This is a genomic window from Perlabentimonas gracilis, assembly GCF_011174675.1.
Classification (GTDB): domain Bacteria; phylum Bacteroidota; class Bacteroidia; order Bacteroidales; family Tenuifilaceae; genus Perlabentimonas; species Perlabentimonas gracilis.
This window is the reverse complement of record NZ_JAANIG010000005.1, coordinates 1-115,343: the sequence shown is the minus strand read 5'-3', so window position 1 is coordinate 115,343 and position 115,343 is coordinate 1. Positions and strand designations below refer to the sequence as shown.

The 115,343-nt window shown below is 43.1% G+C and carries 97 protein-coding genes (1 of these 97 running past the window's edge); 61 read left to right on the top strand and 36 right to left on the bottom strand.

The window, feature by feature from the left end; translation table 11 throughout:
• Both G8O23_RS03905 and G8O23_RS03900 read right to left on the bottom strand, forming a co-directional pair.
• Nucleotides 1–275 carry the 5' end (the start) of an MBL fold metallo-hydrolase gene (locus G8O23_RS03905; protein ID WP_166361966.1) on the bottom strand. 487 nt of this gene lie to the left of the window's left edge, so the window shows 275 of its 762 coding nt (coding positions 1–275); it begins with the start codon at nt 273–275; its stop codon lies beyond the left edge, outside the window.
• A complete protein-coding gene (locus G8O23_RS03900) occupies nt 275–1,195 on the bottom strand; it encodes a bile acid:sodium symporter family protein (RefSeq protein ID WP_166361964.1) in 921 nt (306 codons plus the stop codon). The genes G8O23_RS03905 and G8O23_RS03900 overlap by 1 nt, the downstream gene beginning before the upstream one ends.
• Before the next feature lie 193 nt (nt 1,196–1,388).
• On the opposite strand from G8O23_RS03900, the gene G8O23_RS03895 reads away from it, so the two are divergent.
• The gene (locus tag G8O23_RS03895) at nt 1,389–3,413 is read left to right on the top strand and encodes a 7TM diverse intracellular signaling domain-containing protein (protein ID WP_166361962.1); all 2,025 of its coding nucleotides are present in this window, start codon (nt 1,389–1,391) and stop codon (nt 3,411–3,413) included.
• A 53-nt stretch (nt 3,414–3,466) separates the two neighbouring features.
• Here G8O23_RS03895 and G8O23_RS03890 read toward each other — a convergent pair whose 3' ends face one another.
• Together G8O23_RS03890 and G8O23_RS03885 are read right to left on the bottom strand one after the other, a co-directional pair.
• A complete protein-coding gene (locus tag G8O23_RS03890) occupies nt 3,467–4,657 on the bottom strand; it encodes an FprA family A-type flavoprotein (RefSeq protein ID WP_166361960.1) in 1,191 nt (396 codons plus the stop codon).
• A gap of 172 nt (nt 4,658–4,829) precedes the next feature.
• Entirely contained in the window at nt 4,830–6,215 is a 1,386-nt protein-coding gene (locus G8O23_RS03885) for an alpha-amylase family glycosyl hydrolase (protein WP_166361958.1), read from the bottom strand.
• Between the two features lie 243 nt (nt 6,216–6,458).
• Between G8O23_RS03885 and G8O23_RS03880 the strand changes: the two genes are divergently transcribed.
• Nucleotides 6,459–7,553 (top strand): 6-phosphofructokinase, encoded by a 1,095-nt coding sequence (locus tag G8O23_RS03880; protein WP_166361956.1) that lies wholly within the window; start codon nt 6,459–6,461, stop codon nt 7,551–7,553.
• Between the two features lie 72 nt (nt 7,554–7,625).
• On the opposite strand, the gene G8O23_RS03875 is transcribed toward G8O23_RS03880, so the two are convergent.
• The gene (locus G8O23_RS03875) at nt 7,626–9,719 is read right to left on the bottom strand and encodes an HD family phosphohydrolase (RefSeq protein ID WP_166361954.1); all 2,094 of its coding nucleotides are present in this window, start codon (nt 9,717–9,719) and stop codon (nt 7,626–7,628) included.
• Between the two features lie 777 nt (nt 9,720–10,496).
• Between G8O23_RS03875 and G8O23_RS03870 the strand changes: the two genes are divergently transcribed.
• On the top strand, nt 10,497–12,911 hold the full coding sequence (locus G8O23_RS03870; RefSeq protein WP_166361952.1) for an ABC transporter permease: 2,415 nt from the start codon (nt 10,497–10,499) through the stop codon (nt 12,909–12,911).
• Nucleotides 12,912–12,981: 70 nt separating this feature from the next.
• On the top strand, nt 12,982–15,615 hold the full coding sequence (locus tag G8O23_RS03865) for a DUF5916 domain-containing protein (RefSeq protein WP_166361950.1): 2,634 nt from the start codon (nt 12,982–12,984) through the stop codon (nt 15,613–15,615).
• 15 nt (nt 15,616–15,630) lie between these two features.
• Here G8O23_RS03865 and tsaD read toward each other — a convergent pair whose 3' ends face one another.
• On the bottom strand, nt 15,631–16,647 hold the full coding sequence (gene tsaD, locus G8O23_RS03860; protein ID WP_166361948.1) for a tRNA (adenosine(37)-N6)-threonylcarbamoyltransferase complex transferase subunit TsaD: 1,017 nt from the start codon (nt 16,645–16,647) through the stop codon (nt 15,631–15,633).
• Between the two features lie 192 nt (nt 16,648–16,839).
• On the opposite strand from tsaD, the gene G8O23_RS17610 reads away from it, so the two are divergent.
• The 4 genes from G8O23_RS17610 (at nt 16,840) to G8O23_RS03840 (ending at nt 23,300) form a co-directional block, all read left to right on the top strand.
• Nucleotides 16,840–21,345: a translocation/assembly module TamB domain-containing protein gene (locus G8O23_RS17610; RefSeq protein WP_166361946.1), complete on the top strand. Its 4,506-nt coding sequence runs from the start codon at nt 16,840–16,842 to the stop codon at nt 21,343–21,345.
• Between the two features lie 99 nt (nt 21,346–21,444).
• On the top strand, nt 21,445–22,092 hold the full coding sequence (locus G8O23_RS03850) for a MotA/TolQ/ExbB proton channel family protein (RefSeq protein WP_166362035.1): 648 nt from the start codon (nt 21,445–21,447) through the stop codon (nt 22,090–22,092).
• Nucleotides 22,093–22,113: 21 nt separating this feature from the next.
• The gene (locus G8O23_RS03845) at nt 22,114–22,509 is read left to right on the top strand and encodes an ExbD/TolR family protein (RefSeq protein WP_166361944.1); all 396 of its coding nucleotides are present in this window, start codon (nt 22,114–22,116) and stop codon (nt 22,507–22,509) included.
• Between the two features lie 8 nt (nt 22,510–22,517).
• Nucleotides 22,518–23,300 (top strand): TonB family protein, encoded by a 783-nt coding sequence (locus tag G8O23_RS03840; RefSeq protein WP_166361942.1) that lies wholly within the window; start codon nt 22,518–22,520, stop codon nt 23,298–23,300.
• A 5-nt stretch (nt 23,301–23,305) separates the two neighbouring features.
• On the opposite strand, the gene G8O23_RS03835 is transcribed toward G8O23_RS03840, so the two are convergent.
• The 6 genes from G8O23_RS03835 to G8O23_RS03810 are packed head-to-tail and all read right to left on the bottom strand — an operon-like array spanning nt 23,306 to nt 29,092.
• A complete protein-coding gene (locus G8O23_RS03835) occupies nt 23,306–24,055 on the bottom strand; it encodes a sulfite exporter TauE/SafE family protein (RefSeq protein ID WP_166361940.1) in 750 nt (249 codons plus the stop codon).
• A 25-nt stretch (nt 24,056–24,080) separates the two neighbouring features.
• Nucleotides 24,081–25,826, bottom strand: coding sequence for a phospho-sugar mutase (locus G8O23_RS03830; RefSeq protein ID WP_166361939.1), 1,746 nt, complete (start codon nt 25,824–25,826; stop codon nt 24,081–24,083).
• A gap of 12 nt (nt 25,827–25,838) precedes the next feature.
• Complete coding sequence (gene rfbD, locus G8O23_RS03825; protein ID WP_166362034.1) at nt 25,839–26,696, bottom strand: dTDP-4-dehydrorhamnose reductase; 858 nt, start codon at nt 26,694–26,696, stop codon at nt 25,839–25,841.
• A gap of 4 nt (nt 26,697–26,700) precedes the next feature.
• Entirely contained in the window at nt 26,701–27,267 is a 567-nt protein-coding gene (gene rfbC / locus G8O23_RS03820) for a dTDP-4-dehydrorhamnose 3,5-epimerase (protein WP_166361937.1), read from the bottom strand.
• A 3-nt stretch (nt 27,268–27,270) separates the two neighbouring features.
• The gene (gene rfbA / locus G8O23_RS03815) at nt 27,271–28,146 is read right to left on the bottom strand and encodes a glucose-1-phosphate thymidylyltransferase RfbA (protein ID WP_166361935.1); all 876 of its coding nucleotides are present in this window, start codon (nt 28,144–28,146) and stop codon (nt 27,271–27,273) included.
• 1 nt (nt 28,147) lies between these two features.
• Nucleotides 28,148–29,092 carry a UDP-glucuronic acid decarboxylase family protein gene (locus G8O23_RS03810; protein WP_166361933.1) on the bottom strand — a complete coding sequence of 315 codons (945 nt, stop codon included), beginning with the start codon at nt 29,090–29,092 and terminating at the stop codon, nt 28,148–28,150.
• A 335-nt stretch (nt 29,093–29,427) separates the two neighbouring features.
• Between G8O23_RS03810 and rpsA the strand changes: the two genes are divergently transcribed.
• From rpsA to G8O23_RS03765, 9 genes are all read left to right on the top strand, one after another.
• Nucleotides 29,428–31,308: a 30S ribosomal protein S1 gene (gene rpsA, locus G8O23_RS03805; protein ID WP_166362032.1), complete on the top strand. Its 1,881-nt coding sequence runs from the start codon at nt 29,428–29,430 to the stop codon at nt 31,306–31,308.
• Nucleotides 31,309–31,339: 31 nt separating this feature from the next.
• Nucleotides 31,340–31,705 (top strand): STAS domain-containing protein, encoded by a 366-nt coding sequence (locus tag G8O23_RS03800; RefSeq protein ID WP_166361931.1) that lies wholly within the window; start codon nt 31,340–31,342, stop codon nt 31,703–31,705.
• Nucleotides 31,702–32,634: a ribonuclease Z gene (locus tag G8O23_RS03795; protein ID WP_166361929.1), complete on the top strand. Its 933-nt coding sequence runs from the start codon at nt 31,702–31,704 to the stop codon at nt 32,632–32,634. The genes G8O23_RS03800 and G8O23_RS03795 overlap by 4 nt, the downstream gene beginning before the upstream one ends.
• A gap of 47 nt (nt 32,635–32,681) precedes the next feature.
• Nucleotides 32,682–34,211 carry a glutamine-hydrolyzing GMP synthase gene (gene guaA, locus G8O23_RS03790; protein ID WP_166361927.1) on the top strand — a complete coding sequence of 510 codons (1,530 nt, stop codon included), beginning with the start codon at nt 32,682–32,684 and terminating at the stop codon, nt 34,209–34,211.
• An 85-nt stretch (nt 34,212–34,296) separates the two neighbouring features.
• Nucleotides 34,297–35,898 carry a S41 family peptidase gene (locus G8O23_RS03785; protein WP_166361925.1) on the top strand — a complete coding sequence of 534 codons (1,602 nt, stop codon included), beginning with the start codon at nt 34,297–34,299 and terminating at the stop codon, nt 35,896–35,898.
• 197 nt (nt 35,899–36,095) lie between these two features.
• Complete coding sequence (locus G8O23_RS03780) at nt 36,096–37,679, top strand: DEAD/DEAH box helicase (RefSeq protein ID WP_166361923.1); 1,584 nt, start codon at nt 36,096–36,098, stop codon at nt 37,677–37,679.
• A 14-nt stretch (nt 37,680–37,693) separates the two neighbouring features.
• A complete protein-coding gene (locus tag G8O23_RS03775; RefSeq protein WP_166361921.1) occupies nt 37,694–38,848 on the top strand; it encodes a THUMP domain-containing class I SAM-dependent RNA methyltransferase in 1,155 nt (384 codons plus the stop codon).
• Between the two features lie 332 nt (nt 38,849–39,180).
• On the top strand, nt 39,181–39,741 hold the full coding sequence (locus tag G8O23_RS03770; RefSeq protein ID WP_166361919.1) for a SiaB family protein kinase: 561 nt from the start codon (nt 39,181–39,183) through the stop codon (nt 39,739–39,741).
• A gap of 21 nt (nt 39,742–39,762) precedes the next feature.
• The gene (locus G8O23_RS03765; protein ID WP_166361917.1) at nt 39,763–40,143 is read left to right on the top strand and encodes a DUF1987 domain-containing protein; all 381 of its coding nucleotides are present in this window, start codon (nt 39,763–39,765) and stop codon (nt 40,141–40,143) included.
• A gap of 167 nt (nt 40,144–40,310) precedes the next feature.
• On the opposite strand, the gene yidC is transcribed toward G8O23_RS03765, so the two are convergent.
• From yidC to G8O23_RS03745, 4 genes are all read right to left on the bottom strand, one after another.
• Nucleotides 40,311–42,176 carry a membrane protein insertase YidC gene (yidC, locus tag G8O23_RS03760; protein ID WP_166361915.1) on the bottom strand — a complete coding sequence of 622 codons (1,866 nt, stop codon included), beginning with the start codon at nt 42,174–42,176 and terminating at the stop codon, nt 40,311–40,313.
• Nucleotides 42,177–42,311: 135 nt separating this feature from the next.
• Nucleotides 42,312–43,931: a CTP synthase gene (locus tag G8O23_RS03755; RefSeq protein ID WP_166361913.1), complete on the bottom strand. Its 1,620-nt coding sequence runs from the start codon at nt 43,929–43,931 to the stop codon at nt 42,312–42,314.
• Nucleotides 43,932–43,966: 35 nt separating this feature from the next.
• Nucleotides 43,967–46,033 (bottom strand): DUF349 domain-containing protein, encoded by a 2,067-nt coding sequence (locus tag G8O23_RS03750; RefSeq protein ID WP_166361911.1) that lies wholly within the window; start codon nt 46,031–46,033, stop codon nt 43,967–43,969.
• Nucleotides 46,034–46,249: 216 nt separating this feature from the next.
• Nucleotides 46,250–46,660 carry an Hsp20/alpha crystallin family protein gene (locus tag G8O23_RS03745; protein WP_166361909.1) on the bottom strand — a complete coding sequence of 137 codons (411 nt, stop codon included), beginning with the start codon at nt 46,658–46,660 and terminating at the stop codon, nt 46,250–46,252.
• A gap of 260 nt (nt 46,661–46,920) precedes the next feature.
• Between G8O23_RS03745 and G8O23_RS03740 the strand changes: the two genes are divergently transcribed.
• From G8O23_RS03740 to G8O23_RS03730, 3 genes are all read left to right on the top strand, one after another.
• On the top strand, nt 46,921–49,377 hold the full coding sequence (locus G8O23_RS03740) for a TonB-dependent receptor (protein WP_166361907.1): 2,457 nt from the start codon (nt 46,921–46,923) through the stop codon (nt 49,375–49,377).
• A 93-nt stretch (nt 49,378–49,470) separates the two neighbouring features.
• On the top strand, nt 49,471–49,680 hold the full coding sequence (thiS, locus tag G8O23_RS03735) for a sulfur carrier protein ThiS (protein WP_166361905.1): 210 nt from the start codon (nt 49,471–49,473) through the stop codon (nt 49,678–49,680).
• 35 nt (nt 49,681–49,715) lie between these two features.
• Nucleotides 49,716–50,024 (top strand): FtsB family cell division protein, encoded by a 309-nt coding sequence (locus tag G8O23_RS03730; protein ID WP_166361903.1) that lies wholly within the window; start codon nt 49,716–49,718, stop codon nt 50,022–50,024.
• Between the two features lie 19 nt (nt 50,025–50,043).
• Here the strand turns inward: G8O23_RS03730 and rlmD are convergent, their stop codons facing one another.
• Nucleotides 50,044–51,450 (bottom strand): 23S rRNA (uracil(1939)-C(5))-methyltransferase RlmD, encoded by a 1,407-nt coding sequence (gene rlmD, locus G8O23_RS03725; RefSeq protein WP_166361901.1) that lies wholly within the window; start codon nt 51,448–51,450, stop codon nt 50,044–50,046.
• 79 nt (nt 51,451–51,529) lie between these two features.
• On the opposite strand from rlmD, the gene G8O23_RS03720 reads away from it, so the two are divergent.
• The 4 genes from G8O23_RS03720 to G8O23_RS03705 all read left to right on the top strand — a co-directional run bounded on the left by G8O23_RS03720 (nt 51,530) and on the right by G8O23_RS03705 (nt 53,668).
• Nucleotides 51,530–52,531, top strand: a complete 1,002-nt coding sequence (locus G8O23_RS03720) for a metal-dependent hydrolase (protein ID WP_166361899.1) — start codon at nt 51,530–51,532, stop codon at nt 52,529–52,531.
• Nucleotides 52,532–52,626: 95 nt separating this feature from the next.
• Nucleotides 52,627–52,998, top strand: coding sequence for a DUF1987 domain-containing protein (locus tag G8O23_RS03715; protein WP_166361897.1), 372 nt, complete (start codon nt 52,627–52,629; stop codon nt 52,996–52,998).
• Between the two features lie 11 nt (nt 52,999–53,009).
• The gene (locus tag G8O23_RS03710) at nt 53,010–53,165 is read left to right on the top strand and encodes a rubredoxin (RefSeq protein WP_394351918.1); all 156 of its coding nucleotides are present in this window, start codon (nt 53,010–53,012) and stop codon (nt 53,163–53,165) included.
• Nucleotides 53,166–53,272: 107 nt separating this feature from the next.
• A complete protein-coding gene (locus tag G8O23_RS03705) occupies nt 53,273–53,668 on the top strand; it encodes an OsmC family protein (RefSeq protein WP_166361893.1) in 396 nt (131 codons plus the stop codon).
• Nucleotides 53,669–53,736: 68 nt separating this feature from the next.
• On the opposite strand, the gene G8O23_RS03700 is transcribed toward G8O23_RS03705, so the two are convergent.
• Together G8O23_RS03700 and speB are read right to left on the bottom strand one after the other, a co-directional pair.
• Nucleotides 53,737–54,756 carry a 1,9-bis(guanidino)-5-aza-nonane synthase gene (locus G8O23_RS03700; RefSeq protein WP_166361891.1) on the bottom strand — a complete coding sequence of 340 codons (1,020 nt, stop codon included), beginning with the start codon at nt 54,754–54,756 and terminating at the stop codon, nt 53,737–53,739.
• A gap of 133 nt (nt 54,757–54,889) precedes the next feature.
• Complete coding sequence (speB, locus tag G8O23_RS03695) at nt 54,890–55,732, bottom strand: agmatinase (RefSeq protein ID WP_166361889.1); 843 nt, start codon at nt 55,730–55,732, stop codon at nt 54,890–54,892.
• A gap of 381 nt (nt 55,733–56,113) precedes the next feature.
• On the opposite strand from speB, the gene G8O23_RS03690 reads away from it, so the two are divergent.
• The 8 genes from G8O23_RS03690 to G8O23_RS03655 all read left to right on the top strand — a co-directional run bounded on the left by G8O23_RS03690 (nt 56,114) and on the right by G8O23_RS03655 (nt 61,651).
• Nucleotides 56,114–56,722, top strand: a complete 609-nt coding sequence (locus G8O23_RS03690; RefSeq protein ID WP_166361887.1) for a TetR/AcrR family transcriptional regulator — start codon at nt 56,114–56,116, stop codon at nt 56,720–56,722.
• A gap of 23 nt (nt 56,723–56,745) precedes the next feature.
• Nucleotides 56,746–57,507 carry an SOS response-associated peptidase gene (locus tag G8O23_RS03685; RefSeq protein ID WP_166361885.1) on the top strand — a complete coding sequence of 254 codons (762 nt, stop codon included), beginning with the start codon at nt 56,746–56,748 and terminating at the stop codon, nt 57,505–57,507.
• A gap of 103 nt (nt 57,508–57,610) precedes the next feature.
• A complete protein-coding gene (trmD, locus tag G8O23_RS03680; RefSeq protein WP_166361883.1) occupies nt 57,611–58,303 on the top strand; it encodes a tRNA (guanosine(37)-N1)-methyltransferase TrmD in 693 nt (230 codons plus the stop codon).
• A gap of 227 nt (nt 58,304–58,530) precedes the next feature.
• Nucleotides 58,531–59,412, top strand: coding sequence for a YicC/YloC family endoribonuclease (locus tag G8O23_RS03675; protein ID WP_219932398.1), 882 nt, complete (start codon nt 58,531–58,533; stop codon nt 59,410–59,412).
• Between the two features lie 247 nt (nt 59,413–59,659).
• The gene (gmk, locus tag G8O23_RS03670) at nt 59,660–60,223 is read left to right on the top strand and encodes a guanylate kinase (RefSeq protein ID WP_166361881.1); all 564 of its coding nucleotides are present in this window, start codon (nt 59,660–59,662) and stop codon (nt 60,221–60,223) included.
• Between the two features lie 121 nt (nt 60,224–60,344).
• Nucleotides 60,345–60,719: a four helix bundle protein gene (locus tag G8O23_RS03665; RefSeq protein ID WP_166361879.1), complete on the top strand. Its 375-nt coding sequence runs from the start codon at nt 60,345–60,347 to the stop codon at nt 60,717–60,719.
• A 75-nt stretch (nt 60,720–60,794) separates the two neighbouring features.
• Nucleotides 60,795–61,367 carry a nicotinate (nicotinamide) nucleotide adenylyltransferase gene (nadD, locus tag G8O23_RS03660; RefSeq protein ID WP_166361877.1) on the top strand — a complete coding sequence of 191 codons (573 nt, stop codon included), beginning with the start codon at nt 60,795–60,797 and terminating at the stop codon, nt 61,365–61,367.
• Nucleotides 61,368–61,372: 5 nt separating this feature from the next.
• Nucleotides 61,373–61,651: a tetratricopeptide repeat protein gene (locus G8O23_RS03655; protein ID WP_166361875.1), complete on the top strand. Its 279-nt coding sequence runs from the start codon at nt 61,373–61,375 to the stop codon at nt 61,649–61,651.
• Between the two features lie 502 nt (nt 61,652–62,153).
• On the opposite strand, the gene pruA is transcribed toward G8O23_RS03655, so the two are convergent.
• Entirely contained in the window at nt 62,154–63,797 is a 1,644-nt protein-coding gene (gene pruA, locus G8O23_RS03650; protein ID WP_166361873.1) for an L-glutamate gamma-semialdehyde dehydrogenase, read from the bottom strand.
• Between the two features lie 253 nt (nt 63,798–64,050).
• On the opposite strand from pruA, the gene G8O23_RS03645 reads away from it, so the two are divergent.
• The gene (locus G8O23_RS03645) at nt 64,051–66,525 is read left to right on the top strand and encodes an outer membrane beta-barrel family protein (protein WP_166361871.1); all 2,475 of its coding nucleotides are present in this window, start codon (nt 64,051–64,053) and stop codon (nt 66,523–66,525) included.
• Nucleotides 66,526–66,621: 96 nt separating this feature from the next.
• Nucleotides 66,622–67,209: a DUF6992 family protein gene (locus G8O23_RS03640; protein WP_166361869.1), complete on the top strand. Its 588-nt coding sequence runs from the start codon at nt 66,622–66,624 to the stop codon at nt 67,207–67,209.
• 31 nt (nt 67,210–67,240) lie between these two features.
• On the opposite strand, the gene G8O23_RS03635 is transcribed toward G8O23_RS03640, so the two are convergent.
• From G8O23_RS03635 to tmk, 5 genes are all read right to left on the bottom strand, one after another.
• Entirely contained in the window at nt 67,241–68,167 is a 927-nt protein-coding gene (locus G8O23_RS03635) for an oxidoreductase (protein WP_166361867.1), read from the bottom strand.
• Between the two features lie 101 nt (nt 68,168–68,268).
• The gene (locus G8O23_RS03630; RefSeq protein ID WP_166361865.1) at nt 68,269–70,608 is read right to left on the bottom strand and encodes an ABC transporter permease; all 2,340 of its coding nucleotides are present in this window, start codon (nt 70,606–70,608) and stop codon (nt 68,269–68,271) included.
• Between the two features lie 62 nt (nt 70,609–70,670).
• Nucleotides 70,671–73,016, bottom strand: a complete 2,346-nt coding sequence (locus G8O23_RS03625) for an FtsX-like permease family protein (RefSeq protein ID WP_166361863.1) — start codon at nt 73,014–73,016, stop codon at nt 70,671–70,673.
• A 204-nt stretch (nt 73,017–73,220) separates the two neighbouring features.
• A complete protein-coding gene (locus G8O23_RS03620) occupies nt 73,221–74,453 on the bottom strand; it encodes a BT_3928 family protein (RefSeq protein WP_166361861.1) in 1,233 nt (410 codons plus the stop codon).
• A gap of 12 nt (nt 74,454–74,465) precedes the next feature.
• Nucleotides 74,466–75,143, bottom strand: a complete 678-nt coding sequence (tmk, locus tag G8O23_RS03615) for a dTMP kinase (protein ID WP_166361859.1) — start codon at nt 75,141–75,143, stop codon at nt 74,466–74,468.
• A 173-nt stretch (nt 75,144–75,316) separates the two neighbouring features.
• On the opposite strand from tmk, the gene folP reads away from it, so the two are divergent.
• The 11 genes from folP (at nt 75,317) to G8O23_RS03560 (ending at nt 87,389) form a co-directional block, all read left to right on the top strand.
• On the top strand, nt 75,317–76,192 hold the full coding sequence (gene folP, locus G8O23_RS03610) for a dihydropteroate synthase (RefSeq protein WP_166361857.1): 876 nt from the start codon (nt 75,317–75,319) through the stop codon (nt 76,190–76,192).
• Nucleotides 76,193–76,204: 12 nt separating this feature from the next.
• Complete coding sequence (cdaA, locus tag G8O23_RS03605; RefSeq protein WP_166361855.1) at nt 76,205–77,008, top strand: diadenylate cyclase CdaA; 804 nt, start codon at nt 76,205–76,207, stop codon at nt 77,006–77,008.
• A 266-nt stretch (nt 77,009–77,274) separates the two neighbouring features.
• Nucleotides 77,275–79,671, top strand: coding sequence for a TonB-dependent receptor (locus G8O23_RS03600; RefSeq protein ID WP_166361853.1), 2,397 nt, complete (start codon nt 77,275–77,277; stop codon nt 79,669–79,671).
• Between the two features lie 168 nt (nt 79,672–79,839).
• On the top strand, nt 79,840–80,247 hold the full coding sequence (locus G8O23_RS03595; protein ID WP_166361851.1) for a DUF2141 domain-containing protein: 408 nt from the start codon (nt 79,840–79,842) through the stop codon (nt 80,245–80,247).
• A gap of 4 nt (nt 80,248–80,251) precedes the next feature.
• Nucleotides 80,252–80,725, top strand: a complete 474-nt coding sequence (locus tag G8O23_RS03590; RefSeq protein WP_166361849.1) for a nuclear transport factor 2 family protein — start codon at nt 80,252–80,254, stop codon at nt 80,723–80,725.
• Between the two features lie 8 nt (nt 80,726–80,733).
• Entirely contained in the window at nt 80,734–81,696 is a 963-nt protein-coding gene (locus G8O23_RS03585; RefSeq protein ID WP_166361847.1) for an SDR family NAD(P)-dependent oxidoreductase, read from the top strand.
• Between the two features lie 37 nt (nt 81,697–81,733).
• A complete protein-coding gene (locus G8O23_RS03580) occupies nt 81,734–83,335 on the top strand; it encodes a phytoene desaturase family protein (RefSeq protein ID WP_166361845.1) in 1,602 nt (533 codons plus the stop codon).
• 4 nt (nt 83,336–83,339) lie between these two features.
• Nucleotides 83,340–84,956, top strand: a complete 1,617-nt coding sequence (locus tag G8O23_RS03575) for a phytoene desaturase family protein (RefSeq protein WP_166361843.1) — start codon at nt 83,340–83,342, stop codon at nt 84,954–84,956.
• On the top strand, nt 84,953–85,867 hold the full coding sequence (locus tag G8O23_RS03570; RefSeq protein ID WP_219932396.1) for an alpha/beta hydrolase fold domain-containing protein: 915 nt from the start codon (nt 84,953–84,955) through the stop codon (nt 85,865–85,867). Before G8O23_RS03575 ends, G8O23_RS03570 begins: the two co-directional genes overlap by 4 nt.
• A 177-nt stretch (nt 85,868–86,044) precedes the next feature.
• A complete protein-coding gene (locus tag G8O23_RS03565; RefSeq protein WP_235942241.1) occupies nt 86,045–86,707 on the top strand; it encodes an NAD-dependent epimerase/dehydratase family protein in 663 nt (220 codons plus the stop codon).
• Between the two features lie 127 nt (nt 86,708–86,834).
• On the top strand, nt 86,835–87,389 hold the full coding sequence (locus G8O23_RS03560) for a nitroreductase family protein (protein WP_166361839.1): 555 nt from the start codon (nt 86,835–86,837) through the stop codon (nt 87,387–87,389).
• Between the two features lie 41 nt (nt 87,390–87,430).
• On the opposite strand, the gene G8O23_RS03555 is transcribed toward G8O23_RS03560, so the two are convergent.
• Nucleotides 87,431–87,703 carry an acylphosphatase gene (locus G8O23_RS03555; RefSeq protein WP_166361837.1) on the bottom strand — a complete coding sequence of 91 codons (273 nt, stop codon included), beginning with the start codon at nt 87,701–87,703 and terminating at the stop codon, nt 87,431–87,433.
• A gap of 120 nt (nt 87,704–87,823) precedes the next feature.
• On the opposite strand from G8O23_RS03555, the gene G8O23_RS03550 reads away from it, so the two are divergent.
• The gene (locus tag G8O23_RS03550) at nt 87,824–88,306 is read left to right on the top strand and encodes a DUF456 domain-containing protein (protein WP_166361835.1); all 483 of its coding nucleotides are present in this window, start codon (nt 87,824–87,826) and stop codon (nt 88,304–88,306) included.
• 40 nt (nt 88,307–88,346) lie between these two features.
• On the opposite strand, the gene G8O23_RS03545 is transcribed toward G8O23_RS03550, so the two are convergent.
• The 4 genes from G8O23_RS03545 to G8O23_RS03530 form a co-directional block, all read right to left on the bottom strand.
• The gene (locus G8O23_RS03545; protein WP_166361833.1) at nt 88,347–88,601 is read right to left on the bottom strand and encodes an RNA recognition motif domain-containing protein; all 255 of its coding nucleotides are present in this window, start codon (nt 88,599–88,601) and stop codon (nt 88,347–88,349) included.
• A gap of 111 nt (nt 88,602–88,712) precedes the next feature.
• Nucleotides 88,713–89,714 carry an ornithine carbamoyltransferase gene (argF, locus tag G8O23_RS03540; RefSeq protein ID WP_166361831.1) on the bottom strand — a complete coding sequence of 334 codons (1,002 nt, stop codon included), beginning with the start codon at nt 89,712–89,714 and terminating at the stop codon, nt 88,713–88,715.
• A gap of 32 nt (nt 89,715–89,746) precedes the next feature.
• The gene (gene arcC / locus G8O23_RS03535; protein WP_166361829.1) at nt 89,747–90,703 is read right to left on the bottom strand and encodes a carbamate kinase; all 957 of its coding nucleotides are present in this window, start codon (nt 90,701–90,703) and stop codon (nt 89,747–89,749) included.
• Between the two features lie 200 nt (nt 90,704–90,903).
• A complete protein-coding gene (locus G8O23_RS03530) occupies nt 90,904–92,382 on the bottom strand; it encodes a lipopolysaccharide biosynthesis protein (RefSeq protein ID WP_166361827.1) in 1,479 nt (492 codons plus the stop codon).
• A 189-nt stretch (nt 92,383–92,571) separates the two neighbouring features.
• Between G8O23_RS03530 and G8O23_RS03525 the strand changes: the two genes are divergently transcribed.
• The 4 genes from G8O23_RS03525 to G8O23_RS03510 all read left to right on the top strand — a co-directional run bounded on the left by G8O23_RS03525 (nt 92,572) and on the right by G8O23_RS03510 (nt 97,902).
• Nucleotides 92,572–93,813, top strand: a complete 1,242-nt coding sequence (locus G8O23_RS03525; protein WP_166361825.1) for a glycosyltransferase family 4 protein — start codon at nt 92,572–92,574, stop codon at nt 93,811–93,813.
• 82 nt (nt 93,814–93,895) lie between these two features.
• A complete protein-coding gene (locus tag G8O23_RS03520; protein WP_166361823.1) occupies nt 93,896–95,077 on the top strand; it encodes a trans-sulfuration enzyme family protein in 1,182 nt (393 codons plus the stop codon).
• A 130-nt stretch (nt 95,078–95,207) separates the two neighbouring features.
• The gene (gene mtgA, locus G8O23_RS03515) at nt 95,208–95,927 is read left to right on the top strand and encodes a monofunctional biosynthetic peptidoglycan transglycosylase (protein WP_166361821.1); all 720 of its coding nucleotides are present in this window, start codon (nt 95,208–95,210) and stop codon (nt 95,925–95,927) included.
• A 25-nt stretch (nt 95,928–95,952) separates the two neighbouring features.
• Nucleotides 95,953–97,902 carry a tetratricopeptide repeat protein gene (locus G8O23_RS03510; RefSeq protein ID WP_166361819.1) on the top strand — a complete coding sequence of 650 codons (1,950 nt, stop codon included), beginning with the start codon at nt 95,953–95,955 and terminating at the stop codon, nt 97,900–97,902.
• Nucleotide 97,903: 1 nt separating this feature from the next.
• Here G8O23_RS03510 and G8O23_RS03505 read toward each other — a convergent pair whose 3' ends face one another.
• A complete protein-coding gene (locus G8O23_RS03505; protein ID WP_166361817.1) occupies nt 97,904–99,235 on the bottom strand; it encodes an MATE family efflux transporter in 1,332 nt (443 codons plus the stop codon).
• Between the two features lie 159 nt (nt 99,236–99,394).
• Here G8O23_RS03505 and G8O23_RS03500 point away from each other — a divergent pair, with 159 nt between their 5' ends.
• The 4 genes from G8O23_RS03500 (at nt 99,395) to G8O23_RS03485 (ending at nt 105,762) form a co-directional block, all read left to right on the top strand.
• Nucleotides 99,395–101,188, top strand: a complete 1,794-nt coding sequence (locus G8O23_RS03500; RefSeq protein ID WP_166361815.1) for a sodium:solute symporter family protein — start codon at nt 99,395–99,397, stop codon at nt 101,186–101,188.
• Nucleotides 101,189–101,274: 86 nt separating this feature from the next.
• Complete coding sequence (locus tag G8O23_RS03495) at nt 101,275–102,192, top strand: hypothetical protein (RefSeq protein ID WP_166361813.1); 918 nt, start codon at nt 101,275–101,277, stop codon at nt 102,190–102,192.
• A 25-nt stretch (nt 102,193–102,217) separates the two neighbouring features.
• Entirely contained in the window at nt 102,218–102,643 is a 426-nt protein-coding gene (locus G8O23_RS03490) for a hypothetical protein (protein WP_166361811.1), read from the top strand.
• A 29-nt stretch (nt 102,644–102,672) separates the two neighbouring features.
• Nucleotides 102,673–105,762 (top strand): ATP-binding cassette domain-containing protein, encoded by a 3,090-nt coding sequence (locus G8O23_RS03485; RefSeq protein WP_166361809.1) that lies wholly within the window; start codon nt 102,673–102,675, stop codon nt 105,760–105,762.
• Nucleotides 105,763–105,802: 40 nt separating this feature from the next.
• Here G8O23_RS03485 and ribH read toward each other — a convergent pair whose 3' ends face one another.
• Nucleotides 105,803–106,309 carry a 6,7-dimethyl-8-ribityllumazine synthase gene (gene ribH / locus G8O23_RS03480; RefSeq protein WP_166361807.1) on the bottom strand — a complete coding sequence of 169 codons (507 nt, stop codon included), beginning with the start codon at nt 106,307–106,309 and terminating at the stop codon, nt 105,803–105,805.
• Nucleotides 106,310–106,386: 77 nt separating this feature from the next.
• Nucleotides 106,387–107,076, bottom strand: a complete 690-nt coding sequence (locus tag G8O23_RS03475) for a tetratricopeptide repeat protein (protein ID WP_166361805.1) — start codon at nt 107,074–107,076, stop codon at nt 106,387–106,389.
• A gap of 192 nt (nt 107,077–107,268) precedes the next feature.
• Here G8O23_RS03475 and recF point away from each other — a divergent pair, with 192 nt between their 5' ends.
• Together recF and G8O23_RS03465 are read left to right on the top strand one after the other, a co-directional pair.
• Nucleotides 107,269–108,381: a DNA replication/repair protein RecF gene (recF, locus tag G8O23_RS03470; protein WP_166361803.1), complete on the top strand. Its 1,113-nt coding sequence runs from the start codon at nt 107,269–107,271 to the stop codon at nt 108,379–108,381.
• A 9-nt stretch (nt 108,382–108,390) separates the two neighbouring features.
• Entirely contained in the window at nt 108,391–108,675 is a 285-nt protein-coding gene (locus G8O23_RS03465; protein WP_166361801.1) for a DUF721 domain-containing protein, read from the top strand.
• A 7-nt stretch (nt 108,676–108,682) separates the two neighbouring features.
• Here the strand turns inward: G8O23_RS03465 and ndk are convergent, their stop codons facing one another.
• Nucleotides 108,683–109,105 (bottom strand): nucleoside-diphosphate kinase, encoded by a 423-nt coding sequence (gene ndk, locus G8O23_RS03460; RefSeq protein ID WP_166361799.1) that lies wholly within the window; start codon nt 109,103–109,105, stop codon nt 108,683–108,685.
• A 94-nt stretch (nt 109,106–109,199) separates the two neighbouring features.
• Between ndk and G8O23_RS03455 the strand changes: the two genes are divergently transcribed.
• Genes G8O23_RS03455 through G8O23_RS03435 form a run of 5 tightly spaced genes read left to right on the top strand, consistent with a single transcriptional unit; the run spans nt 109,200 to nt 113,626 of the window.
• Nucleotides 109,200–110,222 (top strand): DHH family phosphoesterase, encoded by a 1,023-nt coding sequence (locus tag G8O23_RS03455; RefSeq protein WP_166361797.1) that lies wholly within the window; start codon nt 109,200–109,202, stop codon nt 110,220–110,222.
• Nucleotides 110,219–110,752 carry an FKBP-type peptidyl-prolyl cis-trans isomerase gene (locus G8O23_RS03450; RefSeq protein ID WP_166361795.1) on the top strand — a complete coding sequence of 178 codons (534 nt, stop codon included), beginning with the start codon at nt 110,219–110,221 and terminating at the stop codon, nt 110,750–110,752. The genes G8O23_RS03455 and G8O23_RS03450 overlap by 4 nt, the downstream gene beginning before the upstream one ends.
• Before the next feature lie 56 nt (nt 110,753–110,808).
• Nucleotides 110,809–111,690 (top strand): FKBP-type peptidyl-prolyl cis-trans isomerase, encoded by an 882-nt coding sequence (locus G8O23_RS03445; protein WP_166361793.1) that lies wholly within the window; start codon nt 110,809–110,811, stop codon nt 111,688–111,690.
• Complete coding sequence (locus G8O23_RS03440) at nt 111,687–112,580, top strand: FKBP-type peptidyl-prolyl cis-trans isomerase (RefSeq protein WP_166361791.1); 894 nt, start codon at nt 111,687–111,689, stop codon at nt 112,578–112,580. Before G8O23_RS03445 ends, G8O23_RS03440 begins: the two co-directional genes overlap by 4 nt.
• Before the next feature lie 14 nt (nt 112,581–112,594).
• A complete protein-coding gene (locus G8O23_RS03435) occupies nt 112,595–113,626 on the top strand; it encodes an FKBP-type peptidyl-prolyl cis-trans isomerase (protein ID WP_166361789.1) in 1,032 nt (343 codons plus the stop codon).
• A 2-nt stretch (nt 113,627–113,628) separates the two neighbouring features.
• Here the strand turns inward: G8O23_RS03435 and G8O23_RS03430 are convergent, their stop codons facing one another.
• Nucleotides 113,629–114,336 carry an SAM-dependent methyltransferase gene (locus G8O23_RS03430; protein ID WP_166361787.1) on the bottom strand — a complete coding sequence of 236 codons (708 nt, stop codon included), beginning with the start codon at nt 114,334–114,336 and terminating at the stop codon, nt 113,629–113,631.
• 127 nt (nt 114,337–114,463) lie between these two features.
• Nucleotides 114,464–115,156, bottom strand: a complete 693-nt coding sequence (locus tag G8O23_RS03425) for a SagB/ThcOx family dehydrogenase (RefSeq protein ID WP_219932394.1) — start codon at nt 115,154–115,156, stop codon at nt 114,464–114,466.
• Nucleotides 115,157–115,343: the final 187 nt, after the last annotated feature.

Below are 115,343 nucleotides of genomic sequence, written 5' to 3'. Positions count from 1 at the left end.
AGAAAATTGAAAGCCCTCACATCATCCAACCCGGCTATATGGTCGCGATGCTCATGGGTTAGCAAGATGGCATCGAGCTTTTTCACATTAGCCAAAAGCATCTGCTGCCGAAAATCGGGGCCAGCATCAAGAGCTATTACAGTGCCATTACTTTCGATAAGGGCTGCGGTACGTAGGCGCTTATCACGACTATCGGACGAGGTGCAGACAGGGCAAGAGCATCCAATAATGGGCACGCCCTGCGATGTTCCAGTACCTAGAAATGAAAATTTCACTATGCTTTATTTAGAGTTTTACTCGACTTCAAAGATAGATAAATAAGGTACAACAACACCATTACAGCCAAAACTGCCGATGGTATGGCAGCCTCCTGCCCAAATAGGGTAAGTGCCGTTACAACCGAAAAACCCGAACTTTTGATGGTGGAAAGCATATTTTGAGTTACAGCTAAATCAGCCGGCAATTTCATCTTCCTTGCAACCAAGTTGTAAGCGGTACCCAAACCAAAAGTGGCAATGGTAATTGTAGCAATTACCAGTATCAGCACCTGAGGATCGGAGAAGAATACTTGGCGGTTCATACCTACGGCCACAAAAATTAGCAGGGCAAAACCCCAGTCCACAACCTTCCCTCTAACAAGCTCAACATACTTAAGCAATGGTTTAGTCCGTAACACCTGCGCAATGGCCAAGGGTATTAACACAAGTTGCACCATGGTAATAAATAGGTCGTAGGGTCTAATCCCCTCGCCACGTGCAAATGTATTAACCAGCAACGGAGCAACAAATATTGACGCGACAAAGGCACCTGTTAGCGCAATAATTGCATATTCTACCCTACCCTTTAGGAAGTAGGAAAAAGGTATGATAGCAACACCGGGAGGTGCAGCCACAATCACCACAAAACCAAAAAAAAGCTCTTTGGAGGGCATTAGTAGCCATGCCACGGGCAGAAGTACTGCACCAAAGACGAGGTAGTTAAGCACAGCGCCCATAAGGAAAGGTTTTGCAACCGTTTTAAAACTTTTTATAAGCAGTAGGTCCAGACCCGTCATGGCAAAGGTCATTGTTATGGCCAGTATGTATATGTTGTAGTCCTTAATATATATTGAGTAGTCTCCAAAGACCAAACCCATAATTACCGCAAAAACTAGTATTGAATTACGACTGAGAAGTACAGATTTTAAAAATTTCATAAATAAAAGTATTTGTACACAAATATATAAAATGGCTTTACAAAATCCGGAAGCATAACGCAAGGGTTTGTGAATTGTTTACACTATTATTTTAATAAAAATGATTTGTTCGTATCGTCAATCAATGGTTTTTTACAGAAAATGGTTTAGTTTTATAATTCTTTTTATCGTCAGAAATCTTATCAAATTTAAAATGAGACCCCAAAAATTAATCTTCATTATTGCCTTAGCCTTTGGCATAAGTAGCATTAGCGCCCAACAAACATTCGATCAGGGGGTGCTCGACCTAACAAGTCATAGTTTTAATGCAGCCACAAAAAGCATTAGGCTAAATGGTGAGGTTGAGTTTTACTGGAATAAGCTTTACACCCCAACAGATTTTAGCAAAACTGAAGATATTGACCCTCCTATACTCGTTGCCATACCCAAATCATGGACGGCCTACAAAATCGACGGTGAGAAACTTCCGAGCAACGGTTTTGCCACCTATCGTTTTTGGATAGATGTAAAAGGTGGAGACAATGAACAGATAATGGGTATAAAACTCCCCTCCATATTTACTAGTTACAAGCTATGGGTAAATGGCAACCTTGTTGCTCAAGCGGGTGTGGTTGCAACTTCGGCAGAAGAGCATTCGCCAAAATTTAATATCGACGACATACCATTTACCATACCCATAGCAAACCAAGGCTCTCAAAAATTGGAGCTTGTCTTTCAGGTCTCAAACTACTCGCACCGCAGAGCAGGATTGGTTTGGCCAACCTATTTTGGCGATTTTGAAACGTTAAAAAAAGAGAGCCGAAATTTGGATATCCTAAACCTGCTGGTTATTGGAATTATCCTAATTATTGGGCTAAACCATATAAACATGTTTCTGTATAGGCGCAAGGATATATCGAACCTGTATTTTGGTATTCTCAGCCTTGTGATGATTCTGCGAAACATATCAACAGGTGACCGGATTCTTGCCTACATCTTTCCATCCATTAATTGGGAGTTTCTACTTTCTATCGATAATTTCTCTGGCTACTGCACAATCCCATTCTTTGCCCTTTTCATATACAACCAGTATAGCGATGAGTTTCCCAAGATGATAAAGAATTTGTTGGTTGTGCTTGGGATTGCTTTTGGCGCATTCATCTTTGTAACACCTGCAGCTGTATTTGGCAAGTTCAACATGATATTTGAGCTTTACCTGCTTATAGGAGGGCTTTACCTAACCTTTGGTGTTTTGCTACGAGCCTCCATTAAGGGGCGTGAAGGTGCAATCTTCACTTTTATTGGTATGTTTTTGCTCTATGCCACAGCCATAAACGATGTGCTAAGCAGTATGGAACTAATACAAATGCCATACATTGCTCCATACGGGCTGGTAACTTTTATGCTGTTGCAATCATTTACCATCACTAGCAAATCGGCCAGAGCTATCAATCAAAACGAAGCGCTGAGTATAGAACTTGCCCTAGAAAAGGAAAGCCTAGAGCAGAAAATAGAGGAGCGAACCAGCGAGCTCCAAAGCCAGCATAAGGCAGTGCTCGATCATCAGGAGCGAGAAAAGATTCAAAATTGGATAGGCAAAGGGCTGGCCAAGGTTAACCATGTATTATCCTTACACAAGGATGACTTTAGTGTGTTGAGCCGAAAAGTACTTACCACCCTGGTAAAGTATTTGGGTGCAAAACTAGGTGCCCTATACGTAATTGATGATGAGGGAGAAAGCAATCACCTGCAGCTGGTGGCTCACTACGGGGGCAACAAGCAAATGGTTGAGCAAAACTCAACCATTGAGCCCGGAAAGGGACTGGTGGGTGCAACATTTGCCGACAATCAAATTCAGGTGATTAGTAACATCCCTGACAACTACTACGAAATTAGCTCGGGGCTAGGAAGCAGCAAACCCAAAAACATCCTACTTGTTCCCCTTAGCACCGACGAGGCAGTGCTTGGTGTGCTGGAACTCGCTCGCTTTGACGATTTTAAGCAAGAAGAGATTGATTTTATTAAGAAGATAGCCTTTAGCATTGCATCGAACCTGAATAACGTGAGAATGAATGAGCGCAATGTGAACCTTATTAAGCAGTTTCAGGATCAAGCAGCCGAACTGCAGGAGAAGGAGGAGCGTATGCGCGAGAGCCTTGAGGAGTTGGAATTCTACAGGGAGAACTATTTGCGTACAAAATCAGAGCTTGATAAGCTTAAGAGCAAGAATAGCAATTAGCAAAAAAGTGGGGACTTGAGCCCCACTTTCACTTATACAAGTATCATTACAGATTAACCTTTTAGCTTCAAGGCCATTTGCTTAGCAATCACATCGCATTGGGCATACTTATCATCCGATGGTTTACCGTAGATCTCAGCTGGGTCAGCCACCAAATCAAACCCCGATTCCTCGGCAAATTTCATCAAGTTTTTCACACCACCCCCATTCCAACTGTAGCTACCAAAGATGCCAAGGAATTTGTCCTTCATCTTCATATGTATTATTTCGCGGGTAAGGCTTTCCATTAGAGGGAACATATGGCCATTATAGGCGCATGAGCCAAGAACTAGCCCTTTGTATTTCCAAATCTCGTTAATTAGGTGGCTTATGTGCGTGCGCGACACATCATGTATTCTGATATTCTTAATACCGTTCTCGGCTAGTCTGCGGCCAATATAATCGGCCATTAGCTCGGTATTCCCGTACATCGAAGCCACAACAATAACCACTCCTTCCTCGGCCTGGTGAAGGCTCCACCTATTGTACAAATCCAATACCTTCTGTGGATTATCACGCCAAACAGGCCCGTGCACTGGGGCAACTATGCTCACGGGTACACCGCTAAGCTTAGCAAATGCTTTTTGCACCATATTGCTGTATGGCCCCACGATGTTTGAGTAGTACCTGCGCATCTCTTCTTCAAAAAAATCAAAATTTATTTCATCATCAAAAATGCCACCATCGAGCGTGCCAAAGCTTCCAAAGGCATCGCCAGAGAAAAGGATCTGCTCGGTGGTATCGTAGGTCATCATGGTTTCGGGCCAGTGCACCCAGGGGGTCATAACAAATTTGAGCTTATGATGGCCAAGGCTAAGCTCATCGCCATCATCTACCTTGAGCAACCTATCGGTAATGCCCCAGTAGGCCTCAACCATTTTAAAGGTCTTCACATTACCCACAATGGTAACGCCCTCAAAGTGGTCGAAAATTGCCTTAACCTCGCCCGAGTGGTCGGGCTCCATATGGTTAATGATAAGATAATCAAGTTTTCGGCCATCGAGTAGCTTCTCAATGCGCTCGATGTAATTGCCGGCTGCCCTATCCTCAATGGTATCAACCAGAGCAGTTTTATCATCTACTATAAGGTATGAGTTATAGGAAACACCACGTTCAAGTGTCCACATATTCTCAAAAAGCGTTTTACGTCTATCGTTCACACCAATCCAGTGAACTTTTCCTTTTACGGGGACAGTGTAATGCATATCGATTAAGTTTAAAATATTTTGCGTTCTGGAATAATTACACAAAAGTAGCAAAAGGGTTCAAACCTTTAGTGAAAATTTTGCTTAAAACACATCAAGGGCTGGCTGTGGTAAAGCAGAAGGCTCATTTTACATAAAGCAAAACGAGCCTTCCAATATTGCGAAATCAGTTCTATTTCACATAGATAACGAATTCCCAAGGTGCTAACTTAACCCTTGATTCCTCAGGGAATTCAACTATTTCATCAGTAAACAAATTGGTATACTTGCCAGCATATGCATTGCCTTCAAGCTCAACATCCTGATTGAGGTTTGATAAATTGAAAACGGCGAACACCTTATCCTGCTCATTCTCGCGGGTAACGGCAAAAACATTTATATCGTTACTAGTTTTCACCCTAAACATATCGGCTCCCTGCTCTGCTGCGTACAGTGCTGTGTTGTTGCTTCTAAGGTTGATAAGGGTTTTGTAAAACGATGTAAACTCCTCGTTGGGTGCCCAGTCAATCTCGTCCTTATCAAAGAATTCGAGCATACGGTTAAACGCAACTTCCTGTCCATTGTAGAGCAGGGGCATCCCAGGAATAACAAAGGTTAGTGCCGCCAAAGATTTGGCAGCGGCCTCACCCATTCTGTCGAACTCAGTACCAGCCCAGCTATTCTCATCGTGGTTGCTGGTAAAATGCATTTTAATGGTGGTCTTTGGGTAGCGAACCAGCTCACGCTGATAGTACTCGTCAATATCGAGCACGGTTTTCTCACCTTTGGCTATACCATTCATGATATGGTGAAACTCCCATCCATAATCAGCGTCAAATGCATACTCGAGTAGTTCTTCCTCCTCGGCTTCGGCAAGCATAAAAACTGGCTTTATCTTATCCAACTCCTTGCGGGCATTATTCCAAAAATCGGTTGGAACCATCGAGGCTACGTCGCAACGATATCCATCGATATTGGCTTCCTCAACCCAGAATTTTAGAGCGCCCAACATATAGCCTCTCATCTCCATATTATCGTAGTTCAGCTGAACCACATCGGACCAATCGAATGGGGAGATTAGGTTGTTAAGCGAATCGCGAGTGTACCAATCGCGATGTTCAAAAACCAAAGGATTATCATGAGCCGTATGGTTTGCAACCCAATCGAGAATTACCTTCATACCCAGCTCATGGGCTGTGGCCACAAGCCTCTTGAAGTCATCCATTGAACCAAACTCGGGATTAACACTTTTGTAGTCTTTAATTGAGTAGTAACTACCGAGCGTCCCTTTACGTTCAACCTCACCTATAGGATGGATAGGCATCAGCCAAAGGATTTTTACGCCCAACTCCTGCAAGCGGGGAAGGTGCTCCTCGAATGCAGCGAAAGTACCTTCGGGGGTATACTGCCTAACATTAACCTCGTAAATTGTGGCATCGAAAACCCAATCGGGATGCTCCACCTTAAATGGTTCCGATTTAACCTCAGCCTGAGGGGCACATGACGAAAAAGTAAGGATTAGAGCCAGAACACCTACTAGCAGTAGGTTCTTAAAAAAATTAATCGTTTTTTTATTCATCGTATTTGTATTTAAAAGTTAATAACAGCAACTCATTTCATTCGTTTGCACAAAATTCACATCAAAATGTTATAACATATTGAAAAACGGGCACAATTTTTTTTGTACTTTTGCTTCCGTGGAAAAATTTGGTTCAATAAAAATACGGCAATTCATATACCCTTCAAATTTTTGAACCCTTTGATATCCGAAAATCGTAGCAAACGATGGAAATTTACTTAACAAAATAATTGAGATTTATTTATGAAAAGAGTGCTAGTAGCAACCGGTGGTGGGGACTGCCCCGGGCTTAACGCAGTGATCAGAGCCATTGTAAAACGTGCAGAACAAGAAAGAGACTGGGAGGTAATAGGAAGTATAGAATCGTTTAACGGTATACTAAGAGAACCTACCGAGATAAGGGTGCTTGATGAACGCTCGGTGGCAGGAATCCACGTGCAAGGAGGAACCATAATTGGTTCTACTAACAAGGGAGGCCCCTTTGCTTGGCCCATAAAAAAAACCGATGGTACATGGGACTATGTTGACAGATCGGACGAGATGATTCGCAAACTCCAGTACCTTGGTGTTGATGCAGTAATTAGTATTGGTGGAGATGGATCGCAGAAAATATCCCAAGCCCTATACGAGAAAGGGCTAAACATTATTGGTGTACCCAAAACCATTGACAACGACCTCTCAGCCACCGACTTCACCTTCGGTTTCCAAACTGCTGTTCAAATTGCAACCGATGCGGTTGACAAGCTTGTAACTACCGCAGCAAGCCATAACCGTGTGTTGGTACTAGAAGTTATGGGGCGCTTTGCTGGTTGGATTGCCCTGCATGCAGCTATTGGAGGTGGTGCTGAGGTTTGCCTTATCCCCGAAATCCCCTACGACTTGAACGTGGTTCTTGAACGCCTCAAGTCGAGATATAGCCGCGGAAAAGGCAATGCCATTGTGGTCGTTGCCGAAGGAGCAAAATCGAAGGACGGCGATGTGGTAGCAGAAGAGAGTAGCGAGGTGGGTTACAAAAACGTTAGGCTTGGTGGAATTGCGCATAAAATATCATACGATCTTAAGAAGGCTGGTTTCGAGGCTGATATGCGCGAAACGGTACTAGGCCACTTACAAAGAGGGGGTATTCCAAGCGCATACGACCGAATTTTGGCTGCTCAATTTGGGGTTAAAGCCTTTGAGATGGTTCTTGAGGGACGCTTTGGGGAAATGGTAGCCTACCGCCACCCCGATATCATATCGGTTCCTCTTACCGATGCTATTGGCAAGCCCAACTTTGTTGACCCATCATGCGATTTGGTAAGAACCGCACGTGGCTTGGGAATTAGCTTTGGCGACTAAATTAACTTTACAATAACCTAAAATGCCCCGAGCTTATTTAGCTCGGGGCATTTTACTTGTAGGCCATACCTATTATGCCTTGGCTGTCTCCTTAGGATACTCTATCCTTGCATGGTAAATGTTCTGGAGCTTCTTTTTAAACACTTCCTTAATTTTGGATATATCTCTAAATGTTATGTTGGCATCGTTAAACTGCTCCTCAGCCTGCTGATAATTGATAATTGACTCGACTAAATCGTTAATTGTTTCTACTGTAATTTGCTTGAGAGCGCGTGAGGCAGCTTCTACAGAATCGGCCATCATGACCACAGCAGTTTCTCGAGAAAAGGGCTTAGGCCCAGGGTAGGTAAAGGTATCTACATCGGCATCGGCATCAGGAAATTTATCTTTATAAAGCCTATAGAAATACAACACCTTGGTTGTGCCATGGTGAGTGCGGATAAAATCGACTATTTGCTCGGGCAGGCGATTCTTTTTGGCAGTTTGAACGCCATCTGATATATGACGGATGATTATTTCTGCGCTCTCCTCAAAATCAAGACCTTTGTGAGGGTTAAAATCGGGCGATTGATTCTCCACAAAATAGTACGGATTACTCATCTTGCCAATGTCATGGTATAAAGCGCCAGTTCTGACCAAAAGTGGGTTCCCTCCTATTTGGTGAATGGCGCTTTCGGCCAAGTTTGCAACCTGAAGTGAATGCTGGAATGTTCCGGGGGCCACCTCGGCTAACTTCCGAAGCAAATCCTGATTTGTATCGGACAGCTCCATAAGGGTAGTATCCGAAAGAAACCCAAACACCTTTTCGAACACATAAATTAGCTGGTAAGATGCAAGTAGTAACAGCGCATTTGCCGCAAACCAGCCAATGTAAATTGCATTCATTGCGCTTGGCTTTCCCTCCTGAATTAGCACGATACCTAAATATAAAATGGCATAGGTTAAAAATATGTATCCTACAGCAAGGAATAACTTGCTACGCCTGTACACTTTGGTAAGGCTTATAATGGCAACTACACCTGCAATGAAGTGCATAAACACAAATTCAAAACTGTTGGGCACAAAAAATCCAACGATAAATACAGTTATAATGTGAATGAAAAGGGCTAAGCGAGAATCGTAAAAAGTTCGTATGAAGATGGGCACAATGGCAAACGGAATGATGTAAATACTAACCAGTTCGCGTCGCAAAAGCAAAAAAGACAATATTGACAATGCGCTTATAACAAGGAGGATAAAAATCAGTTTTGAATCGCTGTAGAGCACCTCTCTCCTAAAATTGAGAAGGAAAAGGAATAGAACAAAAAACAGCATTGTAACAATTAATGCCTGACCAAGTACGAGCAGCTTGGTGTTACCCAAAAGATTTAGCCTGCTCTCAAACTCTCTCCTAAGGGAGTACAGTATCTGGTATAGCTCCGAGTTTACCACCTCCCCCTTGGTAATTATTCTTTCTCCGGCATATATCAACCCCTTTGTTGCAGATAGACTTGCCAGCATATCGCTGGTAACCTGTTGGGTGGTTTGCGAATCGTATTGTAAGTTAGGGTTAACGTATTTTGTTAAATTTAGCTTTAGTAATATATCTATTTCAGGGCCAGAATGTGTAGCTGCAAGCTGAGAAGCGTTGGTTTTTACATTGTCAATTGCTCGATTAACTTGATAAACCTCTGAGATATCAGTCTCAAAAGCCTGATTATTCTTAACAATAGTGATTCCCCTTTGAATATCTCCTCGAAGGTCAGAGAACTCAGCAGGGAAAAAAATTCCAACCCGGTGCACTCTCTCAATGACCTGCTCCATCCTTCTTAGCAACGTATCATTCGGATTGTTATTGGCTTCAAGTTTCTCCCATTCAACTAAAAAGTCTGTTCTGAATTGCTGTTTGGCGATGGTAACAGCAGAAGTATCGTACTTAAAAAAGGGTTTGAAATTATTAAGGATAGCATTGCGTTCGGCAATAAACTCTGTATCGGTTTTGTAAATTGGAAAATCGAATGGTGCAACAAGATCGTCATGCATCCACTCCATACCACGTTGAAACTCATACTTAAACCTACGCTCCTTGGGCAAGGCAAGCAGAATTAGTACAATAGCCAGCACAAAGTAAACACCCCTTAGTATTTCGCGGTAGTAGGTTTTAACAAAACGATAAAAATTCTTCATACAAAGTAACTATTAGTTATTCAGCACTACAAAAATAACATTTTTAAAACCATATGGTTTCACATGCTCGGTTTTTACGCCTAAAGGCTAGCCTATCCACAGGGATAAATAATTTGTCTCACCTTCGATATTCGCTTAGGTTGGCAACTTCCCAAATGTAGTACTACTGTAATTTAAGTGAAAAGATTTCTGGGTTGGAAGTCCCCCACCTGAACGATGCAGTCGGGCAGGAAAATTGGAAGGTTGAAGCATATTAATTCTCTCTTTTCTTTTCTCCTCTCTCCTTTCTCGTCTCTCTTCTGTCTTTCAACTTTCAACTTTAAACTTTAAACGCAAAGACACTAAGGCGCAAATAACCTCTCTAGGCACTTAAAACTCTAGGCAATTTATGAACTTTCTCATTGGTCTTCTGTCTTTCTACTTTAAACTTTAAACTTTAAACTTTAAACTTTAAACGCAAAGACACTAAGGCGCAAATAACCTCTCTAGGCACTTAAAACTCTAAGCAATTTATGAACTTTCTCATTGGTCTTCAATTCATATGATGAATTACATTTCCTATCATCGTGTGTACGATTCCGAACAACACATATACGAATATGAACAAAATATTTAACGTCTACCACAACTATACTATTGCATATTAAACTATTATATTTTCTGGTATGCAATATGCTATTAAAAAAAATGATATTATACATTGGAATAAATCAACGGCATGAGAACATGCATCAATTAAAAAAAAACCACTACCTCTACACCTAAAAGTTTTGCACTATGATTAAGAACTACATTAAGGTATCTTTTCGGAACCTTATCGCCCAAAGAGGCTATACCCTAATTAACATCTTTGGATTAGCCGTAGGTATTGCCAGCGCACTGCTAATAATGTTATACGTTATCGACGAGATGAGCTATGATACATTTCATCCCAATGCCAAAAACATTTACAGGATATGCATTGACGCTAAGCTACAGGACACAGAAATGAAAGGCTCCATAAGCAATGCTCCCATAGGCCCAACTGCTGTGGAAACATATCCCGACATAGTAAACTTCACCAGAATTTTTTCATTTGGCGGGGATCCTGACATTCGCTACGATGATCGGGTTTTTGTTGAGAAGAATGTTATATACGCCGACTCTACATTCTTTCAGGTATTCGGCGGATTTAAGCTTATCCGCGGCGATGAAAACAAAATCCTTAATGTTCCCAATCAAGTGGTCATGACCCAATCGACTGCTCGTAAATATTTTGGCGATGATGACCCTATTGGAAAAGCGGTAAATGTATGGCAGAGCAGCCAGAGCTGGGAGGTTGTTGGAGTTGTTGAGGATGTTCCCAGCAACAGCCACTTCAGGTTCGATATGATCTGTTCAATGGTATCCCTACCATTAGCCCAATCGACAATGTGGATTGGTAACAACAACTACACCTATATAGTTTTGCAAGAGGGGCTAGATCCAAAAATTGTAGATGAACGATTGCTCGAGCTTGTGTTCACTCATGCTGGCCCTCAGTTTGAAGAGTTTATGGGCTCCTCATTTGAGGAGTTGGGTAACAGTGGAAATCGTTACGAATACTTTACGCAGCCAGTGCTTGATATCCATTTAAGATCCAACCTACCCTTCGAAATGCAAAAAGGTGGTAACATTACCATGGTGTATGTGTTTATGATTATTGCAATTTTCATCCTAATCATTGCGGCCATAAACTTTATGAATCTTTCAACCGCTCGCTCTGCAAAAAGAGCCAAAGAGGTTGGCATTCGAAAGGTTGTTGGGTCAACCAGAGGCAGCCTGATTAGCCAGTTCCTTACCGAATCGGTTATGGTGTCCACCATAGCATTAGCTATTGCTGTTGGAATTGTTGCCATTGCCACCCCTGCCTTTAACAGCGTGGCAAACAAGGAGATAATCCTTTCTTCGCTACCCATTTGGCTCACTGCTGGCATTCTGCTTACCACCATACTAGTAGTTGGTTTTGCAGCGGGTAGCTACCCCGCATTTTTTCTGGCAAGCTTTGAGCCTATTAAGGTGCTTAAGGGGAAACTCCGATCGGGGATGAAGAGTGGCCTGCTAAGAGGGGTGCTGGTTGTGATTCAATTCACCATTACCATTGGGCTTATAGTATCAACATTTGTGGTTTTCAAACAAATAACATTTATCCAGGATAAGGATTTAGGCTACAACCCCAGCCAAGTTCTGGTAATAAACCGGCCATACGTTATTCAGGCGCAGAACAGGCAAACCTTTATTGATGAGCTAAAAAAGCTGCCTAATGTAGAGGCCGTGGCAAGGGCATCATCGCTCCCCACTACAATTATTGGAAATACGGTGATGCAGAAGAGAGGGGCTGCCAATGATGATTTTCAAACCTACAACTTCTTTTTTGCCCACCACGACTTTGACAAAACGTTGCAGTTTAAAATGGTTGAGGGCAGATACTTTAGAGAGGAGTTTGCAAGCGACTCAAGCGCCATGGTAATAAACCAGGCTGCTGTAAAAGGATTTGGATTTGATGGGTCGCCTGTTGGACAAATTGTTGTTATGAATGGAAATGACGAAAGAACCGTTGTTGGGGTTATGGAGGATTTTCATTACGAATCGCTGCATCAAAAAATACATCCCTTGGTTATTGCATCGCACCCAGTATACACATACCTCACCATCCGAATTAAAGGAGGAAACACGCAGGAAAGCATCAGGAGTATTGAGGAGAAATGGAATGAGTTTGTATCCGATCAGGCTATGGACTACTTCTTCCTCGATCAGGCAGTTGAAAATCAGTACAGCGACGAGAAGCGTGCTCGAACTCTATTCTCAAGCTTTAGCCTTTTAGCCATAATTATTGGTGCACTCGGTCTGCTTGGGTTATCATCCTATACTGCCGAGCAAAGAACACGTGAAATTGGTATTCGAAAGGTTATGGGTGCTAGGATTACTACTGTTGTCTGGTTACTTCTGAAGGAAATCAACAAGCTGGTGCTAATATCAACCGTTATCGCCTGGCCCGCTGCATGGTACCTAATGAGCCAATGGCTTGAAGGCTTTGCTTTCCGTATTAGCTTAACCCCATTGATTTTCGTTACTGCATCAATTCTATCGTATGCTGTAGCAGTAATAACGGTTAGCTACCAAGCAATAAGGGCAGCCAGAACCAACCCTGCCATAACGCTTAAGTACGAATAATAATTGAGGGGGACGGCCAACACCTTGTTGGCCGTCCCTTCATTTCAATAACTCATTTCTTTGGTGCACAATGAAAACATCAAAACTCATTTTCCTGTTAGTTGGATCCATACTCTTACTGATTGTGCCCCAAAATGGGTATTCGCAGAGCAAAAAAGTTGTCCATGCCTTCCGAATAGATGTTGAAGCACCCAGGATTGATGGTAGACTTGATGATGCTGCCTGGCAAGAAGTAGAATGGCAAAACAATTTTGTTCAACGCCAACCATACGATGGAAAAGCTCCATCACAATCAACAGAATTTAAGATTCTTTACAACGACAATTCAATTTTTGTAGCCGTTAGGTCATGGGATGCATTCCCAGATAGTATAGTGAGCAGACTTTCCCGGCGCGATAGCGGCGATGGAGATGCCATTGGGGTAGAGTTCGATTCTTACAACGATCAAAAAACAGCATTTTCATTTATAGTATTTTCATCGGGCGTTAAGCACGACAAACTTATTACAGGTGATGGGGAAAATGAGGATGTAACCTGGGATGCAATATGGGATGCAAAAACAAGTATTGATGATAAAGGATGGATTGCCGAAATTGAAATACCATTTAATCAACTCCGATTTAACAACAACAAGGAGCAGGTATGGGGATTACAGGTTGGACGTTATATTCACAGAAAGGATGAGCTGTCGCTGTGGCAACCCATACCAAGAGATGCCCCGGGTTGGGTTCATCAGTTTGGGGTGCTAAAAGGCATTACAGGAATAAAGCCCACACGGCAAACAGAGGTGGCACCCTACATTGTTGCACAAACAGAACGTTTTGAGGCAGAAGAAGGAAACCCCTTTGCTACAGGTAAAAGAAATCGCTTTTCGGGGGGAGTGGATGCCAAAATTGGGCTAACCAATGATATAACACTCGACATGACTGTATTTCCTGATTTTGGTCAGGTTGAGGCCGATCCATCGGAGGTAAACTTAACGGCTTACGAATCGTACTTTCCAGAAAAGAGGCCTTTCTTTATTGAGGGCAAAAGCTTGTTCGATTTTCAGTTTACACCCGGCGATGGAGATCACTCCGCAGAGAATCTTTTCTATTCGCGCAGAATTGGACGAAGGCCAAAGGGAGAGCCAGATTTGGGGAATAATGAATTTGTAAAATCACCAGAGAACACCACAATTTTGGGCGCTGCCAAAATAACAGGTAAAAACAAGAATGGATTATCTTTTGGTATTCTTGAAGCAGTAACCGATCGAATGTTTGCAGAAATTAGCGAGAACAACAATAGAAGGCTTGAGGCAGTAGAACCACTTACGAGCTACTTTGTTGGAGGGTTAGCAAAAGATTACAATAATTCTAACACAAGGGTTGGGGGAATAGTTACCTCAACCAACCGAAGTATTCATGATTCTCAGCTAGATTTTCTGCATACAAATGCTATCAGTGGGGGTGTAAGTTTTTTACATCAATGGAAAAACAAGAGCTACCAGATAAACTTCAAATCATACTTTAGCCACGTGGTGGGTAGCGAGGAGGCTATACTTAGGACACAACAAGCTCCTTCTCGTAATTTCCAACGCCCCGATGCAACCCATTTAGAAATTGATTCGAGTAGAACCAGCTTAACCGGCCAAGGAGGTTTTGTCTCCATTGGTAAATTGGGTGATGGCCATTGGCAGTTTATGGGTTTTGTTTCATGGAAATCTCCTGAATTGGAGGTTAATGATCTTGGTTTTGTCCGCGGTGTGGATGATATATTTCAAGTTATTTGGGCACAATATAGGCATTGGGAACCTTTCTCAATATTTAGAGAAGTAAATGTTGACTTCAATCAGTGGACAGGCTATAACTTTGGAGGCGAGCTAAATTACGCTGGCGGAAACATTAACGTCAATAGCCAGCTAAAGAATTACTGGAGAGTAGGTTTTGGTGTTGGCCCCCAAGGTAGAAGCCTAAGCCCATCAGCTCTTAGGGGAGGGCCTTCACTTCGTATTCCAGGGGGCATTAACCATTGGCAATATGTAAACACTGACAGCAGAAAAAACCTCATGTTATCCATGAGCACCTCTTTCCTCAATTCTATCTCAGCAAATCAGCAAACCTATTCCGCAGGAATTACCTATAGACCAACAAATGCTATACAAATAGCTGTTAGCCCAATGTATTCTATTACCAAGCGGGAAATGCAGTACGTTTCAAATATCGATTGGGAAAATTTTACAAGCTACATTAACTCATCATTCGAGCAGCGGCTATACATCCTGCAGCTAAGAGTTAACTATAGTGTTACACCCGATATTTCAATCCAGTACTACGGAAGGCCTTTCTTTGCAAAGGGTAAGTACTTCGATTTTAAAAAGATTACAAACCCAAGAGCCTCAAATTTTGAGGATAGTTTCCACTTATTTAGCTCGAACCAATTATCCTATGATACCGAAACCGAAGTTTATTATGTAGATGAAGCCAGTAACGGGACAGCAAATTACAGCTTTGATAATCCTGACTTTAACTTCAGATCTTTTCAATCTAACCTTGTGGTTCGCTGGGAATACCGCCCTGGCTCAGCCCTGTTTTTGGTTTGGTCCCAAGGAAGAAATTCGTTCGATAGTGACTACAACTTGAATATGGGCTACAGTGCTAGTGAACTATGGACTGCACACCCCCACAACATCTTTCTAATAAAATTATCCTATAGATTTTACTAGTGTCACATAAGCACGTTAGAATGGTAATCGCGCTTTTGGCACCGAGCTGTGGTCAGCATACTCCCCCCTAAGATACTTATAATGACCAGCAATGGCTATCATTGCAGCATTGTCGGTGGTAAACTTAAACTCAGGGATGTACGTATTCCAGCCAAGCCTTTCGCCAGCTTGTAAGGTGGCCGTTCGTAAACCCGAGTTTGCAGCAACACCACCCGCCAAAGCAATTTCTTTTATTCCCAAATTTGTAGCGGCGGCAATTAGCTTATCCATTAAAATGGTAACAATGGTATGCTGCAGCGAAGCGCACAGATCGGCCTTACGATCCTCCATAAAATTTGGATTATCTTTTAGTTGATCCCTCAGGAAGTAGAGAAACGACGTTTTTAGCCCGCTGAAGCTAAAGTCGAGACCATGGGGCAATGGCTTGGCGAACTTAAATGCCTTGGGGTCACCTTGTGCCGCAAGGCGGTCAACCACAGGCCCGCCCGGATAGCCCAACCCCATAACCTTTGCGCACTTATCAAAAGCCTCTCCGGCTGCATCGTCTATGGTTTTCCCAATAATCTCCATCCTGTCAAAATCGCTCACCAGCACCAGCTGGGTATGCCCTCCAGACACCAAAAGACACAGGAACGGAAACTTAGGCAGCTTTGTCCGATCCGATGTGATAATGAAATGCGACAGGATATGACCATGTAGATGGTTTACCTCAACTAGGGGAATATTCTGGGCAAGGGCAAAACCTTTGGCAAACGAGGAGCCCACCAGCAGAGATCCAAGAAGCCCAGGCCCTTGGGTAAAGGCTACAGCGGTTATATCGCTAGGCGATAGGCCAGCCTGTTTAATCGCGGTATCAACCACCGGAATTATGTTTGCCTGATGTGCACGCGAGGCCAGCTCGGGTACAACACCGCCATACTCCTCGTGCACTTTCTGATTGCTAATCAAGTTCGACAGCAACCACCCATCCTTAATTACGGCAGCGGATGTATCGTCGCATGACGATTCTATCCCTAAAATTATTACGCTCATAGTGTAAAAATGTACGCTCAGCAAAAAACCCAAAACTTAGGTTAATATTTATTAAATAAATCGTCTGCTTTTAACTAAATTCGGGCGTTTTTAAGCTGTGGCATAGTTTGTGCTTCTGTAATATTTCTAATTCAAAGTTTGGTGGGCAAAGTTATTAAAAAATCGGTTTATTTTTTTTTGATATTAGCCATTGTGCTACTAGCTATCCCTACCTCTGTATGGCTTACCATTCAGCACAGCAAGGTACAAACTTGGATTGTGGGAAAAACTACCAAACTACTGGAGCACAAGCTGGGCACCAAGGTTTACATCGAAAAGTTCGATTTTCGCCTTTTCAACAGGGTACTTCTTCGCAACGTGTATGTAGAGGATCACAATTGTGATACCCTCCTAAGTGCACAAACCATAACCGCTAGCCTACTGGGTTACAACTCAGCCAAAAAATCGCTTATTTTCCATAGGGTTAAACTAGATAATGCCAGCATAAACTTTGAGACCGACACCCTTGGAAGCATGAACCTCACCGTGTTCATCAACAAGCTATTGCCCCCTCACGACACACTAAAAGTTAAGGATGACGATGGCTTAGGCATTCGCTTTAAGCACGTTCGAATTTCCGATTCGGAGTTTCGGATGCATAGGCAGAATGCGAATCTAGCTGATGAACAAATTAACTTTGACGATTTACATGTTAAGGCACTAAACCTTGACCTTAAAAACCTTACCATAACTGGCGACACCATCTCGTTCACAATAAATGAGCTTACGGGTATTGATAAAAGCGGATTTGCCATTGATCGATTTAGAACGGAGATGAGCCTTAGCAGCCAGCATATGGACTTCGAGAAGCTGCGGATTCGAGCTATGGAGGCAAGCATTAACCTACCATACCTCAGGTTTAGGTATGATGGGTGGAACGCTATGGGCGACTTTTTAAATGCTGTAAACCTGAATGGCCAAATTGAGGCCTCCACACTCTCAACCCGTGCCCTTTCTTTCTTTGTTCCAGGCATAACACAATTCGATGAGGTTGCTGATATTGAAGGTCAGTTTCGAGGAAGCATTAGCGATCTGCGCGTAAGAGACCTTAGCATTAAAACTGCCGATACTACATCCATTTTGGCAAATGTAAACCTAATGGGGCTTCCCGATTTTCAGTCCACATTCATCTTTGTTGACATTAAGGAGCTAACAACTACCTCTGACGATTTGCAAAGTTTCAAATTTGCCGACACCCAGAAAGAAATCATATCAATCCCCGATAATTTATACAGCCTAAACCACATTTCATTCACAGGCAACTTTACTGGTTTTATCACCGACTTTGTGGCCTTTGGCACGTTATCAACCGATATCGGAAATATTTCGATGGATCTAGCTATTAAGCCGGACCAAGTAAAAAACACCACATTTAAGGGGAGTGTATCAACCGAGCAGCTTAACCTGGGGAAGCTTGTAAACAGCGACCTGCTGGGTAGGGTAAGCTTGGCAGCTACCGTAAACGGAAACACAGATTACAAAACCAACCTGAATGCCATTACCGATGCCAACATCTTCGCATTCGAAGCGAACCAATACAGGTATACAAACATTATGCTATCGGGCAATTTAAGTAACAAAGATTTTGAGGGATCGCTATTCCTTGACGACCCAAACGCAAAGCTCAACTTCATGGGATCGCTACACTTTAGCGACTCAATCCCCGTTTACGACTTCTCAGCATTTGTACCAAAGCTCGATTTGGTTAAGCTTAACCTGAACAACGTAGATAGCATATCGCAGGCATCATTTCTACTTACCGCAAAAATATCAGGCAACTCCATCGACAACACATCGGGTGAGGTTAAGCTGGTCAATGGACTATATCGAAACCAGAATGGCGAGATTAAAACTTCTGACATCGTTATTACAGCAAACAATACAGCCGACAGTAAGCAAATAGGTCTAAAGTCGGAATTTGCCGAGGGAGAACTACGGGGGAAATACAACTACACCAATATTTTCGCCTATCTACAAAAGATGATTTACCTATACCTACCAGCCCTAAGTAGCGATAACACCAAACCCGAGATTGTGCCCACTGGGGTTGAAAACCCTGAGTATAACGACTACATCGTTAGGCTTCGCCTAAGAAACACCCGCAAGCTAACCGATGTGCTATTCCCATCGTTCCGAATTGCTGAGAACACCAACGTATTTGGTATCTACAACCCCGATTTTCAAACCCTTAACCTAAAGATAAAAATCCCAGAGATAGAGCTGGCAGGTAATATTATTAAGGATATTTCAATTGATGGAGTAACTAACGACTCAACTTTAACCGCCAGCATAACATCCCCTCAAATCAAAAGGGGTAACTCTGAGGTTAAAAATGTAGCCCTACACGCTACTGCCATAAACAACAAGCTAGAGACCAGATTTTTGTGGGATAACAAAACGGCAATTAATAACTCGGGTGAAGTTAAGGCTAACGCACTTATAACCCACAGGACCGCTAGTAATTTGATAAATATTAACTTTTTGCCATCGGACTTTACACTAAACGATACCATTTGGCATATTAGTGAGTCGGAGATTATAATTGACAGCACAAGCATTGCCATTAATAACTTCTTGCTGCACAACAACATACAAACACTTGGTATTCAGGGCGAAATTGCATCAACGCCTGACGACTACATTCAAGTAAATCTACAAAATATCGATATTTCCAATGTTAATTTATACACCAAGGATTTGGGCTACGAATTTCAAGGAGAAGTGGATGGGTACGCTCGGGTAACAAATATCACCGGAAACCCTTTATTCTATGCCGACCTAACCCTCGACGACTTGAGGGCAAACAGCTACAATGTTGGAAAAATAACCTTAAGCAGTCAATGGCATAACGAAGATAAAAAACTTTCGGTTGATCTACTAAACACCCAACCCGATAATCGAGGCTTTAGCCTAGCAGGCGATTTTTTCCCCGACAACCAAGTGCTAAGGTTCTTTGCACGCCTCAATGGGATAGAACTTGGGCTAGTAGAGCCATTTCTGGAGGGCAGTGTAGTAGATATGCAGGGCTCTGTTTCGGGAAATGTTAATATTACAGGTACAGCCTCCACACCTCTACTAAATGGAACATTGCGAATGAACGAGGCAAGTGGATTAGTTGACTTTACGCGAACACGCTACGCCATGTCCGACCCAATATATTTGGAGAATAGCAATGTGATATTCAGAAACTTTAAGATCTACGACTCAAACAGTAGGCTTGCAACCCTTAACGGGGCAATTAACACCAATTATTTTAAAAACATTGAGCTTGATCTGAACCTCACTCCCAGCAATTTCCAGTTCCTGAACACAACCGAGCGCGATAACGAGATGTTCTACGGTACGGTTTATGCCAGTGGGCAAGCAAGGGTAACAGGTAAACCAACTGACATTTTGGTTAACGCATCGGTGAAAACAGAACCTCGAACCGCGCTATTTTTACCCCTGTCAACATCTAGCGATGTGGCCGAATTCGACTTTGTGAATTTCATTAATAAAAGTGATGATATTATCATTATCGAAGATTTCTTTGGGCTAGATGAAACCCAAAAGTCAAACGTTAGGGTTACCCTCGACCTAGAGGTGACCCCTGAGGCAGATGTTCAAATCATTATCGATAAGCAGCTGGGCGATATCATCAGGGCAAACGGATCGGGTAACCTTAAGCTAGAAATTGACCTCAACGAGGATATATTTAATATGTTTGGCCAGTTTGCCATTGAAAAGGGAGACTATCTTTTTACCCTTCAGGGGGTTATAAATAAAAGGTTTCGCATTGGCGATGGCAGCACCATCACATGGAATGGCGATATGACCAACGCCCTCATGGACATAAAAGCAATTTACTCACTCCGAACAACTCTTAAACCCCTAAACCCCACAAGCGATGAGCCGGTATACAACTCACGTACTCAGGTTGATTGCATAATTAACCTTTCGGGCAAGCTTATGGAGCCCAACATTGGTTTTAACATAGAAGTTCCTATAGCCGAAAACGACCCCAGCGTAAAAGCAGTTGTTCTCGATGCCCTTAACACCGAGGAGCGAGTGAGTATGCACTTTCTGTCGCTACTTGTTGTGAACAGCTTCACCAACGACGACCCGCTTGCGCAGGGTGCAGGAGTTAGCCAGGGGCTTTACTCCACAGCAGGCGAAATGCTGTCGAACCAGCTTAGCAACTGGATCTCGCAATGGACCAGCGCCGTTGATATTGGAGTTAACTGGCGACCAGGTGACGAGTTAAGTTCCAACGAGATTGAGCTGGCGCTCTCAACCCAGCTATTTAATGATAGGGTAACCATTAACAGCAACGTGGATATGGGCAACCAGAATGTGAACAGCGGATTTGCCGGTGACGTTAGTATTGATGTAAAAATTGTACCCTCAGGCAAAATCAGGCTTAAAGCCTTTGCCCGCTCCAACGATGAAATTATTTACGGAACCAACTCGGGTGAATTTACCCGAGGTGCTGGTGTTATGTACCGAGAAGATTTTAACAATATGGAGGAACTACTAAATAAGTTTAGGAACCTGTTTACACGTCGCAAGGAATCTGAAATTGATTTTGAATACATCGAGCCTGATTTTGAGGAAAATACAAGCCAAAAACCTAATCAGCCTCCTATCAACCAACAAAATGGTTTCGTAGAGATAAAATAGAATTGCTCATTTCAACGTTTTTTTATTAATTTCGACCAAAAATAATACTATAAGAATATGCTTCATACACTACTTCTACAGGTTAACTACACAGCCGATATGGCCATGGAGCCCGCTGGCGAGCTCACTCTTAGTTTCTGGGATTTAGCCCTTAAGGGTGGTTGGATTATGCTCCCCCTTGTTCTACTTTGGTTTATAGCCGTTTACCTGTTTATTGAGCGATACTGGGCAATTAAAAAGGCTCAAAAGGAAGATATTAACTTTATGAACAGGATAAAGGAGTATATCCACGACGATAAGGTGGAATCGGCCATTAACCTGTGCCAAGAGCACAACACGCCTGTGGCTCGAATGATTGAGAAGGGAATACAACGCATTGGCAGGCCGCTATCAGATGTTACCGCAGCCATAGAGAATGTGGGCAACCTCGAGATATCGAAGCTTGAAGGAGGGCTACCCACCCTTGCCACCATAGCAGGTGGTGCACCTATGATCGGCTTCTTGGGAACCGTAATTGGAATGATTAGAGCTTTTTACGATATGTCGATGGCAGGAAATAATATCGATGTTGGATTGCTATCGAACGGGATTTATACCGCCATGGTAACCACTGTTGCTGGTCTAATTGTTGGTATTGCAGCATACTTTGGATATAATATTCTGGTGGCAAAGGTTGAGAAGGTGGTGTTCACCATGGAGGCCAACACCACCGAGTTTATGGATCTACTGAACGAACCAGTATCCTAATCATTGTAAATAGCTATAACCATGGCACTAAAACGTGGCTCAAAGGTAAATGCAACCTTCAGCATGTCGTCAATGACCGACATTGTTTTCCTATTGCTAATCTTCTTCATGGTTTCATCAACCCTTGTTGCACCCAACGCTCTAAAGCTATTGCTTCCTCAGAGCAATAGCCAAACACCTGCCAAGGCCATAACAACGGTTAGCATTACCCATGATCTGCTTTTTTACGTTGAGCAAACCCCCATATCGTTTCCCGATTTGGAGAGTTACTTGGCCCAGAAGTTGCAGGGTGAAGCAGAACCAACCATATCATTGCATGTTCACCGATCGGTACCAATGGAAGAGGTGGTAAAAGTTATGAATATTGCAAAAGATAATAGGTACAAATTAATATTAGCAACACAACCCCTAAATTAAACAATTACATGTCGGATAAAACCAAAGGAATTGTAGGATCGACGATTATTCACATCACCATTATGGTGTTGTTGATCCTTTTTGGTTTTTCCACACCTCTCCCTCTACCTGGCGAAGAGGGTATTTTAATAAACTTCGGCACTAGCGATCAAGGCTCTGGGCTTCGAGAACCAAGGCCAGCACCGCAGCAGGCGGTAACGCCTACCCAAAGGCCACAGGAGCAATCGGAGCAAACACCCCTATCGCAAGATTTTGAGGAAGCTCCATCGTTACCCGATCCGGTTAAACCCACACCAACAAAACCAGCCGAGGAGAAACCAGCTGAAAAACCCAAGGAGGAGACCAAGCCAGAGGAAGAAAAGCCTAGAGAGGTCGATAGACGAGCGCTATTCCCCGGGCAGCGAACCGATGGAGACACCTCGGGCGAAGGACAAACAGGTACCGAAGGCAATCAAGGGAGTACCGAGGGATCTGTTGACTCGCAAAGCCGTGAGGGAGGAACAGTGAGCGGTGGCGATGGCATTAGCTTTAGCCTTGGGGGACGTTCTGCTTTGCAACTCCCAACGCCCGAATACCCAAGCCAAAAAAGCGGTACAGTGGTGGTTGAGGTTACCGTAGATAGGAATGGTAATGTTACCAATGCAAGGGGTGGCGTTAGGGGTTCGACAACCAACGATACCGAGCTAATTAACGCTGCCGAAAGGGCTGCCCGTAGGGCAAAATTTGATGTGAGTCAAAATGCACCAGCATACCAAACTGGTACAATCACTTACGTATTTAAGCTCCGATAACATTTCTAAAAGAATAGCAACTTAACGGCAAACACAAAAACTGCTGCCAGCACAAACCAACGAATAAATTCCGACCCTCTTTTTATTGCCACGTGCGTTGCCACCCAAGCGCCAAGCATACTTCCTATTGCCAGAATAAGCCCCAGCTTATAATCGACCTGATTATTATATATAAAAACAACCATGGCTACTAGGGTAAAAGCAAAAACAATTAGAACTTTTAGCGCGTTGGCTTTAAGCAAATCGTAGCCCGCACCTAAAACTAGGCCAGCAAGCAGAAAGAAACCTACACCTGCCTGTATAAAGCCACCGTAAAATCCTATTCCAAAGAAAATGACAATTTGTACAATGCTGGGTTTGGCGTGCACTACCTTCTCCTGTTTCTTAATCCACCTATCGGGCTTGTATAGCATTAGGAAGAACATGAAAACCAGCAATCCTCCTATGATCTTGTTCATTAGCTGATCGTCGAGATTCACAGCAAAGGCAGCTCCAATAAACGAACCCACAACAGCTGGTATGGTAAGCCATATACCCTCCTTCCATTCAAAAACCTTTTTCTGCTTAAATCGCCCCACAGCCACAAGGCTCTGCAGTAAAACGCCAATCCTGTTAGTGCCATTAGCCACATTGGGTGGCAGACCCAGAAAAATGAGTAGCGGAAGTGTAAGTAAACTCCCGCTCCCTGCAATGGTGTTGATAAAGCCAGCAACAAAACCGACCAAAACGACCAAGACGTATAACCAAAAATCCATAGCTTAGCTAAACAAGTTCAAAGGTTTATTGTAGACCAAGGTCATTTATAATACTATCGATTTTTTGATCGAGTTTGCCGTTGGCAATTTCGTATTCGGCCGGAAACTTCATAGCAGAATTAACCCCAAAGTAGAACTTAATTTTGGGTTCGGTACCCGATGGGCGGATTGAAACTCGTGATCCATCCTCGGTTACAAACTGCAAAACATCGGACTTAGGCAGCTTTATGGGGTAAATAACACTTTCCGATAGATCGTGCGTTTGACGCTGAGCATAATCATGTACTATTACAACCTTTGAACCAGCCAGGGTTTTTGGCGGATTTGACCTAAATTGCTTCATCATCTTCTGAATCTCTTCGGCTCCCTCCTTGCCCTTTTTTGTGATTGAAACTAACCGTTCGCGGTATAGCCCATACTTGGTGTAAATATCGATCAGCAGCTGATAAATCGACTTTCCTTGCTCCTTAGCCCACGCAACAATTTCGGGGAAGAGAGCGCAGGAGAGAATGGCGTCCTTATCGCGAACAAAGGTGCCAACTAGGTATCCATAGCTCTCCTCACCACCTGCTATAAATGTTTTATTGTCCTCAAGCTCTCGAATAATCTCTGCAATGTACTTAAACCCAGTAAGCACCTCAATGCACTCCACATTAAACCCTTTGGCAATATTGGCAAGCAAATCGCTAGTTACTATAGTTTTAACGATGTACTCTTTGCCCCTAAGCCTCTTTTTCTCTTTCCACTTGGTAAGCACGTAGTAAATGAGCAGGGCTGCAGCTTGATTTCCATTAAGCAGGATAAACTTGCCCATATTATCCTTTATGCCAATGCCTACCCTATCGGCATCTGGGTCGGTAGCCATCACAATATCGGCATCAATCTCCTGAGCCTTTTCGAGCGCAAGTCTCAATGCGGCAGGTTCCTCGGGGTTTGGCGATTGAACGGTGGGGAAATTACCATCAATCACATTCTGCTCGGGGATGGTTACCACAGTGGCAAACCCAAACTTGTGCAAAACCCGCGGCACCAAATCTACCCCAGTTCCATGGATGGGAGTATAAACAATCTTTATATTCCTGTGCTTTAGGTTGATATCGGGCGAAAGAGATAGGGACGAGAGCGTGTTAAGGTATATCTCATCTATCTCGCTACCAATAACCTTTATTAAATTATGATCTCCTTTGAACTTAATCTCCTTTACAGAGTCGATACTATTCACCTCGGCAATAATGTTCTTATCATGCGGAGGAACAATTTGCGCCCCATCGTTCCAATAAACCTTGTAGCCATTGTACTCCTTGGGGTTATGCGACGCAGTAATCACAATTCCACTTTGGCATTTAAAGGTGCGAATTGCGAAGCTAAGCTGTGGCGTTGGTCGTAACGCCTCGAACAGGTATACCCAAATACCATTTGCTGTAAGTATCTCGGCAGTTGTAAGCGCAAACTGCATACTATTGTTTCTTGAGTCGCACGCTATGGCAACCCGAATCTCTGGCAAATCGTTAAACTCTTTTACTAGATAATTGGCCAATCCCTGCGTAGCTTTGCCCAGGGTGTATCGATTCATTCTATTGGTTCCAGGGCCCATAATTCCACGTAACCCGCCCGTGCCAAACTCTAAATCCTTGTAAAAAGCCTCAACAATCTCCTTGGGGTTGGTTTCAATAAGTTTTTTCACCTCCCCTCGGGTTTCCTTATCAAACTCGGGCTGTAGCCATTTCTCTGCTCGTGCTAATATTTCCTGATCAATTCTCTGCTTACTCATAGGGCAAATGTTTTAAGGTACAATGTTACTAAGGCATTTCATTAAGCTCTCTCGCCAATGTGGCACAGATACGCCATAGGCATTTTTAATTTTAGATTTATCTAAAACGCTATAGGGTGGTCGCTCTGCAGGTGTAGGATACTCCTCACTACGGATTGCCGACACCTTGCAATTAAAACCATAATATGATATAGTTTCAACAGCTAGATCGTACCAGCTACATACACCTTCGTTGGAAAAATGGAAAACTTCTGGAATAAATTGTTTTGATCCTTGGCAAACAATGGCTACAATCGCCTTGGTAAGATCATTTGCCCAGGTTGGACTTCCTACCTGATCGAATACTACCCTTAGGCTATCGGTCTCTTTCCCTTTACTTGCTATGGTTTTAACAAAATTTTTTCCGAATGATGAGTAAAGCCATGCGGTACGAATTACCATCCCAACGCCCGACTGCAAAACAAACTCTTCACCCTTCAGCTTGGTATGTCCATATACTGAATTGGGCGAGGTTAGGGAGGTCTCAGTGTAAGGTGTGTATGCTTTTCCATCAAAAACATAGTCGGTTGATATATGGATTATGCGAGAGCCCAAAGCCCTAGCTCCACTGGCCAAGTATTGCGGGGCTAAAGCATTTAACTTATACGCCTTCCCTTCATCACCTTCGGCCTTATCAACTGCAGTGTAAGCAGCGCAATTAACAATGTAATGAGGTTTATGCTTTGTTAGGTAGGCTTTAACCTCCTGCTCATTGGTGATATCAAGCTCATCAACATCAGTAAAAATAAAGTGTAGCTGGGGGTAATTATCCTCCAGAGTGCGCAACTCGGAGCCAAGCTGACCATTGGCACCTGTTACCAGAATCTTTATTCTGCTAGTAGTTTCCACCGTAAACAAAGTTTGTTTCAATCGACTTGAATAAGGGTAACACATTATCTTTGGCCGAAACAATTGCGTCTGTTTCATTAACTCTCCAATCTACACCTATATCAGGATCGTTAAACCGAATACCCCGTTCGGCTGAAGCGTTATAAAGTGCATCGCATTTGTAGTTTACAATAGCTGTTTCGCTTAGCACGGAGAATCCGTGGGCAAACCCTCGTGGAATAAAAAGTTGATGCTTGCTCGCCGCATTTAGCTCGTACGTGAAATGCTTTCCATAAGTGGGCGAGTTTTTACGAATGTCAACAACAACATCAAGAATTACCCCCTGTACTACCCTCACCAATTTAGACTGTGCATAGGGCGCCAGCTGGTAGTGCAGCCCCCGTATGACACCTCGCGACGAAAGTGACTCGTTATCCTGCACAAACTGAACATCGAAACCCAATGCGCTGAACTTATCGGTATTGAATGCCTCGAAGAAGTAGCCTCGCGAGTCCTCAAATACTGTGGGTTCTATAATGAATAAATCGGGTATGGGGGTTTCAATCTTTTTCATAAGCTACAAAAAGTCTTCGTTTACAATTCTCATAAGGTACTCGCCGTACTGATTATTCGATAGCGATTGGGCTAACACGTGCAGTTGCTCTCGATTTATGAAACCATTCTTGAATGCAATTTCTTCGAGGCAAGCAATTTTTAATCCCTGCCGCTGCTCGATGGTTTGTATAAAGACAGAAGCTTGCAGCAGGCTTTCGTGAGTGCCAGTATCGAGCCAGGCCATACCCCTGCCAAGCAGCTTAACATCAAGTCTACCCTCGTTAAGGAACAATCTGTTTAAATCTGTAATTTCCAGTTCACCCCTAGCTGATGGTTTCAAACTCTTGGCTTTAGCAACCACATCGTTGCTGTAAAAATACAAGCCAGTTACTGCAAAATTTGACCGCGGATTTCGGGGTTTTTCCTCTATGCTAATCACTTTTTTGTTCTCGTCGAACTCAACAACCCCATATCGCTGTGGGTCGTTTACATAGTATCCAAAAACGGTGGCGCCATCCTCAATCTTTGCGCACTGCTGAAGAATTCCACCCAATCCATGGCCGTAAAAAATATTATCGCCAAGCACAAGACAAACCGAATCGTTACCAATAAATTCTTCGCCAATGATAAAAGCCTGAGCTAAGCCATCGGGCGAGGGCTGTTCTGCATACTCTATGCTTAAACCTAGTTCACTGCCATTGCCAAAAAGATCTTTATACAAAGGCAAATCCTTGGGGGTTGATATAATTAAAACCTCCCTTACCCCTGCCAGCATAAGTACCGACAAAGGGTAGTATATCATGGGCTTATCGTAAATTGGAATAATCTGCTTCGAAATGCTTTTGGTGATAGGATACAAACGTGTTCCGGCGCCTCCAGCAAGTATAATACCTTTCATGCTATCTGTGTGATTTAATATTTTTAAAATAATCAATAGTAATTGCCAAACCTTTGGTTAGCGACATGGAAGGCTCCCACCCATGGAGCAATGCTTTAGCCAATGAAATATCGGGCTTTCGTTGAGTAGGATCATCAAGGGGTAACTCCCTACAGGCTATTTGTGAAGCGCTTCCTGTAAGCTGAATTATCAGCTGAGCTAACTCCAGAATGGAGTTCTCCTCTGGGTTTCCAATATTAACGGGCCCCGTGATCTCGTCTCCAGTATTCATTAACCGCACCATCGCCTCAACCAAATCATCAACATACAAAAAGCTACGGGTCTGTTGTCCATTCCCATAAATTGTCAAATCGTTACCCTGTAAGGCCTGTGTAATGAAATTGGAAACTACCCGACCATCGTTTGGGCTCATGCGTGAGCCGTAGGTATTAAAAATCCGAGCAATTTTTATCCTTACCCTATTTTGCTGGTGATAACTCATGCAAAGCGTTTCGGCGCAGCGTTTACCCTCGTCGTAACAAGCTCTGGGGCCAATTGGATTAACATTACCCCAGTAGCTCTCGGGTTGCGGATGAACCTGAGGATCGCCATACACCTCGCTGGTTGATGCCTGCAAAATCTTTGCTCCTACACGTTTTGCCAACCCTAGCATATTAATGGTGCCCATTACAGAGGTCTTTACTGTTTTAATGGCATTATGCTGATAGTGGATTGGTGATGCAGGACACGCCAAATTGTAGATCTCATCAACCTCCAAAAATATTGGGTTAATCACATCATGGCGTATAATCTCAAAGTAAGGCCTGTTCATCAAGTGAAGGACATTAGCCTTACAGCCTGTGAAAAAATTATCGAGACAGATAACGTCATTCCCGTCGTTGAGCAAGCGTTCACATAGATGCGACCCCAGGAAACCAGCACCACCTGTAACCAAAATGCGCTTCATGCTGAAAAGATGTAATTTATTACCCGTGATGTTTTCAGCCCAAAGATATCTCTAGTTGGGCAAAAATGGAAAGGAAAAGGCAAGTATTCTATATATTTCTTTAAGTGAGGAACAACCAAGCATAAAAAATCGATAAAACCATAATTAAAGACAACCCATTGATTATATTAATATTGAGAGGTGATGATAGAATTTCGGATGTTTAAAAAAAGGTAAAAAAAAATCACTTTTTTTCCTATAAATGATAAAGTTATGTATTTTTGCACTCGTTTTTATTCTATCAATATTGTCTAATCCATTAATTCTGAGAAAACTGAATGATTAATCAAGAAGAAATGGCTTCAAATGAAGCGAATGTAGAAGAGACCAAAAAGCAAGTTGAGCCTGTGAAGGACGAGAAACCTGCTGAAAAAGTGAATCCACTTGAGGATTTCGACTGGGATGCTTACGCCGAAGAGGGCGGATACTCCAGCGACCGCAAAACCGAACTTGAGGCAATGTACGACGAAACTCTTTCGTCGGTTGGTGAAGGTGAAGTGGTAGACGGCACAGTAATTTCGATGAACAAGCGCGAGGTGGTAATCAACATTGGTTACAAATCCGAGGGCGTTGTTAGCTTAAACGAATTCCGCTACAATCCTGAGCTACAAGTTGGGGATACTGTTGAGGTTTACGTTGAAATTCAGGAAGACAAGCGCGGACAGCTTGTGCTCTCGCACAAGAAAGCTCGTTCACTGCGCTCTTGGGATCGTGTTAACCAAGCCCTCGACAAGGATGAGGTTATCAAAGGTTACATCAAGTGCCGCACTAAGGGTGGTATGATTGTGGATGTTTTCGGTATCGAGGCATTCCTTCCCGGCTCGCAAATTGATGTTAAACCCATTCGCGATTACGATATTTACGTGGGTAAAACCATGGAATTCAAGGTTGTTAAAATCAACCAGGAATACAAAAACGTTGTTGTTTCGCACAAAGCCCTCATTGAAGAGGAGCTGGAGCAACAGAAGAAAGAAATTATTGCCAAGCTTGAGAAGGGTCAGGTTCTTGAAGGAACAGTTAAGAATATCACCAGCTACGGTGTATTCATCGACCTGGGCGGAGTTGACGGCCTAATCCACATCACCGACCTATCATGGGGACGCGTTACGCACCCTGAGGAGATCGTTGAACTTGATCAGAAGATCAACGTGGTTATTCTCGACTTTGATGATGCTAAAAAGCGTATCGCTCTTGGTCTTAAGCAGCTTACTCCCCACCCATGGGATTCGCTTGATGCAAACCTTAAGGTTGGCGATGTAGTTAAGGGTAAGGTTGTGGTAATGGCCGACTACGGTGCATTCGTTGAGATTGCCACCGGTGTTGAGGGTCTAATCCACGTATCGGAAATGTCATGGAGTCAGCACCTTCGTAGTGCGCAAGAGTTCCTAAAAGTAGGTGATGTTGTTGATGCTCAGATCCTAACTCTTGATCGCGAAGAGCGCAAGATGTCGTTAGGCATGAAGCAGCTTAAGCCCGACCCATGGGATAAGATTGAGGAGAAGTACCCTGTTAGCTCTAGCCATAAGGCAAAGGTTCGCAACTTCACCTCATTCGGTGTTTTTGTAGAGATTGAAGAAGGTGTTGATGGACTAATCCACATCTCTGACCTTAGCTGGACTAAAAAAATTAAGCACCCAGCCGAATTCACCACCGTTGGTGCTGATATTGAGGTTGTTGTTCTTGAAATCGACAAGGAGAACCGTCGCCTTAGCCTAGGTCACAAGCAGCTCGAGGAGAACCCTTGGGATGTATTCGAGTCAATCTTCACTGTTGATTCAGTTCACGAAGGAACCATTATCGATATCTTCGATAAAGGAGCAGTAGTTGCTCTTCCTTATGGTGTTGAAGGTTTTGTTACCCCAAAACACCTTGTGAAAGAGGACGGCAGCTCAGCCAAGGTTGAAGACAAGATGGAGTTTAAAGTAATTGAATTCAACAAATCATCCAAGCGAATCATCCTATCGCACAGCCGAATTTTTGAGGATGCCAAGAAGGGTGAAGATGTAGCTGAGAAAAAAAGTAAAGCTTCATCGACACAAAAAGCGGTGAAAAAGTTGAAAGATAACTTAGAAAAGACTACCTTAGGGGATATTTCTGAGTTGGCTGCCCTTAAAACTGAACTCGAAGAGAACCAGAAGAAAGGAAAAAAGAAGGCGGCTGACGACGATAAGGAGTAAATCAAATTATTGATCACTAAAACCCTTTGCAATGGAATTTAGGATAAGCAAACTCGAGAATTACTCTCTTGTTGAAGTACTTGAAGAGAAACTAGACACAAATATTGCCCCCAGCCTAAAATCGGAGTTAGTTTTGATTTCGGGAAACGGAGAACGTAACATGGTTCTTGATTTAAGTTCCTGCCGATACTGCGATTCATCTGGCCTAAGCGCAATACTAGTGGCTAACAGGCTGTGTAAAAATGCCAACGGCACCTTTGTCCTTACTGGGCTAACCGATGCTGTTGAACGTTTAATCACAATCTCTCAGCTCGATACAGTCCTGAATATTGCTTACTCTCGCAGCGAAGCTGCCGAAATTATTAGTAAAGCCGAAAGCGAAAAGCAAGAGAAGTGACATTCTCTGTAACAATACTGGGTAGCAGCAGTGCTCTACCCACTTCGCAACGATTCCCAGCCGCTCATGCGCTCAATGTGCATGAGCGGCTGTTTTTAGTTGACTGTGGTGAGGGAACTCAAATTCAGCTCCGCAAGTACAAGCAAAAACTATCTCGGTTAGAGCAAATCTTCATATCGCACCTACACGGCGACCACGTGCTAGGCCTGGTAGGGTTAATATCTACCCTTAACCTTTTGGGTCGAAAGGCACCCCTTACTATATGGGCACATGCCCCTCTGCAGCCAATCCTCGATCAAAACCTCAAATTCTTTGTTAACGAGCTTAAGTTTAGCATCGTATTTAGAGCGCTGGATACCAAGAATAGGAAAGTGATTTTTGAAGATAAAACCCTAACCATTGAATCAATCCCTTTAAAACATCGCATACCGTCAACTGGATTTATTTTCAGAGAAAAGCCCAAGCAACCAAACATCCGAAAGGAGTTGATCGATAAATATTCAATACCCCTCGCCGATATAATCAGGATTAAAGAGGGGGCCAACTTTGTGACACCCCAAGGGCAAATAATACCCAATAGTGAGCTAACCCACGTATCGTCTCCACCCCGCTCCTACGCATACTGTAGCGATACTAAGTACTTCGACGGGTTAGCGGAGATGGTACAAGGGGTTGATTTGCTCTACCATGAAGCAACCTTTAGCAAGGACATGACCAAGATGGCACGGTCTACAGGGCACTCCACAGCCGAACAGGCTGCAAAAATTGCTGAACTAGCCAAGGTGAAAAGACTTATCATAGGCCATTTCTCGTCGCGCTACAAGGATGTGGATGTGCTAGTGAACGAGGCTCGGAAGATATTTACAGAAACCTATGCTGCCGAAGAAGGCCTTGAGTTTAAAATCAAAAGCCATAGGGAGGATATATAAGGCATTTTTCCTACCTTTGCGCAACCAATTCTAAGACACTTATCCCCATGCACAACAAGATTCTTATTCTCGACTTTGGGTCGCAGTACACACAGCTAATTGCCCGAAGAGTACGCGAGCTAAATGTTTACTGCGAAATTCATCCCTATAACAACTATCCTGCTATTGATAATTCTGTGAAAGGTGTTATCCTTTCGGGCAGCCCGTTCTCGGTGCATGACTCCGACGCCCCCAAGCCAAATCTCGATGAAATTAAGGGTAAACTCCCCCTGCTTGGGGTGTGTTTTGGGGCGCAGCTTTTAGCCCTAACAAGTGGTGGCAAGGTAATGCCCTCCCAGATTCGTGAGTATGGTAGGGCTATGCTGAGTATTGCTGACAGTCAATGCACCCTTTTCAAAGGGATTTCACAAAATACTCAGGTGTGGATGTCGCATGGTGATACAATCACTGAAATCCCTTCTGATTTTGTCATTACTGCGGGAACAGAAGATGTTAAAGTTGGCGCATACTTCATAAAGGGCGAAAAAACATTCGGCATTCAGTTTCATCCCGAGGTTTACCATACAACTGAGGGGCTATCAATCCTTAGAAACTTTGTGGTAGATGTTTGTGAATGCCAACAGGATTGGACTCCGGCATCATTTGTTAACGAAACCGTAGAGAATTTAAAATCTACATTACAAAATGACAAGGTAGTGCTGGGGTTATCGGGAGGAGTAGACAGCTCTGTTGCCGCATTACTCCTACATCAGGCCATTGGCAAAAACCTTACTTGTATTTTTGTGGATAACGGCCTGCTGCGTAAGGATGAGTTCGAACAGGTTCTTAACTCGTACAAAACCCTTGGCCTTAACGTAATTGGTGTTGATGCCAAGCAACGATTCTTTGATGATCTCAAGGGCATTTCGGATCCTGAGGCCAAGCGCAAGAGCATCGGCAAAAATTTCATTGAGGTTTTCGATGAGGAAGCCCATAAAATCTCCAATGTAAAATGGTTGGCTCAGGGAACCATTTACCCCGATGTAATTGAATCCATATCGGTAAACGGCCCCTCGGTTACCATCAAATCGCATCACAATGTAGGGGGACTACCTGAAAAGATGAACCTTAAGGTGGTAGAGCCTCTTAGGCTACTGTTTAAAGACGAAGTACGACGTGTGGGCAACGAGCTGGGACTTCCTGTAAATATCCTGCACAGGCATCCATTCCCAGGCCCAGGTTTGGGCATTAGGGTGTTAGGTGAGGTTACCCCCGAAAAGGTTCGCTTGCTTCAGGAGGCCGACAGCATATATATCAACGGACTGCGCCAGTATGATCTGTACGATAAGATATGGCAAGCTGGCGCCATGCTGCTTCCGGTGCAAACCGTTGGCGTAATGGGCGACGAAAGAACCTACGAATTTGTTGTAGCCTTACGTGCTGTAACCTCTACCGATGGTATGACAGCCGATTGGTATCACTTACCCTACGAATTTATGGCAAAAATATCCAACGAAATCATAAATAGGGTAAAGGGTATAAACAGGGTGGTTTACGATATAAGTTCAAAGCCACCAGCCACTATCGAATGGGAGTAGCATAAAACTTTTTACATACATATACGTTTAGTTAGTATCTAAAACAATACAGCTGAACATTTTACATACACCAAAGGTATACACTATGACACGTCGATTTGCATCTACCCTAGCCATTGCCATACTCACGCTTTCATCGCTACTATCGGTTGGCCAAAACGCATCCAACATGGCCATATACAAAACAGTGCGATTCCTGCAGTACGTAACGGCTGATTATGTAGATTCAATTGATGTGGATAATATGGTGGAGGAGGTAATCAAAAAAACGCTGCAAAACCTCGACCCCCACTCAGTTTATATCACCCGAGACGATGTTAGGGCGATGAACGAACCCCTAGAGGGGAACTTTGAGGGAATTGGCGTGGAGTTCAATATTCTTAATGACACGCTAATGGTAGTAAACCCCGTGCCAGGTGGCCCATCGGAGCGGGTTGGTATTTTTGCTGGCGATCGAATTATTTTCATCGACGATGAAAATGTTGCAGGCATTGGGCTTAAGAATAGCGATGTGTTCAAACTCCTGCGAGGCGATAAAGGTACACAGGTAACCGTTCGGGTGATGAGGAAAGGTATTTCCGACCTTATCGAATTTAACATCACCCGCGATCGCATTCCTATCCACAGCCTCGACGCTGCCTATATGATAGACTCACGCATTGGGTATATCAAGCTAAACAGGTTTGCACTTACCACCGAGGATGAGTTTCTTGAGGCTATAGCAAAGCTGAAAAAGGAAAGGATGCAGGATTTAATCCTCGACCTGAGAGGTAACGGAGGAGGATATCTAAACGCCTCAGTTGCACTAGCCGATCAGTTTCTCGATAAGGACAAGCTTATAGTTTACACCGAGGGCCGTTCGGCACCAAGAACCGACTTCGTATCAACAATAAATGGCGAGTTTAAAAAAGGACGACTTGTGATTCTAATTGACGAGGGTTCGGCCTCAGCCAGCGAAATTGTATCGGGAGCGGTGCAGGATTGGGACAGGGGAATTATTATTGGTCGTCGTTCGTTTGGCAAAGGGCTTGTACAAAACCAACTCCCCCTACCCGATGGTTCAATGATAAGGCTTACCGTGGCCCGGTACCATACACCCACTGGAAGGGTAATTCAAAAGCCATACAGTACGGCCAACCTTGACAATTACTACAACGACCTTAACGCTCGTTACTCCAAAGGCGAGCTGTTCAGCGCCGATAGCATATCAATTCCTGACTCACTGAAGTACAGCACCCTATCGAAAGGCAAAACAGTATATGGAGGTGGTGGAATTATGCCCGATATATTTATCCCATTCGATACAACATTCTACACCGACTATTACGGTAAGCTCATTAGGATGGGCATAATAAACCAGTTTGTACACACCTTTGTTGATAAAAACAGGGCACAGCTCAACAAAAGCTACTCCAACTTTCGGAAATTTGATCAAAATTTCCAGATCACTAGCGAAATAATGGAGGAATTGGTTACCTTTGCCGAGAATTCGAAACTACCCTCCGATGCCGATGGACTAGAAACCTCTGGCGACGAGATACGCAAACAGCTCAAAGCATTAATTGCCCAAAGTTTATTTTCAACTAATCATTACTTTCAAATCGTAAATCAGAACAATATGGCCCTCCAACAAGCCATCGAGGTGTTAAATAACTGGGACAGTTACAAACATCTTGTAAAAGAGTAACCTAAACCTGGGAATCTCCAGGCTTTAGTATCACCTGTGAAAATGCCGTAATATTCGCTACCACCAAGGGGTAACGGATCTCAAGCCATCAAAGGTGCTTTGCGTTAAGCCTGCCAAGGGATATTGCTATGCAATGTTGTTATGTAATGGATACACATGGGGGTCAGAAAATGTTCGCAACAACTCAACTACATTAAATGGAGACAAAAACAGATTTTACGCAGCTTGGACTATCCGAGGAAACCCTAAGAACCATAGCTGCAAAAGGGTTCGAAACACCCACCCCTATCCAAAAACTTTCAATCCCTGTACTTATCCACGAACAGTGCGATATTATTGCCCAGGCCCAAACCGGAACAGGTAAAACCGCAGCATTTGGGTTACCCATTATCGAGAAGCTTAGCACTAACGCCAACCAGAATGTAAAAGCGCTTATTCTTGTGCCTACCCGTGAGCTTGCCCTACAGGTTACAGATGAAATCATCTCGTTCAGAGGAAAACGCGATATCAATGTAATCACTCTATACGGAGGGCAATCCATCTCGGAACAACAGCGACGACTTCGTCGTGGTGCCGATGTAGTGGTAGGAACCCCCGGCCGAATTCTCGACTTGCTCAAACGAAACGATCTTATTCTTGATGATTTGGAGTGGGGTGTGCTCGACGAGGCCGATGAGATGCTAAATATGGGCTTTATTGAGGATATTGAGGCCATTCTGAGCCACACCCCCGAGCAGAAAAGAATGCTGCTATTCTCGGCCACCATGCCCGATAGAATTGTGAAGCTGGCCAGTAAGTTTATGAAATCGCCAAAGAAGCTCACCGTTGGCAGCCAAACCCGGACCACCGACCTAGCCGATCAAATTTATTTTGAAGTTCGCAAAGCTGATAAATTTGACGCTTTAACCCGTATTATCGATATTGAGCCTGAGTTTTATGGTTTAGTGTTCTGTAGAACGAGAGTTGATGTTGATGAGCTATCATCAAGGCTACTGGAGAGAGGCTATTCAAGCGAGGGTTTGCACGGCGATATATCGCAAGCGCAGCGCGAAAAGACGCTTAAAAAATTCAGAAACAAATTCATCAATATCCTTGTGGCCACCGACGTGGCAGCCCGAGGTATCGACATCTCCGACCTGTCGCATGTAATTAACTACAGCCTACCACAAGACCCCGACTCCTACATCCACCGAATTGGACGTACAGGTAGAGCAGGTAAAGAGGGAACAGCCATTACCTTCATCACCCCCGATGAGTACCGCAAATTTCTCTTCTTTCAAAAAACCATCAAATCGAACATTCGCAAAGAGGTGCTTCCCAACGCTCAAGACATTATAGAAATGAAGAAACTGAGGATTAAGGAAGAGCTTCAAAGCATTGTGGAAAGCGAAGGTTATATGGATTACCTAGGAATGGCCGAAGGACTTTTAGAAGTTAACAGCCCTGAGGTTGCCCTAGCATCGTTGCTTCGCATGGCTTTTAAAAATCAGCTTGAGGAGAGTAGCTACGCCGAGGTACGCAGCTTTAAGGTTGATAACAAGGGAACCACCAGGCTATTCATTGCCCTTGGTAAAAAGGATGGAATGAATCCGAGAAAGATATCATCTTTCATTCGGGATAAGGTAAGGGTATCCGACAATAAAATTGATGATATTGGAGTATACGATGAGTTTTCGTTTGTATCGGTTCCTTTTGCCGATGCCGACGCTATACTTAAAGCTTTCTCGAGCAAAACTCAGGGAGGCAAACCCCTTGTTACCAAAGCAAAATCAAGATCATAATTTTTTAAACTGATATGGAGGAAAAGAAAGAATTTATTGCAAAAACCCTTCAGGGGCTTGAAGAGATTTTAGCTGATGAGCTGAAAGCAATAGGTGCAACAGATGTGAAGGCTCAGAACCGAATGGTTAGCTTTACTGGTAATACCGAAACGCTTTACCGGGCCAACTTTCAAACGCGAACAGCTACTCGAATTTTGATGCCAATTTATGAGTTTAAGGCACGAAACGAGGAGGAGCTTTACGGTATTGCCAAGAAATTTGACTGGACCAGCGTAATGGAGCTATCGCACAAATTTGCTGTTGATGCTACCGTTAACTCGGAGATATTTACACACTCGCACTACGTTGCCCTGAAGCTTAAGGATGCTGTTGCCGATCATTTCAGGGATAGGTTTGGGCGTCGTCCGTTTGTCGACCCTAAGAAACCACATATCCAACTCCATATCCACATATCCGATCAGGATTGCACCATTTTACTCGACTCATCAGGCGAATCGCTTCATAAAAGGGGGTACAGGCTACATCAAGACGTTGCCCCAATAAACGAGGTGCTAGCGGCTGGCCTTATCAAGCTGTCGGGCTGGGATGGCACAACTCCATTTATTGACCCCATGTGCGGTTCGGGTACAATTTTAATTGAGGCAGCGTTAATTGCCAGGGGTATTGCTCCCGGAGTATTTCGCAAGCATTTTGGATTCGAAAACTGGCTCGATTTTGAGAAGGATACCTTTGAGAGGGTTTTTAACGACGAAAGCTATGAGCGCGATGTAAATCCTACCATTATTGGCGGAGACCTATCGAAGCGAGCTGTAGAAATTGCCATAAGCAATTTTAAGAATGCTGGGATGAATAAGTTTATCGACATAGAGAAACGATCGATTTTCGACTTTTTCCCACCCGAAGGACCAGGGTTTGCAATTACCAATCCGCCTTACGGTGAACGGCTACGAAAAGAGCAGATTACCACCTTTTACAAGCAGGTAGGCGATTGTTTTAAGCAGCGGTACCTAGACTATAACGTATGGATGATTAGTGGCAATTTGGAGGCAATTAAAAACTTTGGATTGCATCCATCAAAAACCTACACGTTATTTAACGGCCCACTTGAATGCAAATATCAGAAGTTTGAAATTTACCCTGGCAGCAAAAAGGCTAAATACAAGGAGTAACTATTTTGTAAAACAAAACACTAACCCCCTCTTCTACAAAGGGGGTTTTTTATTTTTACCATCACCTGCAAACATCAACTCGATGAAACAAGCAAACAGGCGCATGGTCTTGTGATATTTATCACAAGGCTCAGGGCAGTTCAGCACGAATAGTAAATTTTATCAAAAAAAAGAACATATACTCTAGGAATTACACACTTATAAACATTTCAATTGCTTATGTTTGCAACAAATTAATTTGCAAACCATAAATTATTTTTAACATTTCATGCAAATTATTTATATATTTGTTTTAAGATCGTTTTAACCAATAATTTTAACATCGCACCTCGATGAGCAAATTTCTTGACGAATGCTTTGAACAAATGAACCAGGGAGAGGTGGTTGTTTCCTATCGGGGGTCTATTAATGCCGATGTAATTGCAGATACGCTAGGCCTTGTTGAAGCAAAGCTTGAGGATACCGAAATACATAACAGCATTAAGAAGAAGCTTTACAATGTATTGGTTGAGGGTCTTCAGAACCTGTATCATCACGTGGATATGCCCAAGGAGTTGACCTCCCAGGAACACCCAGAATCAAACTTTGGCGTCTTCATCATCAGCAAATTACCCGAAACATTCAGGATATCAACAGGGAATTTCGTGCAGAAAAACCGAATTGATGATATAAAAGAAAAAATTGACAAGATTAATTCGCTTTCGAGTGAAGAGTTAAAAGATTTTTATAAATTTGTTCTCAACAATCAGAAGTTCTCGGAGAAGGGTGGCGGAGGCCTTGGGCTAATTGATATAGCCCGAAAAACTGGAAACAAGCTGGAATACAACTTCTTCCGATACAACGATCAGTACTACTTCTTTAATCTAACTGTATATATTAACTTTTTGAAATAACACCCTGAAAAATATACAACTATGGAATTGATAAATATTGAAGGGACTCCCAAAACACCAACTGTAACCATGAATCCCGAGACTGGGGTTGTTGCAATAAAAGGTAGATCAATTCCCGAGAACTCTATTGAGTTCTATAAGCCAATTGTTGATTGGCTTGAGGAATATGCCAAGGCTCCACAGGCTAAAACAGTTGTTAATGTACAGCTAGAGTACTTTAACACCAGCTCATCAAAATGTATTCTTGATGTATTCAAGAAGCTAGAGGTTCTTAAGAAGGATCAAAATGAGGTGGTAATTAACTGGTACTACGAGGAGGACGATGAGGATATGTTGGAAGCTGGCGAGGACTACGAGTCGATAATTAAAGTACCTTTTAAAATGATTCAAATAGTTGACTAGTTCAACTGTTAAATTAATATTGCTTAAGACTAAATGGCTAGCTATTTAGTCTTTTTTTATAACCACAATACCACCAGAACTCAGCCGGCTGATACATCTAAATTACAAAAAAAAACGATGGGCTATTCGTAATGAATGCCCACCGTATTATGGAATACAATTGGATTTTATTTCTTTCCTTTCTTCTGAACCTGCTGTTGCTTGGCCATCTCCTCAAGCCTAGCCTGAAACTTCGACTTCTTTTGAGGCTTCTTTGCGTTCTCGTTAAGCTTACGGAGAATAGCTTCATCGTCAACCGTGCTACGAATTAGTAGGGTTTGTCCCAATGTAATTACGTTTGACAGGAAGTAGTAATAGCTCAACCCTGCTGGGAATTTATTGAACATAAACAGAAGCATAACAGGCATCATATATAGCATCATAAACTTCATGCCGGGCATCTGCGCATTGGTGTCGGCCATTTGTCCGGAGTTCATCTTTGAACTTAAGAACAATGTGGCTGCCATTAGCAGTGTAAATAAGCTTATATGATCGCCATAGAAAGGGATTTCGAATGGCAAGCTTAATACTGAATCGTAGGTCGATAGATCTTCTGCCCATAGGAAGCTCTGCTGACGAAGCTCAAACGATGCAGGGAAGAACCTAAACATAGCAATTAGGAACGGGAACTGAATAAGCATGGGTAAACACCCTCCCATTGGGCTAACTCCTACTTTTTTGTACAAATCCATAGTAGCCTGCTGCTTCTTCATGGCATCCTCTTTCTTAGGATACTTTGCGCCTATGGCATCAACCTTGGGTTTAAGTACCCTCATCTTGGCCTGACTTAGGTACGATTTGTAGGTTAGTGGGAATAGTACAATTTTAATAATAAGAGTAAGAAGTAGAATTATCAAACCGTAGCTAGCAATCTTATTATCTAATAGGTCGAAAATGAAGATTATGACGTATCGGTTTATCCACTTGATAATCCAGCTGCCAAGGGGTACCACATCCTCAAAACCATACTCATACGATTTAAGCGTATTGAAGTGGTTGGGCCCAAAGTACATCTTCATACTATGCTCATCCTGGTTGGGATTATCAATTGGGATGGCTATACGCGAAGCCAAGCGCTTAATGTTTTCACCATCAACCAGCTTGGTGCTACTTAGCCTAGCATTAAGGAAGTTATCTTCGGATATTAAGAATGTGGAGAAGAATTGCTGCTTGTAGCCAATCCACTTAAGCCTGTTGGGCACATCCTCGGAAACCTCATCGTTTCTGGGGCTTAGCTCATCAAAATCGCCAGCGGCAAAGCGGTAGGCAATGGTTGTGTACTCGCTCTCCTTAACGGGATTCTTCTCAAGCTGTGGGCTATACATATCCCACACCATATCAACAGCATTAATATTGCTTGGGAAAATGCCCCCCATATTGGTAAAGCGAATATCAAAATCGATAATATGCGAATTTGGGTGAATGGTGTATACATAATCAATAAACGATGCCTCACCAGCGGCTAAACGCATGGTAAGGGTTTGCGATGAGGTTCCGCTGGCAACAATTAGCGTATCGGGGGTATTGGGGGTAAAGTGCAACTTGTGGGTTTCCACATTGTTGTTGTTTCCCCAAAATTGTAGGCCAAAGATGTTCTTATCATCAGCAAAAAGCAATAGTGGCTCCTGGTTATACTTTTTGTAATCCTTCACCTCTGCTGAGTATACTGCACCTCCACGAGTTGATATTTTTAACCTAATCAACTCATTCTCAAGAGTAATAAACTTATCATGTGCGCTTACAACGTTGGCAAAACCAGCTGACTGCAACGACTGACTTTCATCTTCCTGAGCCATAGCCCTCTCTTGTTCTGCTTGCAATGCAAGGGCTTGTCGCTCCCTAATGTCTCGCTCCTGCTCCGCCTTAACCAACGCAAGAGAGTCGCTTCTTCGTTTGGCAGCCTCAATCTGCTCCTGCGAGGGCTTGTTAAAGTAGCTAAATCCTATTAAAATAAGGAAAATAATAACTAATCCGGCTATTGTATTTCTATCCATTTCTAGATGTTATATAGTAATTAATGACAATGTTTTGAAAGGGTACAAAGTTAACCATAAATGATAAAATTTACGTTTAACCTCATCTTTTAGCAAAATATAGCTTTAATACTACCTCTTTACCAAGGGCAAAAGCTACTTGCTTGAGACTCCGTTCTTAACCGCTTTAATAAAATTGACAAACAGAGGATGAGGGTTCACAACGGTGCTCTTATACTCTGGATGAAACTGCACCCCGACAAACCACGGATGCTCAGGAATTTCGATAATTTCCACTAGTCCTGTATCGGGGTTTATTCCTGTGGCCTTCATCCCTTTAGCTTGCAATGCATCTAAAAATGCGTTGTTCAATTCATATCTATGTCGATGTCTCTCCTGTATCTCTGACACTTTGTAGGCAGCAAATGCATTCGAACCTTCGGCTAATGAGCAGGGATAGGCTCCCAAACGCATTGTTCCTCCCTTATCGCTAATTCCCTTTTGATCCTCCATCAAATCAATTACCGGATGTGCTGTATTCCGGGTCATCTCAGTAGAGTTGGCGTCAGCAAATCCTAGTACATTGCGAGAGAATTCAATTACCGAGCATTGCATACCAAGGCATATACCAAAGAATGGAATTTTATTCTCGCGGGCATGCTGTACTGCCAGAATCTTTCCTTCAATACCCCGATGGCCAAACCCAGGTGCCACCAAAATACCATTCATACCTTCCAACTTTTGAGCTACATTGCCCAAGTCAATCTCCTCGGAATGAATTGGAGTAATATCTACCTTGCATTGGTTGCTGGCCCCGGCGTGAATTAAGGCCTCCATGATAGACTTATAGGCATCGGGCAGTTCGATATACTTGCCTACTAACCCAACCTTAACTGTCGATTTGGAATCTTTCAGCTTTGCTATAAACTGCTTCCAGGCCTTAAGCTCAGGGGTTGGTCCAACAGGAAGATCGAGCTTTTGGAGTATGGTAATGTCCAACTTTTCCTTAAGCATAAGTAGGGGAACCTCATAGATGGTTGAAACATCTATTGATTCAATCACTGCGTTAAGGTTCACGTTGCAGAAAAGGGCAACTTTTCGCCTTATATCCTCGGTAAGGGGATGCTCTGTACGAAGGACAAGCACATCGGGCTGAATACCATTCTCAAGCAGAATCTTTACAGAATGTTGAGTAGGCTTTGTTTTCAGCTCACCCGAAGCCGCAAGGTATGGTACAAGGGTTAGGTGAATGAAAGCCGAGTTGGTAGGGCCAAGCTCGTACTTTAGCTGCCTAACGGCCTCGATGTAGGGCAACGACTCAATATCGCCTACGGTACCTCCTATCTCGGTTATCACTACATCAAGTTTTTGCTTGGTGCCCACGAGCTTAATGCGACGCTTAATCTCATCGGTGATATGAGGAATTACTTGAACGGTTTTACCAAGATATTCACCTCTTCGCTCCTTGTTAATAACCGACTGGTAGATACGACCGGTGGTAACATTGTTGGCTTGAGTTGTATGAACGTTAAGGAATCGCTCGTAGTGACCAAGATCCAAATCGGTCTCTGCTCCATCTTCGGTTACAAAACACTCACCATGCTCGTAAGGATTTAGGGTACCCGGATCGACATTGATGTATGGATCCAGTTTTTGAATTGTAACTGAATATCCACGGCTTTGCAGGAGCTTTGCAAGCGATGAGGATATGATCCCTTTGCCCAACGACGAAGTTACCCCGCCAGTGACAAATATATACTTTGTTTTCTGCGGCATAGTTATTTAAAAATGTAAAATTTATAATTTGAATACTACGCTTGATCCATACTGTCGATCATACGGATTTTCTCTTCAATCACCTTAAGATCGGAGCGTGCTTTCTCAATTTTTCGCTCTACCTCCTTAATGAGCTGGTCGGCATTTTTCGACTTGGCAAAGAAACCAATGTTATTTTCCCAAAGCACGATATCATTCTCGAGCTGTTTTAGCTGGTTGAATAGCTTATCGCGCTCAAAGCGCATCTTGTTTTCCAGCTTTGGATTACCCTGGATGCTATCGATTTTGGTTTTAAACTTCAGGATGTTCTTCTTGGAGTTATCAATCTTTAGATCCTCAAAATGCTTGTTGATAGCCTCTCGATACTTCTTCTGGAGTTCATCCTTCTTTTTAAGCGGCACAAAGCCAATCTCGGCCCATCGACGCTGAAATTCCTTAAGCGCCTTAAGGCTTTCCTCCACATTTTCGGTCACCTTAAAGGTCTCAATCTGCTCAACAAGCTCCTCTTTGGCCTTAAGGTTCACCTCGTACTTGCTATCAACCGTTGCAAAATGCTTCGATTTACGCTCGAAGAAATGATCGCAGGCTGCGCGAAAACGCTTCCAAACCTCATCGCTATGCTTGCGAGGCACTGGGCCTATTTCCTTCCAGCGTTTCTGCAGATTAATCAGCTCCTCGGTGGCTTTCTTCCACTCGTTGCTATCCTTAAGCGCCTCAGCTTGTATACAAAGATCGGTCTTCAGCTGTAGGTTATTCTGTTGATCCTCCCTAGCATCCTGGTAAAACTCTCGCTTATTGCTGAAGAAGGTATCGCAAGCAGCACGGAAACGATCGTAAATCTTATTGTTATCTTTTTTAGGCGCAAAACCAATTGATTTCCACACCTTTTGGAGTTCTATCATTTCTTTGGAGTACTTATTCCACTCCTTAGCACTACTAACAACTTTAGCAGCAAGCTCCTCGGCGCTTTCGCAAAGAGCTTTTTTGGCCTCAAGATTTGTCTTTTGCTCCTCGCGCAACCCTTCGAAATGTTCCTGATGACGCTTATTAATTTGAGAGGTAACCTCCTTGAAGCGTTCCCAAATCTCTGTACGATTCTCGTTGGGAACTGGCCCAACCTCTCGCCACTGATTATGTAGCTTTTGTAACTTTTTAAAGGCTAATATAATTGAGGGCTCAAGCAGTAGTTCCTCGGCCTTTTCGCAAAGTACAATCTTCTCCTCAAGATTACGCTTAAGATCCAAATCCTTTAGCTCCTTATTGATCTTCACGTAGTCGTAAAAGTTTTGAACGTGATGGTGGTATGTTTCCCAAAGATCGTTAAGGTTAGCCTGCGGTACAGGGCCTAACTCGCGCCAGCGCTGCTGCAGCTCTTTAAAATCTTGAAAGGTTTGGTTAACCGATTCATTACGGTTTACCAGTTCCTTTATCTCTTCAATTATGGCTTGCTTTTTCTCAAGGTTATGCTGCTTCTGATTTTCAAGCTCACGGTTATAAGCCGATTTTTTATCGCGATACTGCTTAAGCAATTCCTTTATTTGAGGTTCCATTGGATCTTCAGGAGTATCGAACTCCTCAATTTCTCCGCCAGAATCGACCCATTCTTTCCGTTTCCTCTCGTACTCTGCCTTATGTTTCTTGTAGAAGTTCAGCTTAATACTTTCAACCTCATTACGAATTCGTTGAACTGGCTTGGTCTCGAGCAGATGGGACAACTTGTCCACCAACTCTTCGCGAGTTAGGGTAGAGTAATCGACTTGCTCAATAGGTTCGTCCTCGTTATCCTCGTTATCCTCCTCCTCGTCTTCATCTTCATGCTCTTCATCATCCTCTTCGGATTTAGAACTCTCTACAGTAGGCTCTGGTGTTGCCTCAGCTTTTGGTTCTGGGCTTTCTACGGCAACTTCTTCTTGCTCTTCTTTGATAGTTTCATGCGGTTCTACCTCTGATTCTGATGCTTTTGCATCCTTTTCAACTTCCTCATTCATTTTATCGTCAACCTTAAGGGTTGATGACTCTTCGTTAATGGGGGTATCCTGCGTATTTTCGGCTTCGCCGAACTGATCATCTTTGATCGGATCCTTCTGGTCTTTACTTTCCATGGGTTAGAGTATTAACTATAGTTCAGTCAAACAAAAAATTGTAAAAAACATTTAGTTTTTTCAGCTTACGAAAATACGCAATATGTGGTAATACTCAAACTTATTTTAGGAAAAATCAGCGTTTTAAAAGTATTTACAAGGCTACCCCCAATGCAATAAGCCTAGCTTAACCAGTTGTTAAGCCAGGCTTACTTATTAAGCTTATGCCGTTGCTAATTAGCTCACACTGATTGATCTGGGGGGCTTCTCCATGGCCTCTTCCCTTTTGGTTAGGGTTACCTCAAGGATTCCCTCTTTGTACGATGCTTCAATTTTTGAAGTATCAATGGATTTACCAAGGTTAAACCTACGCTCAAACGAGGTTTTTGCAAATTCATTAACAAGATAGGAGACATCCTCCCTTCCATTCTCAATATTAGCCGATATGGTTAGCACATCCTTATCGATGTTAATGGAGAAATCATTCTTGCTATACCCTGGCACAGCCATCCTAATCAGGAAATTTTTAGGCTCTTCAATAATGTTTACCGAAGGTACTCGGCTGATGCTTTGATTGTAACCATTTGCTGTGCGCGCAAAATTATTTAAAAATTCGCTGTACTCATTGCGAGCAGAAGGTGTTCTCATAGCCCTAGGGCGAGAAATACTTAATAGTGTCATATTTGTAAAGATTTAGTTGTTATTACTTAATTGATTTCTCTACCCTAGGTATAAAAAATATACCAAGCCTATTTTACGAGCCATTATGACACATCCAAGCCCTTGCCGTATGCCACATTGGCATTTTGTGATACTTTTTTATTATTCATAAATGACGAATTGTACAATTTTCTTTTAGCTTTGCGTTCTTTAATTAAAATTGATGACATTTTTTTAAACTTCCACCTTTGACTAAATCGGAAAAGATACTGTTACTCCTAATAGTGCTAGTTAACATGGCAGAACTAGGCTATTCGCAAAGCTACGGCGTGGTGGAGGGAATGATACGCGATATCAAAGGGAGACCCATTGCCTTTGCAAACATTGTCAATGAAACAGAGCAAACTGGGACGGTTAGCACCGAAAGTGGATATTTCCAAATTAAGGTAACTCGTACCGATTCAATCATCCTCAGCTTCTCGTCGGTTGGATATGTTGCTCAAAAAGTTAAATTATCAGTTGCTATAGGTAAAGCCTATGAGTTAAACGTAACGCTTACGGAGTCGACTAGCGAGATAGACGAGGTGACCATATCCATTTCGAATCGGCGATTTGGAAATATTGAAAGGATAAACCATAAGGATATTGAGTACTTGCCAAGCGCCTCAGGCAGCTTTGAGGCGATACTGAAATCGTTACCGGGCGTATCATCGCCACATGAAATGAGCTCGCAGTACTCGGTTAGGGGTGGTAACTTCGACGAGAACCTGGTGTATGTTAATGATGTAGAAGTATACCGACCTTTCCTTATCCGATCGGGACAGCAAGAGGGGCTAAGCTTTATAAACTCCGATATGGTGGATGGCGTAGAATTCTCGGCCGGTGGATTTAACGCAGAGTTTGGCGATAAAACCTCATCGGTACTAAACATTAAATACAAAACGCCCAACGAGAACGCTGCTAAAGCCGAAGCCAGCCTGCTAGGAGCGAATGTTCTAATTCAAGGAATAGGGAAAAACCAAAGATTTAGCCATATAACGGGCGTTAGGTACAAAACTTCACGATACTTCCTGCAAAGTTTGGACGAAGGAGGCGAGTATCAGCCTGCATTTTTCGACTTCCAGACCCACCTCTCGTGGAGGTTTTCGCCAAAATTTAAGGTTAGCCTGCTGGGTAATATATCTACCAATCACTACCAGTTTGCCCCCGATGTAAGGGAAACGCGCTTTGGATCGTTTAACAACGCTTTGCAGCTTAGGGTGTATTACCAAGGGCAGGAACTGAATAAGTTCGAGACATTTCAGGGGGCGCTTACTGGCGAATACCGGCCAAATGAGAACACCGTTTTGAAATTTATTGGAAGTAGCTATGCCGCTAACGAATCGGAAACATTCGATATTATTGGGCAGTACCTTTTAAATGAGCTCGACAATACCCTGGGTTCAACATCGTACGGAGATAGCCTTATTAACGTTGGCATTGGCGGATTTATTAATCACGCACGGAACTACCTTAGGGCAAATTTCCACAGAGCTGAACACCTGGGGGTGTACACAACCGAAAATAACACGCTGAAATGGGGTGTCAACATACAGCATGAACAGATAAGAGATCGAATTAACGAATGGGAATTAATCGATTCGTCGGGATATGTAATATCGCAAGATCCTCAGCTGCTCAGCCTTAAAAAGCATATAAAATCAAACAACAACATAAACAACAACAGAATCTCTGGATATCTTCAGAATAGTAATAATATCTATTTAGGCTCACTTAGCATAACGGCAACTGCAGGTGTTCGCTTCACATACTGGGATTTCAACGACGAGCTAAACCTAAGCCCCAGGTTCTCAGTAATAGCGAATCCGGGATGGAAAAACGATATATCATTTCACCTCTCTGGCGGTTACTACTACCAACCACCACTGTACAAAGAGTATAGGCTTCCGAATGGGGAGTTGAACCACAATATCGCATCGCAAAAATCGATACATGCTGTTCTTGGAACCGAGTACCTTTTTAGAGCTTGGCATCGCCCATTCAGATTGCAGCTAGAGGTATACCACAAAGAGCTACACAATATAATTCCATACAAAATTGATAATGTTAGGATATTGTATTCGGGCGAAAACATGGCCAATGGTTTTGCACAGGGTATTGACCTAAAGGTGAATGGCGAGTTTGTGCCAGGAGCCGAATCGTGGGCTAGCCTATCGGTGATGAGAACCTATGAGGATGTGAAAGGGGATTCGTATACCGACGCCAGTGGAAATACAATTCACCCTGGATATTACCCTCGCCCAACCGACCAACGCTTTAGCATAGGGTTATTCTTTCAGGACTATATCCCTCGTAATCCCTCGTACAGGGTTCACCTAACCGGTTTCTTTGGCACCGGATACCCTGTGGGAATACCAAGTTCAGAAAGATGGGACATGCTAACCCGAATGCCTTCGTATAAACGAATTGATATGGGTTTCACCAAATCGTTTAAGGGTGCAAATGGCAACTCGCTTGGCAATGTATCGTGGTTAAAGGATTTGTGGGTAGGTGTCGAAGTTTTTAACCTTTTCAACTTTAGCAATACCATTTCGTACCTATGGGTTCAAACTGTTTCGAACCAGAGCAATGAGGCAGGTCAGTATGCAGTGCCAAACTACCTTACATCAAGACGCATCAACGTAAAAATTTCGGCAAAGTTTTAACATCTAAAGAGTGCCCCCAACCCAGCTAAACTATTTGCTAGGGGTAGTATTTTGATTAATTTTGCAGTGTAAAACCCCATGAGTTTTTATACTATGAAGATTACGCTAAACCATAACGCTGAGAAAATAAGTACCGAGAAGGACAGCATTACTGTTAACGAGCTACTGTCGTTAAAAAACTTCACCTTCGAGCTGCTTATCGTTAAGATTAACGGCAGCTTGGTGAAAAAGGAGCAGTATGACAAAGCAACGGTTACTGAGGGGGACGATGTGCAGGTAATCCATGTTTTTGGTGGCGGATGATGCCTTGTTCATTATAGTAAACAAAAAATACTCAAATGATAAACGGAGCAGAGATTTGGCAAAAAGTATTCCCGTGGGTACGTAATAAGTACGTGCTTACCATCGCCATTTTCCTGCTTTGGATGATACTTTTCGACAGTAGCAACCTAATTGACGTATACAGCGAGTTTCGGAAAATTAAGCGGTACGAGAAGGAAAAAGAGTATTACCTTGAAAAGATTTCCAACGACAAGAACCGACTTAACGAGCTACAAACCAACAACGAAAACCTTGAGAAGTTTGCCCGCGAGCAGTACCTTATGAAAAAGCCCGACGAAGACATCTTTGTCATCATGCCCGATTAGCCTTGTGGCTATCTCAATCCTACATCTTTTCTAAAAGAACTACATTCTCCACGTGATGCGTATGGGGGAACATATCTACTGGTTGCACCCTTGCTGCTTTATAACCATCGCCTAGCAAAGCAATATCGCGTGCCTGTGTTGCAGGATTGCATGAAACGTAAACAATTCGTTTTGGGCTAACCATTCTTATATTCTCAATCACATCGGGGTGAACACCAGCCCTAGGCGGGTCGAGCACAATAACATCGGGGAAACCATGCTCGGCAAAAAATGGCTCTGTGAGCACATCCTTCATATCGCCCGCCACAAAATGGGTATTGGTAATGCCATTTATGTTGGAGTTCACCTTGGCGTCCTCTATAGCCTCTGGAACATACTCAACCCCAACAACCTTGGCACACTTGCCAGCCAGAAAATTTGCAATGGTTCCAGTTCCAGTATACAAATCGTACACCAACTCATCACCTTTAAGCGATGCGAATTCCCGTGTGATTTTGTACAATTCGTAAGCCTGATGCGAATTGGTTTGGTAAAAGCTCTTGGGCCCTACCTTGAACTGAACTCCCTCCATCTGTTCCATAATAAAATCGTTGCCGTGATAGCAAACAATATCTAAGTCGTTTATGGTATCGTTAACCTTAGGATTAACAACGTACATAAGCGAACTTATCTGAGGAAAAAGATTCTTAATATGCTCTAGCAGTGCATTTACCTTGGGTTTATCATCCTCGAAAACCGAAAGGATAACCATTACATCACCAGTTGATGCAGTACGAACAATCAGATTGCGAAGCAACCCTCTGCCCTCCTTGATGTTGTAGTAAGTATACCCTTGGCTCATGGCAAAAGCATGAACGGCAAGCCTTATGGAGTTCGATGGTTCTGGCTGCAAGAAACACTCGTTGACCTGAAAAACCTTATCGAACTTGCCCGGAACGTGAAAACCAAGCACTGGATGCTGCTCCACGTCCTCGCCACTGGCTATCTCATCGCGCGTTAGCCACCTGTTATGACTAAAGGTAAACTCCAGCTTGTTTCGATAATACTGCGTATTAGCCGAGCCAAGAATTGGGGATACCTCAGGTAGCTCCAGCTTTCCAATTCGGGTAAGCTGATCTACCACCTGTTTCTGCTTCAGCTCAAGCTGCATTGCGTAAGGTAAACTTTGCCATTTACAACCGCCACACACACCAAAGTGTGAGCAGAATGGCTCAATCCTGCTGGGCGATAGCTCGTGATAGGTAGTTACAAACCCCTCCATGTAGCTTTTTCGCTTTTTCGACACCTGAATATCTACCAAATCGCCGGGAACGGCAAAGGGCACAAAGATTATCTTACCATCTACCCTTGCTATGGCCTTGCCTTCGGCTGCCAAATCAACAATACGAACATTTTCAAGGTGTGGGTTTGGCCTACGTTTTCTCACTTTTACTACTTTTGAAGATTGAACGAAATTTAATTCCTGATGTTTAAATCAGGGGGGCAAAGTTAGCAAAAATAGTTGTATGGACTCATTAACCCATATAGTTCTCGGTGCTGCAACGGGTCAAGTAGTATTGGGGAAAAAATTAGGAAACAAGGCACTTGTGTGGGGAGCCATTGCAGGCTCATTACCCGATTTTGATGCCTTTATAACGCCCCTACTCCACCCAGTTGATGCGCTGCTGTTCCATCGTGGCCCAAGCCACGCCATTGTGTTTGCAGCCGTTGCCGCACCAATCCTGGGATATATAGCATCAAAAGTTCACCGAGACAACCTCCTAAAGCAATGGTCGTTCATGGCATTCATTGCCATACTAATGCACTCTACCATCGACATATTCAACACCTACGGAACGGCTCTACTTCTCCCATTTAACGATGCCCGTTTAGCCTTCGACTCAATGGGCATAATTGATTTCATACTGCTCTTACCAATTGTAGTGCTACTAATTCTTTTACTCTTCAAGTCCCACGCATCACTCATTAGGCAGGAATTGGCCTTTGCAATTTTAATCTATACATCCCTCTTTGTTGGGTTTTCGGTTGCAAACAAGCTACGTATTGAGAGGAAGATTATGGAACAACTTGACGTGCAGAAGATCGACTATACCCGTTTAAAAACTGCACCGTTACCCTTAACCAACTTTCTATGGCTTGCCATTGCCGAGGACTCAACCGGATACCACTTCGGCTATATCAGCAATTTCGACAAGCATACAGTGGAGTTTAGCTATATAAAAAGAAACGAGCACCTTTTGGGCGATCTTGATCAGAACGATAAGATTAAGGATCTGAAGCGTTTTACAGATGGTTTTTTTATGGTAGAGCAAAGGGCGGATAGTTCTCTTTGGATGCATGACCTCCGTTTTGGGAGCATGGGCTTTAACGATGAGGATTGGTTCGTATTTAGCTTCGAAATAGGTGGTACATCCCAAGAGGTAACCGTATCGAGAGCAAAACCCAATCGAAAATTCAGTATCGGTACAGCGGCAAAATACTGGCAAAGACTAACGAAAGATTTGTAGGGTTGATATCATAAATTTAAAATCGAAATATTGTCATACCCAATCATTTTCCGTAACTTTACCGTAGCATTGATAACATAATCAACCAAGGGCTTATGAACAGCTTATTTATCAAGGGGACAAGCAAAACCCCAGAGATTGAGTTCACTCCTGGAAACATAAAAATTTCGGGTCGGTCAATTCCTGAAGATTCACTATCGTTTTACCAGCCCGTAGTTAAATGGATTGAGGAATACATTACCCTACCTGAACTGAGCACTAAGGTTTCAATCTCCATCGAATACATCAATAGTGGTTCCAATCGATTTCTATACAACATCATAAAGCTTATAGAGGATTGCTACTCAAAGGGCAACGATGTAAGCATTTCATGGTACTACGAGGAGGATGATGACACCATTAAGAACTTGGGGCAGGACTTTAAAGCACTTTTCAAAGTTCCCATTAATCTAATAGTTATAACTTAATTTTTTTGATTATGCATAAGTGTAAAATTTGCGGATACATATACGACCCCAACGTGGGAGACCAAACACAAGGCATTGAGCCTGGCACTCCTTTTGAAGACCTCCCACCCGAATGGAGATGCCCAGTGTGTGGCATTCCGAAGGATGATTTTATTGAACTAGAGTAATTTCTGCATGACCCACTATTCGTTGAGTAGTGGGTTTGAACATTTATATACTATCTATGTTTTTAGATATGTAGATACGAAACATAATTAAAAATGAATTACTAAACATGGAACTAGAAATTACATTTTCGGGCAACAAGCAGGTAATTGCCGAAGTAGGTGAGCACAGAATTCTAACCGATCAGCCCGTGATGGCTGGAGGGAACAATGAGGGGCCAGCCCCATTTTCGCTATTCTTAGCATCAATTGGCACATGCGCCGGGATATACGTTAAATCGTTTTGCGATCAGCGTGGAATTTCAACCGATGGCATATCGCTAACCCAAAAGCATAGCTTTAACCCATCAACACATATGATTGAAGCGATAGAGCTAAAAATTAACGTGCCAGATTCATTCCCTGAGAAGTATTACGACACTTTGGTTAAGGTGGCCGATCAGTGTGCAGTAAAAAAGCATTTACAAAATCCGCCCGATATAAAAGTTTACACCAGTGTAAACTAAAAAAATGGGGTGAACATAAATCACCCCATTTTTAATTCACAAACAGATTGGGCGTATGCCCATATTCTTTACTTATCGAAAAGCTTAGCCCACTCGTATTTTTTGCGGTTTTTCCATGTGCCCCTGTGGTAAATGTAGCTCATCATGATAGGCACCACGCTGGTTGCCTCGGCGTAAACCATCTGCTCGTAGGTTGTGTCAACCTTACCCCATGACGAAGCCTCTTTAAGGGTTGAACTTGAGCAAGCGCCATCGCGAGGGTCGGCAACGGTAATCTGCACAGCATACTTATGCATTGGCACCTCGTGTCCTAGAATCTCGGCACAAACCACGGTATCCTGAGCAAAGTTTTTAGGCGCACCACCACCTACCATAAATAACCCGGTAGTTTTACCTGCAATTTTAATATCGGTTAGCTCGCGAAAATCCTTAACTGAATCGATGGAAACGTGCGCATCGGGGTTCTCAACCTGATTTTTAACCAGCCCAAAGCCTGCGCTGCAATCGCTAAAGGCGGGAACAAAAATGGGTACATTCTTCTCGTAGCATACCTGTACCAAGCTATCTTTTTTAACCGAGTGCTCTACCAAGTACTTACCCATTTCCTTTATGAACTCACGCGAACTGTAAACGCCAGGCTTCATGCCATCGGCAATTTTTTTGATGGTAGCATCGCATTCCTGCAACTCTTCCTCATCAATAAAGGTGTCGTAAATCCTGTCGATATAGTTGTTACGCAAGTGATTGTCGTCGATAAAGGGAGTTCCCTTGTAATGTTTGAAACCTAGGGCTTCGAAGAAATCCATATCAACAATCGATGCGCCAGTGGCCACAATTACATCAACCATATTGTTCTTCACCATATCAACGTACACCTGCATACATCCACCGGCACTGGTGCTTCCTGCCAGGATAAGCCAGTTGCTGCACTCCTTGTCGGCTATCATCATCTCAAAAATATCGGTAGCAACAGCGGTATCGCGCGAGGTGAACGACATATCGCGCATTGAGTTGATTATTGGGGTAGAATCAAACGATTTGATGTCGATGTGCTTCACCACATCCTTGAGCAGGTCTTTTTTCTCCATTTCAACAGTTTTGAGTTAGTTAGTGTGATTTAAAATATCTGATTGATTGACCCGCCAGTGGCCTGTCTACCGACAGCCTGCCTGCGGTAGGCAGGGTAGAGCGGGCAGGTTGATTGCATAGGTGTAGCTTAATCTATGCAAATTTATACGAAAGTATTTTGTAAAGCAACTTAGTGGCTAAAAAGTCCGACGATTTCTCGTTGGGATCTGGGCAAAGTTCAACTATATCGAATCCCACAAGATTTTTACGTTCAATCACTTTACGAATAAACTTCAGCGTAGGGTACCACTGCAACCCACCGGGTTCGGGTGTACCTGTTGACGGCAGAATAGATGGATCGAACCCATCCAAATCGATGGTTAGATAAACATCATCGGTCAGCATTTCTATGGCCTGATCCATCCACTGCTCGCACTGAGTTATTTTGTGAGCCCAGAACACGCGTTTTGGATCCAAGCGATCCTTTTCGCCAACATCCATGCTACGTATGCCAACCTGTACAATGGGGCATAAGTCTTGTGCACGGGCCATTACGCAGGCGTGATTATTCTTTGATCCCTCGTAGCTATCGCGCAAATCGGTATGGGCATCAATTTGCAGCACGCTTAGGTTTTTGAACTTTTGGGCGTAAGCCTGAATTGGGCCAATGGAAACGGAGTGCTCACCACCTATGGTAACCACAAACTTGCCAGCCTCGAGAAATTTCTTCGTCTCTCTCTCAGCAGCCTCAACCATTGCCTCGGGGCTTGCATCCTGAGTAATAGCAGGAGCGGTGTAAATACCCTTTAGGTAAACCTCGGTATCGGTCTCAATATCGTATAGTTCCATATTAGCCGATGCCTCGAGCAAAGCTTCGGGGCCTTTGTCGGCTCCTTTTACCCATGTACTGGTACCATCGTATGGAATGGGTAGTATTACAATCTCTGACTTCTGCTCATCGCAAAATTCTTGGGGAATATCTCCAAAATGTATCATAATCTTATGTTTTTCCTATAAACAAAACCTTACATTTCAACACAATATACAAAAAGTCATCTATACTTTTGTAGGGGTGCAAAGATATTGATTTTTTGAATATTAAGACTGCACCAAATTACTTTGATATGAATAGAATGTATCCACAAACCTTAAGCAGCACATCAACCCACCTATCTACCTGAATATATATCACTTAACGAAGGCGTCTACATACATCAGAAAGACTAATTATAATCATCGTAAAAATATAATACCTCATACTTTGTTGTTGTAAAATTAGAGACAGGAGAAATTTCTGCATACCCGTTTTAAACAATTGTTTCTTTTGTATTGTTATAACGCAAACAATTCATATTTTTGCTGCAAAACGATAACATTATGAATAAAAGCTCAATAAAAACCAAGCAAAAAATACTGACCACAGCCACCGAACTATTCCTTAAGAAAGGAGTTGACAGGGTTGGAGTTCGTGAGATTGCCACCAAGGCTGGAATCAACTTATCGCTAATGAATTACTACTTCCAGTCGAAGGAGAAGCTGTTCGAAACTATTTTTGATACGCTGGTAAAAGAGAGAGCCGTTACCATAAGGGAGATTTTGGAAGACGAGATCCCCATCGAAAAGAAAGTTAAGGATTACACCTACGCTTACATCGACATCCTTCTAGAAAAGCCGATACTTGTCTCCTTTGTGCTTTCTGTTATCCATCGTAATCCAGAGAAGATTAAGACAATGGGTGCTGTTCTTGCTCTTTACAACTCGGAAAAGTTTTGTAACCAGCTGGCAAAGGAAGCCAAGGCTGGGAATGTAAAGGCTGTTGACCCCGAACAGCTATACATTAGCCTAATTTCGCTTATCCTTTTTCCTTTTGCAATAAAAGAGCTGATAACCGATAGAAACTCATTTAGCCCCGAGGAGTACATTCAGTTTATTAAAGCCCGCAAGGAGCATATCAGCGAAATGGTTATCAGCTATCTTAAGGTATAGGGCAGAGCAGCAGCTATGTATTCATGTGCTTTTACTACTCCATAAACACTAAGAAACCCGATGACATTGTTAAATCGGGACTGATTAGCCGAGATAAGCTTATAAATATCCCGAAGAAACTTGTTGTTAATGGATTTGAACGCCCTTGTTTGCCTGTGATATCAAGCAATTGCGTTGGCGAGGTTGAGTACTTTCAATGGGGACTCATTCCTAAAAGTGTTAATGGAAAAGAAAACGCCGATAGCTTTGCTAAACAATACAATACCCTAAACGCAAAAAGCGAGACGGCAGTCAAGAGCAAAACGTTTGGAAATGCAATCAATAATCAAAGATGCCTAGTTTTAGCGTCCGGTTTCTTTGAGTGGCAGCATGTTAACAAGCAAAGGATTCCCTACTACATAACACTCTCAAGCGAGAACCTATTTGCCTTTGCAGGCATTTGGGATTGCTGGAGCGATGAGCAAGGGCAGCAGCATTTCACTTACACAATCCTTACCACGCAAGCCAACGAGCTGATGAGCCGCATCCACAACACCAAGAAACGGATGCCAATTATACTGCCTACGGATCAACTTAGCATCTGGCTTTCGACACAAATCAACAAAAACAACTTAAACAGTTACCTTAGAGAACTAGCTTCTCCCGAGCTCAAGGCTCATACCATCAAACCATTTTTATCCGATCACCAGCAGATAGCTAATGATGATATTTTGGCTTCCTATGACTACGAAAATGGGGCAACCCAAAAAAACAGCAACAATACCCAGCTTACCATCGGCTTTTAGCACTCCCCTTCCACTTCAAAGATTGATAAATTCATTGCCATAAAGGCATCAAATCAATAAATCCACAACTTTTCATACCTTTGCAGCATATTTTCATATCGATATGCGAATAGATATAATTACCGTTTTACCCGAGATACTAGAGAGCCCACTGAGCCACTCCATTATAAAACGTGCACAGACCAAGGGGTTGGTCGACATTCACCTACATCACCTGCGTGAGTACACCACCGACAAGCATCGCACGGTCGACGATTACGCCTTTGGCCCCGATGCTGGTATGGTAATGAAGATAGAGCCCATCTTCAAGGTTATCAGAAAATTGAAAAGCGAACGCGATTACGATGAGGTTATATACACCTCGCCCGATGGCCAAAGGCTTACGCAACAAGTTGCAAATGGGCTAAGTATTAAAGGAAATATCATTATACTTTGCGGGCATTACAAGGGGATTGACCACCGGGTTAGGGAGCACCTTATTACCCGTGAAATCTCCATTGGCGATTACGTGCTATCGGGTGGCGAGCTGGCTGCTGCCATTATTGTTGATAGCGTGGTTAGGCTAGTCCCTGGCGTGCTATCCAACGAAACCTCTGCTCTTACCGATTCTTTTCAGGATAACCTTCTGGCACCGCCAGTTTATACCCGACCGGCTGAGTTTAATGGTTGGAAAGTTCCTGAGGTACTAACATCGGGGAACTTTAAGGCAATTGAAAAATGGCAAATGGAACAGGCGCTTGAGCGTACAAAACGTTTAAGACCGGAGCTGCTTGAGGGGTTGGAGGAGGATGGGTGAATGAATGAATGATTGAGGGAGTGAGTGATTGACCCTGTCTTTATTGGTAGGCTGGTTGAAATGCCGTTACACAACTCTAAACCTTCAACTCTTCGGCAATATCAGGGCAAATTTCTTGACATTCAGGCTTTAGACTTTTGACTTTCAGACATTAGACATTAGACTTTTGACTTTTAGACTTTAGACTTTTAGACTTTCAGACTTTTAGACTTTAGACATAAAATAATATGACAAGATCGATGACAGGCTTCGGCAAGGCCGAGGTAATGGTAAACGGAAAGAAAATTGTTGTTGAAGTAAAATCGCTTAACAGCAAACAGCTCGACATCTCTGCCCTTAAAATGCCAATGATATACAAGGAAAAGGAGTTGGAAATCCGCAATAAGCTTTCGCAAAGCATTGTACGAGGAAAAGTCGATTTCTACGTGTCGGTTGAGAAGGATGCTAGCAGCTCGGCTCCCACAATCAACCGCGAAGTATTCAAATCGTACCTTGAGCAAATTAGCAGCATTACCAGCGAGTTGAAAATGCCAATGCAAAGCGAGCCGTTAGTGCAAACCATCCTTAGGCTACCCGATATTTTCAATGCCCAGGCCGATGAGATTAGCGATGATGAGTGGAATTCATTACTGAATTGTGTTGATATGGCCATAGCCAACCTAAACACCTTCCGCGATCAGGAGGGTAAGATTACCGAGCAGGATTTGGTGAACAAGGTAAACTCCATAGGCGAACTACTCCAGCAAGTTTCGCCATTCGAGGGCGAAAGGATTGAAACCATCAAAAATCGAATTACCGAGAACCTTGAAAAGATGGGCAACGATGCATCCGTTGATAAAAACCGATTTGAGCAGGAGCTAATCTACTATATGGAAAAGTTTGATGTCAACGAGGAGAAGGTGCGACTTACCAACCATTGCAAGTATTTTATTGACACCCTTAACGACGATGAACCTGCTGGGCGCAAGCTTGGCTTTATTGCTCAGGAGATGGGTCGTGAGATTAACACTCTGGGCTCAAAGGCCAACCACGCCGAAATACAAAAAATTGTGGTACGCATGAAGGATGAGCTGGAGAAGATTAAGGAGCAGCTACTGAACGTTTTGTAAGATATGATTTTTCTAGTCATGGCGAGTAGGTACAACGAAGCCATCATAATTATAGAGAGATTGAATGATTGATCGGTTGCTGAGCCTGTCGAAGCAACCAACCATGCAGATTGATCGGTTGCTGAGCCTGTCGAAGCAACCAACCATGCATATTGGATGATTGATTGTTAAAAAAAACACTACCTAACATAACACTTGAATTATTTAAATAATTAGATTATACACTCACACCTCCTCTAATTACGATATGAAAGGGAAACTACTAATATTCTCCGCCCCATCGGGCTCCGGCAAAACAACCATTGTGCGCAGCCTCTTACAAAAAATGCATAATATTGAGTTCTCCGTATCGGCCTGCAGCCGAGCAAAACGTGAGGGCGAAGTGCATGGGCACGATTACTATTTTCTGAAACCCGATGAGTTTAGGGCAAAAATTGACAATAACGAGTTTGTAGAGTGGGAAGAGGTGTACCCCGGTTCGTACTACGGAACATTAAAGTCGGAAATTGAGCGAATATGGAACAAGGGGAACCACGTGGTTTTTGATGTGGATGTTGTGGGAGGACTCAATCTAAAAAAACAGTTTGCCGATAGGGCGTTGGCCATATTCGTAATGCCACCTTCTGTTGAAGCATTGCGATTACGCCTTGAATTGCGTGGCACCGAAACACCCGAAAGTCTAACAAAGAGAGTTGGCAAGGCCATGGAGGAAATGTCGTACGCAAAGGATTTTGACAAGATTGTTGTAAACGACAACCTTGAAGAGGCCATAGCCAAGGCTGAGAGGCTGGTTGAGGAGTTTATTTCTTAAGTTGGCAGTTGGCAACTTGGCAGTTGGCAAGGAGAAATAACAAAAGGTATTGAAAGTATATATGTAATTAAACCATTTTTTAGAGTTTATTTGATTGGAAACCTAAAAAACAATTGACTAAATGGTAGGTAGTTTCAGGGATTTAACTGTATATAAAAAAGCAATTGCTTGGGCCATGGAAATCTTTGAGATTACAAAGAGTTTTCCCAAAGAGGAACGTTATGAACTAACCGATCAGATTAGACGATCATCACGAGCTGTTTGCAGAGCCATTGGAGAAGGATATCGCAAACGCCAATATCCAAAGCATTTCTCAAGCAAAATGAGTGATGCTGATATGGAAAACACGGAAAGTCAGGTGTCTCTTGATTTTGCATTTGAATGTAAATACATCACTGAAGGTGAATACAACGGTTTATTATCTAAGTCTGAAGAGATTGGTCGCTTAATAAACCATATGATTGAAAACCCAGAAAAATATATGCCTAGTTCCTAATGTTTCCAATTGCCAACTGCCAAGTTGCCAACTGCCAATTATTGTATGCATTCAAATTAATAATGAGTCCAAACCATGAAAACAGGTCTCTTCTTCGGTTCCTTCAATCCAATTCACAACGGTCATATAGCCATTGCTGGATATATGCTCGAGTTTACCGATTTGCAAGAGGTGTGGTTTGTGGTTAGCCCGCACAACCCGCTAAAGGAACAGGCAGAACTTGCTCCCGATAATCATCGACTGGAAATGGTTCGACTGGCTACGGAGATATATCAACCCAAAATTTCGCTTTGCGATATTGAGATGAGCATGCCTCGCCCCTCCTACACCATCGATACGCTTAAAGCCCTTAAGGCAAAATATCCTAAAAGGGAGTTTACTGTGCTTATGGGCGCCGATTCTATGGACAGCATCGAGAAGTGGAAAGATTACCAATCGTTGCTCGCAAATAACCGAATTATGGTTTACCCCCGATTAGGTTCAAATACCAGTGAGCTAAAAGCAATGTATAATGTTGATATTATAAATGCTCCAATTATGGAGATAAGCTCAACCTTCGTGCGCAATGCCATATCGCAGGGCAAGAGAGTTGACTACTTTATGCCCCCAAGGGCATACCAGTACCTAATGGATAACAAGATATACTGAATATAATGAGCAAAGATTTTGATATGGGACTGCAGGCACTGTATGCTGGCGACTTGGCAAAGGCCGAGGATCTACTTACCAAAGCAATAGAGAATGATCCACTAAATGCAGAGGCTTACTTTCACAGGGGAAAGGTACATCGTCAAATGGGAAACCACACGGCCGCCATGAACGATTTTTACAAAACCCTCGATATTGATCCATCCCACAATCAGGCCAAGGTATCGCTGGAGATGGTGAAGCAGATTATGGCATTTCGGAACCCCGATTTGTATAATCCTTAAATAAGGATTGGTTGATTGACCCTGCCTTTGCAGGCAGGCTGACAGCCCTGCCTGTCGGCAGACAGGGTGCGAAGCTCCCTGCCAAAGAAAAGAGCAGGCAAGCCTACCAAGGGCAGGCAAGCCTACCAGAGGCAGATAAACTGTCAGCGTCTTAAGGATTTGTTGACCCTGCTTGCCAGTAGGCAAGCTGGCTGACTGGCGTCAGAGTATGCAGGTTGGTTGATTGTGCGAAGCTACCTGCCAAAGAAAAGGGCTGGCAAGCCTACCAAGGGCAGGCAAGCCTACCAAGGGCAGGAAAGTTGTCAACTTCTTAAGGATTGAATGATTGAATGATCTCGTTATGCTTCGCATCCCGAGACAAGTTGAATGATTGAGATGCAGGTTTCTGAGCCTGCGATGCCCTGAGCAGTTCGACAGGAGGTCTGTGAGTATGAAATACAAAAAAGGCAGCTGCAAATCAATTTTCAGATTGCAAGCTGCCTTCCGTTTTATTACCAACGTACTACCCTAAACAATTACGTTTCTCCATGTAAGGATATTTAAAATCGGTTGGGGGTACAAGGGTTTCCTTAACTGTACGAGGGCTGGTCCAGCGAAGCAAGTTGTATGGACCTCCAGCCTTATCGTTGGTTCCACTACCACGCGCACCGCCAAATGGCTGCTGTCCTACCACTGCGCCTGTAGGCTTATCGTTAAAGTAGAAGTTCCCTGCAGCGTAACGCAGCACAGAGCATGCCTGATTCAACGCTTTCCTATCGGTTGAAATAACCGCACCAGTTAACCCATAGGGTGATGTTTCATCTACTAGTTTCAGGGTTTCCTCCCACTTCTCGTCATCGTATACGTAAACCGTGAACACCGGTCCAAAAATCTCCTCCTCCATGGTTACAAAGTGCGGATCCTTGGCAACAATAACAGTTGGCTCAATAAACCATCCCATGCTGCTATCGCCATTGCCACCAAACATTATCTCGGCATCGGTCGACTGCTTGGCCATATTGATATAGCTCATAATATTGTTGAATGCAGCCTCATCAATAACGGCATTCATAAAGTTGCCAAAATCGGAAACATCGCCCTGCTTAATCTCGTTGAGCATTTCGAGCATACGCTTTTTAATTGGCTCCCAAAGCGATTTTGGGATGTAGCCCCGCGAGGCGGCAGAGCATTTCTGCCCCTGATACTCAAACGCTCCACGTATCATAGCCGTTGCGGCAACATCCACATCGGCCGATGGATGAACTACCACAAAGTCCTTACCCCCCGTTTCGCCTACAATTTTGGGGTACGACTTGTACTTCTCCAGATTCTGTCCCACCTGCTTCCACAGCTGGTTAAACGTTGTGGTTGAACCAGTGAAGTGAATCCCGGCAAGCATTGGGTGCGGAATTGCCGTTCCTCCAATTACAGAACCCTTACCCGGTACAAAGTTGATAACGCCATCGGGTAGTCCGGCCTCCTTATAAATCTGCATCAGCAAATAATTTGATAGCAATGCTGTGGTGGCAGGCTTCCATACCACAGTATTGCCCATTAGCACGGGCGACATATTGAGGTTTGAACCAATAGCCGTGAAATTAAATGGCGTGATTGCCAGTATAAACCCTTCCAATGGCCTATACTCTGTTCGGTTAACAACCCCTGTATCGGAATGGGGCTGCTGGTTGTAAATTTCCGAAACGAAGAATGAATTGAACCTTAAGAAGTCAATGGTTTCGCATGCGGCATCAATCTCGGCCTGGTAAACGCTTTTGCCCTGCCCTACCATGGTTGCTGCATTTATTCTATGTCGATATTTTTTTGAGATTAGCTCCGCTATCTTTTGGTTTACGCTGGCACGCTCTACCCACGAAACGGTTGACCAGTACTTATGCGCCTCAAGCGCAGCATCAATGGCCATTTTCACCTCCTCAGGCCCTGCCATATGGTATCGGGCAATTACCTTCTTGTTGTTATGGGGCATCGTAATTTCTCCCATTTGGCCTGTTTTAACCTCCTTACCACCAATAATCAGGGGTATCTCTGTAACCGAATTGCTTAATCGCTGAACCTCGTTAAGCAGTTCTGTACGATCTGTTGAACAGTCCTCGTAAACTTTTACAGGCTCATTGTCTGGACGTTGAAAATTAAATATTGCGTTATTCATATCTATTTATTTAAATTATTTGTTGTTATACAGTATTTACAAATTAGGGAACATTTATTAATGTGTCAAGTATTTAAACCCAAAACATATATAATGGCATTTTGTTTATGGGAATTGGCATGGGTTAACCTGATGAATTTAATTAACACCAATTAGCTGAAAAATTAATCAACCTAAGCGCAAGTTTGGGGTCAAAAGCGGGTCAAATGTGAAACGAAAACTTAAACAATTACATCATTAGGACAAACATCTTATGAAAACAAGATTCATCGTAACAGTGGTTTTGCTAATTGCATCAACCATAACAACCTTTCCACAAGGCCAACGTCAGGGTGGAGGTGCAGGAATGACAAGTAATATGACAGGTTCAGTTGCAGGGAAAGTGATTGATAAACTAAGTAAAGCACCTGTAGAGTACGCAAACATAGCATTTTATCGCCTGCGCGACTCAAGCCTAGTAACCGGAGGTATTACCAATGAGAAAGGCGAGTTTAATATTGATAAAGTGCCCATGGGGAGGTACTTTGCCGAGGTGAAATTTATTGGTTACAACACCCTAACCGTGGAATCGTTTGGCGTGAATCCTCAGAATTTGATTGCAAACCTTGGGGAATTGAGCCTTGACCCAGCATCGGAAAACCTTGAGGCCGTGGTGGTAACTGGCCAAAGGCAAATGCTTACGCATAACCTCGACAAGAAAGTATTTAGCGTGGAGAAAGATATTAATGCCGAAGGTGGAACCGCGCTTGAAATTATGCAAAACATCCCATCTGTTGAGGTGGATATGGAAGGTAACGTAAGCCTACGCGGCAGTCAAAACGTAACCATACTTGTTGATGGTCGTCCTTCAACCTACACAAGCATCGAGGAGATTCCTGCCAGCATCATCGAAACCGTAGAGGTGATTACCAACCCATCGGCCCGCTACGACCCCGATGGGCTATCGGGAATTATCAATATCGTGTTAAAAAAACGCCGCGACCCAGGATACCACGGAATGGTTATGCTTAATGCAGGAACCGGCGACAAGTACAACGGCACGCTTAACTTCAACTACCGAGAGGATAAGTTCAACTTTTTTACCAATGTAAGCTACAGGCAGCATCAGATGACTGGCCAAACCCTATCGGATAGGACAACAACCCTAAACGATATTGCAACAAGCACATTATTTCAAGATCAGGACTTTAGAAGACAAGGGCAATTTATTAATTTTAAGGGTGGTGTTGACTACTTTATCAACAACTCCAATACACTAACATTTACGGGAGGTTACAGTTCGCGCGATTTTGGTATGTGGGATATAACCCAAACCAATTTAACAATGCCATCGCAATCATCACAATACTTCAGAGAGAATGATGGGTTTAACGGCGGTGAATCGTATAACTTTGCCCTAAACTACAAACTTAACGGGAAGCAGAAGGGACAAGAGCTTACTGCCGATGTATTTTACCACTCAATGCAGGGTGAAAGTGGAACCGATATGACCCAATGGTGGGAACCAGAGCAATTTGATAGGCTCTACGAGCAAACTGAGTCGAGCTTTATTGGCAACAACCTAACGTTACAAACCGATTTGGTTCAACCCATTGGCAATGGAGGACGACTAGAAACAGGACTTAAGGCAACTCTTCGGTCACAAGACAACGATTACATCTTTTCAAATAGATTGGAAAGCACATGGATTCCTGATCCTCTTCGTAGCAATAATTTTGTGTACGACGAGCAACAATACTCGGCATACGCAATCTATTCCAACACATTTGCCGATGGCAAGTTTAGCTACCAAGGAGGGCTAAGGGTTGAGCAAGCATATACTAATGCCGATCAGCGAGCAACCGATGACGAGCCTATAAAAAGAGATTTTCTAAACTTCTTCCCAAGTGCACATATTAAGTGGGATATTAATCAGAAGAACTCGGCACAGGTAGCCTATAGCCGCAGGGTAAGTCGCCCGCACACGCGTATGCTTAACCCTTTTATCGACTATAGCGACCCGCTTAATATGAGCATGGGTAATCCGTGGCTAAACCCTGAGTTCACCAATAGTTATGAGGTTAGCTACTACTACAGCTTACCCAAAACAAAAATTAGCGCAACCTTATTCCAACGCAACACCACCGATATCGTATCGCGCTACGTAGTAGTAGATGATGATGGCGTGGCCTGGTCAACCTTCGAGAATATTGACGAAAGCAAGAGTCTTGGTATTGAGGGAGTAATTAGCCAAACCATTGTCCCCTGGTGGAGAGTAAATGCAAGCGGAAACTACTACAATATGAAGCTGTACTCCGATTTGCTTGATGAACGCTCAAGCCAGGGCGACAGCTGGACGGTTAGAGCCTCATCAACCTGGAATATTGGGAAAAACGTAGAGCTACAGCTTAATGGCAACTACCGATCACCATCAGTTTCTGTTGGCGGAAGTATGCGGTTTTGGCAAACAGGTGGTGGACAGGGAATTACCGAGGAGATGTACTGGATGGACTTGGGTGTACGGGTAAACGTGTTTAACAGAAAGGGAACCATAACGCTGCGCGTTAGCGATTTGTTTAACACCATGGATTTCAGATCGTCAACCTGGGGCGATAACTTCACCAGCAACATTGAACGTACACGTGAGAGTAGAATCGTGTTCCTAGGATTTTCATACAGGATTAACGAGTACCGCGCACGCCGCGACAGGCAACCCAATGGCGACGGACTGGATATGGATATGGAGTAGTTAAATATAACATCGGTAAAAGGGAGGGCAGCATTTTGTTGCCCTTTTTTTTTAACATTACCATTTGCCATCTGTTTATATTGAAAACCAATTGAAATGAGAGTAAGGTTTATTTTAATCACATTAGGTTTACTTTACGCCAGCACCCTGTTTGCTCAAAACAGCACCGATGCTTTTACCATTAGCAGCAACACCAACAAAACTGGGATGCTTGTGCTAAGCGGATGGGCTTTGACAAATTTTGTATACGGAGGTTACGGGTGGGCAAAACACAACGATAGTCGCAAGTATTTTGGGCAAATGAATGTGATGTGGAATGTTGTAAATGCTGGTATTGCCGGATTTGCTCTATATCAGCATTTCACCACTGACTTTTCAATACTATCGAGCCAAGAGATGCTTAGCAAGCATAGCCAAACTATGAATTTATACCTGATTAATGCTGGGCTCGATGTTCTTTATGCTGCTGGTGGTTGGTACATGATTCGAGCCTCACTAAAAAATGAGAAATACTCTGATTTGCTCAAAGGGTATGGCCAATCAGTAATTCTTCAAGCCTCTTTTCTCTTCACCTTTGATTTGGCTATGTATTTTATTCAGCTGAACAACTCATCGAACTTTAATATTCCCTTGCAATCATTTGCTTTAGGGGTAAATGGAATATCATTTACCATTGCATTTTAATAAACTTTAGAGCATACAAAAAGAGAATTTCTCACCACTCATACTTCACCCCTGTTAGCTCTTCGGAAAAATCCCAAAGCCTTACAGCATCATCAGTACGATAGGAGTTCTTACTCGATTTTATTACAACCGGGGAGCCAGAAAGTTGCATAAAACCAGATGGCCCGAAGAACTGCCCACCTTTAACCATTGGATCAACGGCGGCTCTAAGTTGAGGTAATGCACCAGCTGCAGCACTGGGTAAAATCCTCTCGATTAACGGCCTAAACAATTTGATAAATACATTACTCTCCATATACCTACCAAGGTTGGTATGCGAAGCACCTGGATGAGCCGCAAGCGAGAGACAGTTTATGCTGTGGGAATCGAAATTTCGTTGCAGCTGGTATGCAAAGAGCAGGTTGGCCAGCTTTGAACGAGCATATGCACGAAACCGATTGTACGACTCTTCTCTCTCGCACAGGTTATTACCAAAACTAATGTTCCATTGCTTATGGGCGAGGCTACTCACGGTTACAACACGCGAGTTGGGTGTGGCTTTCAGCAGCTCGAGGAGGTGGCCTGTTAGCGCAAAATGGCCTAAGTGGTTAGTTCCCATTTGGCTCTCGAACCCATCAGCGGTTAGTGCATAAGGGCTTATCATAATCCCTGCATTGTTTATAAGGATATCTAGCCTTGCGTATATCGACTTAACCTCACGGGCAAAGCGTTGTACCGACTCGAGATTCATTAAATCGATATGCAAAACTTTAATAGTTCCGCTAGGCACTAGTTGTAGTATAATTTCTTTTGCTACCTCACCCCTTTCAACCGATCGGCAGGCGATAATCACCTCTGCCCCATTTGAAGCCAGCGCTTTGGCCGTCTCGAAACCCAACCCGCTATTGCCACCCGTTACTACTGCTACCTTTCCATTTAGGTTGGGAATATTCTTAGCTGTCCATATAGTCTTTTGCATTGTAATCAAATTTTAATGCAAAAATACAAGACTATACTAAACAGCAAAATAAAAGGGGTTGGACTCATTTAGCCAACCCCTTGAGTGTATATAAAGGAAAACTACTCGTACTTAAGCGCCAGCACAGGGTTTGCCCGAGAAGCCTTCCAGGCTTGATACGATACGGTTGCAATGGCTATTGCAACACTTACAGCACCAGCGATAACGAAAACCCAAGGACTTACATCAATCCTATAAGCATATCCTCTGAGCCAGCTCTCTACAGCGTAGTATGCAAGTATCCATCCAGCAAAATTGGCAACAATTACCCACTTAATAAAATCCCAAACCATTAGTAGCACAACACGCCACTCGGTTGCACCTAAAGTTTTTCGGATACCTATCTCCTTAAAGCGCTGCTCGGCCATATAGGTTGCAAGTCCAAATAGCCCCAAGCAGGAAATTAGTATTGCCAAAAAGCTAAAGTATGAGAAGATTTTCATCATCCGCATCTCGGCACGGTACATTCGATCAAAAGACTGGTCGAAAAAGCTATATCGAAACATCTCTTGAGGATATATATCATTCCAAACCGCCTCAACACTTTCCATTGTAGACACAATGCTCTCGGGCTTTATCCTGATGCTCACCATATTTTGCCAAGGTACTGCCATAAACATAATTAGTGGCTCAACCTTATTCTTTAAACTTTGGAAATTGAAATTCTCCACCACCCCAATCACCTCGAAAGAATACCCCCAGAGCTCAATAGTTTTTCCTACAGGAGTATCGAACCCCATAATTCGAGCAGTTTCCTGATTAATCACCATTGCTAACGAATCGGACGCAAGCTCTGGATCCCACGTTCGGCCTTCAACAATCTTCATCCCATACACATCAATAAAATCGTAATGAACCAGTATGTTCGAGAAAAGAACCGTTTCATCGGGATCCTGCCCTTCCCAGCTTGCCCCCGAAGTGCTATTCCCAATTTGATTTGGCAAGGCGTTGGAACAGGTTACAGACTCTACACCAGGCAGCTTGAGAAGTTCTTGCTTTAAGATATCGAACTTTGCGCGTCCGCCAGCATTAAACGAAGCTACTACAATATTATCCTTTTGAAAACCCAAGTTTTTATTGGTCATGTACTCCAGCTGCCGGCTAACCATTATGGTTGAAATTATAAGAGCAACCGAAAGGGTAAACTGAAATACCACGAGCACGGTTCGAAAAGTTTTGGAGCCTTTGCTCAGCTGACCCTTTAACACCTTAATAGGAATAAATGATGAAAGGTAAAATGCGGGATAGCTTCCGGACACCATGCCTGTGAATAACGCAATAAGTACAATTGCAATAACCATTACTGCAGATAACGAGCCAAGCGTTAATGCTTTACCCGACAAATCGTTAAAACTCGGAAGAAGTGCAGCAACTAAAACAATCGCAAAGGCCAGCGACAATATGGTTAATAAAATTGATTCGCCTAGAAATTGCCCCACTAGCTGCAGCTTATTCCCTCCAGCTACCTTGCGCAACCCAACCTCCTTGGCTCGTTGTGCTGATCGAGCGGTGGTAAGGTTCATAAAGTTTATGCAGGCAATGAGTAGGACTAGAACAGCGATTACAGAAAAAATGCGCACGTTGGCGATGGCACCTGTTCCCCATATGTTGTGCAGGTAGCTTCGCTTTAAGGGTTCGAGGTAAAGAGTAACATTGCTTTGGCCATTATCGGCAACCACATTGGCTATTTGCTCCTCAATGGCTTTATCATCTTGCTCCTTGCCAATCTGTAAGTAGGTGAAAAAGCTATTGCTTTGCCAACCTAAGTTCACACCTTCCCAGAACTTGGCTACATTATCGTCAAATGTAATAACGTATGAGAATCTTAGGTGCGTATTCTCAGGCCTATCAATTACACCCGTAACTGTGTACTCTAAATCTCTATTGATGTTGATGCTTTTACCCAACGGGTCGTCATGGCCAAAAATCATACTAGCTATCTCGGTTGTAATAACAATGGAGTTAGGCGATGATAAAGCCGTTTGAGGATTACCCAACACAAAATCGAAGGTAAACAGCTCAAAAGCCTCCGGGTCGGCAAAGTAACCATCGGGGATGTACCACTGCTTATCGTCTATTGATATTAGGGAGCGCTGCCAAATGGGAGAAAATCTTGCAACTCGCTTTATGCTTGGGAACTGCTCTTTAAGCTCAGGTGCTAGCTGTGCTGGGGTGTTATACACCAATAAATCGTCGGTGCCAGAGTAGGCCTGATGCTCGTACACACGATATATTTCGTTTATATTGTTATGAAACCTATCGTAGTTTACCTCGTCGGTTACCCAGAATAGGATTAGAATTGATGCAGCCATGCCTGTGGCCAGCCCAATTATATTGATTAGGGAGAATCCCATATTCCGTTTAAGTGAACGAAATGCTACCAGTAAGTAATTTCTCAACATAGCTTTAAGGTGTTAGTTTGGCAATTATAATAAGCGCATTTTCATAACAAAACCATTTTCAACTATTCGTATTTTAAGGAATCGACAGGATTTGCACTTGCTGCTTTCCACGAGTGGTATGCAACAGTAGTAAATGCTATGGCTACGCTCATCAATAATGCTGCAATAAAAAACAAAGCGCTAATTGAAGTTTTGTAGGGAAAACTCTGCAACCAACTCGACATGGCGTAATAGGCTATAGGCCATGCTATAACATTGGAAACAAAAACCAGAATGGCAAATTCACGCCCCATAATTCCAATAATTCTCAGGGTTGAAGCCCCCAACACCTTGCGAATACCCATCTCCTTAACCCTAGCTTGCAACATAAAAGCCGAAAGACCATACAATCCCATACAGCCTATAAAAATTGCAATCAGCGCAAAATACCCAAACATCTGCCCCATCCGCTTTTCGCTCCGGTATGACTCCTCAAACGATTCATTTAAAAAAGAGTACTCGAATGGTTCATCAACTGCATACTCATCCCAAACCGAGTTTAGCTGCTTTATGGTTTCTCTAAGGTTATCGGTATCAATTTTAACATTATAGGTGTTGTAATCCCTATCCCTAAAGTGCAACCCCAATGGCCCAATTCCCGAATGTAACGAGTTAAAGTTAAAATCTTTGACTATACCAATCACTTCGGTTTCCCAGAAACCTCCCGAAAGCATCTTAGTACCTGCCTTCTCAATACCAATATGCTTGGCCATGGTTTCGTTCACAATAATTTTCTCTTTTACATCCGATGGCCTGTCCCATTCGAAATTTCGTCCATCCACAAGCTCCAAGCCCATAACCTCTATAAAATCTGGATCGATAGGCATATATGAGAAGTTGTGCGTTTCACCATACTCATCCCTGTAGCTCTCTTGCCAACCAATACTACCCATCTTTGAATTGGAACGAGAAATTCCCCTAACTGATGAAATGCTTTGCACCTTCTCTTTTAGCACATCGTAGCTAAATGTAGTATTTCTGGGAATTCTTAGGTTGATTATCTGATCCTTATCGAAGCCCAAGTCGTAGTTGGTAAAGTATCGCAGCTGGCTAAATATTATAAGGGTTGATATAATAAGCAGAACGGATACGGTGAACTGAAAAACAATCAATACTTTGCGAAACGAGCTGCCCTTAGCACCATCCGACACCTTGCCCTTTAGAACTTTTGTTGGAGAGAATGAGCTAAGATATAGAGATGGGTATAACCCAGATATTGTTCCCAGCAGAATACCTCCCGCCAAAATTACCACTATAGCCTTTGGGCTAATCAAAAGAGTGGTAGACAGCTCGCGTTCGATAAGGGTTCCAAAAACAGGGCTCGCTAATTCTACAAGAGCAATACCTATAATAAGCGCAAATAGAGTTAACAGAATTGACTCCCCAAGAAACTGTAGAACAATGCTTAGCCTACCTCCACCAACAACCTTACGCACACCAATCTCCTTAGAGCGGGTTGAAGCCCTTGCCGTACTTAGGTTGATATAGTTAACACAGGCTAGGAATAGGATCATAATAGCAACCACAATCATTACCCCAATAAACTTAGGATTTCCGTGACGTACCTTTCCCTCAAACTGTAGGGCTCCATTAAAATAAATATCCTCAATTGGCCGTAGCGCAAGGTCAAATGGTAATTCTGACTTAGATTGCTCCTCTATATACTTGGTTATTCTATCAACTACCAAATCTGTTTGATCTGCAGATGCCAGCTTTAGGTAAGTTGGATTATTCATATTGTAAAACAACATTTTATCCAAATCCTTCCACCCATAAAGGGTTGGTAGAATATCGAAAGAAAGAAGGGCGTTGAAGGGAATGTGGAAATATATGGGATCCTCAATTACAGCAGTAACAGTGAGGTTATAGTTATCATAGATTGTAATATTTTTCCCTATTGGATTTTCATCCCCAAAAAGCCTTTTGGCCTCACTCTGTGTTAGCACCAAATCGTAGGTGTCGGTAAGCGGATTCTCAGAATTACCTAAAACTATATTAAAGCCAAAATCCACTGGAAATGATTTGGTGACAGGCATATACTCAGTGATCCTAATCGACTCATCACCAACCTTCACCATCAGGTTTTGCATAAATTGAGGTTGCGTTGAATATGCCTCCTCCACTTCGGGACAGATTGCCTTTACCTTCTGCCCTAGACCTGGGCCAAGCAAAGCCCATTCACCAGCCTCAAGCCTAAATATGCGATCCTTGTCATTAATAAACTTATCAACCTTAAACTCTTGAATAACGAAAAGAAATATTAGCATAAAAACTCCAACACCAAGACCTAAACCCAACAGATTAATGAATGAGGTACCTTTGGTTCGGATTAAGCTACGAATGGCAGTGGTGAAATAGTTTTTAATCATTATTGGATATATTTTAGATTTTCAATAGCATATCCACATCTATGCCATATTACACATCAATTTAGTTTATAGGTTTTTAGGTTTTAAAAACGAGTTCCTTAGGTGTTCATATCCGTTACGGTTGGTGTTCGCTATCGAACACCAAGATAAAAAAAGGGCATCAAATTTTGAATGCCCTTGGTAAGATCGGTAAAGTTAATACAGCTAATTCCTTCTCTCTACCTTAAAGAGTATAAGCTTGGTAAGTAGTATTGTAAAGATTAGCAAATAAGACCAAAGTGTATCTGTTTTTGCTTGCTGTTGCACCAAAGCCTTTGAAGTAAGGTTTCCTTCAAAAAATGCAGGTTCCGGTAGGTTCCTATAATGCCATTTGCCAACTATTGTTCCCTCATGAAGCAAGATCAGCCCTGGGTTTGCGCGAACCGTTGTTTTAAGCATAATTTCATCGGCCTGTAGAAAAGGGAAAGCAACGCCAGTTGTACTAATAAACCTATCGATATCATCGGCGGTGGAAGCGGTGAGGCAAAAGAAGTTTATACGCTCCTCCTTGGCTTTAAAATACAGCTCGTTAAGCTTTGAGAATGCCTGCGTGTTGGCATCGTTTAGCCTATAGGCCACGGCCAGCATGGTGTAACCGGGGCTATGCAAAACGCTATCGGTTAAATCCCATCCATACAAATCGGTTAGCATAAAATTGTTGATGGGCGGCTCGTACCCTTTCTCAACCAGTATCGACTTGCTATCGACAAATACCCAGGTGGTATCCTGCCAAGGGAAATTTTCCTGTGTAAACTCTTTCACCTCGCCATCGCGCTCGTAGTACAATATGGTTTTGTACACATCGGTAGGTGCATCCTCTGGGAACTGCATCCCTTCCGGAATATTGGCGCCAATGCTATAGGGCCTAAAGTCGATAAGGGGTAAATTTCTGTATCCGTGTATTGAAGGCATAAAAGAAAGCACTAGCAGCAGTAGAGCAATGGCAAGCTCGTAGGGAAATGGCAATAATTGCTTTAAACCCTTACGTTGGTAAACCAAAAAAATTGATGCGGCAAGTAGAGGAACGTTTTTGAAAAAGGTTTCCCAGTTGGTAAGTATAATGGCATCGCCAAAGCAACCACAATCGGAAACGGGGTTATAAATGGCCAGGATCAATGTGAGAGGAGTGAATACAGCCATGAAGAGCATTGCGCCCCATGACGCCAGGTGCATTCGTATGTTAAATAGTAATAGCAACCCTATAACCAGCTCTGCAGCACACAGCACAAAGGATAATGGGAGGGCAAAGGGCATAAGGAAATCGAAACCAAAGGCCATAAAATAATCGCCAAACTTGTATGCCGATCCTAAGGGATCGACTCCCTTAACGAAACCTGAAAAGATAAAAGTAATGGCCAGTAAGTAGCGTGATATCCAGATTAAAAACCGTAATAACATAACATTAACAAATTAAAAATTACCAATTGCTGAAACAATCTTAGCAAAAATCTCATCCTTATTACCCATTTTACCCTGCTCGTTGGCACAAGGGATTACAACAAACGAGTCGTCGTATTGGGGTTGTTTCAAATACACCTGCCTCACCCTCTCCTGAAAGCTTAAATCCTCCTCATGAATATCTACGCTCCCTTTCAGGTACTCCCTATCGGCACCTGTACGCTGATTCTGGAGTCGTGAGACGGTGAAGTCGAAGGGTACATCTAGAAAGATATTTAGCGTGGGCTTGGGTATTCCAAAGTATGCGAACTCCAGCTCATAAATCCAATCCCTAAGGCGTTTCTGCTCATCAGCATTTGAAAGTTTTGCACACTGAAAGGCAATATTGGAGTACACATACCTATCGAGTAGAATGGTTTTACCCTTACTGAGCCAACCTTGTAAAATGGAAGCGGCATCCCTCCTATCGCCAGCATAAAGCATGGCCACTACATACGGATCCACCTCATCGAGTTTGCCCAGCTCGCCACGTAAAAATCTTCCAATTAGCTCGCCAAAGAAAGGCGAATCGGTTCGCGGAAAATGGAGTGCTTCGCACGAAACCCCCTGCGCATTAAACCTTTGGGCAAGCATCTGAAGTTGCGTAGACTTGCCTGCACCATCAAGCCCTTCAATCACAATAAAGCTCATATATACCTACTGATTAATAACAAAACCACAAAGTTATACTTTTCGCTAAAACTTGGGATGATTTTTTACAGGCAAAACTCCAAAGCAGGTGTTTATTAAAATCCTTTAACAATGCAGCAGGCAAGTTGCAAATCTTTTGTAATTTAGCAACCCAAAGCAAAACCAGTAACCCTATGGATATAGCCCCAACCTTTTTCCAGAGCAAGAGCACACTAGCCTGCAACGGTAAGCTGTTAGATCTTACCACGCCTGTGGTAATGGGTATAATAAACATTACAAGCGATTCGTTCTATCACGGAAGTCAGTTCAGGCTTAAAAGGCGCATATACAAAAGGGCCAAGGAAATCATTCAGCAAGGTGGTGCGGTAATAGATATTGGGGCATGCTCCACTCGCCCAGGTGCCAAGCTAGTAACAGAGGATGAGGAGCTAAAAAGGCTAAGCAAAGCCGCTGCCGTAATTCGCAAGCATTTCCCTGAGGCAATACTCTCCGTTGATACATTCAGAGCCTCGGTAGCACGCCGTATGGTCACAGATTTTTCGGCCAGCATTATTAATGATATTTCAGCAGGTGAAATGGATAAGATGATGTTTGAAACGGTGGCTGATCTAGGTGTTCCATACATAGCAATGCATATGCAGGGTACGCCAGAGACTATGCAGGTAAACCCTACCTACGAGAATTTAATTAAAGATGTATTCAAATATTTTGCAACAAAAACCGAGGAGCTCGGTAGGCTTGGTGTAAAGGATATCATAATTGATCCGGGTTTTGGTTTTGGCAAAACCATAGAGCACAACTATACGCTATTGAACAATTTGGATGCCTTTAGAATTTTCAACCTTCCGATCCTAGTAGGGGTGTCGCGCAAATCGATGATATACAAACCCCTTGAGGCAAAACCCACCACCTCGCTCAACGGAACATCGGTGCTAAACACCATTGCGCTGCTAAAGGGCGCAAAAATACTAAGGGTTCATGATGTGAAGGAGGCCGTTGAAGCTATTAAACTAACAGAACTTTGTATAAACCAACCCATTGGGGATTAGATATTTCGCTTTATGGATCTTACGTTAGTGCCCCTATTCATATCAATCCGAATACTCGATATTATCGACATACTTCTGGTTGCACTCCTTTTTTACCAGATATATATGCTGATAAGGGGAACCGTTGCCATCAATATCTTTTTAGGAATATTCACCCTATACATATTTTGGCTAGTGGTTAAGGCCCTAAATATGGAGCTGCTAAGCAGTATCCTAGGGCAAATTATTGGGGTTGGGGTAATTGCTCTGATAATTGTATTTCAACAGGAAATCCGCCGGTTCTTGCTACTTCTAGGAACACGTTACTTCTCAAAAAACAGATTCTCCATTGAAAAAATGTTGATGATGAAGGGCGACAAGTATGATACACCCGTTAATATTGAGGCCATAGTAAGAGCTTGCCGCAATATGGCCGAGACTAAAATTGGTGCCTTAATTGTTGTTACTCAAAAATCTAACCTTCAACTATATGCCGAAACAGGAGATATCATAAATGCCGAGACATCGAGTAGGCTGATCGAAAACATCTTCTTTAAGAACAGCCCCCTGCACGATGGGGCAATGATTATTAAAAACAACCTTATTTATGCCGTAAGGTGTATTCTTCCCCTTACCGAAAAAACTAACCTCTCGGCCACCTATGGGCTAAGGCACCGAGCCGCATTGGGTATTAGCGAAATTACCGATGCATTGGTAATTGTGGTGTCGGAAGAGACAGGCAAGATTTCATTTATATTTGAGGGCGTAATAACCGAGAACATAAGCGTAGTTAAGCTTAGGGAGATACTTGAAGAAAATTTGATAAGTAAAAGCTAGATAAAAGCCTAAACGATTACAGATTCAATCAGATAGATAAAAGCCCCCACCAAAATATCAAATTAAGTTTTACAGCACAATTTGCTGATAACCTGAGGCAGTAAAGCATTTGGACTCTTTATTAACAAAAAATTGTCTCAACGACATTTGGGTTGGTATGCAATTTGCTAAGATGCATTTTTGAAAATTGGGCGCAAGCCTATGCTCAACATTTTAATAAATCACACGAAAAATATAACCAAGCAAATAGCTACAATTATTACCTTATGAAAAGATTTATACCCTTAGCATTACTGATTCTCCTCGCAATTAAGTTACATTCAGCCGAAGTGGTAACGCAAACCATCAGAGGTACAGTGCTCGATAAGCAAACCCGCGTGTCGTTACCAGGAGCCAATGTTATTCTGGTAAACTCCGATCCATTACAAGGAGTTTCAGCCAATGAGCATGGGAATTTTCGACTCGAAAATGTAGAAGTGGGCCGAGTAAGCCTGCTAATTAAGTTCCTTGGCTACCATGATGTAATGCTAAATAACCTAAACCTACAGGCAGGGAAAGAGCTGGTGATTAACGTTTATATGGAGGAGATGGTGATGGGAGTGGATGAGGTTGTGATAACCCGAACCATTGACAAAACCACATCGATTAACCAGATGGCCACCGTTAGCGCACGTGGATTTACTGTTGAGGAAACCGAACGATACGCCGGTAGCCGAAACGACCCAGCCCGAATGGCTGCCAACTTTGCCGGTGTGGTAGGGGTTGACGATTCGCGTAACGATATCATCATCAGAGGCAATTCACCCATGGGCCTACTTTGGCGACTCGAGGGGGTTGATATCCCAAGCCCTAACCACTGGGGTATGTCGGGTAGTACTGGTGGCCCCGTGAGCATGCTCAACAATACTCTGCTAGAACACTCCGATTTTTACACAGGGGCATTCCCTGCCGAATTTGGCAATGCTACCTCAGGTGTTTTCGACCTAAGAATGCGGAACGGCAACAACGAGCAATTCGAGTTCCTTGGGCAAGTAGGGTTTAATGGCTTCGAGGTTGGAGCCGAAGGACCTATTTCGCGCGTCAAAGGCTCATCATTCCTTGTGAATTATCGATACTCAACCATGGGGGTATTTGATAAGCTGGGTATGGACTTTGGTACTGTGGGAGTACCACAGTATCAGGATTTATCATTTAAGATAAACTTACCCAATACTCCATTAGGGCACATATCGATGTTTGGCCTTGGCGGCCTAAGCCATATTGAGATCTGGGACAGCCGTAAGGACACCACCAAGGAGCAGTTAAATTACTATGGTGGCGAAGGTTTCGACATAACTTCAGGTACAAACATGGGCGTGGTGGGTGTTACATCGCACTATACATTTACATCAAACACCTACCTTAGGGTAACGCTATCCGCTATGGGACAGAATGCCACAAACCGTATGGATACCTTAAGCACTAACTTGGAACAGTTCAAATTTTACAATTCAAGCTTTATCGATAACCGTATTACTGCGTCTGCAATAGTAAACCACCGTGTTAACAGCAGCCACACCATCAAGGGTGGGTTGTCATCGAAGTTACTTGCCAGCAACTTTTGGGATGAGGTATGGTATAGGCAGCATGATGAGTATCGGAGTCAGATAGATTTTCAGGGAAATACTTGGCTCCACAATCCGTTTATTCAATGGCAATACCGTCCAAACGATAGGCTTACCTTTAACACGGGGGTTACTTACAACTTTTTTGCTTTCAACAAAAGCCACTCCATTGAACCCCGCGTAGGCATCAGGTATGGGATATTGCCCAACCATTCCATTAGCTTTGGATACGGATTGCACAGCCAAATATCGCCCCTATTCATTTACTTCCTCCAAGAGCCCCATAGCGATGGCGCAAATGTAAGCACCAACCTCGATCTTGGGCTATCAAAAAGCCATCAGCTGGTGCTAGGTTACAACTACCGGATAAACAAGTTCACTCACATTAAGCTAGAAACTTACTATCAGCATCTTTTCAATATCCCTGTTGATAAGGTGGGCAGCAACTCCTTCTCCATTCTGAATAACGGTGCTAGCTTCGAATTCAGCATGCCATCGTACTACCTTACAAACGAAGGCACTGGCGCTAACTATGGGGTTGAACTTACCGTTGAGCGCTTCCTAAATAAAGGCCTTTACTACCTCTTTACAGCATCGCTATTCGACTCGAAGTACACCGGTAGCGACAAAAAAACCTACAACACGGCATTTAACAACAATTACGTGCTAAATGGTTTATTCGGTAAGGAGTTTATACTGAGCAAGAACAAGCCCAATGTGAGAAACTCATTGGCTGTAGATATCAAAGGAATGCTTGCAGGAGGAAAACGTGCCACACCATGGGAACCTGTATACAATGATGAAACACAGAAATGGGAGCAGAAATGGGATTACGACAAAGCATTTAGCGAAAAGCTAAACGACTACGTTAAAGTTGATTTCAAAATTTCATTCCGATCGAACAAACGTGGGATAACACAGGAATGGGGATTAGAGATAACCAACCTTTTAAACTACAAGAACATTCAAGGGGAAAGATTCAACGACGTTACTGGTGAGGCTGAATATATATACCAAACCAGCATGATGGCCATACCACAGTGGCGAATAATATTTTAAAAGCTTGTCAATATGACTAAATTACTGGATCGACTCTAAGGGGTTAGTTAGAAATATAGATGATAAAAAAAAGCCTTTGAATACAACCAAAGGCTTTTTTTATTATGTTTAGATGCTTTATAATGAAACAGAAAACAGTACTGATACAATCGAAGAGTAAGCATTAATATGAAAAGAGTATATTTATTGTTCATAGTTTTGTCTCTTATTCCCTTCGGGTTACTTGCCCAGCTTTCCATAACAATTAAAATATACGAATTGCGAAACAACAATGGCCAAGTTCATCTGGAACTTAGTAATGAAAACGAAGCACAAATTAGTGCAGCAACTAAGGATATTACGGGCAATAAAACTGTAATCGTTATTGAAGGACTAGAACCGGGTAAATATGCCTTTAAGTTTATTCATGATGAGAACAATAACAACAAGTTGGACACAAACTGGCTAGGGATTCCTAAGGAAGGATTTGGCTTTTCGAACAACCCAAGTATGACCTTTGGCCCACCATCTTTTGAGAAAACCATATTCGAACTTAACGAATCTATGACAATAAAGTGCAAGCCCAAATACTTTTAAAATTATGAATTATCAGGATCATCTAACTGCTAATGAACCCGAAAGGGTTACCCTAAATATTGACACAATCAAGGAGTTGTGGACGCAGACATACAATCGGGAGGGCAAGCCCGACTGGTCGCATATTTTTCCCTACTACCATAAGGATATCGTTTTTCAGGATACCATTCAGCGAATTGAGGGGCTAGAAAACTTTATTGCCATGTGCAACCGCCTCACCAAGCGCACCCAGCAGCTGAAAATGGAAATTTTGGCCATAACACAAAACGAAAACGTGATAATGTTCGACTGGGTAATGACCATGATGTTTAAGAAGTATCCCAATACTCCAATGTATGGCGCAACTAAGTTGGTGCTTAGCGAGGATGGACTAATTAAGGAGCAGCGCGACTACTACGATTTATGGGGTGATATTTTTAATAATATCCCCCGTTTTGGCAAGATGTACCGCAGGTTCCTAATCAAAAAATTTGGATAGTGGCTTTTATGAGAAATAAAACGAAACAATACATCCGCGAGTACAAGTGGTCTAACGTATTTGCAATGATTAGGAATAATCTTAAGGATCCCAAAGTATGCCCCGATGACTTTGCCGGCAGACTGGTTGTTATTACAGGAGCCACGTCGGGAATTGGCCGGGTTACGGCACTAAAATTCGCCTCAAAAGGGGCAAATCTGCTTTGCATTAACCGAAATCCTGAAAAATCAGAAAACCTTCGCCGTGAGATTGAGAGTGAGTTTGGCGTAAAGTGCGATTATAAAATTGCCGATTTAAGTAGTTTAAAAGATATTTTTCGTGTTTCCAATGAGCTTGCGCAATTGAAAATGCCCATCGATGTGATAATTCACAATGCTGGGGTTTACCTTACCAAACGGGAGCTAACGCCAGAAGGGCATGATAAGGTTTTTGTGGTTCACTACCTTTCATCGTTCATTATGAATTATCTTTTAAAGGATAAATTGAAAACGCAAAATCAGGCTCGCATTATTATGGTTGGCTCCGAGGGGCATCGCTTTGCCGCTTGGGGCCTTAGGCTCGACGATTTAAACTGGGAAAAACGCAGCTACTCCGGTCTTAAAAGCTACGGCTCTGCCAAAACGGCTCAGCTACTCTCAATGCTAGTCTTTGATGAACACCTAAAGAATACAGGAGTAACAATAAATACAATGCACCCCGGTGCAGTAAAAACGGAAACGGGACAGGAGAATGGACCGGTTTATAAATGGTTTAAACGAAATTTTTTCGATAAAACATTAAAATCTCCCAATATTTCAGCGGAGGCTTTATACTATTTGGGGGTTTCAAAAGAGATGGATAATGTGAGCGGAAAATTCTTTAACCTAACCACCGAAGAAGAACCCGCGCCACCTGCATTGGATAGAGAGGTAGCTCCTATGCTATGGAATGAAACTTTGAAAATAACTGGATTAGATAAATTGACTTGGTAATTTGTATTTGCTTTTTTAAGTATCACATTTTATGTCTATGTCAGATAACTCATACGATACCATAGTAGTCGGTGGAGGAATTGCCGGTTTAACAGCAACAACCTACTTGGCCCGTGAGGGACAAAATGTTCTTCTTATTGAAAAAAATCGGGAACTGGGTGGGCTTGTAAACTCTTTTACCCGTAACGGATTTCATTTCGATGCTGGGGTTAGAGCGCTGGAGGATGCTGGGATAATCTTCCCCATGCTTAAGGATTTAAACATTGAACTTGAAGTGGTAAAAAGCCCCGTTTCACTTGGTGTTGAGAATAAAATACTAAACATCAAGAATATCGATAGTTTAAAAGATTACAAGCAGCTACTAAAAAAATTCTATCCCGAGAGTGAGAAGGAGATTGATGAGGTGGTTAAAACCATCCGCAAGATAATGAAGTACATGGATGTGCTTTACGGAATTGAGAATCCGCTATTCAAGGATTTAAAGCGCGACACATCCTTTATCTTCAAAAAACTCCTTCCGTGGATGCCACGCTTCCTATTTACCGTAGGTAAAATTAACCGGATGCAAGTTCCTGTGGAGGATTACCTAAATTCAGTGGTAAAAAATCCATCGCTTAGGGATATTATCGCCCAGCATTTCTTCAAGAATACGCCCACATTCTTTGCCTTAAGCTACTTTTCGCTCTATCTCGATTATTTCTACCCCAAGGGTGGTGTTGGCAAACTTGCTGATGCATTATATGGTAAGATAATTGAGTTTGGTGGTGAGATTAAAACCGCAACATCGGTTACTGCAATCTCCCCCGACAATAAAACAGTTGTGGATGAAAAAGGTAACACTTACAATTATAAGAACCTAATTTGGGCTGCCGACCTAAAAACGCTTTATAGAATTGCTGAAACTGAAAAGCTATCGGAAGAGATAAAATCCAATTTCGAAGAAAGGAAGGCGAAAATTCTTAGCAGCAAGGGTGGCGAATCGGTATTTACGCTATTCCTTCAGGTTGATGAACCACTTGAAACCTTTGGCAAGATTGCCAATGGGCACTTCTTCTACACCCCATCGCGACAGGGTTTGGGCGAAACGCATCGGAAAGAACTTTACGAATTACTAGACAATTTCTCAAATGTAAGTAAGCAGCAAATTCTCGATTGGCTCAATAAATTCATAACCCTTAACACCTTCGAGATATCAATTCCAGGACTTCGTGATAAGGAGTTAGCCCCCCCCGGTAAAACGGGAATGATTATCAGTTTCCTTGCCGATTATGAACTATTTAAAAAGATAAATGAGGCGGGATGGCTCGAAGAGTTCAATTCCGGGATTGAGGAACTTGTTTTAAAGGTAATTTCTGAGTCGGTTTTCCCAATGCTAAAGGATAAGGTGATAGGTCGCTTTTCATTTTCGCCCCTAAGCTACCACAACCGTACTGCCAGCTCCGAAGGAGCAATTGTTGGCTGGGAGTTTCAGAAAGATATGCCCGTGATAAATAAAATTCAAATTGCAGATCGTTCGGTTTACACTCCTTTGCCAGATGTTTATCAAGCCGGACAATGGGCTTACAGTCCTGCGGGTGTTCCTATGTCGATACTAACTGGGAAAATTGCTGCAAATAAGATTCTCAAATCAAAAAAATAGAGAGATGAAGTACGATGCAGTAGTTGTTGGTGGCGGAATAGCAGGGCTAACTGCTGCTGCGTATATCGCCAAATCGGGCAAATCGGTAGTACTTTTCGAGCGACAGCCAAAGGTTGGAGGTTTGGTGCAAACCTTTCAGCGCAACAACGTCTATTTCGATTCGGGATTACGTTCAATCGAAAATTCTGGCATTGTTTTTCCCATGCTGAGGCAACTGGGAATCGACATCGAATTCCAAAAAGTCACCATTTCGGTTGGCATAGAGGATAAGGTAATCAAGGTTATCGATAAAAACAGCATTGCCGAGTATGAAGCATTTCTAAAATCTTTTTATCCAGATAGTGCCAGTGATATTTCAGCCATTATCAAGGAGATAAAAAAGATAATGGGCTATATGGATGTTCTTTACGGCATCGATAACCCCGCCCTAATGGATTTTGCCAAGAATAAAAAGTACCTATTCGGCGAACTGCTTCCCTGGCTATTCCGCTTCCTATTCACAATGCGAAAAATTAATAAGCTTTACGAACCAGTTGAGGATTACTTAGCAAGGCTTACAAATAATCAGGCGCTAATTGATATCATTGCGCAGCACTTCTTTAAAAACACGCCAATATCGTTTGCCCTAAGCTACTTTAGCCTTTACCTGGACTACCATTACCCAAAAGGCGGAACTGGAATAGTAGGTGATAGGGTGGCCAATTTTGTTACCGAAAGGGGAGGTGTTATAAATACAGGAATTTCAGTTACCAACATAAACCCTGAAGAAAAATATATAATGGACAGTAAGGGGAATCGCATTGAATATTCCAATTTGATTTGGGCCAGCGACTTAAAGCAGCTTTACAATGTTATACCAATTGAAAAATTAGAAAACAAGGAGTTAATAAAAAGAATTGACCAAAAAAGAGCCGAACTTAATCCCCTAAAAGGTGGCGATTCGGTTTTTACAGTTTATCTAACTGTGAATGAGAGGAAGGAGTATTTCGAAAATATTTGTACGGGACATTTCTTCTACACTCCCGATAAACGTGGGTTGTCATCAGTATCAAAAAAAGATATTGATGAGTTTATTAGTTCAAAAAAAATCCAAACAGATAATATTGAACTGAAAAATAAGGTAAAGGATTATCTACAAGAGTATTTCAGATTTAATACTTTTGAAATTGCCATTCCCGTTCTGCGCGATCCAACTTTGGCTCCCGAAGGTAAGGTTGGCCTTGAGGTAAGCCTATTTCTAGATTATAAGTTAGATAAGCGGATTGAGGAGTTTGGCTGGAAAGATGAGATAAGGGATTTTATGGAAATCCTTACGATTGAAATTTTGAACGATACCATTTATCCGGGCATAAAGGATAAAGTGGCGAACCGGTTTTCATCATCGCCATCAACATTTGAGAGGCTTACGGGTAACTCCCACGGAGCCCTTACGGGCTGGGCATTCACCAATCCATTTGTGCCGGCAGTCAATCAAATGCTTAAGGTAAACAATTCCGTTAAAACCATATTGCCAAATGTTTTTCAGGCTGGTCAGTGGACCTACAGCCCATCAGGCTTTCCAATGTCAATTGTAACTGGCAAACTTGCTGCCGATAGGGTAATCAAAAGCAAATCTAAATGAGCGGAAAGGAATATTATCACGCAGTTCCGCCAAGCCTTGAATCAAGGTTTATTCAATTTTTCATGGGGTTGTTTGGTATGAAGCGGGCAATGGAAAGAAAAATTCTAAGCAATGGTTACAGCAAAACTCCTGCAAGCATTCCTAAATCAATGCTAAAAAAATTTAATGTTAATGAAGAGGGATATAATGGAAGAACGGTTTGGACAATATCACCAAAAAATAGCGAAAGCGATACCATAATACTTTATCTTCACGGTGGGGCATACTATGCGAACATAACCCCAATGCATTGGCAACTAATTAATAAGCTGCTGGATAGCTCAAATGCAACATTTGTTGTTCCCGATTACCCATTGGCTCCCGAATCAACCTGTATCGATACATACCATTTTCTTGATGCGGTTTACGCAAAACTAACTGCCAACTATTCCTCAAAGAAAGTAGTTTTTATGGGCGATTCGGCAGGTGGAGGGCTTGCCTTGGGCTTTGCCCAAAAAATTAGAAACGAAGGCCTAAAGCGGCCCGAGCAACTAACCCTGCTTTCGCCATGGCTCGATGCTTCAATGTCGAATCCTGAGATTGTTAAGTATGATAAGCTCGACAAAATTTTAAGCATAAAGGCATTGAAAATAGCAGGGAAAAAATATGCAGGCAGCTTAGATGTTACAGACTTCAGGGTAAGCCCAATACATGGGGATTTTTCCAATCTAGGAAAGATATCTATATTTACAGGCACTAGCGACGTTCTTATTGCAGATGCACGAAAGCTAAAACAAATACTTGAAATCCAAAATATCAACTTTAACTATTTTGAGTATTCTGGAATGTTTCACGACTGGGTTGTGGTAACAAGTCTCAGGGAGACAAAAGATGTGTTGAAAAGAATAAACGAACTATTCGTCCATAAATAGAGGAAGCGTTACATTAGTATTACATTGCTTGCTAAGCATAGTCAAATCAATGGAAATAATTGATCTCGTGCCTAAGCTAGAACTCGATGAATTTGTTAGTAGTTAACAAAGCGCTAGTTTTAAGGCTCGACTATTAAAAAATATAATACGCAAATTGCCAATAACCAGAATAGAAATATGAAGGCATCAATAATTATAGGCTCCACAGGGCTTATTGGGTCAAAACTTCACGAAATCTTAAGTAATAACCCTAATCATGCTAAATTGCACTTAGTGTCAAGGAGAGCCCCGAGTAACCTAACCGAAAAGTCGGTTCTCATTCCCATTGAGAATGGCATCTACTCAATCCCTTCCGAAATAAACTACGCATTCTGCTGTTTGGGAACCACCATGAGAAAAGCTGGTTCAAGAGAAGCTTTTCGCAAGGTTGATTTTGACATGGTAGTTGACTTTGCCCAAAAGGCTAAAACTGCAGGTATTGAACGATTTGCCGTGGTAAGTTCCATTGGGGCTAATCCAAAATCGAAGAACTTTTATCTGAAAACCAAAGGGCAAGTTGAGGAAGAACTTAAGAAGATAGGTTTCGCACGGTTAGTAATTGTTCGCCCCTCACTCCTACTGGGTAAGCGAAACGAGAGACGCATTGCCGAGGATATTGGAAAAGTCTTATACTCCATATTTAGCATCCTCTTTATCGGTCCCCTAAAAAAATACAAGGGAATTAAAGACGAAGATGTAGCCAAAGCGATGATTGCTCTTGTAGAACAGGGACAAGGTACAATAATTGCCGAATCGAACACGCTTAATCTGTATAGCAAGGAGTACGATGCGAAGAGGTAGGGAAGTTGGAAGACGCCTGCCTCGTAAACCGACGCTTTTTGGAGGTTGACGAGGGAAGACGGAAGACAGAGAAAAGTAATCGGTAGTCGGTAGTCAGTAGTCAGTAATCGGTAATCAATCAGTCTTTATGAACACAAGCGAATATTTTCAATCATTAGTTAAAAATCGCCAGAGCGATAGAGGGTATACAGATCAGCCTATAGAGCCAGAAAAACTGGAACGGATTCTGGAGACAGCTCGATTAGCGCCATCGGCCTGCAATGCTCAGCCCTGGAGGTTTATTGTGGTAAACGATACGGAGCTAAAAAACAAGCTAGCCGATACCACCTCAAGCAAAATATTGGGCATGAACCATTTTACTAAGCAAGCACCAGTTCATATAGTAATTGTGCTTGAGGGAGGGAATTTCAACTCGAAATTTGGGAGCGTGGTTAAGCAAAAGAACCTTCCACTTATAGATATTGGGATTGCTGCCGAGCACATTTGTCTTGCAGCAACTGCCGAGGGGCTTGGTTCATGCATGATTGGCTGGTTTGATGAATCGGCTGTAAAAAGACTGCTTAATATCCCCAGAACCAAGCGTCCTATCCTAATCATTACGCTTGGCTATCCTGCCAAACCCGAAGTTAGAGAAAAGCGAAGGAAAAGCCTTGAGCAGGCGGTGGGATTCAACACGTATTAACATCAATAAAGAGTTATACTTAAAATTAACAAAATAAGACTTTACCTAATGGTAAACTCCTTGAAATGTTGAGTAGGTATAGGCTGGACAAAGAAATGGGTTACGTTTGAGTGAGGTGACCCCATTTTGCAGTGCGCTTCAAACACCTCGATGGTATGTGCATCGGCTTCGGCCTCAACATATACGCTTCCATCGGGCTGATTTTTTACGAATCCCTTAACGTCAAGTTCGGCAGCCAGCTTAAATACAAAATAGCGGAACCCAACCTGCTGCACTTTACCTTTGAGCACTATGCTTTTTGCTTTAACATCCATATCCAACTAACTTTTAGCTCAAATTTAGGAAAAATTCTATACTCGAATCAAGCATTAGCTCAAACTGGTTTCGCCATATAGATATAAAAGATATATTTGTATACACAATTTTAAATAACTATGGACTACATACTCATTATAGTTGCAGCAATTCTTATTGTACTAGGTTTGTTAGGATGCATTTTACCAGTTATACCTGGCCCCCCCTTAAGTTTTGGAGGCTTACTAATTCTTCACTTCACCCGTTGGGGAGCAATAAACTCCGACCTACTGCTTTGGCTGGGTATTGCTGCAGCAGTGGCCACCGCCCTCGATTACGTTTTCCCCATATGGGCAACAAAGCGTTTTGGGGGCAGCAAACGGGGTGTATGGGGATCGACCATAGGGTTGGTTGTTGGGCTATTCCTTTTTCCTCCGTTTGGAATAATTATAGGCCCCTTTGTGGGTGCGTTTATTGGTGAGGTTACAGCAAACCAAAACCAAAGGAGCGCATTGAAGTCTGCCTTTGGTTCGTTTGTTGGCTTTTTGTTAGGAACCGGCTTAAAGTTTGCCGTTTCGGGTGTTACCACCTACTACTTTGTAAAAGAGCTCTTCCTTCGATAGATGAAGCAACTGCCTTATACTACTTGGCCTTTTTAAAGAGTTAAGCGTTTGCCGTTTTTCTGTGAGCCAGATTTACCTTAACGTTTCGCCCCTTCACCTCTGTTTCGTTCAGGGCTTTAATGGCATTTTGGGCCTCTTCCTCTTTTTCCATTTCAACAAATGCATAACCCTTTGATTTGCCCGACAGCTTATCCACAATGATTCGCACATTTAAAACATTTCCAAAAGGAGTAAACACCTCTTTAATCTCTTCTACGGTCATTGTGTAAGAAATATTCCCTATGTAAATATTCATAATACAAAAGCATTTAGTTTGTTATGTAATATAAAATTAGGGCAAAATTTTTAATAAAAACAAAAAAAAGGCAGCTTTTTTAGCTGCCTTTTCCTGATTATTTGAGTTTTACTACTGTCCAAGGGTAGCAACCATAACCGCTTTAATGGTGTGCATACGGTTCTCAGCCTCATCGAAAACGATGCTCGCATCCGACTCGAACACCTCCTCGGTAACCTCCATTGACTCAAGGCCAAACTTCTGGAAGATATCCTCACCAACAACCGTTTTGCGGTTGTGGAATGCAGGTAGACAATGCATGAACTTACAGTTGGGGTTTCCGGTCAGCTCCATAGCCTTTTTGTTCACCTGGTATGGCTTTAGTAGTTTAATTCTATCGGCCCATACAGACTCAGGCTCACCCATCGATACCCAAACGTCGGTGTAAAGGAAATCACATCCCTTAACGCCTTCCTCAACGCTCTCTGTACGGGTAATCTTAGCGCCAGTTTCCTTAGCAATCTCTAGGCACTGATTGTAAAGTTCGTCCGATGGCCAGCAGTCCTTTGGAGCAACAGCACGGAAATCCATACCCATTTTAGCTGCACCAACCATTAACGAGTTACCCATATTGTTGCGGGCATCACCCATATAAGCAAAAGCTACGTTGCATAGGGGTTTGTTGCAATGCTCGCGCATTGTTAGGAAATCGGCCAATATTTGGGTCGGGTGAAACTCGGTTGTTAATCCGTTCCATACTGGAACACCAGCATGCTGAGCTAGGGTCTCAACAATCTCTTGAGAGTAACCACGGTACTCAATACCATCGTACATACGACCCAGTACGCGGGCAGTATCTTCCATCGATTCCTTCTTACCCATCTGCGAGCCGGCAGGGCCTAGGTAGGTAACTTGGGCACCCTGATCGTATGCAGCCACCTCAAAGGCGCAACGAGTACGGGTTGAGTCCTTCTCGAAAAGAAGCACAATGTTCTTTCCTTTCAGCTTTTGCTGCTCAGTTCCAGCATACTTGGCGGCTTTTAAATCGGCCGATAGGTCAAGCATAAACTGAATCTCTTTGGGAGTAAAATCAAGAAGCTTTACGAAGCTCCTATTTCTTAGATTAAATGCCATAACTTAAAATTTTAACGTAGGTTCAACAATTACTATTCGTATTCTAGGGTGATTTTTGTTCCGTAGGTTTTATCCTCGAGCTTGGTGGCCTCGGTAATTACGCTCATATGCCCACCTTGTGCTACAAAGTTTAAGCACGCCTGAATTTTGGGTGACATGTTACCCTCGCCAAACATACCCTCGGCCATAAACTTCTCGGCATCGGCCTTACTTAAAAACTCCAATTTTTTCTCGTTTGGCTTTTTGTAGTTTATGAAAACGTAAGGCACATCGGTTAGGATGTAAAACTCATCGGCTCCAATACGGGCTCCCATGAGAGCTGAAGCAGAATCCTTGTCGATTACCGCTTCGGATGGGCGCATATCGCCTTTCTCATCCATATATACTGGAATTCCACCACCACCAGAAGCAATTACAATGATACCCTGATCGACCAGCTGCTTAATAACCTTCTCGTTAACAATGCCCTTGGGAGCTGGTGAGGGTACTACCCTTCTCCATCCTGTGCCTGTATCCTTAACCTCCTCCTTAAAAATCCAACCTTTCGACTTAGAAAGTTCATCGGCTTGCTCCTTGGTGTAAATTTTACCTACGCGCTTAGTGGGGTTTGCAAAAGCAGGGTCATCCTTATCAACAAGTACCGGCGTAACTAGGCAACACACCTCCTTATCGATACCGTGCTTACGAAGCACATTGCGAAGCTGGCGCTCAATCATATACCCTATACCACCTTGCGAATCGGCCACACATACATCTAGCGGCATCTGAGGGATATGGTACATCTCCTCACCTGCATCGTTACGCATAAGGATATTTCCCACCTGTGGGCCATTGCCATGGCTAATCACCAGGTTATACCCCTCCTTAATAAGGTACACTAGGTTTTCTAGTGTGTCTGTGGTGTTCTGCTCTTGCTCCTCAATGGTTCCCGCCTGGTTACCACGAAGCAGCGCATTACCACCTAAAGCTACAACTGCTAATTTACTCATATACACTTTTTTATTGGTTTTTCATTTTTTTTGAACAGCAAAACTATAAATTTTTTCATTTCCTATAGCACCTAACAACCACTTGGAGCGTATTCTCTTAGCTATAAGTCGGGTGTTTAATAACATATCAAACCCGAATGCCTATATAAACCTCATTTCCAGGCAACTTCAAAACTAGAAATGATGCCCACGGCAATGAATTAGCTGCGGAATAGGATCCTCCGAATCCTAGCAAGTCCTACTACCACCCACTGACGTTCATCGGGCTTAAGGAATGGGATTAGCCAGATTACCAGAGGGAAAAGGGCAGCAATTGCAAGCTTAAGTGTAATATTTAGCAAAACAGATGAAAAGGTTATATTGATACCCACCACCAGCATTACTAGCGCAATGCAAAACGACACAATGATACGTTTGTACTCGTAGGGAATTGGGTAATACCTCTGCGCAAAGTAAAGCACAACCAAAAGGAAAATACTTTGCGATATGGCTGAAGCTACAGCAGCACCATATACCCCAAAAACTGGAATAACAAGATAGCTGAGGGCAAGGTGGAAAACCGCGACAATGGGTACAATTACGCTCACAATTTTTGTTTTCTTCACAATATTAAGCCCATTAATAGCTACATCCTTAATGGTACTTAGCAAGATGCCAAGGCTAAGGATAGGTATTACGAACAGAGCCTTATGGTATACCTTATCGGTTACAAACAGGTCGAGTATCTCGGCACCAAATATTGATAGCACAAGCGAGGCGTAAATTACCAATACGGCAAAATAGGTCATAATGCGCGAATAGATCTCTTTATTGTCTGGGTGATCCATTAGCTTAAAAATGGTGGGCGCCACGGCAAGCTGTATGGAGTGAACTACAAATACTCTAATGGTATTGGCAAACCGGAAAGCTGTGGTGTAAATACCAACATCTAAAAGGGTTGCCCTGTAGTTCAGCACATACCTATCGAGGGTTGCCAATGCAATTCCCGATACTGAGGCCACGGTAAGCGGAAGGCTATATTCCAACATATCTTTTAGAACCTGCAGCTTTAGCTTTAATACCGATCTTCGATAGGAGTATAGAGCCGTGATTAGCATGAAGAATAGGTTTCCAAGTATTTGAGCTTCGTAAATACCCTCCAACCACCTATCGAATTTGGTTATAAAAAGCACTGTTAAAATTAGGGTTACAAAAAGTCGAGTAAGATTTGTTACGGTGTAAAGTCCCGCTCTTTCCTCCAAACGCATTAAAGATAAGGGTAGCTGGGCCAGTATTTGAAGAACAACAGATATCACCATTAGGGACAGCACTCTACTGTAATCAACGCTATCGAAAAGCAGCGTTGACAAGTTTTGCGAGGCAAAAGCACCCAGCACAACGAAAATGCCCCCCGTTAGGCCAAGAAATGAAAACAAGGTGAAAAAGATACTTTTCCTGTCATCGGTATGCTTTTTATCCCAATACCACCTGAAGTAAGCTTGATACAGCGATAGCCCAAGGAGAGCAACAAGTACCTGTATAGTAACATCAACTACACCTAATACCCCAAAATCGTTTACAGAAAAGATTTTCGTATCGGTGTACAGCGGCATCAGCACAATGCCAACAAGCTTAGTTGATATATTACCTAGGCCATAAACAATGGATCCTCGTGCAGTCTTCTTTAATCCTTTTAGCATTAAGCAAATACATTTATATACTATACAGTAAAATTATTACAAAGGCAGTAGCAACAGGTTGAAATCCGTTAACATTTAAAACCCTAAAATTACCCAAATCTTGATTAAACCAGCAAATAAAATGGTGTACGAGGTAAATATTGCTATTTTTGCTAGCTATACATCTTAACCAAAGCGCTATTTTCTTAAATGAAGTCATCGCCCCAAGTAAAGAGTAAACCAACAACTGCAACCATAGCAATGGTTGTAGACAATGAGTTTTATGGAGACATTAGAGTACACAATGAGGCAACGGTTTTAGCACAGTACGGGTTTAACATCAAAATATTCTGTTTGTCGTTTGGTAAACAACCCTTATTTCAAAAATATATAGGCATTGAGGTTCACCGTATCCAGATTAACCGCAAGTTAAAAAACATATTATTTGGGATAGTAAATACGATCCCGCTCTATTACTGGTTTTGGAAATATCATCTAAAAAAACAGCTGCAGGGAATGTGCGTGGATGCAATTCATGCACACGATTTGTATATGGCAATACCGGCCCGATGGGTTGCAAATAGATTGAGAATTCCGATGATACTGGATCTGCACGAAAATTACCCTGAAGCAGTAAAAAGTTATCGCTGGGCGAACAAGACGCCATACAAACTACTTGCTAAACCGGCCAGATGGGCTAAGCTAGAGGAAAGATATTTGCAGATGGCCGATGGAATAGTTGTGCTATCCGAAAATTTTGCTGATCATATCAACAGCAAGTACCCCAATATCTCAAGGGATTCGATTTGGATTTACCCCAACGTCCCCGATATTGACGAGCTTCAGAAGTACAAAACCAAAGTGACCGACCTCAACCCAGAAAAAAACTTCAACCTGTTATATTTTGGGGGAATTTCTGAACGCAGAGGTGTTTACACCTGCATAAAAGCCCTAGAACTTCTGGTGGCTAAGCATAGTGACATAAAACTTGTTCTAATAGGGCCGGTAGATGGTCATGAGAAAAACATGTTTGCCAAGGCAATTCAATCCCCACAAGTTAGAAATAGCGTCATCCACATCCCTTGGATCGACATTTCAGAACTCCCATCGTACATAAACGATTGCCACATATGCCTTTCCCCGATTTTCAAAAATGCTCAACATGACTCGGGTGTGGCTAACAAAGTATTTCAATACATGACCTTTTCAAAACCTTTAATCGTTTCAAACTGTGCCCCCCAAATAGAGGTAATAGATGAAGCCAACTGTGGGCTGGTTTTCGAAAGCGAGAACGCACACGATCTGGCTCAAAAAATTATCGAGCTATACACCAACGGTGACCTATGCAACAAGATGGGAGCCAATGGCAAACGAATGGTTTTAGACAAGTACAACACCAGCCATTTTGGGCAAGTGCTTGCTGATAATTATAAAGAACTATTGGGTCGCTAAAGCAATATCGGCAAGTCAAAACCGCTAAATTAAAATTGATATATTTACAAATAAAAAGTTCATCAACTTAAAACAAATCGATATGGCTACGGATAAAATGGGTTTCAACTCCAAGCTAATACACGCTGGAGCCGATAAAGATAAGTTTGGCAGCGCCACAGTGCCAATTTACCAAACATCAACCTTTGCCTTTGAGAATGCCGACGAAGGGGCAAAATGCTTTGCTGGCGAAAGCGATGGGTTTATTTACACTCGTATTGGCAACCCCACCATTCAGGCACTCGAAAAGCAAGTGGCTATCCTCGAGGGAGGATACGGTGGAATTGCTACCGCCTCGGGTATGGGTGCCGTTTCGTCAATATACATTGGATTGCTTAAGCAAGGCGACCATATGGTTAGCACCGATGCGGTTTACGGCCCATCAAGGGTAATCATGGAGAAGTACTTTTCGAACTTTGGGATTGAGTCGACCTACATATCAACCTCCAATATCGAAAACATCAAAAGGGCAATTAAGCCCAACACCAAGGTGCTATACATTGAAACACCCACCAACCCAACCATGGAGATAACCGACCTTGAGGCTTGTGTAAAATTGGCCAAGGAGCATAACCTTATTACCGTTGTTGATAACACATTTAGTAGCCCATACCTTCAGCGTCCGCTAGAGATGGGGATTGATGTGATTTTTCACAGTATGACCAAGTTTCTGAATGGCCACGCCGATATTGTTGCGGGAATGATTGTAACCCGCACCAAGGAGATGTACAATATCCTAAGGCCTGCCATGGTAAACATGGGCTGTAATATGGATCCTCACCAGGCATACATGGTGCTACGCGGTATAAAAACCCTTGCCATAAGGGTTGAGCGTGCTCAGCAAAACGCTATGAAGGTTGCCGAGTACCTGGAGAACCACCCAAAGGTGGAGTGGGTTAAATACCCGGGGCTAAAATCGCACCCACAGTCCGAGCTGGCACAAAAACAAATGTTTGGACCAGGGGCTATGATAAGTTTTGAACTTAAGGGTGGTTTTAATGCAGGCAAAACCCTAATGAACAACGTACAGCTAGCCATGCTGGCCGTTTCGCTAGGTGGCGTAGAAACCCTAATTCAGCACCCCGCCTCAATGACCCACTCCAAGCTAACCGCCGAGGCCAAAGCGAAAGCAAACATCACCGATGGGCTTGTTCGTTTCGCCGTGGGAATTGAGGATGTTGAAGATATTATTTCTGATCTTGATCAGGCCTTGTCCAAAGTTTAGTGCCTCGAGAATAGCTTCTTTTTGAATCGAAAATATTTGTATCTCAATGACCTGCATTGGGGTACAAATATTTAAACAGCCAAACCAACAAAAGCGCAAACTCTCATTAGTACTTATTAAAACATCACCCTTGCAAAACGAAAGTAACGGCAGAATACCTAAACGACCTTCCTATAGCCTATGGCTACTTAGGGGTTTAGCTTGGCTAGTGCTTTCGGCTGGACTATCAACCTTGCTAATTACAGCTGCCTACCGATGGGTAAACCCACCCTACACCTGGCTTATGGTGGAGAGATACATCTGGGGTGATGAAACTCGGCTTAAGGCTATTCAGCACGATTGGGTCAATCTCGATTCAATACCCAACCATATGGTACTGGCAGTGGTTGCTGCAGAGGACAACCTATTCATGACGCACTGGGGTTTCGACTTTAAGTCGATTAAGGAGGCTCGGGAAGAGATGCTACAGGGGAAACGGGTACGTGGTGCCAGCACCATTAGCATGCAGGTGGCTAAGAATGTATTCCTATGGCACGGCCGAACCTGGACTCGAAAAGTGCTAGAGGCAGGATTCACCATACTGGTAGAGGTTATTTGGGGCAAACAAAGGATTATGGAAGTATACCTAAATGTGGCTGAATTTGGCCCCTCAATATATGGTGTAGAGGCCGCATCGCAGGAGTATTTTAACCGAAAGGCTTCGGAGTTAACCCGCCAACAAGCAGCAATGCTAACAACGGTGCTTCCCAGTCCGCTTCGCAGAAATCCGGCTAAGCCCTCACAGTATATGCGAACCTACCAGCAGCGCGTACTTCGGAATATGAATAATATTGGCGAGATAAGCCTCTAGAAAAACACGAGCAACTAACCCTAGTATGAGAGCTAAATATATCATAATAGCACTATTAAGCATTACCTTGCAACTAACCACTCTGCAAACAAATGCGCAGCTTAACAAGTACTACTTTTACAACCAGGCGCGCACGCTAATTTCACAGGATAAGCATGCCGATGCCATAGCAATGCTTAACCAGCTTATTGTGGCCGATAACTCTCTGGCTGAGGCTTGGTTCTTGCGCGGACTAGCCAAGTACAACCTTAGCGATATGCAGGGCGCGCTGGCCGACTTTTCCAAGGCCATTGAGCAAAATCCTGTTTTTTCGCAGGCCCTTTTATATCGAGGCGTTGTTCTTGGTCGCCTTACGAGATACCCTCAGGCCAAAATCGATTTCGATATGGCCATCGACCTAAGGCCCAACTGGGCCGAGGGGTACTTTAGCCGAGGGGTTAACTTTCTGCTCATGCAGCAAACCCAACGATCGATAGATGACTTCTCAAAAGTTATTGATTTTGAACCCCGAAACGTAGATGCCTGGATAAACCGAGGAACATCCTACCTGTACCATGGCGATTCGCTTAGGGCACTAAACGATTACGCCCAGGCCATTAAGCTAAATCCGTTCTACGCCGAGGGGTATAGCAAGCGCGGACGATTGCTAATGGAAATGAAAAATTACCATTTAGCTACCGACGACCTGAGCAAAGCCATTGAGCTGGACAGCACCCTGTCAATTAACTACTTCCTTAGGGCTCTTACACATAATTACAACAACAATTTTACCCACGCAATTGATGATTTGAACAAAGCCATTGAGCTATCGCCAAACAATGCGTTAAGCATATACAACAGGGCCTTGCTCAGCTGGCGAATAGGAAAAAAATCGGATGCATTAGAAGATTTTGATCGTGTGGCCACGCTCAACCCCGAAAATTTGCTTGTATACTACAATAGGGGAATTCTGCAACTCGAACTCAACGATTTACCTGAAGCTGTAGACGATTTCACCAAAGCCATTGAAATATTCCCCGACTTTGCCAATGCGTACAGAGCACGATCGTCGGCCTATGCACAGTTGGGCAACTACGCCGAATCGGAGCTCGACCGTAATTTTGCACAAAGCATAGCCGAAAAGTACAGCAATAGGCACAACCAACCCCTAACCGATACCACAAGCACATTCGATAACCTCATTGCATTCAACTCCGACTTTTCGCCTAAAACAACCACACCACTGCTCGATGAGCTAGCTTCTAGCACAATAGATATTCTTCCTTTCATCAGGGTGGTAATTGTTAGTACAAATGAGCTAAGCGTTTTGAACCAGCAATTCGCCCCGCTTGACACCATTAACGTAGTTTTAAAAAATTATGGATATGCACTCACATTTAGCATTTTAAATACCCAAGCAATTCCTAATGATATAACGCTAAGCAATAGTTTTTCAGATAATCTGATCAAAGGCATAGCCCTTAGCACACAAAGAAGGTACAACGAATCGATAGATGCATATGAGGAGGCATTGGCCATATCGCCAAACAACCCCTTGGCGCTCATTAACCTTGCTGCGGAGAAAGCCGATATGGTAAACTTTGTTGCTTCATTTGAGATGGAACATAGCGAGGTTGCACTGGGGCAACGCGCAAGGAATGCTAGCAGCGTAGGCTCACTTGGCAATGCACAGCTCGAGTCGTATACCGAGTCGTTAGAGATTAACCAAGCCCTGCTATCGCAGCTAAAGAACAATCCAATTATTCAATACAACCAGGCAAACATTTATGCAATGGCAGGCCATATGGACCAAGCTGTAGAGTTGTATACCAGAGCAATGAGTACCGATGCTGAGTTGGCACCGGCATGGTACAATAGGGGCTTAATCCACTTTATGCAAAAAGAGAATCAACAGGGATGTTTTGATATGGGTAAAGCAGGTGAGCTAGGAATTCGACAGGCTTACTTACTAATTCATCGGTTCTGTAGGCGTTAGGTTACACCTTACTGCCCACCCATCTTTTTGACTTAAGGTAGGTGTACGATACCGTGATAAGCAGCAATCCGTACAACACCTCAACACCCCACACCATCTCTACTGGCACGCTAAACACCCTAACCAGTATTGCTGTAATTGCTAAATAGATAGCGAGAACAGAAACCTCAATAACTAGCGAAACATTCGTTTTTCCTGTACCCGAAATTCCGCTAAATAAAATATTCCCCATGCCCAGCATTAATGAGGCTACTGAAATGATATACACTATGGGCACACCCAAATCAATTAAATGCTGATCGTTAGTGTAGATAGATAGTAGCTGCTCGGGAATTAAAGAGCATATGGTTACAATAATCAGAATACCAGAGGCGCACATAATCATAATTTTACGAATGGTTTTAAGCACCTCCCCCACCTCACCGCGACCAATAAGGTAGCTAACCAGCGTATTGGTTGCCGAGGCAAACCCCATTATGGGAATCATCAGAATAACATAAATTGAGCGGATTATATTCGATACCGCCAGCTCGCTCTCGCCCATCTTCTCTATTATCAAAAAGAAAACGAACCATACCGAGAATGAAAAGAAGTTAAGCAGCATCATGGGCGCCGACACTTTAACTAATCGACCCAAAAGCCTTGGACTAAATACCGAGAAACTGAATAGGCGATACTTTTTACGCGGAATTCGCAGCGCAGTATACGCTATAAAAGCCAGCGAACAAGTAAGCTCTGCTATTACCGAGGCTAATGCAGCACCGCTAACCCCCATTTCGGGTAAACCAAAGTTTCCAAATATAAGTCCGTAATCGAGAATCACATTAACAATTACCATCACCAGGGTGGTAAGCGTAATTACACGTGTTTGGCCAATGCCTACGTAGAATGCCCTAAATATAAAATTGGTGTGGGCAAAAAATATTCCCCATATCCTAAACCCAATAAACTCGTTGCTGGTGTGCATCACCGCTTCCGACTCAACTATTAGGGACAGTAATTGGCTGCCAAAAAGTTTAACTAATGAGAAAATTAGGATGGCTAGCAGCAGCTGAAAAAAGTACCCGTGCTCAATGGTTCGGCCAATGGGCCTAAAGGCTCCCTCGCCAAATCGGCGGGCAACAATAATCTGCGTTCCAATGCCAAAGCCCCACCCAAACATAATGAGCGCCATATAGAAAAGCCCACCAATGGCACCACCTCCCAGCGCAACCTCGCCCAAGCGCCCAATGAACGCCGTATCGGTTACATTGATAATGTTTTGAGCTATGCTACCAATTATAATAGGATAGGCAATTGTCCAAATCCTTTTGTATGAAACGGTTGATGTCAATGGAGTGTAAATAAAGTGAGGTTTGAAAAATTCTCCACAAAAATACAAAAGATTTCGTGAGTTTTCATGCAGAACAATTGCATAACATCTTTTGATATTACTTGATAAGTTACTACTTTCAGCTCAAAATTTGCTTCACCCTAACCAACTGTACACCTTATGCTGACTCTCGACTGGGTTATAATTGCCCTTTTCTTTGCAATTAGTTTAGCCATTGGATTTTATATGAGCAAGCGTGCTGGGCGCAGCACTAGCGATTTCTTTTTAAGCGGTCGCAATTTGCCTTGGTACATTGCAGGCACCAGCATGGTGGCAACTACATTTGCTGCCGACACCCCGCTAGCAGTTACCGAGCTGGTGGCCGAAAGCGGAATTGCAGGCAACTGGCTATGGTGGAATATGCTGTTTGGCGGAATGCTTACCGTTTTCTTTTTCGCACGCCTTTGGAGACGTTCGGGCATACTAACCGACTGCGAATTGGTAAGCATTAGGTACTCGGGAGGCTCAGCACGCTTTTTGAGAGGTTTTAGAGCCATATACATTGGGGTTTTAATGAATGTGGTTGTGCTGGCCTGGGTAAACCTAGCCATGGTTAAAATTCTAGCAGTGATGTTCCCCGACCTCACTTTTTTTGGATACAGCAGCTTTGGCATGCTTGGAATAGAACTTTCGTCGCACCTACTGCTGGTTGGTATGCTACTTCTATTCGTCTCGTTCTACTCTGCCCTATCGGGCCTATGGGGCGTTAGCCTAACCGACAGCTTTCAGTTTATTATAGCCATGGTGGGGTGTATTGTGCTGGCAATATTTGCCCTAAAGCACCCTAGCGTTGGGGGCATATCGGGGCTTAAGGCTCAACTCCCCGATACCGTTTTCTCGTTTTTCCCTGCGGTAAGCAGTAAAGCCGAATCATCGAGTACACAAATGCTCACCCTAAGCCTTACAGCCTTTATTACGTACCTAGGCGTGCAGTGGTGGGCCAGCTGGTATCCCGGAGCCGAGCCCGGGGGTGGAGGTTACGTTGCTCAGCGCATGATGTCGGCTAAGGATGAGAAGCACTCGCTCATGGCAACCCTATGGTTTCAAATAGCCCACATTGCCATTAGACCTTGGCCTTGGATACTTGTGGCACTGGTTACGCTGGTGCTATACCCCGATGCTGCCGACAAGGGAGCTACCTACGTAATGGTAATTAAGGATGTTATGCCTACGGGTTGGTTGGGTTTGCTTATGGCCGCATTTCTTGCCGCCTTCATGTCTACCATAGCATCGCAAATAGTTTGGGGTACCTCTTACATTGTGAACGACTTTATTAAACCCTTTGTAAAACCCAATGGAACAGAGAAGTACTACGTTAAAGTATCGAGAGTAACTACATTTGTGCTAATGTTCTTCTCGCTAATTGCCACCACACAATTCTCGAAAATTAGTGATGCATGGCGGTTCATTCTGGCCTGCAGTGGAGGCATTGGGCTTGTGCTAATCCTGCGATGGTTCTGGTGGCGCATCAATGCTTGGTCGGAGATTTCGGCAATGGTTGCCCCATTCCTAGTGTACCCATGGCTAAAGCTATATACCAACCTAGCCTTTGAGCCCATACTGCTTATCACCGTGTTCTCATCTACTGCAGTTTGGATTGCAGTAACCTACTTTACCCCTGCTAGCGATAACCAAACCCTGCTCTCTTTCTATCGGCGGGTGCACCCGGGCGGTATTGGCTGGAAGCCAATTGCATCCCAACTCCCCGAAGTAGTTGGCGACTCAGGATTTAAATACCTTTGGTACTCTTGGCTGGGAGGTTGCACAACGGTGCTTTCGTTCCTATTTGGTACTGGTAAACTCCTTTTAGGAGAGTATGTTTATGCCGCCGTTTTGTTTGTGGTTGCTGCATTGGGAATTAGAATAATAATTGTATCTTTACGAAAACACGGTTGGAAAAAGATAGCCAGTTAGCATCTCAATGCTTTTTTAAGGCTAAAAGCGCAATATTTGTCACATTTTTTTTATAATTGCAAGTAAATCCATTAACCTAGCAGTAAATGCCCATCAAAATAAATACTAGAGGCGTATATTTTTTACTTCTGATCCTGCTTCTACCAATAGCCTTTACTAATAGTTCATGCACCGGTCGACAGGACAAAAAAGCGCCATCGGCACTTCACCAACCCTATAAACCCGACACGCTATCGTTTCTTATAAAGTTCGAAAGTTCTCTCTTTCCGCTACCATCGCCTTACCAAGTAGCCCATCTGGTGAAAAACTTAGGGATACCCTTCAACGAGAATATCCTGAATAAAACTGAAAACCAAAAGCAGTACACCACATCGTTTAAGCAAGCGTTAAACCTTGGTATTTACGGTACCAATTTGAGCTATATCAATATATACGAGCGTACACCTCAATCCATATCGTACCTTAATACCATAAAAAAGCTTACCCAGGAGCTGGGGTTAACACCGGCCTTTAACCGAACCTTTTTCGAGGGGATTGAGCGAAACATCAACAGCAAAGACTCACTGCTTGTAATGCTTAGCCGAACCTACAGAGTGGCCGACACCTACCTTCGGGAAAGTGACCGAACCGAAATAGGCGCATTGATACTTGCCGGTGGATGGATTGAAAGCGTATACATTCTTAGCCGATTGGCCAAAAGCACATCGAACCGTGAACTGATTAACCGATTGGGCGAGCAAAAGCACCCACTCGACAACCTGATTGAAGTGCTTACCCCGCTGTACTACAAATCGGCCGAGTATGCAGAGCTTATCGATATGTTTATTGACTTAGCCTACGAATTCGATGGTATTATATACTCATACTCTTACAAAGAGCCTAAGGTTGATGTGGACAATAAGATTATTTACATCAATAGCCAGTCAAGGGTTATAATATCGGAATATCATCTTGATATAATTAGCAACAAGATTGAGAATATCCGTAACTTTATGATTGAATAACGGTACATGCTGAACACGATTTGAAATGAATAGAACCCTCACCATAGCCTTTGTAACGCTCGCCTTTCTGACCTTGCTGTCGAGAAGTGCTGTGGGGCAATTGAATCAGCTGCAACACATCTGCTCGCTCTACTTCTCACCCGAGTATATCACCGACGGGCAGGAGTACTTTGCGCAGCTTAAGCCCGACCAAAAGGTTGAGTTTCGCACCACATTTTTTGGCGATAACACCTACCGAATTGTGGCCTGCACCAACCTAAGGCGGAGCGATGTGATATTCTCCGTATACGACACGGAAAAAAATCTACTTTTCACCAATGCCAATTACAACAACTCGCCATACTGGGACTTTAGATTTTCCTCATCGGTAACCTGCATTATTCAGGTAGATGTACAAAACCAAAAGTTTACCCCTGGCTATGTAATGCTGCTAATTGGTTACAAACCCTAAACCTTGATATAACCTAAACCTCCTATCGCATGAGCGAGTCGATACTTAAGGCCTTAATGCAGCTATTTGCCATTATTGCCCGTCCCGAAGACGAGTCGGAAGACATTGAGAATGACAGGAGATTGGTTGTGGAGTCGTTCCTGCGACAGCAGCTGAACCAAGAGCTGGTTAGGGAATACCTAAAGGTTTTTGACTACTACTACGAGCTATACCAAGAGAAACAAAGCGAAAAGAGCAAGAGTAAAAAGCGAACCTCCTCAAGCTCAGTTAGGGTATTAAAAATTTGCACTCAAATAAACGAAGAGCTTACACAACAGCAAAAAGTTGTGGTTGTGGTTAGGTTGCTGGAGTTTGTGAAAACTGAGGAGAATTCGATTACCGAGCAGGAGATGGCCTTTATCTCCACCGTGGCCGAAACCTTTTACATAGAGAGTGATGAGTTTGACCTTATTCACCAGTTCATTATCAACAGCAATAAGCAAACCCCATTGCATAGCAAAATACTGCTTGTTGACAATGCCGAAGGCTATGCGCCAGAAATAAAACACATTCAAGCACAATCGCTCCAAGGGCAAATACATATCCTTTGGGTTGAATTTGCCAACATCTACTTTCTTAGGTACTCAGGGAACGACGAGCTGTACCTCAATGGACATCTGCTTCGCAGAGATAAAGTATACGTGCTAAATAACGGCTCATCGATTAGGAACCCAAAGATAACTCCCATTTACTATAGCGATATTGTTGCCCGCTTTACGCTCGACAAGATTAAGGAACGAATTGTTTTTGAGGTAAACGATGTGGAGTTTCGTTTCAAGGGGGGGAAAGTTGGTTTGCACCAGCTGGATTTCACCTACGAGTCGGGGCACCTCGTGGGTATTATGGGGGCATCGGGTGCGGGTAAAACCACGCTGCTTAACGTTTTAAATGGCTCCGAAACCCCTACTCGGGGGAGCGTAAAGGTTAATGGCGTAGATATCCATCGGCAAGCCGAGGAGGTTGAAGGTCTTATTGGGTTTGTATCGCAGGATGATTTACTAATTGAGGAACTCACCGTTTTTCAAAATTTGTACTATAACGCCAAGCTTTGCTTCGACAACTACACCGAGGAGGATATTATAAAGGCTGTTAACGGAATGCTCATTAACCTGGGCCTTTACGAGATAAAGGATATGGTGGTTGGATCGCCTTTGAACAAGAAGATAAGCGGCGGCCAACGCAAACGGCTAAACATTGCCCTGGAGCTAATTCGAGAGCCGGCCATTCTATTCCTTGACGAGCCAACCAGCGGTCTTAGCTCCCGCGATTCTGAGAACATCCTCGACCTTTTAAAGGAACTCACGTTCAAGGGTAAGCTGGTTTTTGTGGTAATTCACCAGCCCTCCTCCGATATCTTTAAGATGTTCAACAAGCTGCTAATTCTCGATACGGGAGGCTACCTGATATACAACGGCGATCCCATTGAGTCTATCATCTACTTTAAATCGAGGGTGCAGCATGCCAACTGGAACGAGAGTGAGTGTAACGTATGTGGTAATGTAAATCCCGAGCAAATTTTTAACATTGTTGAGGCTAATGTACTGGACGAATATGGCAATCCCACCCGTTCGCGTAAAACCAGCCCCAACGAATGGTACGAGTATTTCAATGAGGGCACTAACCCAGACGATCAGGAGGTTGAACCACCACAAGATCTACCTAGGATTTTATTCAAAATACCAGGCTGGCTAAAGCAGCTTAAGGTATTTATTGAGCGCGATGTGCTTAGCAAAGTAGCCAATAAGCAGTACATGATAATAAACCTGTTTGAGGCACCACTGCTGGCATTTTTGCTGTCGTCCATTATCAAGTACTACAACGTTGACCCTGCAAACCAGTACGGTTACACCCTTCTGGAGAATAGCAACCTACCCGTGTATCTTTTCATGTCGGTAATTGTAGCATTCTTTGTGGGCCTTACGGTAAGTGCTGAGGAGATTATTAAGGATCGAAAAATTCAGAAGCGGGAATCGTTCCTCAACCTTAGCTGGAGCAGCTATTTGATGTCGAAAGTTTTTATCCTTCTAGCTCTCTCTGCATTTCAATCGCTTATTTTTGTGATAATAGGAAACTCGATACTTGAAATAAAGGGGATGTACTTTGAGTACTGGCTGGTACTATTCAGCACATGGTTCTCGGCCAATATGCTGGGGCTGCTAATTTCCGATAGCTTTAAAACTGTGGTAACGATTTACATATTGATCCCATTCCTTGTAATTCCACAAATTATTTTAAGTGGCATAATTGTAAAGTTTGAGAAGCTAAACCCAGCAATTTCATCGCCCAGCAGTATCCCCGTTTATGGTGAGATAATTGTTGCCCGATGGGCATATGAAGCCCTTTCTGTAAATCAATTTATAAACAACCAGTACCAAAAGCCCTTTTACTACCTCGATGAGGCCATGAGCGTATCGGACTTCAAGAGGAACTACTGGTTACGCACATTGCAGAACAAGGTGGCTGTGTGCGAACGCAACATGAATAATTCAGCACGCCAGCATGACGTGGAGAGTGCGCTGGAGCTCATTAGGAATGAATTTATGTATGAAGCTACAAGTCCGAGCAGCTCTCAATACCCATTCAAATTGCTAGACAAATTAACCATCGATAACCTGGATGAAACAGTTATTGATGAGGTGAACACCTACCTTGAACAGCTAAGAATATACTACGTTAAGCTATACAATAAGGCAAGCGACAGAAAAGATAGCATTATAAACTCACACCAACAAACGCCAGAACAACGCGAAGAATTTCTTGCGCTTAAGCGCAACCATTTCAACGAGAGCCTTAGCGAGTTTGTTAGAAACTCATCGGAGGTGGAGCGAATAATTGAATACAAGGGAAGGCTGATTCAAAAGCTCGACCCCATATACTTACTGCCCGAGAGTAAATTTTTAAGCGCTCACTTTTATGCTCCAGTAAAACAGATTTGGGGTCGATACTACAGCACCTACTGGGTAAATATTATTATTATCTGGATATCGTCAATCGTTCTTTACCTAGCCTTATACTTTAGGCTGCTGAAAAGGCTCCTCGATTGGATGGAGAACCTATTTGCAAAAGAGGGGGATAGCTAATCCCCCTCTTTTCTAATTCTTTATCTCAGCAACCTACAGCTTAGCTGTCTTCAAGGTCTTCCATATCCTTTTGCAGAGCAGCCATTTTAATTGCCGTTACAGCCGCCTCTACGCCTTTATTACCATGCTTACCCCCTGCCCTATCCTTGGCTTGGTCAAGAGTATCGGTAGTTATCAATCCAAATATAAAGGGAATGTTGTAATTCATATTCAGCTCAGCAATGCCGTGGGTTACCCCTTGGCAAACATATGTGAAGTGGGGGGTTTCGCCCTGTATTACGCAGCCCAAACAAATTACGCCATCCAAATCGGCATACTCGGCCATAAACTGTGCACCCAAAATTAGCTCGAAGCTACCGGGCACATGCTTTACCAGTAGATTATCCTCCTTTGCCCCATGGGCAATAAGGGTTTCGTAAGCTCCCCGCAGAAGCGCGTGAGTAACATCCGAATTCCAGTCGGATACCACAATCCCAAATTTCATCTTCTTTGCCGAGGGAACCTTGTTTGCATCGTAGTTGGAAAGATTTTTAAGGTAAGTTGCCATGTCTTTCGAATTTAGTTTGGTGTAAAAATAAAGAAAACCAACCTGATGAGGTTGGTTTTCTTTGGAAAAATATCAATTTATTTCTTTAGGCTCACTCGCGTGATGTACTTTTCAATCTCGCGCGCTTCAGCTGACCTAGGGAATTTATCCTTAATAATTTCGTACTGCTTAAGCGCTTCGCTGTAGCTACCCAGCTCTTCAAAAACAACACCTGCTTTTAGCAAGTAGATGGGGGATGTAAAATCGTTCTCGTTGGCATTAGCAGCCCTAAGGTAATACTTAGCACCTTCCTTCAGGTTGTCAAGTTCAACGTAACAATCGGCTAGTGCACCAAAAGCAACGGATCTTATCATTTTATCCTTTGTGCTAAAACGCTTGAGGTGATCAACGGCCTTATCGAACTCACCTAGCTGGCGGAATGATATACCAGCGTAGTAATGAGCCAAGTTTCCCACCTTTGATGGGCCATAGCTATCGATAATATCTAGAAAGCCAAGGTAGTTTCCATCGCCATGCAGGGCAAGGTTAAACGAGTCGCGCTCGAAATATTGCTCAGCGGCAAAAATTTGCGACTGGGCTTCCTTCTCCATTGGAGCAATGTAAAGCCTGGTGTACCCCAAGAAGGTTCCAACAATAACAATAACGGCTAAAACAATTATGGTTAGGCTCTTCTGGTTATTCTCAATGTACTGCTCGGTTTTAGTTAGCGCATTCTCCAAAGCCTCAGCACCTGTATCATGCGTTTCCTTGTTTTTATCTTTTGCCATAGCTAAAAAAATAATGAATTATTGTTTATTACGATTTCTGATCATCAATAAAAATGTGAATGCAGTTCTATGCATTTTTAATTGGCAAGCGCAAAAGTAATGGTTTTTCGCTAATGGTGAAATATTTGCCACAATTTTTCTTGTGCGTTTTTCTGTTTACCTTTGCACAAGCACAGCAAATAGCCCAACCCCATGCACCTTAAAGAGCTTACACTACTGAATTTCAAAACATACGATCAGGCTGACCTTAAGCTACACCCAAAGGTTAACTGCTTTGTGGGCAATAATGGTGTGGGCAAAACCAACCTGCTTGATGCCATCTTTTACCTTTCGATGTGTAAAAGCAATTTTAACTCTGTTGATTATCAAAACATCCGACACGAACAAGACTTTTTAGTTATACAGGGAGTATACAGCAGGCATGACAAGGATGAAAATATTTACTGCGCCGTTAAAAAAGATGCAGGAAAAACCTTTAAACGTAACGGAAAGGAATACGGAAGGCTAGCAGACCATATTGGCTTTATCCCCATTGTAATTATTTCGCCTGCCGACTCGGGCCTAATTCTCGATGGAAGCGAGGAGCGGCGCAAGTATATGAATGGGGTGATATCGCAGTATAACCATCCGTACCTCGATCAGGTATTAAAGTACAACAAGTTGCTGGCCAACAGAAACAGGCTGCTTAAAGAAAAATCGTATGGCTATGCAAGCCTAAAGGAACTTTTTGAGGTGATAGACGATCAGCTAGACGGATTGGCCAAACAGATTTACAATGAGCGCTTAAGCTTTGCGCAGGAGCTAACCCCAATATTTCAGCATTACTACCAAAGGGTATCAAGCGGAAGCGAGGAGGTTCGGCTCGATTACCAGTCGCACCTTACAGAGCGTAGCCTAAAGGAACTGCTTATCGACTCATTGGAGAAGGATAGGATGATTCAGTATACAACAAAGGGCATCCATAAAGACGACCTAGTGCTTACCCTAAATGGGCATCCCATTAAAAAGGAGGGCTCGCAAGGTCAACAAAAAACCTACCTAATTGCCTTAAAGCTTGCCCAGTTTCATTTTATCGAAAGGATATCGGGCATTAAGCCCATGCTGCTTCTCGACGATATTTTTGACAAGCTTGACATGACCCGTGTAGAGCAGTTTATTCGGTTAGTTTCCGATCATACCTTTGGACAAATCTTTATAACAGACACCAACAAGGCACGCCTCGACAGCATACTTGGCCAGATTGATAGCGGATACCACCTTTTTAACGTGAAGGATGGTGGGGTTGAACTTGTTGCCACAAAATAAGATGTGAGCATGAATAATGTAATAACACTTGGCGATGCCATCAAAGAATTCCTGAAGCAGTACAAGCATCGCGATAAGCTACAGGCCTCGGAAGCTGTAAACGCATGGCCCATTGTTATGGGGAAAAACATTCAGGCGCTAACCCAATCGGTTTATGTAAAGGGCAACAAGCTGTTTGTGCACCTTAAGTCGTCGGTACTACGCAACGAGCTTATGATGCATCGATCAAAAATTGTAAAGGCAATAAACACACAGGTTGGCGCAGATATAATTAAGGATGTAGTGCTAAAGTAACCAAGCGCTAATCGAGTATTTCCTTCTGGGCGAAGAAGAAAGACCACTCCTTCACGGCATTCTCAGGGCAATCGGATCCATGCACAGCATTCATGGTAACACTCTCGCCAAACAGCTTACGAATGGTTCCCTCTTCGGCTTGCGCCGGATCGGTTGAGCCAATAAGCTTCCTAAACTCCTCGATGGCGTTCTCCTTCTCAAGCACAAGGGCAACCACAGGCCCTGAGCTAATGAACTTGGTGAGCCTTTCATAAAATTCTTTACCCTCGTGCACAGCATAAAAACGCTGGGCATCAATCATACTAAGCTGCACCATCTTCATAGCCTTAAGCGAGAACCCAGCCTTGGTAATCAGATAAATTATCTCGCCGTAATGATTCTTCCTTACAGCTCCAGGTTTTACTAGTGCAAATGTTCGCTTGCTATTCATATCGGTAGTTGTTTACAGCCCTAAATTAGGACTTTTTATCGAAAGGGTAAACGATTTTATATTAACTTTGGATTTTTTAAAAATGATCAGAAAAATGCAGCAGATTACCAGGGACAATGCCAACATAATCAAAAACTTAATATCAACAAAGGAACGTATAGTAATTACATCGCATCACAACCCCGATGGCGATGCCATTGGGTCGATGCTGGGGCTTTACCATATCCTCACCTCTATGGGATACGACAGCTCAATGGTTATCCCCAATGATATACCCGACTTTTTAAGCTGGCTGCCAGACTCTTCAAAAATCATTCGGCACTCAAAAAACAAGCAGGCAGCTGCTGAAGCAATTTGTAACGCTGATCTGATATTTTCACTCGACTACAACAGCCCCTCTCGACTTGAGGCAGTAAAGGAGAACTTCGATCAATCCAAAGCAGTAAAAATACTTATCGATCACCACCCCTATCCCGAAGAGGCATTCACCTGGATTCTATCCGAAACCAAGGCGAGCTCAACAGCAGAACTAGTTTACGAGTTTGCCCTGATATTGAACGCTGAAATGCATATTGGCCATAATGCTGCTATGTGCATATTTACAGGAATAATGACCGATACGGGATCGTTCAGCTACGCTTGTTCAAACCCTCGAACCTTCGAAATTGCTGCCAAGCTAATTGCAAAAGGAGTTAAGGTTGAGGATATTCAGCAGCAGGTATACAATAACTTCTCCGAAAGTAGAATGCGCCTTCTGGGGTACTCCCTCGAGTCGAAAATGAAGGTTTTTCCTGAGTATCGATCGGCTTACATATCGCTTACCTATGAAGAGCTAAAGCGCTACAAATACCAAATTGGTGATACCGAGGGGTTGGTAAACTATCCCCTCTCCATTAAGAACATAATATTCTCAGCCCTGTTTATTGAGAACAAAAACTTTGTGAAGGTTTCGCTACGATCGGTTGGAGCTTTCCCTGCTAATAAAGTTTGCGAGGAGCACTTTAATGGTGGGGGGCATATAAATGCTGCGGGAGGTAAATCGTTTGCCACCATGCAAGAAACCGAAGCAAAATTCGTTGAAATACTAAAGCAATATCAAAAGGAGTTAAACCAATGAACCTACGTGTAGCCACCATGATTCTGCTCACTGTTGTAGCAGCAACATCCTGTAAAAACAACCGCAACAACACTCCAAAGACACCCGTTTCGGAGGCAAAGAGAAAGTTCGAAGTGGTGAACCGTGCCCTGGTGGATAAGGACAGGGAGAGAATACAAGCATACATCAGCAGGCACAGGCTTGAGGGTATGGAGGAGAACAAATCGGGGCTGTACCATTTGGTTTGGGGTGAGGCCAATGGGCCGCAGGTAAAAACTGGTAATATTGTATTAATTAGCTACAAGATTAGCATGCTCGATGGTACTGTGCTGTACAACTCTGAAGAGGATAAACCCAAAGAGTTCCTGGTTGGCAAGGGAGGGGTTGAAGCGGGCCTTGAGATGGCAATCCTTCTGATGCAGCAGGGACAAAAGGGAAAGTTTATACTGCCCCCACATCTTGGCCACGGCTTGCTGGGCGATAGCGACCGAATTCCGCCAATGGCAGTTCTAGTTTTTGATGTTGAGCTACTGATGGTAATTGAAAGTTAAACGAAATTACTTACCTTTACACGTATAAATATAGTGAAACCCATAATGTGGCTTCCATGAGACATCTAAAATTCTTACCAATTGCACTCGTTGTTATACTTTGGAGCTGTAGCAACGAATCGAAAATATTCCCCGGTTTTTCTGTTACCAAAACCAACATTCACTACCAGCTCGTATCCCTTGGCGAGGGTGAGCACAAGGCAGAGCCAAGCAACTACGTTACGGTACAAATTGCTTACCGCACACCCCAAGACTCTTTATTCTTTCATGGCCTCAGAACTTTTCAACTAACCGAACCCCAGTTCGCCGGATCAATTGACGAATGCTTTGCCATGCTGGCCAAGGGCGATAGCGCAACGTTTTACATCTCAGCCTTCGATTTTTTTACTCACACCATTGAAACGAACCTCCCCCGATTCCTAAAACCTGACGATTTGCTTAGGGTTGATATGCTCATGCTCGATATTCTTAGCGAAAAGCGATACCTGCAGGAGAAAGAAATCTTCCTAAACTGGATTGAAGATTTTGGAGACTACGAACAGGTGGTGCTTAGGCAGTACGTTGAGGAACAAAACCTTGATTTCGAGAGCACCCAATCGGGTTTGCATTACATACCAATTACTAGGGGTATGGGTAACAAAATACAGGAGGGCGATACCATTACTGTTCACTACGAGGGTAGATTTTTCAACGGCAAGTACTTCGACTCCACACGTAAGCGCAACGAGCCATTCCAATTTGTTTACGGACAAAAATGGCAGGTTATACCTGGCCTTGAGGAGGCAATTGGAATGATGTACCCAGGAGAAAAGTCGCTGTTTATACTCCCTTCATACATTGCCTTTGGGCAAGGAGGCAGTTCAACAGGTATAGTGCCTGCATTTACACCTGTTGTTTTCGATGTTGAGATAGTAGAAGTTAAACCAAAGAATCAATGAGGTTTTTAAAGATTGTTTTAATCGCAGCATCTTTTTATGGGCTGTACAGCTGCGAGGATTCATTAACTGAAGAGAAGCGAGTTGCCAACGAGCTAACCATACAGAATTACCTTACCAACAATAACATTGCGTTTGTTAAGCACGATGGAGTATTTGTAACCGTTCTTCATAAGGGTTATGGATATCAAATAGTTCCTGGCGATTCTGTAGGCTTCTGGTACGTAGGCCGAACCCTTACCGGAAACATTTTCGATACCAACATCAGAGAGGTAGCAGACGAAGTGGGAATAAACCCCGAGGCCAGAAAATTTGAGCCAGTAGAGATAATTGCCGGAAGCGACAACCTGCTACCCGGCTTATCGCGAGGCATTCCGCTATGCCGCCAATGGCAATGGAACTCTATCTACTTCCCATCCACATTAGGCTATGACGACGATCAAGCGGGATCGGTTGCCCCCTGGACACCACTGGTATTCGACATTTACATAATTTACGTTAAAAACGAAAAAATTATTCGAGAGCAGAATAATATAAATAACTTTGTAGCCGGAATGCAAGGATTCACTCCCGATACCACTGGAATGTGGACTAAGTACACAGCTCAGGGATCGGCTCTGGAATCGCCAGAGTCCAACGATACTATTTTTGGATGGTATCGAATTTCAACCTTGGATTTTAAACCACTATTCGAGGTTGAAGGAGAAAACGACGAGATTGTACTGAACAATCAGCTTATTGAAGGCGTACAGCTGGGGTTTTTAAGGCTTAAACCGGGCGAAGCAATGCAGATGGTTGTGCCCTCGCCACTGGCTTATGGTTCAGAAGGTAATGACAATGTGTTGCCCTATACACCTTTGTTTTGTGAGATTAGACTTGACAGCATTAAATAATAATTCAAATTACAATGATTAAAAAGTTTTTCCTTTTATCCTTGGCCTTTATCAGCCTGTTATCGTTTACATCATGCGAGAAGGAGGTTAATGAAGGCTACTCCGATGAGTTGCTTCGTCTTCAAGCATATATGAGCATTCATTACCCCAACATTGAACCCACAGCATCGGGTTTGTACTACATAGTACTCAATGAAGGGAATGGAGCAAAACCACAAGCTGGCAACTACCTACGTTTCGACTACACTGGACAGAACCTAAATGAGATAGTATACGAAACCACCGTTAAAAGCATTGCCGAACTTAACGACATCTATTCTAAAACCACATACTACGCTCCCAAATACCTAAAGTATAAGGATGAGCAAACCGTTCTGCTCAAAGGTTTGGATGAGGGTTTTACCTATATTAAAGAAGGCTCGGAGGTTAGGTTAATAATACCATCGCCACTTGCATATGGTGCCAAGTCATACAAATCTCTTAACCCCTACTCTACCATTATCTTAGATATTGATTTTCATGAAATTGTAACCGATCCAGACCAATATGAACTAGATCAAATATCGAACTACATAGCGCAGAACTATCCCGACTTGGTTGTTGAGCAGGTAATCTCAGCCATTAATGAGGATGGTGTTTACATACTTGAGGAGTCCTTAACAGAGGTTGAGGTTGATGAAGATGAGGAAGAACCTACTGACCCACACGTTGAAATTGAAGACAACGATGTAATTTCTGTAGACTACACCGGCAGGTTCCTCGACCACTGGATTTTTGACACCAGCATTAAGGAGGTTGCAGAAGAGAATGGAACATACCAATCGACCAAAACTTACGAACCGCTGAAGGTAACCATTGGTGGTACTGGCTACATCGAAGGTTTTTCCCTTTCGCTTAAAAAGTTGAAAACAAACTCAAAAGCTAAAGTAATCATACTAAGTAAGCATGCATATGGCGAGTATGGCTCTGACAATATCCAACCCTACACGCCGCTTATCTTTGAGCTTGATGTTCATGCCAAAACAACTGCGGCGAGTAGCAAGTAAACTTAGTACGACTGAATACCGAAAATGCTCGGCCGCTTATGCAGGTCGGGCATTTTGTTTTTCAGCTCCTTGGCCCGCTTGGTTATAACAAGCTCGGTTGGCATGGTTAAATCGGTTGAGATGTGTACTAGCGTATCGGGATGCAAAGTACTAACCAATGCTTCCAACAGCTTATTATTTCGATATGGAGTTTCGATAAAGAACTGGCTTTGCTTTTCTTCGCGCGATCGTTGTTCAAGCTGCTTAATCCGTTTAATTCTATCGTTTGGCTTTATGGGCAGGTAACCCACAAAGGCAAAATTTTGACCATTCATACCACTGCCCATAAGCGCCATAACAATGGAGCTGGGGCCCACCAAGGGTATTACCTTCACGTTGTTTTGATGAGCTAGCGATACCAGCTGTGCTCCTGGATCGGCAACTGCGGGCACTCCCGCTTCGGACATTAGCCCCACCGAAGCGCCACTTAGTAAGGGGCTCATCAGGTTTTGTACTTCTTGAAAAGTTGAGTGCTCATTAAGTTCGTAGAACTTTAATGATTCTATAGGTACTGGCATCCCTAACTTCGACAAGTAACGTCTTGCGGTTCGAACATCCTCAACAACAAAATGTTCCAAGCTTCGTGTTAGCTCAATAACATACTCAGGTATTACATCTGCAGGGCTATCGCCCCCTAATGTGGTGGGTAGCAGAAAAAGCTTTGTGCTCATTTATGTAGATTAGCTAAAATGGATTTCATTTAACGAATAGCAAATGATATCCTCCCCATTGTTCGGGGAGGATACAAAAATAAGATTATGAAGCAGGGTTGCGCCTACGGTAGGTTTAAGCAAAATTTTACTCCTCAAGCAATTCGTAGCCAACTGGAATTATGTACAACGGGATCTCATCATCGGGGCCACCAAGAAGCTGCTTCACCTCCTCATCGGAAAATGCCCCTACCGGCACAGAACCTAGGCCCAGCGAAACGGCCATAAGGTGTATGTTCTGGGCAATATGTCCCGCCTCAATACAAACGTATCGATAGGCCCTGTCGCCATAGCGTTGGGCAGTGCGCTCTAAAATATACGACAGCACTATCACAGCATGAGCATCGCTTACGGCTGTTTGACCAAGGGAAACTCCTGAAAGTTCAGTTCTTAAATCGTTATCGAATACCCTTGTAAGGGAATGATCAGCAATGTTGTACCTATATCCACCGCTTGCAGTAAAAAGGTAGGTTTCGAAAGGATATGTAGCTCCAGCAGATGGAGCCGTTCTGAATGTCCGTTCGCCCCAGCTGTGCGTAACACCCTGGGCCGCCCATAGGAGCTGCGATATCTGCTCTATGGTTAGGGGCTTATCTTGGAATTGTCGCACCGATTTTCGTAGGGCCAGGGTTTCTTCTATCGACATTTTTCCCCTTGTACTAGGTGCGGGGAGTTTCCCCTCGAGGTCTTGAGTTGAATCGCCCAGCGAAACGGGGCTGCCACAGCTTGATGCCATAAAGGCTAAAGCTAGCACTGCTGAAAGTAATGTTTGGTTTCTCATAGTGGTAACTGCTTTTAAGTTGCCCTGCAAAGTACAAAAAATGCCCGAAAAATCGGGCATTTTCAATTCATAATATTTTGGCTAACTACACTAGCATCCGAAACTTTTCGAAAATAAGCAAAAAAAACCTATAAGCCCCACTGAATACGCCTAAAAATTCGAGCTATCCAGAAAATAAGTTCTTCTC

Excerpts from the sequence above, each read along its gene's own strand:
- G8O23_RS03900 (WP_166361964.1), bottom strand. The coding sequence starts at position 1,195 with ATGAAATTTTTAAAATCTGTACTTCTCAGTCGTAATTCAATACTAGTT.
- G8O23_RS03895 (WP_166361962.1), top strand. The coding sequence starts at position 1,389 with ATGAGACCCCAAAAATTAATCTTCATTATTGCCTTAGCCTTTGGCATA.
- G8O23_RS03890 (WP_166361960.1), bottom strand. The coding sequence starts at position 4,657 with ATGCATTACACTGTCCCCGTAAAAGGAAAAGTTCACTGGATTGGTGTG.
- G8O23_RS03885 (WP_166361958.1), bottom strand. The coding sequence starts at position 6,215 with ATGAATAAAAAAACGATTAATTTTTTTAAGAACCTACTGCTAGTAGGT.
- G8O23_RS03880 (WP_166361956.1), top strand. The coding sequence starts at position 6,459 with ATGAAAAGAGTGCTAGTAGCAACCGGTGGTGGGGACTGCCCCGGGCTT.
- G8O23_RS03875 (WP_166361954.1), bottom strand. The coding sequence starts at position 9,719 with ATGAAGAATTTTTATCGTTTTGTTAAAACCTACTACCGCGAAATACTA.
- G8O23_RS03870 (WP_166361952.1), top strand. The coding sequence starts at position 10,497 with ATGATTAAGAACTACATTAAGGTATCTTTTCGGAACCTTATCGCCCAA.
- G8O23_RS03865 (WP_166361950.1), top strand. The coding sequence starts at position 12,982 with ATGAAAACATCAAAACTCATTTTCCTGTTAGTTGGATCCATACTCTTA.
- tsaD (WP_166361948.1), bottom strand. The coding sequence starts at position 16,647 with ATGAGCGTAATAATTTTAGGGATAGAATCGTCATGCGACGATACATCC.
- G8O23_RS03850 (WP_166362035.1), top strand. The coding sequence starts at position 21,445 with ATGGCCATGGAGCCCGCTGGCGAGCTCACTCTTAGTTTCTGGGATTTA.
- G8O23_RS03845 (WP_166361944.1), top strand. The coding sequence starts at position 22,114 with ATGGCACTAAAACGTGGCTCAAAGGTAAATGCAACCTTCAGCATGTCG.
- G8O23_RS03840 (WP_166361942.1), top strand. The coding sequence starts at position 22,518 with ATGTCGGATAAAACCAAAGGAATTGTAGGATCGACGATTATTCACATC.
- G8O23_RS03835 (WP_166361940.1), bottom strand. The coding sequence starts at position 24,055 with ATGGATTTTTGGTTATACGTCTTGGTCGTTTTGGTCGGTTTTGTTGCT.
- G8O23_RS03830 (WP_166361939.1), bottom strand. The coding sequence starts at position 25,826 with ATGAGTAAGCAGAGAATTGATCAGGAAATATTAGCACGAGCAGAGAAA.
- rfbC (WP_166361937.1), bottom strand. The coding sequence starts at position 27,267 with ATGAAAAAGATTGAAACCCCCATACCCGATTTATTCATTATAGAACCC.
- rfbA (WP_166361935.1), bottom strand. The coding sequence starts at position 28,146 with ATGAAAGGTATTATACTTGCTGGAGGCGCCGGAACACGTTTGTATCCT.
- G8O23_RS03810 (WP_166361933.1), bottom strand. The coding sequence starts at position 29,092 with ATGAAGCGCATTTTGGTTACAGGTGGTGCTGGTTTCCTGGGGTCGCAT.
- rpsA (WP_166362032.1), top strand. The coding sequence starts at position 29,428 with ATGGCTTCAAATGAAGCGAATGTAGAAGAGACCAAAAAGCAAGTTGAG.
- G8O23_RS03800 (WP_166361931.1), top strand. The coding sequence starts at position 31,340 with ATGGAATTTAGGATAAGCAAACTCGAGAATTACTCTCTTGTTGAAGTA.
- guaA (WP_166361927.1), top strand. The coding sequence starts at position 32,682 with ATGCACAACAAGATTCTTATTCTCGACTTTGGGTCGCAGTACACACAG.
- G8O23_RS03785 (WP_166361925.1), top strand. The coding sequence starts at position 34,297 with ATGACACGTCGATTTGCATCTACCCTAGCCATTGCCATACTCACGCTT.
- G8O23_RS03780 (WP_166361923.1), top strand. The coding sequence starts at position 36,096 with ATGGAGACAAAAACAGATTTTACGCAGCTTGGACTATCCGAGGAAACC.
- G8O23_RS03775 (WP_166361921.1), top strand. The coding sequence starts at position 37,694 with ATGGAGGAAAAGAAAGAATTTATTGCAAAAACCCTTCAGGGGCTTGAA.
- G8O23_RS03770 (WP_166361919.1), top strand. The coding sequence starts at position 39,181 with ATGAGCAAATTTCTTGACGAATGCTTTGAACAAATGAACCAGGGAGAG.
- G8O23_RS03765 (WP_166361917.1), top strand. The coding sequence starts at position 39,763 with ATGGAATTGATAAATATTGAAGGGACTCCCAAAACACCAACTGTAACC.
- yidC (WP_166361915.1), bottom strand. The coding sequence starts at position 42,176 with ATGGATAGAAATACAATAGCCGGATTAGTTATTATTTTCCTTATTTTA.
- G8O23_RS03755 (WP_166361913.1), bottom strand. The coding sequence starts at position 43,931 with ATGCCGCAGAAAACAAAGTATATATTTGTCACTGGCGGGGTAACTTCG.
- G8O23_RS03750 (WP_166361911.1), bottom strand. The coding sequence starts at position 46,033 with ATGGAAAGTAAAGACCAGAAGGATCCGATCAAAGATGATCAGTTCGGC.
- G8O23_RS03745 (WP_166361909.1), bottom strand. The coding sequence starts at position 46,660 with ATGAGAACACCTTCTGCTCGCAATGAGTACAGCGAATTTTTAAATAAT.
- thiS (WP_166361905.1), top strand. The coding sequence starts at position 49,471 with ATGAAGATTACGCTAAACCATAACGCTGAGAAAATAAGTACCGAGAAG.
- G8O23_RS03730 (WP_166361903.1), top strand. The coding sequence starts at position 49,716 with ATGATAAACGGAGCAGAGATTTGGCAAAAAGTATTCCCGTGGGTACGT.
- G8O23_RS03720 (WP_166361899.1), top strand. The coding sequence starts at position 51,530 with ATGGACTCATTAACCCATATAGTTCTCGGTGCTGCAACGGGTCAAGTA.
- G8O23_RS03715 (WP_166361897.1), top strand. The coding sequence starts at position 52,627 with ATGAACAGCTTATTTATCAAGGGGACAAGCAAAACCCCAGAGATTGAG.
- G8O23_RS03710 (WP_394351918.1), top strand. The coding sequence starts at position 53,010 with ATGCATAAGTGTAAAATTTGCGGATACATATACGACCCCAACGTGGGA.
- G8O23_RS03705 (WP_166361893.1), top strand. The coding sequence starts at position 53,273 with ATGGAACTAGAAATTACATTTTCGGGCAACAAGCAGGTAATTGCCGAA.
- G8O23_RS03700 (WP_166361891.1), bottom strand. The coding sequence starts at position 54,756 with ATGGAGAAAAAAGACCTGCTCAAGGATGTGGTGAAGCACATCGACATC.
- speB (WP_166361889.1), bottom strand. The coding sequence starts at position 55,732 with ATGATACATTTTGGAGATATTCCCCAAGAATTTTGCGATGAGCAGAAG.
- G8O23_RS03690 (WP_166361887.1), top strand. The coding sequence starts at position 56,114 with ATGAATAAAAGCTCAATAAAAACCAAGCAAAAAATACTGACCACAGCC.
- G8O23_RS03685 (WP_166361885.1), top strand. The coding sequence starts at position 56,746 with ATGTGCTTTTACTACTCCATAAACACTAAGAAACCCGATGACATTGTT.
- trmD (WP_166361883.1), top strand. The coding sequence starts at position 57,611 with ATGCGAATAGATATAATTACCGTTTTACCCGAGATACTAGAGAGCCCA.
- G8O23_RS03675 (WP_219932398.1), top strand. The coding sequence starts at position 58,531 with ATGACAAGATCGATGACAGGCTTCGGCAAGGCCGAGGTAATGGTAAAC.
- gmk (WP_166361881.1), top strand. The coding sequence starts at position 59,660 with ATGAAAGGGAAACTACTAATATTCTCCGCCCCATCGGGCTCCGGCAAA.
- G8O23_RS03665 (WP_166361879.1), top strand. The coding sequence starts at position 60,345 with ATGGTAGGTAGTTTCAGGGATTTAACTGTATATAAAAAAGCAATTGCT.
- nadD (WP_166361877.1), top strand. The coding sequence starts at position 60,795 with ATGAAAACAGGTCTCTTCTTCGGTTCCTTCAATCCAATTCACAACGGT.
- G8O23_RS03655 (WP_166361875.1), top strand. The coding sequence starts at position 61,373 with ATGAGCAAAGATTTTGATATGGGACTGCAGGCACTGTATGCTGGCGAC.
- pruA (WP_166361873.1), bottom strand. The coding sequence starts at position 63,797 with ATGAATAACGCAATATTTAATTTTCAACGTCCAGACAATGAGCCTGTA.
- G8O23_RS03645 (WP_166361871.1), top strand. The coding sequence starts at position 64,051 with ATGAAAACAAGATTCATCGTAACAGTGGTTTTGCTAATTGCATCAACC.
- G8O23_RS03640 (WP_166361869.1), top strand. The coding sequence starts at position 66,622 with ATGAGAGTAAGGTTTATTTTAATCACATTAGGTTTACTTTACGCCAGC.
- G8O23_RS03635 (WP_166361867.1), bottom strand. The coding sequence starts at position 68,167 with ATGCAAAAGACTATATGGACAGCTAAGAATATTCCCAACCTAAATGGA.
- G8O23_RS03630 (WP_166361865.1), bottom strand. The coding sequence starts at position 70,608 with ATGTTGAGAAATTACTTACTGGTAGCATTTCGTTCACTTAAACGGAAT.
- G8O23_RS03625 (WP_166361863.1), bottom strand. The coding sequence starts at position 73,016 with ATGATTAAAAACTATTTCACCACTGCCATTCGTAGCTTAATCCGAACC.
- G8O23_RS03620 (WP_166361861.1), bottom strand. The coding sequence starts at position 74,453 with ATGTTATTACGGTTTTTAATCTGGATATCACGCTACTTACTGGCCATT.
- tmk (WP_166361859.1), bottom strand. The coding sequence starts at position 75,143 with ATGAGCTTTATTGTGATTGAAGGGCTTGATGGTGCAGGCAAGTCTACG.
- folP (WP_166361857.1), top strand. The coding sequence starts at position 75,317 with ATGGATATAGCCCCAACCTTTTTCCAGAGCAAGAGCACACTAGCCTGC.
- cdaA (WP_166361855.1), top strand. The coding sequence starts at position 76,205 with ATGGATCTTACGTTAGTGCCCCTATTCATATCAATCCGAATACTCGAT.
- G8O23_RS03600 (WP_166361853.1), top strand. The coding sequence starts at position 77,275 with ATGAAAAGATTTATACCCTTAGCATTACTGATTCTCCTCGCAATTAAG.
- G8O23_RS03595 (WP_166361851.1), top strand. The coding sequence starts at position 79,840 with ATGAAAAGAGTATATTTATTGTTCATAGTTTTGTCTCTTATTCCCTTC.
- G8O23_RS03590 (WP_166361849.1), top strand. The coding sequence starts at position 80,252 with ATGAATTATCAGGATCATCTAACTGCTAATGAACCCGAAAGGGTTACC.
- G8O23_RS03585 (WP_166361847.1), top strand. The coding sequence starts at position 80,734 with ATGAGAAATAAAACGAAACAATACATCCGCGAGTACAAGTGGTCTAAC.
- G8O23_RS03580 (WP_166361845.1), top strand. The coding sequence starts at position 81,734 with ATGTCAGATAACTCATACGATACCATAGTAGTCGGTGGAGGAATTGCC.
- G8O23_RS03575 (WP_166361843.1), top strand. The coding sequence starts at position 83,340 with ATGAAGTACGATGCAGTAGTTGTTGGTGGCGGAATAGCAGGGCTAACT.
- G8O23_RS03570 (WP_219932396.1), top strand. The coding sequence starts at position 84,953 with ATGAGCGGAAAGGAATATTATCACGCAGTTCCGCCAAGCCTTGAATCA.
- G8O23_RS03565 (WP_235942241.1), top strand. The coding sequence starts at position 86,045 with ATGAAGGCATCAATAATTATAGGCTCCACAGGGCTTATTGGGTCAAAA.
- G8O23_RS03560 (WP_166361839.1), top strand. The coding sequence starts at position 86,835 with ATGAACACAAGCGAATATTTTCAATCATTAGTTAAAAATCGCCAGAGC.
- G8O23_RS03555 (WP_166361837.1), bottom strand. The coding sequence starts at position 87,703 with ATGGATGTTAAAGCAAAAAGCATAGTGCTCAAAGGTAAAGTGCAGCAG.
- G8O23_RS03550 (WP_166361835.1), top strand. The coding sequence starts at position 87,824 with ATGGACTACATACTCATTATAGTTGCAGCAATTCTTATTGTACTAGGT.
- G8O23_RS03545 (WP_166361833.1), bottom strand. The coding sequence starts at position 88,601 with ATGAATATTTACATAGGGAATATTTCTTACACAATGACCGTAGAAGAG.
- argF (WP_166361831.1), bottom strand. The coding sequence starts at position 89,714 with ATGGCATTTAATCTAAGAAATAGGAGCTTCGTAAAGCTTCTTGATTTT.
- arcC (WP_166361829.1), bottom strand. The coding sequence starts at position 90,703 with ATGAGTAAATTAGCAGTTGTAGCTTTAGGTGGTAATGCGCTGCTTCGT.
- G8O23_RS03530 (WP_166361827.1), bottom strand. The coding sequence starts at position 92,382 with ATGCTAAAAGGATTAAAGAAGACTGCACGAGGATCCATTGTTTATGGC.
- G8O23_RS03525 (WP_166361825.1), top strand. The coding sequence starts at position 92,572 with ATGAAGTCATCGCCCCAAGTAAAGAGTAAACCAACAACTGCAACCATA.
- G8O23_RS03520 (WP_166361823.1), top strand. The coding sequence starts at position 93,896 with ATGGCTACGGATAAAATGGGTTTCAACTCCAAGCTAATACACGCTGGA.
- G8O23_RS03510 (WP_166361819.1), top strand. The coding sequence starts at position 95,953 with ATGAGAGCTAAATATATCATAATAGCACTATTAAGCATTACCTTGCAA.
- G8O23_RS03500 (WP_166361815.1), top strand. The coding sequence starts at position 99,395 with ATGCTGACTCTCGACTGGGTTATAATTGCCCTTTTCTTTGCAATTAGT.
- G8O23_RS03495 (WP_166361813.1), top strand. The coding sequence starts at position 101,275 with ATGCCCATCAAAATAAATACTAGAGGCGTATATTTTTTACTTCTGATC.
- G8O23_RS03490 (WP_166361811.1), top strand. The coding sequence starts at position 102,218 with ATGAATAGAACCCTCACCATAGCCTTTGTAACGCTCGCCTTTCTGACC.
- G8O23_RS03485 (WP_166361809.1), top strand. The coding sequence starts at position 102,673 with ATGAGCGAGTCGATACTTAAGGCCTTAATGCAGCTATTTGCCATTATT.
- ribH (WP_166361807.1), bottom strand. The coding sequence starts at position 106,309 with ATGGCAACTTACCTTAAAAATCTTTCCAACTACGATGCAAACAAGGTT.
- G8O23_RS03475 (WP_166361805.1), bottom strand. The coding sequence starts at position 107,076 with ATGGCAAAAGATAAAAACAAGGAAACGCATGATACAGGTGCTGAGGCT.
- recF (WP_166361803.1), top strand. The coding sequence starts at position 107,269 with ATGCACCTTAAAGAGCTTACACTACTGAATTTCAAAACATACGATCAG.
- G8O23_RS03465 (WP_166361801.1), top strand. The coding sequence starts at position 108,391 with ATGAATAATGTAATAACACTTGGCGATGCCATCAAAGAATTCCTGAAG.
- ndk (WP_166361799.1), bottom strand. The coding sequence starts at position 109,105 with ATGAATAGCAAGCGAACATTTGCACTAGTAAAACCTGGAGCTGTAAGG.
- G8O23_RS03455 (WP_166361797.1), top strand. The coding sequence starts at position 109,200 with ATGCAGCAGATTACCAGGGACAATGCCAACATAATCAAAAACTTAATA.
- G8O23_RS03450 (WP_166361795.1), top strand. The coding sequence starts at position 110,219 with ATGAACCTACGTGTAGCCACCATGATTCTGCTCACTGTTGTAGCAGCA.
- G8O23_RS03445 (WP_166361793.1), top strand. The coding sequence starts at position 110,809 with ATGAGACATCTAAAATTCTTACCAATTGCACTCGTTGTTATACTTTGG.
- G8O23_RS03440 (WP_166361791.1), top strand. The coding sequence starts at position 111,687 with ATGAGGTTTTTAAAGATTGTTTTAATCGCAGCATCTTTTTATGGGCTG.
- G8O23_RS03435 (WP_166361789.1), top strand. The coding sequence starts at position 112,595 with ATGATTAAAAAGTTTTTCCTTTTATCCTTGGCCTTTATCAGCCTGTTA.
- G8O23_RS03430 (WP_166361787.1), bottom strand. The coding sequence starts at position 114,336 with ATGAGCACAAAGCTTTTTCTGCTACCCACCACATTAGGGGGCGATAGC.
- G8O23_RS03425 (WP_219932394.1), bottom strand. The coding sequence starts at position 115,156 with ATGAGAAACCAAACATTACTTTCAGCAGTGCTAGCTTTAGCCTTTATG.